113 protein-coding genes, 2 tRNA genes and 1 other RNA gene (2 of these 116 running past the window's edge) are annotated in these 115,343 nt (G+C 33.9%); 69 read left to right on the forward strand and 47 right to left on the reverse strand.

What is annotated here, in order from left to right:
• From htpG to PRO_RS04605, 4 genes are all read right to left on the reverse strand, one after another.
• Positions 1-282: the 5' end (the start) of a molecular chaperone HtpG gene (gene htpG / locus PRO_RS04590; protein ID WP_011125086.1), read on the reverse strand. Its footprint begins 1,620 nt before the window's first position; only the first 282 of its 1,902 coding nucleotides appear in the window; its start codon is at positions 280-282; its stop codon lies beyond the left edge, outside the window.
• Positions 283-364: 82 nt separating this feature from the next.
• Positions 365-586, reverse strand: coding sequence for an indolepyruvate ferredoxin oxidoreductase subunit alpha (locus PRO_RS04595; RefSeq protein ID WP_011125087.1), 222 nt, complete (start codon positions 584-586; stop codon positions 365-367).
• A 7-nt stretch (positions 587-593) separates the two neighbouring features.
• A complete protein-coding gene (locus PRO_RS04600; RefSeq protein WP_011125088.1) occupies positions 594-1,769 on the reverse strand; it encodes an ATP phosphoribosyltransferase regulatory subunit in 1,176 nt (391 codons plus the stop codon).
• Between the two features lie 45 nt (positions 1,770-1,814).
• Positions 1,815-2,678, reverse strand: coding sequence for an inositol monophosphatase family protein (locus PRO_RS04605; protein WP_011125089.1), 864 nt, complete (start codon positions 2,676-2,678; stop codon positions 1,815-1,817).
• Positions 2,679-2,775: 97 nt separating this feature from the next.
• On the opposite strand from PRO_RS04605, the gene PRO_RS04610 reads away from it, so the two are divergent.
• The 6 genes from PRO_RS04610 to PRO_RS04635 all read left to right on the forward strand — a co-directional run bounded on the left by PRO_RS04610 (position 2,776) and on the right by PRO_RS04635 (position 7,905).
• A tRNA-Ser gene (locus tag PRO_RS04610) sits at positions 2,776-2,862 on the forward strand.
• 208 nt (positions 2,863-3,070) lie between these two features.
• On the forward strand, positions 3,071-5,071 hold the full coding sequence (gene dnaK, locus PRO_RS04615; RefSeq protein ID WP_011125090.1) for a molecular chaperone DnaK: 2,001 nt from the start codon (positions 3,071-3,073) through the stop codon (positions 5,069-5,071).
• On the forward strand, positions 5,055-5,981 hold the full coding sequence (locus tag PRO_RS04620) for a DnaJ domain-containing protein (protein WP_011125091.1): 927 nt from the start codon (positions 5,055-5,057) through the stop codon (positions 5,979-5,981). The genes dnaK and PRO_RS04620 overlap by 17 nt, the downstream gene beginning before the upstream one ends.
• A 49-nt stretch (positions 5,982-6,030) precedes the next feature.
• A complete protein-coding gene (locus PRO_RS04625; protein ID WP_011125092.1) occupies positions 6,031-6,432 on the forward strand; it encodes a DUF3110 domain-containing protein in 402 nt (133 codons plus the stop codon).
• 10 nt (positions 6,433-6,442) lie between these two features.
• A complete protein-coding gene (murQ, locus tag PRO_RS04630; protein ID WP_011125093.1) occupies positions 6,443-7,378 on the forward strand; it encodes an N-acetylmuramic acid 6-phosphate etherase in 936 nt (311 codons plus the stop codon).
• Between the two features lie 89 nt (positions 7,379-7,467).
• A complete protein-coding gene (locus tag PRO_RS04635; RefSeq protein WP_011125094.1) occupies positions 7,468-7,905 on the forward strand; it encodes a peptidylprolyl isomerase in 438 nt (145 codons plus the stop codon).
• Positions 7,906-7,921: 16 nt separating this feature from the next.
• Here PRO_RS04635 and ribBA read toward each other — a convergent pair whose 3' ends face one another.
• Entirely contained in the window at positions 7,922-9,562 is a 1,641-nt protein-coding gene (gene ribBA / locus PRO_RS04640) for a bifunctional 3,4-dihydroxy-2-butanone-4-phosphate synthase/GTP cyclohydrolase II (RefSeq protein WP_011125095.1), read from the reverse strand.
• Between the two features lie 90 nt (positions 9,563-9,652).
• On the opposite strand from ribBA, the gene argC reads away from it, so the two are divergent.
• A complete protein-coding gene (gene argC / locus PRO_RS04645; protein ID WP_011125096.1) occupies positions 9,653-10,732 on the forward strand; it encodes an N-acetyl-gamma-glutamyl-phosphate reductase in 1,080 nt (359 codons plus the stop codon).
• Between the two features lie 8 nt (positions 10,733-10,740).
• On the opposite strand, the gene purN is transcribed toward argC, so the two are convergent.
• Complete coding sequence (purN, locus tag PRO_RS04650) at positions 10,741-11,379, reverse strand: phosphoribosylglycinamide formyltransferase (protein WP_011125097.1); 639 nt, start codon at positions 11,377-11,379, stop codon at positions 10,741-10,743.
• A 177-nt stretch (positions 11,380-11,556) separates the two neighbouring features.
• Here purN and PRO_RS04655 point away from each other — a divergent pair, with 177 nt between their 5' ends.
• Positions 11,557-13,158, forward strand: coding sequence for a glucose-6-phosphate isomerase (locus tag PRO_RS04655; RefSeq protein WP_011125098.1), 1,602 nt, complete (start codon positions 11,557-11,559; stop codon positions 13,156-13,158).
• Here the strand turns inward: PRO_RS04655 and leuS are convergent.
• Positions 13,155-15,755 (reverse strand): leucine--tRNA ligase, encoded by a 2,601-nt coding sequence (gene leuS, locus PRO_RS04660; protein ID WP_036892356.1) that lies wholly within the window; start codon positions 15,753-15,755, stop codon positions 13,155-13,157. The genes PRO_RS04655 and leuS overlap by 4 nt on opposite strands.
• Before the next feature lie 134 nt (positions 15,756-15,889).
• Between leuS and dapF the strand changes: the two genes are divergently transcribed.
• From dapF to PRO_RS04680, 4 genes are read left to right on the forward strand one after another with little or no spacing between them, the layout of a single operon-like run.
• Positions 15,890-16,747, forward strand: coding sequence for a diaminopimelate epimerase (gene dapF / locus PRO_RS04665; protein WP_011125100.1), 858 nt, complete (start codon positions 15,890-15,892; stop codon positions 16,745-16,747).
• Between the two features lie 10 nt (positions 16,748-16,757).
• A complete protein-coding gene (locus PRO_RS04670; protein WP_011125101.1) occupies positions 16,758-17,945 on the forward strand; it encodes a cysteine desulfurase family protein in 1,188 nt (395 codons plus the stop codon).
• A 4-nt stretch (positions 17,946-17,949) separates the two neighbouring features.
• The gene (locus tag PRO_RS04675) at positions 17,950-18,591 is read left to right on the forward strand and encodes a DUF1995 family protein (protein ID WP_011125102.1); all 642 of its coding nucleotides are present in this window, start codon (positions 17,950-17,952) and stop codon (positions 18,589-18,591) included.
• Between the two features lie 11 nt (positions 18,592-18,602).
• Complete coding sequence (locus tag PRO_RS04680) at positions 18,603-19,868, forward strand: D-alanyl-D-alanine carboxypeptidase (RefSeq protein WP_011125103.1); 1,266 nt, start codon at positions 18,603-18,605, stop codon at positions 19,866-19,868.
• On the opposite strand, the gene coaD is transcribed toward PRO_RS04680, so the two are convergent.
• Positions 19,869-20,354, reverse strand: a complete 486-nt coding sequence (coaD, locus tag PRO_RS04685) for a pantetheine-phosphate adenylyltransferase (RefSeq protein ID WP_011125104.1) — start codon at positions 20,352-20,354, stop codon at positions 19,869-19,871.
• Positions 20,355-20,423: 69 nt separating this feature from the next.
• Here coaD and PRO_RS04690 point away from each other — a divergent pair, with 69 nt between their 5' ends.
• From PRO_RS04690 to PRO_RS04705, 4 genes are all read left to right on the forward strand, one after another.
• Positions 20,424-20,906 (forward strand): flavin reductase family protein, encoded by a 483-nt coding sequence (locus PRO_RS04690; RefSeq protein WP_011125105.1) that lies wholly within the window; start codon positions 20,424-20,426, stop codon positions 20,904-20,906.
• Positions 20,907-20,912: 6 nt separating this feature from the next.
• On the forward strand, positions 20,913-22,835 hold the full coding sequence (uvrC, locus tag PRO_RS04695; RefSeq protein WP_011125106.1) for an excinuclease ABC subunit UvrC: 1,923 nt from the start codon (positions 20,913-20,915) through the stop codon (positions 22,833-22,835).
• Positions 22,836-22,944: 109 nt separating this feature from the next.
• Positions 22,945-23,511, forward strand: a complete 567-nt coding sequence (hemJ, locus tag PRO_RS04700) for a protoporphyrinogen oxidase HemJ (RefSeq protein WP_011125107.1) — start codon at positions 22,945-22,947, stop codon at positions 23,509-23,511.
• 4 nt (positions 23,512-23,515) lie between these two features.
• The gene (locus PRO_RS04705; RefSeq protein ID WP_011125108.1) at positions 23,516-24,169 is read left to right on the forward strand and encodes a PHP domain-containing protein; all 654 of its coding nucleotides are present in this window, start codon (positions 23,516-23,518) and stop codon (positions 24,167-24,169) included.
• Positions 24,170-24,185: 16 nt separating this feature from the next.
• On the opposite strand, the gene cobN is transcribed toward PRO_RS04705, so the two are convergent.
• Positions 24,186-27,935: a cobaltochelatase subunit CobN gene (cobN, locus tag PRO_RS04710; protein ID WP_011125109.1), complete on the reverse strand. Its 3,750-nt coding sequence runs from the start codon at positions 27,933-27,935 to the stop codon at positions 24,186-24,188.
• A 74-nt stretch (positions 27,936-28,009) separates the two neighbouring features.
• Between cobN and PRO_RS04715 the strand changes: the two genes are divergently transcribed.
• Positions 28,010-28,924 (forward strand): branched-chain amino acid transaminase, encoded by a 915-nt coding sequence (locus PRO_RS04715; RefSeq protein WP_011125110.1) that lies wholly within the window; start codon positions 28,010-28,012, stop codon positions 28,922-28,924.
• A gap of 30 nt (positions 28,925-28,954) precedes the next feature.
• Positions 28,955-32,503 carry a methionine synthase gene (metH, locus tag PRO_RS04720; RefSeq protein ID WP_011125111.1) on the forward strand — a complete coding sequence of 1,183 codons (3,549 nt, stop codon included), beginning with the start codon at positions 28,955-28,957 and terminating at the stop codon, positions 32,501-32,503.
• 11 nt (positions 32,504-32,514) lie between these two features.
• Here metH and PRO_RS04725 read toward each other — a convergent pair whose 3' ends face one another.
• Complete coding sequence (locus PRO_RS04725) at positions 32,515-32,745, reverse strand: hypothetical protein (RefSeq protein ID WP_011125112.1); 231 nt, start codon at positions 32,743-32,745, stop codon at positions 32,515-32,517.
• A gap of 535 nt (positions 32,746-33,280) precedes the next feature.
• Between PRO_RS04725 and PRO_RS04730 the strand changes: the two genes are divergently transcribed.
• Complete coding sequence (locus tag PRO_RS04730; RefSeq protein ID WP_011125113.1) at positions 33,281-34,123, forward strand: ATP adenylyltransferase family protein; 843 nt, start codon at positions 33,281-33,283, stop codon at positions 34,121-34,123.
• Here PRO_RS04730 and PRO_RS04735 read toward each other — a convergent pair.
• Positions 34,120-34,317 (reverse strand): hypothetical protein, encoded by a 198-nt coding sequence (locus PRO_RS04735; protein WP_011125114.1) that lies wholly within the window; start codon positions 34,315-34,317, stop codon positions 34,120-34,122. The two genes, PRO_RS04730 and PRO_RS04735, sit on opposite strands and share 4 nt — an antisense overlap.
• 199 nt (positions 34,318-34,516) lie before the next feature.
• Here PRO_RS04735 and PRO_RS04740 point away from each other — a divergent pair, with 199 nt between their 5' ends.
• The 3 genes from PRO_RS04740 to rlmD all read left to right on the forward strand — a co-directional run bounded on the left by PRO_RS04740 (position 34,517) and on the right by rlmD (position 37,524).
• Positions 34,517-35,581, forward strand: coding sequence for a DnaJ domain-containing protein (locus tag PRO_RS04740; protein ID WP_011125115.1), 1,065 nt, complete (start codon positions 34,517-34,519; stop codon positions 35,579-35,581).
• A 276-nt stretch (positions 35,582-35,857) separates the two neighbouring features.
• Entirely contained in the window at positions 35,858-36,094 is a 237-nt protein-coding gene (locus PRO_RS04745) for a hypothetical protein (RefSeq protein WP_011125116.1), read from the forward strand.
• A 110-nt stretch (positions 36,095-36,204) separates the two neighbouring features.
• Positions 36,205-37,524, forward strand: coding sequence for a 23S rRNA (uracil(1939)-C(5))-methyltransferase RlmD (gene rlmD / locus PRO_RS04750; protein ID WP_080724830.1), 1,320 nt, complete (start codon positions 36,205-36,207; stop codon positions 37,522-37,524).
• On the opposite strand, the gene pheT is transcribed toward rlmD, so the two are convergent.
• Positions 37,513-40,026, reverse strand: a complete 2,514-nt coding sequence (pheT, locus tag PRO_RS04755; protein WP_011125118.1) for a phenylalanine--tRNA ligase subunit beta — start codon at positions 40,024-40,026, stop codon at positions 37,513-37,515. The two genes, rlmD and pheT, sit on opposite strands and share 12 nt — an antisense overlap.
• Positions 40,027-40,141: 115 nt before the next feature.
• Between pheT and rpmG the strand changes: the two genes are divergently transcribed.
• The 5 genes from rpmG to lptC all read left to right on the forward strand — a co-directional run bounded on the left by rpmG (position 40,142) and on the right by lptC (position 44,182).
• Complete coding sequence (gene rpmG, locus PRO_RS04760; RefSeq protein ID WP_011125119.1) at positions 40,142-40,339, forward strand: 50S ribosomal protein L33; 198 nt, start codon at positions 40,142-40,144, stop codon at positions 40,337-40,339.
• A gap of 34 nt (positions 40,340-40,373) precedes the next feature.
• Positions 40,374-40,595 (forward strand): 30S ribosomal protein S18, encoded by a 222-nt coding sequence (gene rpsR, locus PRO_RS04765; RefSeq protein WP_011125120.1) that lies wholly within the window; start codon positions 40,374-40,376, stop codon positions 40,593-40,595.
• A 52-nt stretch (positions 40,596-40,647) separates the two neighbouring features.
• A complete protein-coding gene (locus PRO_RS04770; protein WP_011125121.1) occupies positions 40,648-41,946 on the forward strand; it encodes a ribonuclease catalytic domain-containing protein in 1,299 nt (432 codons plus the stop codon).
• A gap of 64 nt (positions 41,947-42,010) precedes the next feature.
• Complete coding sequence (gene metG / locus PRO_RS04775) at positions 42,011-43,534, forward strand: methionine--tRNA ligase (protein ID WP_011125122.1); 1,524 nt, start codon at positions 42,011-42,013, stop codon at positions 43,532-43,534.
• Positions 43,535-43,537: 3 nt separating this feature from the next.
• Positions 43,538-44,182, forward strand: a complete 645-nt coding sequence (gene lptC, locus PRO_RS04780) for an LPS export ABC transporter periplasmic protein LptC (RefSeq protein WP_011125123.1) — start codon at positions 43,538-43,540, stop codon at positions 44,180-44,182.
• Here the strand turns inward: lptC and PRO_RS04785 are convergent.
• A complete protein-coding gene (locus tag PRO_RS04785) occupies positions 44,177-44,788 on the reverse strand; it encodes a cofactor assembly of complex C subunit B (RefSeq protein ID WP_036892243.1) in 612 nt (203 codons plus the stop codon). The two genes, lptC and PRO_RS04785, sit on opposite strands and share 6 nt — an antisense overlap.
• A 191-nt stretch (positions 44,789-44,979) precedes the next feature.
• On the opposite strand from PRO_RS04785, the gene PRO_RS04790 reads away from it, so the two are divergent.
• Genes PRO_RS04790 through PRO_RS04800 form a run of 3 tightly spaced genes read left to right on the forward strand, consistent with a single transcriptional unit; the run spans position 44,980 to position 46,308 of the window.
• A complete protein-coding gene (locus PRO_RS04790; protein ID WP_052039716.1) occupies positions 44,980-45,243 on the forward strand; it encodes a hypothetical protein in 264 nt (87 codons plus the stop codon).
• Positions 45,244-45,258: 15 nt separating this feature from the next.
• Positions 45,259-45,804 (forward strand): bifunctional adenosylcobinamide kinase/adenosylcobinamide-phosphate guanylyltransferase, encoded by a 546-nt coding sequence (locus PRO_RS04795; RefSeq protein WP_011125126.1) that lies wholly within the window; start codon positions 45,259-45,261, stop codon positions 45,802-45,804.
• Between the two features lie 3 nt (positions 45,805-45,807).
• Positions 45,808-46,308 (forward strand): tRNA (cytidine(34)-2'-O)-methyltransferase, encoded by a 501-nt coding sequence (locus PRO_RS04800; RefSeq protein WP_011125127.1) that lies wholly within the window; start codon positions 45,808-45,810, stop codon positions 46,306-46,308.
• A 38-nt stretch (positions 46,309-46,346) separates the two neighbouring features.
• Here the strand turns inward: PRO_RS04800 and PRO_RS04805 are convergent, their stop codons facing one another.
• On the reverse strand, positions 46,347-46,946 hold the full coding sequence (locus PRO_RS04805; RefSeq protein ID WP_011125128.1) for a DUF2939 domain-containing protein: 600 nt from the start codon (positions 46,944-46,946) through the stop codon (positions 46,347-46,349).
• Positions 46,947-47,286: 340 nt separating this feature from the next.
• Between PRO_RS04805 and PRO_RS04810 the strand changes: the two genes are divergently transcribed.
• Positions 47,287-47,360 (forward strand) — tRNA-Met (locus tag PRO_RS04810).
• A 464-nt stretch (positions 47,361-47,824) separates the two neighbouring features.
• Positions 47,825-48,418 (forward strand): peroxiredoxin, encoded by a 594-nt coding sequence (locus tag PRO_RS04815; RefSeq protein ID WP_011125130.1) that lies wholly within the window; start codon positions 47,825-47,827, stop codon positions 48,416-48,418.
• An 870-nt stretch (positions 48,419-49,288) separates the two neighbouring features.
• Here the strand turns inward: PRO_RS04815 and PRO_RS04820 are convergent.
• A complete protein-coding gene (locus PRO_RS04820; protein ID WP_011125132.1) occupies positions 49,289-51,043 on the reverse strand; it encodes an ATP-dependent metallopeptidase FtsH/Yme1/Tma family protein in 1,755 nt (584 codons plus the stop codon).
• A gap of 147 nt (positions 51,044-51,190) precedes the next feature.
• On the opposite strand from PRO_RS04820, the gene rpmF reads away from it, so the two are divergent.
• A complete protein-coding gene (rpmF, locus tag PRO_RS04825) occupies positions 51,191-51,364 on the forward strand; it encodes a 50S ribosomal protein L32 (RefSeq protein ID WP_011125133.1) in 174 nt (57 codons plus the stop codon).
• 11 nt (positions 51,365-51,375) lie between these two features.
• Here the strand turns inward: rpmF and PRO_RS04830 are convergent, their stop codons facing one another.
• Positions 51,376-51,714 carry a DUF565 domain-containing protein gene (locus PRO_RS04830; protein ID WP_052039717.1) on the reverse strand — a complete coding sequence of 113 codons (339 nt, stop codon included), beginning with the start codon at positions 51,712-51,714 and terminating at the stop codon, positions 51,376-51,378.
• The gene (locus PRO_RS04835) at positions 51,711-52,463 is read right to left on the reverse strand and encodes an HAD family hydrolase (protein ID WP_011125135.1); all 753 of its coding nucleotides are present in this window, start codon (positions 52,461-52,463) and stop codon (positions 51,711-51,713) included. Before PRO_RS04835 ends, PRO_RS04830 begins: the two co-directional genes overlap by 4 nt.
• A 57-nt stretch (positions 52,464-52,520) precedes the next feature.
• On the opposite strand from PRO_RS04835, the gene recJ reads away from it, so the two are divergent.
• Positions 52,521-54,401: a single-stranded-DNA-specific exonuclease RecJ gene (recJ, locus tag PRO_RS04840; RefSeq protein ID WP_011125136.1), complete on the forward strand. Its 1,881-nt coding sequence runs from the start codon at positions 52,521-52,523 to the stop codon at positions 54,399-54,401.
• 41 nt (positions 54,402-54,442) lie between these two features.
• On the opposite strand, the gene psb30 is transcribed toward recJ, so the two are convergent.
• The gene (gene psb30, locus PRO_RS09530; RefSeq protein WP_080724826.1) at positions 54,443-54,610 is read right to left on the reverse strand and encodes a photosystem II reaction center protein Ycf12/Psb30; all 168 of its coding nucleotides are present in this window, start codon (positions 54,608-54,610) and stop codon (positions 54,443-54,445) included.
• Between the two features lie 31 nt (positions 54,611-54,641).
• Between psb30 and PRO_RS04850 the strand changes: the two genes are divergently transcribed.
• The 8 genes from PRO_RS04850 to acsF all read left to right on the forward strand — a co-directional run bounded on the left by PRO_RS04850 (position 54,642) and on the right by acsF (position 61,032).
• Entirely contained in the window at positions 54,642-55,001 is a 360-nt protein-coding gene (locus PRO_RS04850; protein ID WP_011125137.1) for a YkgJ family cysteine cluster protein, read from the forward strand.
• A 7-nt stretch (positions 55,002-55,008) separates the two neighbouring features.
• Positions 55,009-55,362, forward strand: coding sequence for a TMEM165/GDT1 family protein (locus tag PRO_RS04855; RefSeq protein ID WP_011125138.1), 354 nt, complete (start codon positions 55,009-55,011; stop codon positions 55,360-55,362).
• The gene (locus PRO_RS04860; protein WP_011125139.1) at positions 55,359-55,640 is read left to right on the forward strand and encodes a TMEM165/GDT1 family protein; all 282 of its coding nucleotides are present in this window, start codon (positions 55,359-55,361) and stop codon (positions 55,638-55,640) included. Before PRO_RS04855 ends, PRO_RS04860 begins: the two co-directional genes overlap by 4 nt.
• A 130-nt stretch (positions 55,641-55,770) precedes the next feature.
• A complete protein-coding gene (locus tag PRO_RS04865; RefSeq protein ID WP_011125140.1) occupies positions 55,771-58,077 on the forward strand; it encodes an RNB domain-containing ribonuclease in 2,307 nt (768 codons plus the stop codon).
• Between the two features lie 10 nt (positions 58,078-58,087).
• On the forward strand, positions 58,088-58,690 hold the full coding sequence (locus tag PRO_RS04870; RefSeq protein WP_011125141.1) for a flavin prenyltransferase UbiX: 603 nt from the start codon (positions 58,088-58,090) through the stop codon (positions 58,688-58,690).
• A gap of 2 nt (positions 58,691-58,692) precedes the next feature.
• Entirely contained in the window at positions 58,693-59,313 is a 621-nt protein-coding gene (locus tag PRO_RS04875) for a hypothetical protein (protein ID WP_011125142.1), read from the forward strand.
• A 64-nt stretch (positions 59,314-59,377) separates the two neighbouring features.
• Positions 59,378-59,845 carry a DUF2996 domain-containing protein gene (locus tag PRO_RS04880; protein ID WP_011125143.1) on the forward strand — a complete coding sequence of 156 codons (468 nt, stop codon included), beginning with the start codon at positions 59,378-59,380 and terminating at the stop codon, positions 59,843-59,845.
• A gap of 143 nt (positions 59,846-59,988) precedes the next feature.
• Positions 59,989-61,032, forward strand: coding sequence for a magnesium-protoporphyrin IX monomethyl ester (oxidative) cyclase (acsF, locus tag PRO_RS04885; RefSeq protein ID WP_011125144.1), 1,044 nt, complete (start codon positions 59,989-59,991; stop codon positions 61,030-61,032).
• Positions 61,033-61,038: 6 nt separating this feature from the next.
• Here the strand turns inward: acsF and PRO_RS04890 are convergent, their stop codons facing one another.
• Positions 61,039-61,401 carry a 2Fe-2S iron-sulfur cluster-binding protein gene (locus PRO_RS04890; RefSeq protein WP_011125145.1) on the reverse strand — a complete coding sequence of 121 codons (363 nt, stop codon included), beginning with the start codon at positions 61,399-61,401 and terminating at the stop codon, positions 61,039-61,041.
• Positions 61,402-61,423: 22 nt separating this feature from the next.
• A complete protein-coding gene (locus tag PRO_RS04895) occupies positions 61,424-61,756 on the reverse strand; it encodes a hypothetical protein (RefSeq protein WP_011125146.1) in 333 nt (110 codons plus the stop codon).
• Positions 61,757-61,884: 128 nt separating this feature from the next.
• On the opposite strand from PRO_RS04895, the gene PRO_RS04900 reads away from it, so the two are divergent.
• Genes PRO_RS04900 through fmt form a run of 3 tightly spaced genes read left to right on the forward strand, consistent with a single transcriptional unit; the run spans position 61,885 to position 65,734 of the window.
• Positions 61,885-63,336: a TldD/PmbA family protein gene (locus PRO_RS04900; protein ID WP_011125147.1), complete on the forward strand. Its 1,452-nt coding sequence runs from the start codon at positions 61,885-61,887 to the stop codon at positions 63,334-63,336.
• A gap of 2 nt (positions 63,337-63,338) precedes the next feature.
• The gene (locus PRO_RS04905; RefSeq protein ID WP_011125148.1) at positions 63,339-64,718 is read left to right on the forward strand and encodes a TldD/PmbA family protein; all 1,380 of its coding nucleotides are present in this window, start codon (positions 63,339-63,341) and stop codon (positions 64,716-64,718) included.
• Positions 64,715-65,734, forward strand: a complete 1,020-nt coding sequence (gene fmt / locus PRO_RS04910; protein ID WP_011125149.1) for a methionyl-tRNA formyltransferase — start codon at positions 64,715-64,717, stop codon at positions 65,732-65,734. The genes PRO_RS04905 and fmt overlap by 4 nt, the downstream gene beginning before the upstream one ends.
• Here fmt and PRO_RS04915 read toward each other — a convergent pair whose 3' ends face one another.
• The gene (locus PRO_RS04915; protein WP_011125150.1) at positions 65,735-66,457 is read right to left on the reverse strand and encodes a DUF475 domain-containing protein; all 723 of its coding nucleotides are present in this window, start codon (positions 66,455-66,457) and stop codon (positions 65,735-65,737) included.
• 93 nt (positions 66,458-66,550) lie between these two features.
• Here PRO_RS04915 and PRO_RS04920 point away from each other — a divergent pair, with 93 nt between their 5' ends.
• A complete protein-coding gene (locus PRO_RS04920) occupies positions 66,551-67,261 on the forward strand; it encodes a hypothetical protein (protein ID WP_011125151.1) in 711 nt (236 codons plus the stop codon).
• A gap of 64 nt (positions 67,262-67,325) precedes the next feature.
• A complete protein-coding gene (gene mfd / locus PRO_RS04925) occupies positions 67,326-70,838 on the forward strand; it encodes a transcription-repair coupling factor (protein ID WP_011125152.1) in 3,513 nt (1,170 codons plus the stop codon).
• A gap of 605 nt (positions 70,839-71,443) precedes the next feature.
• Here mfd and PRO_RS04930 read toward each other — a convergent pair.
• Positions 71,444-71,683: a hypothetical protein gene (locus tag PRO_RS04930; RefSeq protein ID WP_036892250.1), complete on the reverse strand. Its 240-nt coding sequence runs from the start codon at positions 71,681-71,683 to the stop codon at positions 71,444-71,446.
• 233 nt (positions 71,684-71,916) lie between these two features.
• Here PRO_RS04930 and PRO_RS04935 point away from each other — a divergent pair, with 233 nt between their 5' ends.
• Both PRO_RS04935 and PRO_RS04940 read left to right on the forward strand, forming a co-directional pair.
• Positions 71,917-72,081, forward strand: a complete 165-nt coding sequence (locus tag PRO_RS04935; RefSeq protein WP_011125154.1) for a hypothetical protein — start codon at positions 71,917-71,919, stop codon at positions 72,079-72,081.
• 301 nt (positions 72,082-72,382) lie between these two features.
• Complete coding sequence (locus PRO_RS04940) at positions 72,383-72,616, forward strand: DUF2862 domain-containing protein (protein ID WP_011125156.1); 234 nt, start codon at positions 72,383-72,385, stop codon at positions 72,614-72,616.
• 453 nt (positions 72,617-73,069) lie between these two features.
• Here PRO_RS04940 and PRO_RS09380 read toward each other — a convergent pair whose 3' ends face one another.
• Positions 73,070-73,210: a hypothetical protein gene (locus PRO_RS09380; protein WP_165438634.1), complete on the reverse strand. Its 141-nt coding sequence runs from the start codon at positions 73,208-73,210 to the stop codon at positions 73,070-73,072.
• Between the two features lie 143 nt (positions 73,211-73,353).
• Entirely contained in the window at positions 73,354-73,794 is a 441-nt protein-coding gene (locus PRO_RS04945; RefSeq protein ID WP_011125158.1) for a DoxX family protein, read from the reverse strand.
• Between the two features lie 225 nt (positions 73,795-74,019).
• Here PRO_RS04945 and PRO_RS04950 point away from each other — a divergent pair, with 225 nt between their 5' ends.
• A complete protein-coding gene (locus PRO_RS04950; RefSeq protein ID WP_011125159.1) occupies positions 74,020-74,235 on the forward strand; it encodes a TIGR02450 family Trp-rich protein in 216 nt (71 codons plus the stop codon).
• 156 nt (positions 74,236-74,391) lie between these two features.
• Here PRO_RS04950 and PRO_RS09675 read toward each other — a convergent pair whose 3' ends face one another.
• The 3 genes from PRO_RS09675 to PRO_RS04965 form a co-directional block, all read right to left on the reverse strand.
• Positions 74,392-74,493 (reverse strand): DUF4278 domain-containing protein, encoded by a 102-nt coding sequence (locus PRO_RS09675; protein ID WP_072013150.1) that lies wholly within the window; start codon positions 74,491-74,493, stop codon positions 74,392-74,394.
• A 535-nt stretch (positions 74,494-75,028) separates the two neighbouring features.
• Positions 75,029-75,209, reverse strand: a non-coding RNA gene (ssrS, locus tag PRO_RS04960) — 6S RNA.
• A 19-nt stretch (positions 75,210-75,228) separates the two neighbouring features.
• Positions 75,229-76,398 (reverse strand): 5-(carboxyamino)imidazole ribonucleotide synthase, encoded by a 1,170-nt coding sequence (locus PRO_RS04965; RefSeq protein WP_011125160.1) that lies wholly within the window; start codon positions 76,396-76,398, stop codon positions 75,229-75,231.
• 82 nt (positions 76,399-76,480) lie between these two features.
• Here PRO_RS04965 and aroB point away from each other — a divergent pair, with 82 nt between their 5' ends.
• Positions 76,481-77,584 (forward strand): 3-dehydroquinate synthase, encoded by a 1,104-nt coding sequence (aroB, locus tag PRO_RS04970; RefSeq protein ID WP_011125161.1) that lies wholly within the window; start codon positions 76,481-76,483, stop codon positions 77,582-77,584.
• Between the two features lie 3 nt (positions 77,585-77,587).
• Here the strand turns inward: aroB and PRO_RS04975 are convergent, their stop codons facing one another.
• Entirely contained in the window at positions 77,588-78,793 is a 1,206-nt protein-coding gene (locus tag PRO_RS04975) for a class I SAM-dependent methyltransferase (protein ID WP_011125162.1), read from the reverse strand.
• Positions 78,794-78,823: 30 nt separating this feature from the next.
• Between PRO_RS04975 and PRO_RS04980 the strand changes: the two genes are divergently transcribed.
• Entirely contained in the window at positions 78,824-79,615 is a 792-nt protein-coding gene (locus PRO_RS04980; RefSeq protein WP_011125163.1) for a hypothetical protein, read from the forward strand.
• Between the two features lie 89 nt (positions 79,616-79,704).
• Here the strand turns inward: PRO_RS04980 and PRO_RS04985 are convergent, their stop codons facing one another.
• Entirely contained in the window at positions 79,705-80,538 is an 834-nt protein-coding gene (locus PRO_RS04985; protein WP_072013151.1) for a TIGR04168 family protein, read from the reverse strand.
• Between the two features lie 8 nt (positions 80,539-80,546).
• Between PRO_RS04985 and nadA the strand changes: the two genes are divergently transcribed.
• Positions 80,547-81,578, forward strand: coding sequence for a quinolinate synthase NadA (gene nadA, locus PRO_RS04990; RefSeq protein WP_011125165.1), 1,032 nt, complete (start codon positions 80,547-80,549; stop codon positions 81,576-81,578).
• 1 nt (position 81,579) lies between these two features.
• Here nadA and PRO_RS04995 read toward each other — a convergent pair whose 3' ends face one another.
• The 4 genes from PRO_RS04995 to PRO_RS05010 are packed head-to-tail and all read right to left on the reverse strand — an operon-like array spanning position 81,580 to position 85,237.
• On the reverse strand, positions 81,580-82,923 hold the full coding sequence (locus PRO_RS04995; RefSeq protein ID WP_011125166.1) for a S41 family peptidase: 1,344 nt from the start codon (positions 82,921-82,923) through the stop codon (positions 81,580-81,582).
• A gap of 52 nt (positions 82,924-82,975) precedes the next feature.
• Complete coding sequence (gene ispG / locus PRO_RS05000) at positions 82,976-84,199, reverse strand: (E)-4-hydroxy-3-methylbut-2-enyl-diphosphate synthase (protein ID WP_011125167.1); 1,224 nt, start codon at positions 84,197-84,199, stop codon at positions 82,976-82,978.
• A 3-nt stretch (positions 84,200-84,202) separates the two neighbouring features.
• On the reverse strand, positions 84,203-84,811 hold the full coding sequence (locus tag PRO_RS05005; protein ID WP_011125168.1) for a uracil-DNA glycosylase: 609 nt from the start codon (positions 84,809-84,811) through the stop codon (positions 84,203-84,205).
• A gap of 24 nt (positions 84,812-84,835) precedes the next feature.
• Positions 84,836-85,237 carry a lactoylglutathione lyase gene (locus PRO_RS05010; RefSeq protein ID WP_011125169.1) on the reverse strand — a complete coding sequence of 134 codons (402 nt, stop codon included), beginning with the start codon at positions 85,235-85,237 and terminating at the stop codon, positions 84,836-84,838.
• Positions 85,238-85,329: 92 nt separating this feature from the next.
• Here PRO_RS05010 and PRO_RS05015 point away from each other — a divergent pair, with 92 nt between their 5' ends.
• The 5 genes from PRO_RS05015 to PRO_RS05035 are packed head-to-tail and all read left to right on the forward strand — an operon-like array spanning position 85,330 to position 90,386.
• Positions 85,330-86,511 (forward strand): pyridoxal phosphate-dependent aminotransferase, encoded by a 1,182-nt coding sequence (locus tag PRO_RS05015; RefSeq protein ID WP_011125170.1) that lies wholly within the window; start codon positions 85,330-85,332, stop codon positions 86,509-86,511.
• Positions 86,512-86,528: 17 nt separating this feature from the next.
• Complete coding sequence (locus PRO_RS05020) at positions 86,529-87,431, forward strand: putative selenate ABC transporter substrate-binding protein (protein ID WP_011125171.1); 903 nt, start codon at positions 86,529-86,531, stop codon at positions 87,429-87,431.
• Positions 87,428-88,165, forward strand: coding sequence for a phosphonate ABC transporter ATP-binding protein (locus PRO_RS05025; protein ID WP_011125172.1), 738 nt, complete (start codon positions 87,428-87,430; stop codon positions 88,163-88,165). The genes PRO_RS05020 and PRO_RS05025 overlap by 4 nt, the downstream gene beginning before the upstream one ends.
• Before the next feature lie 5 nt (positions 88,166-88,170).
• Entirely contained in the window at positions 88,171-89,742 is a 1,572-nt protein-coding gene (locus PRO_RS05030) for a phosphate ABC transporter permease (protein ID WP_011125173.1), read from the forward strand.
• Positions 89,742-90,386, forward strand: a complete 645-nt coding sequence (locus PRO_RS05035) for a GDSL-type esterase/lipase family protein (protein WP_011125174.1) — start codon at positions 89,742-89,744, stop codon at positions 90,384-90,386. Before PRO_RS05030 ends, PRO_RS05035 begins: the two co-directional genes overlap by 1 nt.
• Before the next feature lie 43 nt (positions 90,387-90,429).
• Here the strand turns inward: PRO_RS05035 and PRO_RS05040 are convergent, their stop codons facing one another.
• The 3 genes from PRO_RS05040 to PRO_RS05050 are packed head-to-tail and all read right to left on the reverse strand — an operon-like array spanning position 90,430 to position 92,448.
• Entirely contained in the window at positions 90,430-91,233 is an 804-nt protein-coding gene (locus tag PRO_RS05040) for a TIGR00297 family protein (RefSeq protein WP_011125175.1), read from the reverse strand.
• Positions 91,230-91,994 carry a 16S rRNA (uracil(1498)-N(3))-methyltransferase gene (locus PRO_RS05045; protein WP_011125176.1) on the reverse strand — a complete coding sequence of 255 codons (765 nt, stop codon included), beginning with the start codon at positions 91,992-91,994 and terminating at the stop codon, positions 91,230-91,232. The genes PRO_RS05040 and PRO_RS05045 overlap by 4 nt, the downstream gene beginning before the upstream one ends.
• Positions 91,987-92,448, reverse strand: a complete 462-nt coding sequence (locus PRO_RS05050) for a DUF3531 family protein (protein WP_011125177.1) — start codon at positions 92,446-92,448, stop codon at positions 91,987-91,989. The genes PRO_RS05045 and PRO_RS05050 overlap by 8 nt, the downstream gene beginning before the upstream one ends.
• Positions 92,449-92,557: 109 nt before the next feature.
• Here PRO_RS05050 and PRO_RS05055 point away from each other — a divergent pair, with 109 nt between their 5' ends.
• Both PRO_RS05055 and hslO read left to right on the forward strand, forming a co-directional pair.
• On the forward strand, positions 92,558-93,187 hold the full coding sequence (locus PRO_RS05055; RefSeq protein ID WP_011125178.1) for an ABC transporter ATP-binding protein: 630 nt from the start codon (positions 92,558-92,560) through the stop codon (positions 93,185-93,187).
• Positions 93,188-93,194: 7 nt separating this feature from the next.
• On the forward strand, positions 93,195-94,100 hold the full coding sequence (gene hslO / locus PRO_RS05060) for an Hsp33 family molecular chaperone HslO (RefSeq protein WP_011125179.1): 906 nt from the start codon (positions 93,195-93,197) through the stop codon (positions 94,098-94,100).
• 10 nt (positions 94,101-94,110) lie between these two features.
• On the opposite strand, the gene PRO_RS05065 is transcribed toward hslO, so the two are convergent.
• Genes PRO_RS05065 through PRO_RS05075 form a run of 3 tightly spaced genes read right to left on the reverse strand, consistent with a single transcriptional unit; the run spans position 94,111 to position 96,762 of the window.
• Entirely contained in the window at positions 94,111-94,809 is a 699-nt protein-coding gene (locus PRO_RS05065; protein WP_011125180.1) for a CPP1-like family protein, read from the reverse strand.
• 54 nt (positions 94,810-94,863) lie between these two features.
• On the reverse strand, positions 94,864-96,531 hold the full coding sequence (locus tag PRO_RS05070) for a peptide chain release factor 3 (protein WP_011125181.1): 1,668 nt from the start codon (positions 96,529-96,531) through the stop codon (positions 94,864-94,866).
• On the reverse strand, positions 96,532-96,762 hold the full coding sequence (locus PRO_RS05075) for a DUF3148 domain-containing protein (RefSeq protein WP_011125182.1): 231 nt from the start codon (positions 96,760-96,762) through the stop codon (positions 96,532-96,534).
• Positions 96,763-96,894: 132 nt separating this feature from the next.
• On the opposite strand from PRO_RS05075, the gene PRO_RS05080 reads away from it, so the two are divergent.
• From PRO_RS05080 to PRO_RS05090, 3 genes are read left to right on the forward strand one after another with little or no spacing between them, the layout of a single operon-like run.
• Positions 96,895-97,479, forward strand: coding sequence for a biotin transporter BioY (locus PRO_RS05080; protein ID WP_011125183.1), 585 nt, complete (start codon positions 96,895-96,897; stop codon positions 97,477-97,479).
• Complete coding sequence (gene lspA / locus PRO_RS05085; protein WP_011125184.1) at positions 97,476-97,946, forward strand: signal peptidase II; 471 nt, start codon at positions 97,476-97,478, stop codon at positions 97,944-97,946. The genes PRO_RS05080 and lspA overlap by 4 nt, the downstream gene beginning before the upstream one ends.
• 46 nt (positions 97,947-97,992) lie before the next feature.
• Complete coding sequence (locus PRO_RS05090; RefSeq protein ID WP_011125185.1) at positions 97,993-99,555, forward strand: YcjF family protein; 1,563 nt, start codon at positions 97,993-97,995, stop codon at positions 99,553-99,555.
• Positions 99,556-99,653: 98 nt separating this feature from the next.
• Here the strand turns inward: PRO_RS05090 and PRO_RS05095 are convergent, their stop codons facing one another.
• The gene (locus PRO_RS05095) at positions 99,654-101,021 is read right to left on the reverse strand and encodes a pyridoxal phosphate-dependent decarboxylase family protein (protein WP_011125187.1); all 1,368 of its coding nucleotides are present in this window, start codon (positions 101,019-101,021) and stop codon (positions 99,654-99,656) included.
• A gap of 92 nt (positions 101,022-101,113) precedes the next feature.
• Here PRO_RS05095 and PRO_RS05100 point away from each other — a divergent pair, with 92 nt between their 5' ends.
• Positions 101,114-101,608 carry a nucleoside deaminase gene (locus PRO_RS05100; protein WP_011125188.1) on the forward strand — a complete coding sequence of 165 codons (495 nt, stop codon included), beginning with the start codon at positions 101,114-101,116 and terminating at the stop codon, positions 101,606-101,608.
• On the opposite strand, the gene PRO_RS05105 is transcribed toward PRO_RS05100, so the two are convergent.
• Entirely contained in the window at positions 101,603-102,742 is a 1,140-nt protein-coding gene (locus tag PRO_RS05105) for a pyridoxal-phosphate-dependent aminotransferase family protein (RefSeq protein ID WP_036892385.1), read from the reverse strand. The two genes, PRO_RS05100 and PRO_RS05105, sit on opposite strands and share 6 nt — an antisense overlap.
• 265 nt (positions 102,743-103,007) lie before the next feature.
• Here PRO_RS05105 and glnA point away from each other — a divergent pair, with 265 nt between their 5' ends.
• The 3 genes from glnA (at position 103,008) to PRO_RS05120 (ending at position 105,988) form a co-directional block, all read left to right on the forward strand.
• On the forward strand, positions 103,008-104,429 hold the full coding sequence (gene glnA / locus PRO_RS05110) for a type I glutamate--ammonia ligase (RefSeq protein WP_011125190.1): 1,422 nt from the start codon (positions 103,008-103,010) through the stop codon (positions 104,427-104,429).
• Between the two features lie 142 nt (positions 104,430-104,571).
• Positions 104,572-104,829 carry a hypothetical protein gene (locus PRO_RS05115; RefSeq protein WP_036892260.1) on the forward strand — a complete coding sequence of 86 codons (258 nt, stop codon included), beginning with the start codon at positions 104,572-104,574 and terminating at the stop codon, positions 104,827-104,829.
• Between the two features lie 91 nt (positions 104,830-104,920).
• Positions 104,921-105,988, forward strand: coding sequence for a class I SAM-dependent methyltransferase (locus PRO_RS05120; protein WP_011125192.1), 1,068 nt, complete (start codon positions 104,921-104,923; stop codon positions 105,986-105,988).
• A gap of 198 nt (positions 105,989-106,186) precedes the next feature.
• Here PRO_RS05120 and acs read toward each other — a convergent pair whose 3' ends face one another.
• The 6 genes from acs to PRO_RS05150 form a co-directional block, all read right to left on the reverse strand.
• Positions 106,187-108,163, reverse strand: a complete 1,977-nt coding sequence (gene acs / locus PRO_RS05125; RefSeq protein ID WP_011125193.1) for an acetate--CoA ligase — start codon at positions 108,161-108,163, stop codon at positions 106,187-106,189.
• Between the two features lie 273 nt (positions 108,164-108,436).
• Entirely contained in the window at positions 108,437-109,408 is a 972-nt protein-coding gene (sds, locus tag PRO_RS05130) for a solanesyl diphosphate synthase (RefSeq protein WP_011125194.1), read from the reverse strand.
• A 22-nt stretch (positions 109,409-109,430) separates the two neighbouring features.
• Positions 109,431-110,228 (reverse strand): glutamate racemase, encoded by a 798-nt coding sequence (gene murI, locus PRO_RS05135; RefSeq protein ID WP_052039733.1) that lies wholly within the window; start codon positions 110,226-110,228, stop codon positions 109,431-109,433.
• Positions 110,229-110,230: 2 nt separating this feature from the next.
• A complete protein-coding gene (locus PRO_RS05140; RefSeq protein WP_011125196.1) occupies positions 110,231-111,322 on the reverse strand; it encodes an N-acetylmuramoyl-L-alanine amidase family protein in 1,092 nt (363 codons plus the stop codon).
• Between the two features lie 4 nt (positions 111,323-111,326).
• Positions 111,327-112,148 carry a carbon-nitrogen hydrolase family protein gene (locus PRO_RS05145; RefSeq protein WP_011125197.1) on the reverse strand — a complete coding sequence of 274 codons (822 nt, stop codon included), beginning with the start codon at positions 112,146-112,148 and terminating at the stop codon, positions 111,327-111,329.
• A 30-nt stretch (positions 112,149-112,178) separates the two neighbouring features.
• A complete protein-coding gene (locus tag PRO_RS05150; protein ID WP_011125198.1) occupies positions 112,179-112,910 on the reverse strand; it encodes a 2-phosphosulfolactate phosphatase family protein in 732 nt (243 codons plus the stop codon).
• Positions 112,911-112,972: 62 nt separating this feature from the next.
• Between PRO_RS05150 and PRO_RS05155 the strand changes: the two genes are divergently transcribed.
• A complete protein-coding gene (locus PRO_RS05155) occupies positions 112,973-114,538 on the forward strand; it encodes a UbiD family decarboxylase (protein ID WP_011125199.1) in 1,566 nt (521 codons plus the stop codon).
• Between the two features lie 65 nt (positions 114,539-114,603).
• Positions 114,604-115,343 carry the 5' portion of a 3-phosphoshikimate 1-carboxyvinyltransferase gene (gene aroA / locus PRO_RS05160; RefSeq protein WP_011125200.1) on the forward strand. The gene runs 595 nt beyond the window's last position, so only the first 740 of its 1,335 coding nucleotides appear in the window; the start codon lies at positions 114,604-114,606; its stop codon lies off the right edge, out of view.

Genomic DNA, 115,343 nt, shown 5'->3' on the forward strand with positions numbered 1-115,343 from the left:
TTGATTAATATATTTTTTTACTTCATCTGATGACATCCCGATACCATTATCTGAGAATGTAATTGTTGACTTTTCTCTATCAATATTGATTTCTATTTTCGCTTCTTCATTTGGTTCACAATCTCCTGCAATGGATGCCATTCTTCTTTTGCTAATTGCATCTACTCCATTGCTTACTAGCTCTCTGAGAAATATTTCATGATCTGAATATACAGCTTTTTTTATTATTGGAAATATATTTTCTGTATGAATCTGGATTTGTCCCTCTTCGATAACAGTCATGGATGTCCACTGCTTAACTTGTAATTCTCATTTTAAATTAATTTGTTAATTTATAGGGTGTATTGTCCGTACCAAAAGAAAATTATATTTGCTGTAGATCTGGCCTTTCTTCTGATACGACAGCATTTTTTATAGGACAAACAGATAAGCACACTCCACAATCTATACATGTTGAAAAATCAATGAAATAATAAGTTGTACCTTTTTTATTTGTTCCTGATGCTTGTTTAATGCAATCTACAGGGCAAGCTTTTACACATTCAGAAATTCCTTCGCATACTTCTGAGTTTATAGAATGTGGCATTATTTATTTACGATATCCATACAAGCTTATCAAAACCTCTTTTATTAACAAGAAACTCAGCTTCCTTTTTTGTGTCACATGGTTTTAATTCAACCATAGCCATGGAACCTTTTCTATGAATCTCTAGTTGTTTTTCCAAGGCATCTTCATACCTTTTGCTTTTGCTAAAGGCTATAAGTGTTCTGGCTACCTTCTTATCATCATATTCAACCTTTAATTTTAACTCTCTAATTTTGTCTATTGAAAATGAAAAACCTGCGCCAGTCTCGTTTTCTATTGAAGTTGTAAAACTGTTTACTAAATCATCATATCTACCCCCTCTAGCTATTACCTTGGGAGCATAATCAGTTTGACATATTAATTGGAATATCAGACCATTGTATAATTTAAAGTGTGGTTGATAAGTAGGATCCAGTTGGATACTTACGCCATATTTTTTACTTATAGGCTCTATTATTAAAAATAACCTTCTGAGTTCATCAAATAGAGTATTGCTACCGTATATGTTTACGAGTTTATCTAATACATCAGAGGGATTACCTCTAATTTTCAGTACTTTTAGCAACTTATTCTTTATCTCAATATCTATATCCAAATCTTCTGTTTCTACTAGATCATAGTTTGTTAGGTACTTTTGTATTTTATTCTTATAATCATTGCTGATACCAGATAAGATCAATTTTAAAATTGACTGGTGACCTATCAGAAGTATTGGATTTTGATTGCTACATATTTCCAATTGATTCATTGAATCTAACAATAAATATAAAAGTTCTATCTCAGCTGCCATATCTGAAATGCCAATGAGTTCTACTCCACTTTGTAATCCTTCTTCAATAACAAACTTGCCATCACAATCTTCTTTACTTTTGAAGATTGTTCCTGATGTCCATAGTCTTAAGGGCCTATCTTTATAAGCTAATCTTGTACTTGCTGCACGGGCAATTGAGGCTGTCATGTCTGGTCGTAATCCAATAGGATCATCTGCAACCAATTTGACAATCTCTTTGTTTGATATACCACCACAAGCTGTAAGAGTTTCTAATCTTTCTACTTTTGGAGGACTAACTTCTTCATACCCCCAGCGTTCATATATTGACGAAAGTCTTGAGCTTATTAATTGGTTTTTTCTAACCTCTTGAGGGTTAAGGTCTTTATTTCCAAAGGCTGGTTGTATAGGCATTGAATCTGATTTATGTGAGGGCTTAATTAGTGATATTTTGAATTGTTATCCACCAAAAAACTTAGTTTCTAATGGACTTACTTTTTTAAGCTCAGATAAAAGTTCCTTTTGAATATAGGGATTAGAGGCTAATATTCTACCTCTGTCAAGATCAAATTCATTGCTTTTATAGTCAGAAATTAAACCACCAGCTAATTCAACTAGAGGTATGCCTGCTGCAATATCCCACTTAGACAAACCACGTTCCCAGTAGCCATCTATTCTTCCCGAAGCTACAAAGGCCATGTCGACAGCTGCTGCTCCGCCTCTTCTAACACCTCGAGTCCTGTGGGTTAGCCAACAAAATTCCGCATAATTATTATCTTCTGTTGAATGTCGGTCATATGCAAAACCGGTTACTAATAAAGATTCATTTAAGACCTTTGATGTAGAAACCTCAATTTTTTGATCATTGCAAAAGGAGCCTTGACCTGGAGTAGCCCAATACAATTCTTTTATAAAAGGAATTGAAATAGCACCTAACATTGGTTTGTTGTTCCATGTCAGACCAATTGAACATGCAAAAAAGGGGTATCCATGAGCATAATTCGTAGTTCCATCAAGAGGATCAATACACCAGACATAAGAGTCTGTTGGGCCTGAAACACCTCCTTCTTCAGCAAAGATACCAAACTCTGGTGTTTTATTATTTAGCAAAGAGACGATCAGATTTTCAGCCTCAATATCTGCGTTTGTTACTAGATCTCCTTCTAAACCTTTGTTATTAATCGTATTTATCTTTCGGTAATAGTTCATTAATACTTCTCCTCCTTGCAATGCTGCCGATTTAGCTAAATCTGTAAGTTTGGTTAAATCCTTTTGGCTAATTCCTGAATCTGATACGGCTTGATCACAAATATTGAGAGTCATTTTTTAAATGGTTAGTTTTGAAGTCCTTGCGATTAAGGCATAAATTTGATGATTCATATTACCTGCTAGATTTATTTTGCTCATTTGAGAACAGTTAGGAGAGGTGGCCGAGTGGTCGAAGGCGCAGCACTGGAAATGCTGTATAGGGGCAACTCTATCGAGGGTTCGAATCCCTCCCTCTCCGTTTTGACAGAAAGCAATCTCTACGAAATTTTTCTTTTTCTTCGGATTTCAACTTTTCCTTTAATAGGTTCTAAATTTCTGTTATTTCTTGGCTTTTAGCATTCAAAAACTCCATAATGGAACTTGATTTTGTTTGGAGGATTAATAAATGTCTTGGTTGAATATCCAAAGACAGTTAACTTAGTTTAGTAGGGAAGATCAGAACTGCTATGGGGAGGATCGTTGGAATTGATCTTGGAACAACGAACTCCGTTATTGGAGTTTTAGAAGCTGGTAGACCTTTTGTGATAGCTAATGCAGAAGGATCTAGAACAACTCCATCAGTAATTGGATATACAAAAGAATCTGAATTGGTTGTAGGACAGCAAGCAAGAAGACAGCTTGTCCTTAATCCTAAAAATACATTTTCGAATTTAAAAAGATATGTTGGTAGATCATGGGATGAATTAGAAGAAAACAGTCTTAATGTTGCATATACCATTAGAGCTAACAATCAAGGATGCGTAAGAGTTACATGCCCAATTACAGAAAGAGAGTATGCACCAGAAGAATTGATCGGAAGCATTATCAGGAAATTGATAGATGATGCGGAAAAATACTTAAGTGAAACAATAGATTCTGCAGTTATAACAGTCCCTGCTTATTTCAATGATTCTCAGCGACAAGCAACAAAAGATGCTGCTTTGTTGGCTGGAGTAAGAGTTGAACGTATTTTGAATGAACCTACTGCTGCAGCGTTGGCATATGGGTTTGATAAGAGTTCTTCTTCAAGAGTTTTAGTTTTTGATCTGGGAGGTGGCACTTTCGATATTTCCTTACTTAGAATCTCAAACGGAGTTTTTGATGTAAAGGCGACGTCTGGTGATACTCAACTAGGCGGAAATGACTTTGATCAGAAAATAGTAGAATGGTTGGCGAATGATTTTAAAAAAGAGCACAATATAGATTTGAGAAGAGATAGACAATCTCTTCAAAGGCTTAATGAGGTTGCTGAAAAGGCTAAGCAAGAGTTGTCCGGATTAAACTCAACACCAATATCTCTTCCTTTTATAGCAACAGGTCCCAATGGGCCTCTGCATATTGAGACTAAGTTAGATAGAAAAACTTTTGAAAGTCTTTGTAAGGATTTAATTGATCGTTTATTACAGCCAGTTGAGGTAGCTCTTCAAGATTCTGGATGGACTGCAGATGATATTAATGATGTTGTTCTTGTTGGCGGAGGTACCAGAATGCCAATGGTTCAGCAACTTGTAAAGACAATTGTTCCTGTCACGCCCTCACAATCAGTTAATCCAGACGAGGTAGTAGCAATAGGAGCAGCTGTTCAAGCAGGAATACTAACAGGCGAATTAAGAGATTTATTGCTGAATGATGTTACGCCTTTGTCTCTTGGCCTAGAAACAATTGGGGGGCTTATGAAAGTTTTAATCCCTAGGAATACTCCTATACCTGTTAGACAGGCAGATGTATTTAGCACTTCGGAGGCTAATCAATCATCAGTTGAAATTAATGTTTGGCAAGGTGAACGTCAGTTGGCTAGCGATAACAAATCTCTTGGTAAATTTCGTTTATCTGGCATACCACCGGCGCCAAGAGGAGTTCCTCAGGTTCAAGTCGCATTTGATATTGATGCAAATGGAATGTTGCAGGTAAGTGCTACTGATAGAACAACAGGAAGGAAGCAGTCCGTAAGTATTAATGGGGGCTCTAATCTTAATGAAGATGAAGTTAATAATTTGATTGAAGAAGCAAAAGACAAAGCAGATGTCGACAGGAGGAAAAGAGCTTCTATTGATCAAAGAAATAATGCCTTGACTTTAGTTGCTCAAGCAGAACGACGATTGCGGGATGTTTCATTGGAATTTGGTCCATATGGGGCTGAACGTCAACAAAGAGCTGTAGAAGTTTCTCTCAGGGATGTCCAGGATTTCCTTGATAGTGATGATTTGGCAGAATTAGATTTAGCTGTTTCTTCTCTACAAGAAGCGTTGTTTGGTTTAAATCGTCGTATATCAGCAGAAAAACGAACAGATAACAATCCTATTCAAGGAATAAAAAATACTTTTGGTTCACTTAAGGATGAACTCTTTTCCGATGATTATTGGGATGATGATCCTTGGGATTATCATCCTAATAATAATAGAGTTGGAGGAGGTAGAGATTATGGAGGTAGAAATTTAGATAGGTGGGATAATGACTTCTACAACTAAACCAGATTATTGGTCAATTTTAGGACTAGTTCCAGGAAGCAATATTGACCAAATCAAGTCTGCGTTTAGATCTGAAGCCCGAAGATGGCATCCAGATTTAAATGTTAATGATATCAACGCAGAAGAACGCTTCAAATTGATCAATGAGGCTTACGCTGTACTTAGTGACTCCAAAAAAAGAGCATCATGGGAGGCCTTAAATACTCCTATCACAAATGAATTATTTGCTAATGGCTTTCCCTCATATAATGAATATATAGATGTAGTTCTTGGTATTAATAATTATGAGAATGTTGATCAAGATAATACACAGAGAATTGAGAAGGAATTTATTCAACAAAATCATCAATATGACTATGATTATCAAGATTACGAAAAACCTACTCAATCGCCAAATCAGCCACCACCAATAAAACAAGTTGAAGATATTGAAACTGTAATTGACCTCACTCCGGAGCAAGCACTTAACGGAACTACAATTGAAATTGAGTTAGCAAATGGAACAATAGTAGAAGTTTTAACACCTCCCTTTACTGGAGATGGTTGGAGATTGAGACTGTCAGGTGTTGTCGTCGGAGGGAGAGATCATTTCCTTCATCTTAAAGTCCAAACAGAAGATGGACTTCGTATTGATGGACTTAGAGTTTTATATCGCTTAGAACTTTTTCCTCAAGATGCTCTTTTTGGATGTGGAGTAGAGATCCCAACCCTTGATGGACCTGTTATTTTACAAGTACCCCCCAAATCTTCGTCAGGCCGTCTACTACGATTAAGAGGTAGAGGCCTTCAATTCGAAGATCTTACAGGCGATCAAATAGTAGAAATAGTTGTTGTTCTTCCAGCAGATTTAACAGATTCTGAATTAGCATTATACAAGAGACTTCAAGAATTATCCTTTGATGAAGAATAAAAAAATAGTAGACTACGTGTAGTAAGATTAACCACCCAATTAATAATTTATGTTAGTTCACGTTTTGCTTTATAATGTAGGTAAAGAAGATGAAGGAATTCATTCTATAGATATTAAGGGTAAGACAATTGTACTTATGTTCGAAGATAAAGATGATGCTGTTCGTTATTGCGGTCTCTTGGAGGCACAGGACTTCCCTATTCCTACAATTGAAGAAATTGAAAAGACAGAGATCCAAACTTTCTGCAACGATGCTGGCTATGAATCTCGTTATGTAAATAAAGGCTTTCTACCAGAGACAGAGGAAGATCGGTTGTTAATCTCACCTCCCGAACGAAACCTAGATGAACCAGAATGGTACAGAGAAGATCTTAGTAACATAAATCAAGATAATAATCAGGGCGACAAACAATTAGATGAAATTAGGAATAAACTTGAGAAACTACTATGAGATTATATATATGAAAAATTATAATCTTTCAGATAATATTAATAGGAGTAATATTTTAACTGAAGAATCAAATCACTTAAGTAAGAATATAGATACAGTTAGCACATCGAAATTAGTAGATATATTTGTAGAGGAAGATAAGAAGCCCCAACAAGCTATTTCTCAGGCAAAACATCAAATTACTAAATCTATTGATTTAATATATCAACGGCTAATAGATAATGGACGTTTATTTTATATCGGCGCGGGAACTTCTGGTCGTATAGCAGTCTTAGATGCAGTAGAGTGCCCACCTACATTTTGTACTTCACCAGAATTAGTACAAGCTGTAATAGCAGGAGGTAGCTCTTCCCTTATTAATAGCTCAGAAGAAAAAGAAGACAGTAATAGTTTATCTATTAAAGATTTAAAAGAAAGGAATTTCTCTTCAAAAGACTGTCTAATAGGTATAACAGCGGGTGGAACTACACCATATGTGTTGTCAGGATTAAATTATGCTCGTAATATAGGTGCTCTTAATATTGCTATAACATCTGTTCCAGAACAACAAGCTTCATTCGGATCTAATATTACTATTCGTTTAATTACAGGTCCCGAAATCATTGCAGGTTCAACTCGTTTAAAGGCAGGTACAGCAACAAAAATGGCACTAAATATAATTTCATCGGGTGTAATGATTAAGCTTGGTAAGGTCTTCGATAATAAAATGATTGATGTTTCTATTTCTAATAAAAAATTATTTGATAGGGCACTCAGAATAACTAGTTCTTTACTTAATATAGAGATGAAAGAAGCACAATTACTACTTGATCAGGCAAAGGGATCTATAAAGGTAGCATGCATAATTAAATCTTCTGGAATGGATCAGAAATCAGCATTTGCACTGTTAGAAAGAAATAATCATAACTTACGAAAAGCTCTAAAAGATATTAATATTGAATTCTAAACCTTTATTGAATATAAGATGATTTGCAAACCTTGATCAATTTCTATGTTTATTTAGTATAATAAAAATGATTTATATCGGGATTTAAAATGAAAGCTGTTATGAATACAGACAAAGGTGAAATTTCATTAGAATTATTTGAAGAAGATGCTCCGAATACCGTTTCAAACTTTGTAAAACTTGTAAATGATGGTTTTTATGATGGACTTTCATTCCATAGAGTAATAAGTGGATTTATGGCACAAGGGGGATGTCCAAATACTCGCGAAGGTGCTTCCGGTATGCCTGGGACAGGAGGTCCGGGCTACAATATTGACTGTGAAATCAATAAAAACAAGCATCTACCAGGTTCCCTTTCAATGGCTCATGCTGGCAAAAACACAGGTGGAAGTCAGTTTTTTATTGTTCATGAGTCCCAACCTCACTTAGATGGCGTACACACTGTTTTTGGTCAAACCAAAGATATGGATGTTGTTTTGAAACTTACTAATGGTTCCAGAATAGAAAAAGTATCAATTATACAATAATTACTATTGTTATTAGTTATTGCCAAGTCATAATAAATGGTAGATCCTTATCATTGATATTAGCTATATTTTTGTAATTAGTATCTTTTAAATTGGATATATTTTCAAGTATAGTTTCTACATCTTGTGAAGGATGAATAGCTTGTTCTTTGCTATTTGTTATAAAGATACCTATACTTTTAGTACCGTCCCATTTTATAATTTCTTTTAATAGATTAATTATAGATTCAAAATCAATACAATTTTGTACCCTCCAAACAAACTGAGGCCTTTGGAGTAATGCCAGTAATCTGGATGAGGACTCTGGATTTAACTCTACTTTATTATCTGAGGCTATTTGCTCTGCTTTGTTTTTATAGGCTGACAACATATTAGAAGAAACTATTCCTTTCCAGTAGATAACATAATATTTCCCCGAATCATCATCATTACCGATATAGTGGCCAAGTTTAGTTCTTTTAATTGCTAAATAATTAGCATTATAATCAGTAGGATTAATAACTAATGGCTCCCTACTTTCCACGCGTAACCCGTATCCTCCTAGCCCAGCAATCTTTCGAGGATTGTTTGTCAATAATCTAAGTCTATTGATACCAAGATCGGTGAGTATTTGAGCGCCAACTCCATAGTTCCGCAAATCTGCAGCAAAGCCAAGTTTTAAATTTGCTTCAACAGTATCTAATCCTCCATCTTGAAGACTATATGCCTTAAGTTTATTTATTAGTCCAATACCTCTACCTTCTTGCCGTAAGTAAACAACGACGCCTTCTCCTTCTTCAGATATAAGATTTAGAGCAGCTTCTAGTTGTGGTCGACAGTCACACCTAAGCGAGCCAAAAGCATCTCCTGTTAAACATTCAGAGTGCATTCTTACTAAAACTGGTTCTTTCAATTCATTTATGTTGCCTTTCACTAGTGCAATATGTTCTGTGCCATCTAGTTCATTGGTATAGCCTATTGCTTGGAAGTCACCGAATATACTTGGCAATCTTGTTTTTGCTTTCCTATAGACAAATCTTTCATTTTCTAATCTGAATCTTATTAAGTCTGCAATGCTTATTATTTTTAGACCCCATGTTTTTGCATATTTTGTTAGTTCTGGTAACCGAGCCATAGAACCATCTGCATTTTGAATTTCACAAATAACCCCCGCCGCTGATAACCCAGATAAAAGTGAAAGATCTACAGCTGCTTCTGTATGTCCTGCCCTTTTTAAAACGCCTCCTTTATTTGCTCTCAAAGGAAAAACATGTCCGGGTCTTCTTAACCTATTTGGCTTTGTTTGAGGGTTTATAGCCACTTGAATCGTTCTTGCCCTATCTTCAGCTGAAATACCTGTTGATACTCCATATTCAGGCCCTGCATCTATGCTTACAGTGAATGCTGTTTGATTGGAATCTGTATTTCTATCAACCATAAGTGGAAGATCAAGTTGGTCTAATCTTTCCCCATCCATAGCAAGACAAATCAATCCTCTTGCTTCAGTGGCCATAAAATTTATTTGTTGTGGAGTGGCAAACTGTGCAGCGCAAATTAAATCTCCTTCGTTCTCCCTGCTTTCATCATCAACAACTACAACACACTCTCCATTGCGAATAGCAGCTAAAGCATCTGCTATCTGATCAAAGGCTATATTTAGGGAATTTGTTGCTGTCAATTCTTACCTCTTTTCAGCTTTGAACCGTTATTGTTGTTATTGAACTAAAGTTTAAGTTCATAGTTTTCTTAGAATCTATTCTAATTGTGCATGGACTCAATAAATAATAAGTCAATACGCGTAGCTGTCATAGGTGCCTCTGGATATGGGGGTATACAATCCATAAGATTACTTAAGGAACACCCAGATTTTGAAATCTCTTTTTTAGGCGGTTATAAGACAGCTGGCTTGAAATGGAATGATTTATGCCCCTTTTTGCCTTTAGAAAACGATCCAACTATTAATGCTGTTGACCTTTCTGAAATAACTGATAAGTCAGACATTGTTTTACTTAGTCTTCCAAATGGTATTTCATCACAACTAACACCTAAATTAATTAAGGAAAAAGTAAGAGTTGTCGATTTATCAGCAGATTATAGATATAGGTCTTTAGAGGAATGGAAATCTATTTATTCAGTTGAATCATCTAAACATTCCAGAAAGGACGAACTTCTATGTTCACAAGCTGTATATGGAATACCAGAATGGAATTCTATAGAAATATCTAAGGCTAAAATCGTAGCCTGTCCTGGCTGTTTCCCTACAGCAAGTCTTTTACCACTTATGCCTTTTTTAAAGCAAGGAATAATTGAAACAGACGGAATTATAATTGATAGTAAAAGTGGAACTTCAGGTGGAGGTCGTGTACCAAAAGAACACTTATTACTTGCAGAATCTTCAGAGTCTGTAGAACCATATTCTGTTGTAGGTCATCGCCATACATCAGAAATTGAGCAGGAACTTAGCAATTTATCTGGATCAAATATTCAAATACAATTCACACCTCACTTAGTGCCAATGGTTAGAGGATTACTTAGTACTGTTTACGCTAGATTAAGAGATCCCTGCTTGACAGCAGAGGATTGCAAAACTGTCTTAGAAACTGTCTATCGCTCTTGTCCTTCTGTAGAGATCCAACCTGTAGGTGTATATCCAAAAACAAAATGGGTACGATTTACAAATAAGGCTCTAATTAGCGTACAAGTAGATCAACGTAACGGCCGTGTAATTTTGATGTCAGCAATAGATAATTTAATCAAAGGTCAAGCAGGGCAGGCTATTCAAAGTCTAAACTTAATGTCAGGTTTACCAACATGTAAAGGGTTACCTTTAATTGGTTATTATCCATAATATATAATTTAACGTAACCTTTGACCTGCTATAGCTATACCTAGACTAATAATCTTATGCTCTTGTGATTGTATCCTTTTAAGTAGTAGTTCCTCTGTGTCTCCTGTATTAACTTGTACTGCAGATTGTATTAATATTTCTCCTGAATCCACTTCTTCTTCAACTATGTGAACTGTACAACCAGTAATTTTAACCTTATTATTTAGAGCATTTTTAACAGCTTCTTTTCCTTTAAAACTAGGCAGCAAAGAAGGATGAATGTTAATTATCTTGTTCTTAAATGAGTCGATTAATATATGTGTAACTATTCTCATCCAGCCAGCCATTATGACTAATTCAACATTATAAGCGTGTAAAAGATTAACTAAATGCTGATCTAAACTCTCCCTATTTATAAAGTCATTGGAGGTTACTACTTTAACTGGTATTAAATGTTTATTAGCTATTTCTATAGCTCCGCAATTTGGATTACTAACTATTAGACATTTAATCTCTGCGTCTAGTCTTTTTGATAAAATATCTTCTATTATTGCTTTTAAGTTACTACCTTTACCAGAGGCTAATACTGCAAGTTTTAGTTTTGGTGTAAATCTTGGTAAGCTTATAATATTAGGACTAGTGATAGATTTGATATTAATAGAATTCATGATATAAAGTGATATTCAAATTTTAAATAAGTTTTATAAAACTTCTGATTGTGATCATTATATCTAGAATAATCATTCATAACCATTTGATTTTGTTTTTTGGATAAATGATTTATTTTTCTACTAGACCATTCATAATAGAAAGAAAATTTGTTGACCACTTAATACCAGCCAGAAATGAACTTCCCAGATTTCAACAATAATAATAAAGACGATCAATGGGAAAGATTCAGTCAGCTACTTTTTTATGACGAAGAAATTGGTTTTTGGCTTGATATAAGCAGAATGAAGTTCTCATCAGAGGATATAGGCAGTTTGCAAGATAACTTCAAAGAAGCTTGCAAATCAATGAAAGCTCTAGAAAAAGGATCGATAGCCAATATTGATGAATCAAGGCAGGTTGGTCATTATTGGCTAAGAAATGCGAGTCTTGCTCCCAGTAAGCAAACTTCTAATTCAATTAGGAATGAAATTAACGATATCAAAACATTTGGCGAAAATATTTTAAATGGGAAGATCACTACTGCTCAGGGGAAGCCCTTCACAGATGTCCTCTGGATTGGTATAGGAGGAAGTGGATTAGGACCACTCCTTATCGTTAATTCTCTTCAAGATAATAATAAGGGACTGAACTTTTCATTCCTCGACAATGTTGATCCAAATGGAATTAATAAGACCTTAAATTCATTTAGAGACAAACTATCTACTACTTTATTTGTTGTCGTTAGTAAATCTGGAGGTACTCCAGAACCTCAAATTGCAATGGACCAAACACGTTTCTTTTTAGATAAGAATGGTCTCGATTGGAGCTCAAGAGCAGTAGCTATAACCATGGAAGGTAGTTCCTTAGATCAAATAGCAGAAAACGAAAAATGGTTAAAAAGATTTGATTTACCTGATTGGGTAGGTGGAAGAACAAGTATTACAGCCTCTGTAGGACTTCTACCACTTGTTCTTATTGGAGAAGATATAGACAGTTTTCTTGATGGAGCCTCGCAAATGGATCAAATAACACGACGAATAGATATTTATAAGAATCCATCTGCATTACTTGCTGCATCATGGTATTTTTCTGGAGCTGGTAAAGGAAAGAGAGATATGGTTGTACTTCCTTATCAGGATAGGCTTCAGGTTTTCAGTAAATATCTTCAACAACTTGTAATGGAATCATTAGGAAAAGAAGAAGATCGTAATGCAAATAAGGTTAACCAAGGTTTAGCTGTATATGGAAATAAAGGATCTACAGATCAACATGCTTATGTACAACAACTAAGGGATGGAATTGATAATTTCTTTGTTACTTTTGTAGAAATACTTGAGGATTGTACAGAAATTCCAAAGATTAATAAAAAATCTCCTGGAGATTATTTATCGGGTTTTTTGCAAGGCACTAGGTTAGCTCTATCAGAAAACGATCGTCAAAGTATAACTATAACCATAAAAAAATTTAATTCCTATACATTGGGTTCCCTAATAGCATTATTTGAACGAGCTGTTGGTATATATGCAGAACTTATTGATATCAATGCATATCATCAACCGGGCGTAGAGGCCGGCAAAAAAGCCGCTTCGAATATATTAAAACTTCAATCAGAAATAGAATTATTACTTGAAGACGGAAAACTTTATTCTATTGAGGGTATTATGAATACTATACCTGGCAGTTCTCAAGAATCAATATATATTATCTTGCGCCATCTTAGTAATAACGATCATACTTATAAATTTGTAGGCAATTTATCAGATCCAAGAGAGTTACAAATAAAGAAAGCGGTTTAAAATACAATATTTATTATTTTACCTTTGACAATTATTATTCTCTTTGGCTCTATTCCATTTAGCCATTTTTGAGTTGTTTCACATGCAAGTGCTTTATTCTTAAGCTCTAGCTCTGAATCTTCGTGATTTACTGATATGTTACCTCTTACTTTTCCATTTATCTGAATTATTAGTTTGTATGAATCTTCCAATAGAGCTTTAGGATCATATGTTGGCCATGAATTCTCATGAACACTTCCCTTACCTTTAAGCTTAATCCAAAACTCCTCTGCTATATGAGGTGCGAATGGTGCTAATAATAATGTTAATTTCTTAAAGGTTTCAGTAACAATATAATCTCCACAATCATCTATATTTTCATAAATAGAGTTACAGAGAATCATTAACTCTGAAATAGCTGTATTAAATTGGAAATCATTAACGAGGTCATTTGTTACTTCTTTAATTGTATTGTTAAGTACTTTTATTAACTTTCTTTCTTTGTCTGATAAATCGTTTAACAAAATTTCTTGTGTACAATTACTTATATTAATATCTTTCGTTTCTATTGAATAAATAACAATCCTCCATAAACGATTCAAAAATCTATATTGTCCTTCTACATCAGATTCGTCCCACTCTAAATCCTTTTCTGGAGGGGCTTTAAATAGAATAAACATTCGAGCTGTATCAGTACCATATTTGTCTATAACAGAGGCTGGATCTACGCCATTATATTTAGATTTTGACATTTTTTCGTATAAAACATCAAGTGGCTCGCCTGTTTCTGGATCCAAAGGAGTATTAATATCATTTATATGGTCTGGTGAAATATATTTTGATGTTTTAGGGTTTTTAAAGGTAACGCCTTGTACCATACCTTGAGTAAGTAGATTGCTGAAAGGTTCTTTTATATTTAGTAAACCACGATTCCTTAAGGCTTTGATCAAAAATCTTGAATAAAGAAGATGTAATATTGCATGTTCTATTCCTCCTACATATTGGTCAACTGGTAACCATTTATCGACCTCTGTTTTTGTAAATGGAAGTTTATTATTTTCTACATCAATATACCTTAAAAAGTACCATGATGAACACATAAAGGTGTCCATTGTATCTGTTTCGAGAATTGAGTCTTTATTGCATTTACTACACTTCATGATTGGAATATTATTCTTGTTTTCTTGACTTTTTCCTATAACTGAGGGGTTGGTTAATTTTACAGGTAATTCTTCTCTTTTAACTGGTACTGATCCACAGTCTGGACAATAAATAATTGGAATAGGACAGCCCCACATTCTTTGACGAGAAATAAGCCAGTCTCTGAGTTTATAAGTTACTTTATTTTTTGCCCAACCTTGCTTGACGCCCAACTTAGTTATCATAAAGCCTGCTTCTTTAGAATTAATACCATTAAATTCACCTGAATTAATCATTATACCTTCTTTAACATATGCACTAGAAGCTTCTAAATCACTTGCTTCCTGAGATGGAGACTTGATTACATATTGGATTGGCAACGAATATTTTTTAGCAAATTTGTAGTCGCGCTTGTCATGTGCTGGAACTCCCATAACAGCTCCTGTAGCGTATGAACTTAGAACATATTCACCTACCCAAATTGGTATTATTTTTTTATTAATGGGGTTTATAGCATGACAACCTAAAAACATTCCTCTTTTGTTATTTCCATCTGAGGTTCGTTCCTGGTCTGTGAGGATTGATATTTCAGTTCTAAATTGTTCTAATTCAGTTATTTTATTTTTATCAATTATTGAATTAATTAGTTCATGGTCAGGAGCAAGTACTAAATATTCTGTTCCATGAAGTGTATCTGGTCTTGTCGTAAATACAGTTATAAAAATGTTATTTTTACCCTTAATATAAAAATCTATTTCTGTACCATTAGATCTACCAATCCAGTTTTGCTGCATCGTTTTAACGTTTTGTGGCCAACCTGAAAGCAATTCAATATCTTCAAGCAATTCATCTGCAAAGTCTGTTATTTTTAAAAACCATTGTTTTAGCTTCTTTTTTTCAACTAAGGCTCCTGATCGCCAAGACCGGCCATTAGCATCAACTTGCTCATTTGCGAGTACTGTCTTATCTATAGGGTCCCAATTTACAGTTGCTGATTTTTGGTAGGCCAATCCAGCTTCGTATAATTCTAGAAAAATATATTGAGTCCACTTATAGTACTCTTCTTTACATGTAGTTACCTCCTTATCCCAATCTATAGATAACCCAAGTCGGTTAAGCTGATTTCTCATATCTTCTATATTTTTGTACGTCCATATGTCTGCAGGTATTCCTCTTTCTATAGCCGCATTTTCTGCTGGAAGACCAAATGCGTCCCATCCCATTGGATGAAGCACTGAATCACCCTTCATTCTGTGAAGTCTTGCTATTACATCTGTAATTACATAATTACGAACATGTCCCATATGAAGTGTTCCAGATGGATAAGGAAACATTGATAAGGCATAAAAGGTCTTTTGAGATTTAGTTGGCTCTTTAGTTTTATATAATCCTTGCTCTTTCCAACTCTGCTGCCATCTTGTCTCAATAGAAAGTGGATCATATGCAGTAGATGGTTGTTTTTCTGGTGTCTGTGAGATTTTAGATGCCACTTATTTTAATTAGTAAATAATAGGGACGCTTTTAGCCCAATCCTAGTGGAAAGCATTTAATATTATTATGTATAGAAGCTTTATATTATCTATATTAAATTTAAAATTCATTTTTAGAAAGCATGCAAATCATAAAATTTAATAAATATCAAGGTTTAGGAAATGATTTTATAATCATTGATGACAGAAAGGACAGTACTGTTAATAATATACTGACAAATGATACTTCGTTGGTTAGAAATATCTGTAATAGAAAATATGGGGTAGGTGCAGATGGAATAATACTAGTACAGAATTCGGAACGTGGCGCAAATACTAAAATGCAAATATTTAATTCTGATGGATCAATCGCTGAAATGTGCGGCAATGGAATAAGATGCTTAATTAAATACTTGTATAACGAATCACAATTAAATGAAGACATTAATTTCATAATTGAAACATTGGCAGGAAATCTAGATTGTTATGTTCTTAATGGTGATCATATAAGAGTTAATATGGGGAGTCCCTCTTTTGAACCTAAAGCAATCCCAACAACATTATCCCCTAATAATTTAAATATTCCAGAAGGCACTGTTACAATTAAGAATGAGAATATAACTATGTATGGAATTGGAATGGGCAATCCTCACATGGTTATTATTTTAAAATCAATTGAGGATCTTCAATTAGAAGAGCTTGGAAGAAATTTTGAAACAGATAATAGGTTCCCAAATAAAACCAATGTACATTTTGTCGAAGTTTTAAATATGAACAAAATATTAGTAAAGGTTTGGGAAAGAGGTTGTGGAGCAACACTTGCTTGCGGAACAGGCGCTTGTGCCTGTTTGGCTGTTACTTCCTTGCTAGGACTTACAAATAATAAATCAGAAGTTGTTTTACCAGGTGGTTCACTCTTTATAGATTGGTTAAATACTTCTGATCCTCTATATATGACTGGTCCAGCAGAATTTGTTTTTTCAGGACAACTTTATATATAAATTATTTATTATGGACAATAATTTAGAATATATTTACCTTGATGGATCTGCTACAAGTCCGCCTCTAGATGACTTGGCTAACAGGATGAAAATAATCCAGGAAGGTGTATGGGGTAATCCATCTAGTCTTCATTATGAAGGTATCAAAGCAGCAGAAATAATTGAAAGTAGTAAGTATGATATAGCAGCAAAATTTAACGTATTACCAGATCAAATAATAATAACTTCTGGAGCAACTGAGTCAATACAAATGATTATAACATCAGCTTCAAGACTATATACACCTGGCAGAATTGTTATTAGTTCTGTAGAACATCCAGCTGTAATTTTTGCAGCTGATTATCTAAAAAATAATGGATGGGATGTTTTATATTGGCCTGTCGATAAATACGGAGTAATAGATATAACTATGATAGATGAATTATTAGCACCCCCAACTAAGATAGTTTCAATTATATGGGGCCAAAATGAGATAGGAACAGTTCAACCAATTACCCAAATAGCTACAGCATGTAAAAAAAAGAACTTATTTTTTCATACTGACGCTACACAAGTTATTTCGCAGGGTTGTTTTAATTTTAACACTCTTGGCATATCTTCATTCTCAGCTTCAGCACATAAATTTAGAGGTCCTAAAGGTGTAGGTCTTCTTATAATTGATAAGGAATATCTCTTTATGTTAAAGAATTTATATGATTTAGGCAATCATATTCCTCTCTTCAACAAGGGTACTTTATCTCCTGCCTTAACCTATGGAATGTCACTAGCCTTAAATGCAATTACTCAGAATTTAATAATTGATCGTAATAAAGTTATATTTGAAAATACAAATACTTCTAATATAACTAAATCTTTATTAGACCAGCTGAAAAATTATGACACTTTAATACTCACAGGTCACCCTCTTATCCGTCTTCCCAATCATCTTTCTTTTGTTGTTAAGGGTAAAAATGGCATACCTTTATCAGGAAGGCAACTAGTAAGAGAACTTTCTAAAAAAGGCATTTGTGTTAGTACGGGTAGTGCCTGCTCATCCAAACATAAAAAGAGCAGCCATGTACTTAAAGCTTTAAATTTACCTGACAACCTATTAAAATCTAGTTTAAGAATAAGCTTAGGTAATTGGTTAAAGGATATAGATCCTCAATCACTTGGTAATATAATTATCTCAACTATAAAAGAAGTCTCACAACACTAAAATAATGGATAATAACAATCATCAAGAGATACTTCCAGAAAATCTTTCTATTTGCGAGGAAGTTATGCAGAATTCACTTTTGAAATATTTACTTAACCCATCTAATAATCGTATATCAATAGACTTAAAATTTGAAGGTTTAAAACTAGATCCAATTGTATTTAGATTAGCAGATAAGTTAAATAATAATAACTTAGAAAATTTAGTTGTTTATTCTGACTTTGGTGGAGCATCCTTAGCAAAACGAGACTATCCGAGTTATACAAGTAAAATTTATGCTACAAAGGAACTATTAAATACAACATCTAAACTAGATAACTCAATAATTATTGCTGTGAGTCCACAACCTTTTGACTATGACGAATTTGAACGCTTTTCTACGTCAACAAATTCAACTATAGTTATGATTAATGGCCGTCTTGAAGAAACTTCTATAGGTGTTGGTCTTGTTGGCAGAGAGAGAAGAATTAAGTTTATTAGATCATGGGAAAAAGTATTTTGGATTGAACCTTTAGTACGAGGAGCATTATATAGGGAATTTCCCTACGATTGGTCATTATTTTCATATTCTAATGATGGTTATAGGTTCTGTAAGAAGTTTCCTCAACGTCCCGAAAAAGATACTATCAATTTAGAGTTAAATTGATTTAAATTATAATGATAAAAAAAAATACAATCCTTCTTGCTCTACTTTTTGTTTTCTCAATAATATTATTTAATAGATATAATGGTTTTATTTTAAGCTTTAAATCATTACTAAAGAGTCAATTTAATCTAGATAATAATAAGTTTACTAAGAAAATACACCAGAAAAATATTTGTTATAATCTTCAAAATCAATTTACTTCAATCTTAGGTGATGAATTGCCTTACTGGAGTATTACCGTATTAAATAGTGATTCAACTGTCATAGCAGAATTAAATGGAAATATATTAAGGATACCAGCATCTAATCAAAAGATATTTAGTTCAGCTTACGCATTAACTAAAAAAGGACCTTATTTCCGACTTTCTACAGATGTATATAAAAATAGTAATGGCTATTATGAAATACTAGGAGCTGGAGATCCAGATATAGACTTAAATAATATTTCAAAAATCTCATCAGTAATAGCAAAAAGACCTTTTTATACCAAAAGTAATACAAAAATAATCTTATATGAGGAAAATAAATCATTATGGTGGCCTAAAACATGGTCTTATCAAGACCGTCTTGAAAGTTATGGAGCACCAATTTCACGATTAGCTATAACTAGTAATGCTAATGAATACTCTGTTACTGAACCGCTTGTAAATTTCTCTAATTACTTATCACTATCTTTATATAAATATAAAATCAAACCTATTATCGAATTTCAACAGCTTGATAAATTTAATAGGAATCATAAGAGACGTTTAATTTATAATATTAAATCAGCCCCTCTTTATATGTTACTTAACCTATCTAATTCAGAGAGTCATAATTTTATAAGTGAAGTGTTAATGCGGTCTACAGCAAATACATGGGTTCCAAAAGACTCATCTTTTAAATTACATAATTGGCTAACCTCTATTGGAGTAAACGAGAAGCATATTGATATTAAGGATGGAAGTGGACTATCTCGCTCCAATCAAACCACAACTAGGGCGCTATCATCAGTGCTATATTATATGAAGAACCATAAATATAGTGATTACTTTGTTTCTTCAATGTCATTATTAGGAATTAGAGGTACCCTTAGAGATCATTATATTATGCCTAGGCCCTTAGGTTACTTTTTAGGGAAATCAGGTACCTTAGAAGGTGTTCGCTCACTATCAGGATATTTATATACAGATAATAAAGTTCGTATTGTAAGTATAATTCAAAATAATGCTAATTATGATGAGACGATTTTTTCAGAATTACTCAGAATGATTTATAATCATGATGAATGCATATAATTATATATCCCCTTGTTTATATATTTTATATAGATCTTTAGCAACAATAGCAGGAACCATATGATCAATATTACCTCCGAACATTGCTACTTCTTTAACTACTGAACTGCTAAGAAAACTATGTCGAGCTTCAGTTGCTAAGAATATTGTTTCTATTGACTTGTCTATGGATCTGTTTGTGTGAGCTATTTGAAGTTCATATTCAAAGTCACTCATGGCTCTTAGACCCCTTAAAATAAAATCTACGTCTAAGCTCTTTGCACATTCAACTGTTAATCCTTTGTAGGAAAGAATTTTGATTTTTGACAGTTCTTTAGTCGACTCTTTTATTTGCTCAATTCTTCTACTCACAGAAAAGGTAGGAGATTTGGTTGAATTTTCAAGAACCGCAATAATGACTTCTTCGTAGAGAACAGAAGCCCTATGAATAAGGTCTAAGTGACCCAGGGTAAGTGGATCAAAACTTCCAGGGTATAGAACTTTCATAATTTAAGTAAAAAGGATGGTCTTATTTTTTGGGGAAGTGATTAGAGTTGTAGAGCTTGTACTCTTTTTATGCCACTTGATTTAGAAGCAAAAAAGGTTCTTCTCAGAAAGATACCTCATGGTCTCTTTATTTGTACGGTCCGTGAAGGAGACGTTATTAATGGCTTCACAGCAAGTTGGGTTACCCAAGGATCATTTGCCCCTCCTTTAGTTGTTATGGCAGTTCGATCGGATGGATCGAGTCATGCCATCATCAAAAGAACAAATAATTTCTGTTTAAATGTTCTTCGATCAGATCAGAAAGATTTAGCAGCAGTTTTCTTTAAACCACAGGAGGGCTTGGGCGGAAGGTTTGAATCTACAACTTATCAATTTGGAGAACTTGGATTGCCTGTTCTTGAAGATGCCATTGGAGGACTGGAATGTTCAGTTGTAGGCGCCGTAGAACATGGAGATCATTCTGTTTTTGTAGCAGAGGTAGTTTCAGCTAAATTAATTAAGGATTCTGAATCACTCAACTTATCTTCAACTGGATGGTCTTACGGAGGTTAAACACATTTGAGATCTTTAAATGACAATTTACCTTTAATATTAGACCCAACTAGATTAAAAACTACTTTAGATAATATTCCAAAAGCACCTGGCTGTTATCTAATGAAAGACAATGAGGATAACATTATTTATATTGGTAAATCAATTAACCTTAACTCTAGAGTAAAATCTTATTTCAGAAGAAGGAATGATAATAATCCCAAAAATAGCTTGATGCTAAAACAAGTAAGTTTAATAGATTTTATAGTTACAGATAATGAGTTAGAGGCTTTAAACTTAGAATCAAACTTAATAAAGTCAAATCAACCTCACTATAATATCTTGTTGAAAGATGATAAGAAGTATCCATATCTATGTATTACATGGAGTGAAGATTATCCTCGCATATTAATTGTTCGAAGAAGAAGAAATAGAGCAGATAAGGACAGATATTATGGTCCATATGTCGATGTTACTTCTCTGAGAAATACTCTTTTCTTAATAAAGAAGATATTCCCATTAAGACAAAGGCAAAGACCATTATATAAGGATAAGACATGTTTAAATTATTCAATTGGTAGATGCCCTGGAGTTTGTCAAAAAATCATATCTTCCTCTGATTATCGAACTGTTATAAAAAAAGTTGAAATGATTATCCAAGGGAGAACTTCTGAATTGAAGAAATTACTTGAAGAGAAAATGCATATTTATTCAAAAGAAATGAAATACGAGGAGGCTCTAAAAATTAAAAATCAATTGTCTGGTTTGAATACATTTTCACAAACTCAAAAGATCACTGAACCTGATTCTTCTATTAATCGAGATGTTATTGCACACGCAAGTAATGATTCTAATACATCAATACAGCTATTTCAAATAAGAGCTGGAAAACTAATTGCCAGATTAGCTTTTACTGCTGATTCAATTAAAACAAATAAAGAAAATATAATTCAAAAGGTGATTGAAGAGCATTATAGTCAATTAGATCCAGTAGTTATTCCAAAAGAAATTTTGTTAGACAATCAAATAGAGAAAATTGAGGTTATATCAGAGTGGCTGAGCGAGATGAAGGGATCTAAAGTTAATATTAAGATACCAAAGATAAGCAAGAAAGCGAATATGGTAAGTCTAGTAAAAAAGAATGCTGAGTTAGAACTTACAAAGTTATCGAAGGGAGTTGAAAAGGCAAATTTAGCTTTAGAAGAATTAGCTGAATTATTAGATTTACCTTTTAAACCACGACGTATAGAAGGGTATGATATTAGCCATATCCAGGGATCAGATGCTGTTGGCTCTCAAGTTGTATTTGTGGAAGGCATGCCAGCTAAGCATCATTATAGGAAGTTTATAATTAAGGATGAGACTATTAAATTAGGTCACAGCGATGATTACTTATCAATTTATGAGTTAATTACCAGGAGGTTCTCTAGATGGTCAAAATATAAAGAAAAGGGAGTAAATCTATCAGATATAAGAAATTATAAATCCAGTATATTAGATCCTTCGACATTAGCAGACTTCCCAGATCTAGTTATGATTGATGGCGGTAAGGGACAATTAAATATTGCATTAAAGGCTCTTGAGAAACTTAATTTATCAGAGGATATAAAATTATGTTCACTAGCTAAAAAGAATGAGGATATTTTCATACCCGGTAATAACAAGCCTCTTAAATGTAATAACGATGATAATGGATTATTGTTACTAAGAAGATTGAGGGATGAAGCTCATAGATTTGCGGTAACTTTTCACAGGAAACGGCGAACATTAGGAATGAGAAGGACAGAACTAACAGAAATACCGGGAATCGGACCTAAAAGAATTAAGGCTTTGCTATTACACTTTAATTCAGTTCAAGCTATAAAAATGGCTAGAAAAGAAGAAATAGCTTCAGCGCCTGGCGTTGGAAGAGAATTAGCAGAACATATATGGAATTACTTCAATAAGTAGTTTGATGATTTTTAATTTTATTAAATCATAAATATTTTCCCTCTAAGAAAGTATAAATAGTGACAATAAAGACTAATATGAGTATCTTATATTCATATATTTACTTGGGATGAGCTTACCAGCAGAGTCTTACTTATGGTTAAAGACACTTCATATTATTGGAGTAGTTGTATGGTTTGCAGGACTTTTTTATCTTGTTCGACTTTTTATCTATCATGTCGAGGCAGATGAGCTTGAGAGTGATATTAAATTTGCCTTTGTTAATCAATATTCATTAATGGAAAGACGCCTCGCAAATATTATTACTACACCAGGAATGATACTAGCAGTATCAATGGCTATAGGTTTACTTATCTATAACCCAAGCTGGCTTGAGCAAACTTGGATGCAGGTTAAACTATTCTTTGTTTTTTTGCTACTCATTTATCATATATTTTGTTACCGATTAATGTCCTCTCTGGCCAAGGGAGAGTGCAAATGGTCAGGTCAACAGCTAAGAATATTAAATGAATTGCCTACATTATTTCTTGTGATAGTTGTAATGTTAGTAGTTTTTAAGAATAATTTCCCTACAAGTGCTGCAACATGGCTTATTGTTTTCTTAGTCATATTCATGGCATTAAGTATTCAATTGTATGCGAGGTTTAGGAGGATTAATAAAGAGAAACAAATATAAGAATATGATTTTAAATAATCATCCTATGTTCGCTACTATTTCATCAATAGATCATAATAGTTGTCCAAGACATATCAATTTTCATTGTCACAGTACACTAAGTGATGGAAGTATGAATCCAATTGATTTAATAGTCCAAGCTTCAAAATTAAAATTGAAACATTTAGCTGTTACAGATCACCATAATATCAACGCATATGCAATTATCTCCGAATGGATAAGTTCAAATCAAAATACAATATCTATTCCAGCATTTTGGAGTGGAATAGAAATAAGTTGTCTTCTTAAAGGCTGTTTAGTTCATATTATTGGCCTAGGCTTTGATACTCATGCAAAGTCACTCTTGCCTTACATCACTGGCGAAGCTCCTAGAGGAACTGATTTACAAGCTGAACAAGTAATTAAAGCAATAAAAGCAGCCAATGGAATTTCTATACTTGCTCATCCAGCCCGCTACAGACTGAATTTTGAAATACTAATAAAAGAAGCTAAGAGCTTAGGCATAAACGGAGTCGAAGTTTGGTATGACTACGACTTTTTGAAAGAATGGAGGTCTACTACCTTAATATGCGATTCAATACTTGCCATTGCTAAAGCTAATAATCTACTAAAGACTTGTGGAACTGATACCCATGGATATTCTCTATTAGGGCGTTGAAATTTCATTGCAACATTTAATAATTACTTTCTTCTATTGTTTTTTCAGCTTCCAACAGTAGTCTCTTTATTTTGTTCAATTCTGATTTTGAAGCAGACCACATCTTTCGATTATATGCTTCTAAGAATCTCTCTGATATATCTCTGAGTACCCAAGGATTCTGTTCGATCAAAAAGTTTTTTGTCGAATCATTGTCTAGCCATTGTTCTCTGATGGATGAGTAGCACCATTTAGGGACTGAGCCTGTTGTGGCGTCATAAGCAAATAGGTAATCTAGACTTGCAGAAAGTTCAAAAGCTCCTTTATAACCATGCTCCTTCATTCCTTCTATCCATTTGTTGTTCAATAATCGACTTCTTACGACTTTATCTATCTCCTTTTCTAATTTATGTATTCTTGGCTTATTTTTACGAGAGTTATCTCCAAAGTAAATATCAGGACATATTCCTGATAATTCTTTCACAGCGGCAGATAATCCCCCATGGAATTGATAATAATCATCTGAATCTAACAAATCATGTTCTCGATTATCTTGACTATGCAGAACAACCTGAATTTTTTTAAGTGATTCTTTTAAACCGTTTAAGTTTAATGTTGGTTCTTTACTATTAGTGTACTCCCATTGGCTAGATTTCAAATAACAATTAGCTAATTCACTGGTTTCCTCCCATATACCTATATTTATCAATTCCTGGAGTCCTGTTCCATATCCCTCAGGAGAAGAACCAAATATCCTAGATATATATTCACCATTTTTGCTAGATTTAAGTAGTGGATTAAGTTCTAATGGTTCATCAATATTTAATATCATATCTAATGCTTTATTAACAAGTTCGATCAGATTAGGAAATGCATCTCTAAATAATCCAGAAATTCTTAAAGTAACATCTACTCTAGGTCTGCCAAGAATTTGTAGAGGTATAACTTCTAAATCGATTAATTTCTTTGTATTGTTATCCCATACCGGTCTAATTCCAAGGAAAGAAAGAAATTGACAAATGTCTTCACCTCCATTTCTCATTGTAGATGTTGCCCAAACAGACATAGCTAAATTAGACATGTGTATACCTTTTTCTAATAAATAAATCTCACAAAGTTGTTCAGCACTTTTTCTACCTAAATCCCATGCTGACTGAGTTGGCAAACATCTTAAATCGACACTATAGAAATTCTTACCAGTCGGTAATACCTCAACATTACCTCTAGTAGGAGAACCAGAAGGCCCGCTAGAAACTCTGAGTCCATTAATGCCTTTAAATAAAGATTTAATCTCATTAGAGGGGGATTTTAGAATTGAGGGTATTAAAGATTCCTTTATTTTATAGATTTCTAAAGGTAGGGGACCTGGGAGTAATAGTGGTCTAAGTTCATTAATTAGATTGTTAGGTATACAATTAATATCTCTCTTATTAAGAGCTTTTCTTAAATAATAACTGACTACAGATTGAGCCTGGTTATTTATCCATGTTATATAATCTCCTTTTATTCTAAATTTTAATTGGTTTAGATCGAATAATCTATTATTATCAACTTCAGAAATACTATCACCTTCATTATCTGCCCATGGATCTATATTGATATTTAATAATCTAGAGAGATATTGAGAAATACCTGATGTATTAAATGTTGGTGCCATAGCAATCGCTAATGTTAATTCCCCTAACTTAGAATCAGAAGGCATTCTACCTAATATGTGAAGCCCAGTTCGAATTTGGGATTCCTTTAGTTCACATAAATATGAATCAAGATTTTCATATATACTATCTACTTTATTGTTCAACTTATCTTTGGTGCTGATTATTGAATCAAAATTCTCTTTTATTATTATCGAATCTAGTTTTTCTTTGACTATTTTATTACGGTCAGAATCTAACAATAAAGTTTCATAATATTCATCCAAAAGATTCTCTAAATCAATTAATTGTTGAGATAAACCAGCTCTTGCTAAAGGAGGAGTTAGATGATCAACAATAATAGAGTGTGTACGCCTTTTTGCTTGTGAACCTTCTCCAGGATCATTAACAATAAAAGGATATAAATATGGTATCGGAGGAATAACGAGTTGAGGAAAGCAACTACTACTTAAACCTACACTTTTACCCGGCAGCCATTCAGCTGTTCCATGTTTACCCATATGAATCATTACATCCGCCTTAAAGAACTTGTATATCCAGAAATATTGTGCAATATATCTGTGAGGTGGAGCTAATGTAGGTGAATGTATGTCATTTATATTGTCCTCTGTATAACCCCTTGAAGGTTGAATTAAAATAGCTATATTTCCGAAACGTATACCATTTACAGGAAATCCTTTTTTTTCCAGGTCAATTGACAATGAGGGCTTGTTCCAATTAAGTTTTATTTTTTGCTTAGCAGTAAGCGAAAAAGTAGACCAAAATTTTAAGTATTGATCCAATGAGATATATTCTAAAGGTTCATTGTTTGAAGATTCTAATGAATTTGTTCTACCATTGATAATAAGCTTCATCAGTTGCTTACTATTTGAAGGAATTGGTTTGTTACCTAAATAGTATCCATTTAATTTAAGCTGTTCTAGCAAAACTACAATACTTTCTGGAGAGTCGAGTCCTACTCCGTTAGCTATTCTTCCATCTTTAATTGGATAATTAGATAAATTTATTATAATTTTTACTTCTTGCTTATCTTTTTTTTGTAATGACACCCATGATTTTGTATAGTCAGCAATCCATTTTATATTTTCCTTATCAGGATTAATTCGATATACAGGAGAATACAAATTTAAATTCTGTTCGACTACTTTTTTAAAACCTCCTATTTTAGTAGTAATTCTGCCATCTAGTTCCGGCATCACTACCTGTAAAGATAAATCTAATGGGTCCAAGCCTCTAGATGAATCTTTCCATTCTTTCTTTTGTTTATTGCTTGAAAGAATTTGTATAACTGGTACACCTAATAAATCCCAGATTTGCTTACCTTCTGAAGCCTGATCAAAATTAACAGAAGCAAAACTAGTTGTAGTAAGCACGCACCTTACATTCTCCTCTTTATATATATCTAGAACTTTACTTTGTACATGTTTCTTCTTAAGGCTACTTACCCACAAAGGCCGAGGATTTAAACCTTTTTGTCGGAGAATTTTAATTATACTAATTGCTAAATTACTATCTCCAGAATTCAAGATAGAACTATATAATATTAAGCCTATCTTTGGCCCTTTAACATCTGTCCATTCCCATCGACACGGGTCATCAATATTAGCTATTTTAATATTCTTAAAATTAACTATTTCGCAAGTCAATATTTTAGATATGATCGCTAGGAAGGTTTTCATATTAGAGAAGCCTCCTATTCGCAGGAGCTTTCCTAATTTCAAAGAAAGCGGAAAAGTAATATTACCGATACTATTTAATTCCGTTTCTTGTTCTTCTACCCCAGATAAAATTATTAAATGTCTATTCTTATCTTCTTTGCTCCAGTAATATAATTGTTCGAAGCCATAAGACCAATCTGATCGTCTACCTAGATACCTAACAACAATTATCTGTGCTTTTGACCCTGTTGTTGTTAAATAATGATCAACCTGCGCATTATGCAATAAGAAATCTATCTTTAGAGCTCTAATTTTGTCTTTTAGCGCATGATTTTTGTTCTCGTTTAGTATATAAGAAAGTGTAGATATATCTGAGGCTGCAGATGTTAGGAAAAGAACTGGGGCCTGAGGTTGCTCAAGGAGTGCTAAATTTTCAGTAGATTCTTCACTTGGAAGATTTGCTATTCGATGCATTAGCCTATTATCTAGCTAACTAGTCACTAGAAGCGTGAAAAGACAGAAAATGTTGATCTATAGCCAACAAAGCAATGCATGATTTTCTCCCATATGCATGGTTTAAAGGTAAATGTGTTCCTTTTGACGAAGCAAAAATATCTATAGCAACTCATGCACTTCATTATGGAACAGCAGCTTTTGGAGGTATGAGAGCTATACCCGATCCAAGTGATAATGGTAATTTTTTACTCTTCAGAGCTGATAAGCATGCAAAAAGGCTCAGCCAAAGTGCAAAACTTCTACTTACAGAACTCAGTGAGCGCTATATTTTACAGAGCATAGAAACTTGGCTCAAAGCCAATAAACCTAGTAAACCAATTTATATAAGACCTTTTGTTTATACCAGTGATTTAGGCATTGCTCCAAGGCTACATAATATAGAAACTGACTTTTTCATATACGGACTGGAATTAGGTGATTACTTATCTCCCGAAGGCGTTTCATGTCGCATAAGTAGCTGGAAACGGCAAGAAGATTGTTCTCTCCCACTAAGGGGAAAGATTAGTGGTGCCTATATAACAAGCTCACTTGCTAAAACAGAGGCCGTTTTAACAGGCTTTGATGAAGCTTTATTATTAAATTCACAAGGCAAAGTAAGTGAAGCTAGTGGTATGAACCTATTCATTGTCAGAGATGGAAATCTAATTACTCCGGGGACCGACCAAGATATTCTAGAAGGAATAACTAGAGCTAGTGTTATAGAAATAGCTAATTATCTAGGAATTAATGTCATTGAAAGGCCAGTGGATAAAACAGAGTTGTTTATAGCAGATGAAGTATTCCTTACTGGAACAGCGGCTAAGATAACACCAATCAAACAGATTGAATCTACCCTATTAAATACAGAACTGCCTATAATGAATAAACTAAGGGATTATCTAATTTCAATAACAGAAAATAAGGAAGATAAATTTAGTAACTGGATAACCTCCATAAAAATAAGTTAATTATCTACATTTAATTTATAAATTATCATAATGATAGATTTTAAATCATATATTAATTCCTCTAAATCTAGTGTACTGGTTTTTGATGGGGCAATGGGCACGTCACTTCAATCCCTTAATTTAACAGCGGATGATTTTGGAGGTACCTTACTCGAGGGATGCAATGAAAACCTGGTTTTAACGAATCCACAAGCTGTAAGGAATGTACATAGAAGTTATTTAGAAGTGGGATGCGATGTAATTGAAACTAATACTTTCGGAGCAACATCTATAGTACTTGAGGAATATAATCTTCAAGATAAAACATATGAGATTAATCTTGAAGCTGCAAGACTGGCAAAAGGTATTGTCAAGGAATTTTCAACTGATGACAAACCTAGATTTGTTGCAGGATCAGTTGGTCCTACAACGAAACTACCTACATTAGGTCATATTAGCTTTGATAAACTTTCTTCTTCTTATCAAGAACAGATTGAAGCATTAATTGATGGTGAAGTAGATCTAATATTGTTAGAAACCTGTCAAGATGTTTTACAAATTAAATCGGCATTAGTTGGAATTAACAACGCTTTTGAGATTAAAGATAAATATTTACCTATTATGGTATCTGTGACAATGGAAACGACAGGTACAATGCTCTTAGGAACAGATATTTCAGCTGTAGTAAATATACTTGCACCTTTTAATATTGATATTTTAGGACTTAATTGTGCAACTGGACCTCATGAAATGAAAAGGCATATTGAATATTTATCTGAATACTCACCTTTCTTGATATCCTGCATACCTAATGCAGGATTGCCTGAAAACATTGGTGGTAAGGCTCACTATAGACTAACTCCTATTGAATTAAAAATGCAATTAAGCCATTTCATAAATGATCTGGGAGTAAAAGTCATAGGAGGTTGTTGTGGGACAGGTCCAACACATATAGAGCAATTAGTGAAATTATCTCAAGAAGTAATAGATACAATAGAGCAAAAAGAATTTAAAAAGAATACGGATTATGGCGTTTCATCTCTGTATGAAATGACTTCATACAATCAGGATCAATCAATATTAATTATAGGAGAACGTCTAAATGCTAGCGGTTCAAGAAAAGTTAGAGAATTACTTAATGAAAACAATTGGGATGGATTGATTGCTGTAGCTAAAGATCAACTGAAGGAGCAGGCGCATGTTTTAGATGTAAATGTAGACTATGTTGGTAGAGATGGAGTTGAAGATATGAGCAAGGTTGTTTCACAATTAGTAACCAATATAAATCTACCTTTGATGTTAGATTCTACTGATTATACTAAAATGGAAAGTGGTTTAAAAAATGCAGGTGGTAAATGTATTTTAAACTCTACAAATTATGAGGATGGTCCAGAGCGTTTCTATAAAGTTCTTGATTTATGTAAAAAATATGGATCCGCTGTTGTTATTGGAACAATAGATGAAAACGGTATGGCACGAACCTCAGATTTGAAGATAAAAATAGCAGAAAGATCCTTCAACGATGCAACAAAATATGGAATAGCAGAGTTTGATATTTTTTACGATCCTTTAGTATTGCCTATATCAACTGGTTTGGAAGAAGATAGAAATAATGCGAGTGAAACAATTAAGGCAATCTCAATTTTAAGAAAGAGATTTCCACATGTACATATAACTCTTGGCATTTCTAATGTTAGTTTTGGACTTAACCCAGCTGCTAGAATTACTTTAAACTCTGTATTTTTGGAGGAATGTATAGTAGCTGGATTAGACTCTGCAATTATTTCACCAGCTAAGATTTTACCCACGCAAAAAATTAAACCAGAACATCGAAAAGTATGTATCGATTTGATATATGATAAGAGATTATATAAAGATGACATATGTATTTATGATCCACTAACAGAACTTACATCTTTGTTTTCTGATGTTACATCTCAAAGTCTAAAGCAAAGAACTGATGAGCTTAAATCATTACCATTAGAAGAGAGACTTAAAAAGCACATAATAGATGGTGAAAAGAATGACCTCAGAGAACATTTATTAGTTGCTCTTGATGATTACAAGGCTTTGGATATAATTAATAACTTTTTGTTAGATGGCATGAAGGTAGTTGGAGAATTATTTGGTTCAGGGAAAATGCAACTTCCTTTTGTTCTTCAATCTGCAGAAACTATGAAATATGCTGTTTCCGTTCTCGAGCCTTACATGGAGACAAATGAGTCTGTTCAATCAAAGGGTAAATTTATAATTGCTACTGTAAAAGGAGATGTACATGATATTGGAAAGAACTTAGTTGATATCATATTAACTAATAATGGCTATGATGTTATCAATTTAGGTATCAAACAAGACATATCTGAAATTATAAATGCACAAAAGAAATTCCAAGCAGACTGCATAGCTATGAGTGGGCTACTGGTCAAATCTACAGCATTTATGAAGGACAATTTACAAGAGCTTAATAACAACTTAATATCCATACCTGTAATTCTTGGAGGAGCCGCGCTAACACCTAAATTTGTCAATCAAGATTGCAATAATGTTTACAAAGGTCAAGTTATTTATGGCAAGGATGCTTTTACAGACTTAACTTTTATGGACGCTTATATGAAGGCTAAAAGTAACGCTAAATGGGACAATTATAAGGGCTTTTTAGATCATAATCCAACAGGAATACAATTATTTGAAAAATCCAATTGTTCAATATCAGAAGCTGCTGAAAAGTCGTCACCTACAAAAACTAACTCCATTAAGTTATCTACATCTAAATCGCCTGTTATCAAAGAGGAAATATCTATATCACCACCATTTATAGGCTCTAAAATTGTACATGATGATAATATTAATTTAGATAATCTTATGTTTTACCTAGATAAAAGAGCTTTGTTTGCCGGACAATGGCAATTCAAGAAAACTAAAGATCAAACTAAGGAAAGCTACCAGGAATTTATTGATACAGAGGCTACTTCTATTCTTAACCATTGGATAAATAGAATAAAAGAAGATAATTTGATTTCACCAGCTTTTGTATACGGTTACTTTCCTTGTGGATCAAATGGAAATAATTTAGAGATATTTGATTTTGATGGTAAGAAAAGAATAGGATGTTTTACCTTTCCCAGACAAAAAGCAAATAACAAGTATTGCATTTCTGATTTCTACAACCCCTTGAAGGAGAATTCTCCAGTTGATTATATACCTATGCAAGCTGTGACTATGGGCAATGTTAGCTCTGAATTCGCGCAAGTATTATTTGCTGAGGACAGGTATTCAGATTATTTATATTTCCATGGATTGACAGTTCAATTGGCTGAAGCGTTAGCCGAATACTCTCATGCCAATATCAGACAAGAATGTGGATTCGTTATTAATGAACCAGACAATATAAGAGATATTCTTGCTCAGAGATATCAAGGTTGCAGGTATTCATTTGGTTATCCAGCATGTCCAAATGTAAGCGACTCTAAGAAACAATTAGATTGGCTGCAGGCTAGTAGAATTGGAATTTCTATGGATGAGTCAGATCAACTAATTCCTGAACAAAGTACAACAGCTATTATTTCATTACATTCTCAAGCAAAGTATTTTAGTGCCTGACACAGCTAAAACTATTGGCTGCAAAGGATCTCAAGCATTTGGATAATATCATTTTGAAAGGAACTCATTTCTTCAGCATCGCTAAGATCTATCCCTTCGCCTGCTGCATTCTGGATCAATTCATGAAAATGAAATTCACCTTCGCCATTTGCTAGAAATTCAATTGCAGAGCTTTCGCCACTTTCTCGGAAAGCGTCGCATAAGGCGATGAAGGATGCGTCTTCAGAGAACTCCCAATCCATTGAGGAGGTATTACTGATTGATTTTTAAACCTTCACCCCCCTATCACGTCAACCTTTTTTTAGAAGAATCAGTCAGGAATTTGCATTTCAACATAAAGTAAAAGCGTATGATTTAATGATAAGTGTTGCAGTGGAATAGATTTGGGCGAATAGGTCTCCCAAGATGAAATCAATTTTTTTTGTTTGTTAAATAATGTCTATTGGATCTATAACTCTGTAAGAGTCAAACTAAAGGTGGGAACTATTAGATTATTTAAAACATCTCCAGAAGTCGTCCTCAGCCCCTAAAGGCCCTTACTAAGGCTGCTTAATGCTTTTTGTAAGAATAGCTCTTTGGGGATACCTCAGCTCCTGGCTGGCTATAGAAGTGAGCTGTTTAGGCAATGTATGGCCTTAAATTAGATAAAGTTCCAGTAAGCCAAATCACAGATTTATATATAATTGCAAATGATATTCATAATTATCAAACGAAATTTGTTAATATGATATAAATAAAATAAATTTTTTAACATTAATCTACTATCAGAATAATAAAGTGAATCAAGAGAATTACTGGATAAAGTCCCTAAGCTTAAGTAAGAATGCACTAGAAAATTCTTCATTAAAACCCATAAATACTAATCTCGAATATTTATCAACTGCTACTAATTTAATATTTGAATATAGAAGAGTTAGTTCAATAAATTTTAAATTTTCTACAACCTTTGGGCCTAAGGAGAATCCATTTAGACCATGGGATAAACGACTTCAAATAGATACAATAGGAAATAATCACATATTAATACTAAATAAATATCCAGTTCAGATAGGTCATATGTTATTAATAACAAGAAAATGGTATCCACAGGATGGCTGGCTAAATCAAACAGATTGGGAAGCTCTAAAAGCAGTCGAAAAGGATACTTCAGGCTTATGGTTTTTTAATAGTGGTCCAAAAGCAGGTGCCAGTCAAAATCATAGACACTTACAGCTTTTGAGGAGAAAAATATTAGATATATCATGTCCACTAGAGAGTTGGTATGAAGGAAATCAAAATATAAATCTATGTGAAAGTAGTCTACTAAGAAGAAATATATGTTCTGCTAAACGATCAATCAAGAATGAGACTGCTTATGATTTGCACAATACTTATATTAGGCTTTGCGATCGGATAGGGTTAGGTGCTCCAGATGATTCGACTAAACCAAATTACCCATACAATTTATTAATCTCTCCCAATTGGATAGGAATAATACGTAGGTCAAAGGAATATGCATATGGTTTTAGTCTAAATGCATTAGCATTTGCTGGATATCTTCTTGGAACAAATAAATCTAATAATGATTGGTTAAATAAGAATGGTCCTATCAAATTACTTGAAGAGGTAGTAGCTGATTAGTTTATTGAATCAGCCGACAACTCATTATCTCGATTTATTTGCTCTTCTAAGGTCTTAATAGAAGCTGTTAACGCTGAGATTCGACGTTCTAAAGCATCTCTGTAGAAAACCATTAGTTCTAATTTTCTCTTATGTATTTTCTGACGTCTTTGAGCAGATGAATCATTTGAATTGCAAAAGTCAGTGATAAACATAATGATTTTTCTTTAATAATAGAGATATTTATTGAACAAAGCGAGTTGAGAACGATATTGATCATAAAAACACAACAAAGGGATTTTGAAGAACCTATAAAACATATCCATCTAGTACTCTTTCAATATGTAAAAAGAAAATAATGGAGTTGAACAAAGGGATTTAGCGAATTAGCCTTAAATAAGTCGGTTCGTTTCAGTGCCATCATCTGACAAAGAAGGATCAAAACGAATATCAGTTGATTTACCAGTTGAGTTAATAGAACGTTTTGATGAATTAAAAACTCAATGGGGACTACGAAGGCGTGGAGCTGTATTAGAGAGACTTTTAGACACATTATTTAATGATAATGATGATATTAATAATCACACTACTAATGAATTATTTACCAAGGGTGTATATCAGCAGGAATTAATTGAGTCTAATAATAGCGCAGAGCAAACAACTGAGTATATAGAGGACAATTCCATAGTTTTAATTAATGCAGATATAATAGAGAAAAAAGATTTGGGTAATAATCCAAGTATCAATTATACTAATGATGAACAAAAATTGCAGGAAAAACCATCCCCTAAATTATCAAATATCAATTTACCTGGATTTGTAAGTAGCAGAGCTCAAAAACTAAAAAAGAGTCTAGGAAGGTCTAAAAACATAGATAATAATTATGATTCAATTATACATACAATTAAAGAAACTGAAGTCGAATTATGTATTAAAGAGTCTCTTTCCCACTGGATTTCATTATATGGTAACAAACCAAGAGAGGAGGTAATTGAGGCAGCGATGATATGGTTTGCCAGAGAAATCTGGCCGTATTTAGATAATACTCAGAATCTACCTTTTACTTGGCATGCAGCCAGTGAAATGATTACTAAAATGTGCCCATTTTGGAAAAAAGAAAATCCATCTTTTGAAATAATAATTGTTATGGCAGGCGTACTAGAAGATCCATTTGCTACTCACACTTTAGTAAATAGGATCCCAACACTGATTAGACGGTTTGTTAATAGTTTTAAGCGAAGAACTAATGTAACCTCTTTCCAAACTTTAGAGTCAACGATGACTATAACTGGGGCTCTAAAATTGTTAGGTTTGCCAACAACAGCAGGAAAATCAGTTTCACTTTCTACAGTCAGAGATGCTTATAAAACAAAGGCACTACAAAATCATCCTGATTCTGGAGGTTCAACAGAAATTATGCGCAAGATCAATGAAGCTTATCAACTATTAAAAGATTTATATAAGAAAAAACCAACTTAGTGTCTAATCAATCTAGATTGAGACTTATTACAAGTCTTACTATTAGTCTCATAGGGGATCAATGAGCATTATTCCAATAGGATTTATTATTCCGAGAATTTGGTTACTCGATTTTGGTTTTTATGAGAAAAGTATTGAAAAGTGAGTCTCAGATCTCATTGGTCTACTTAGAGTCCAATTGCAGGACTAACAATGAGTCTAATATAAGACAAGCAATTTAGATTTTTTCTTTAATTTTAAATGTTTTTGCCTATAAGAAGCTCATGCCATTAAAAAGTGGAGAGTTTTAATCGTAAATTAACTATTTCGCGTTCGACCTCTGTCCATACAGATGTTAGCATTGAAAAAACCAATCATAGACTTGCTTTAGAGATATGCGTAACTGTCATTACTGCAGTTACGCAAACACCACCAGTTCTCTTTTGTATTTTTCCTTCCTCCACTTACCTATTAGGTCTTCGACTTTTTATGTCACATGTATTAGATGGGACTCATAGGAAGACTCATAAATAGACTCAGCTAAGACAACTGGTACTTTCACAATCCTTTAGTTATGAGCCCTGCCTACTGATCCGTCAAATGTTATACAGCCTGGCGAAACCTGCCATGTAACCTGTGCTGATATTGATACTTCAGGGAGAGGAATTTGTCGTCACAACAATTTTGTTCTTGTAGTTGCTGGTTTGTTACCAGGAGAGGAAGCTCTAGTTAAATGTGAATACATGAAGAAAAACTTTTGCTTAGCCTCTCTTATCAAGATTATAAAGAAATCACCATTAAGAGTTAATCCTAAATGTTCCTTTTATTCAGACTGTGGAGGATGTTCAATGCAAGAAATAGAACCCCACTATCAATTTGCAATCAAAAAGAAATTGCTAATAAATGCTTTAAGTAGGATTGGCAAATTAAACGATTTTCCTGAACCAATTTCTATTACGCCTAGCCAATTCTTTCACTACAGGAATAAATCGACCTTTCCTGTCTACAATGAAAGCTACGGAAATACAATCATTGGCTATTACCAGCGAAATAGTCACAAGATTGTAGATATAGATAATTGCCCTGTCTTAGATCATAAAATAAATAAGGCCCTATCAGATATAAGACTAATTCTAAAGGATAATCACATTAATGCGGATCATGACATCAGACGAAAAGGTGGATTACGACATATTTCTATTAGATCTGGTATTAATACAAATGAAGTTTTAATCACTTTTGTTTCAAATTTTTCTATAAAAAAATTGCTATTTCCAATAACAAATAAATTGAATGGAAGTGAATCAAATGTAGTAGGGATTTTAAATAATATTCAACCAAAACCTAATAACAAAATATTTGGAGCAACTACAGAAATCTTAACTGGAAGAGATTATATTTACGATAAATTTTGTCATATGGATATTCTAATAGGAAGCACATCATTCTTCCAGGTAAATTTAGTAGAAGCTGAAAAGGCTATTAATTGTATTCGTAATATAATTTCTAATACTAATAAAATAGTTCGTATTATAGATGCTTATTCAGGTATAGGAACTATGTCAATTCCATTAGCTAGTGATGGCTACAGGGTAATCGGGATTGAAATTAATAATGAGGCACATGAAATAGCTATAAGAAATGCTGAAATTAATAATATAAAAACCATAACTTTTGAAAACCAAGATGTAACTAAATATTTGCCTAAAATCCTTTTACCTAATGACTTCTTGATTCTTGATCCTCCCAGAAAAGGGCTTGATCCTTCTCTTATAGATGTTATTACAAAACTGATGCCTATTCATATATGTTATTTAAGCTGTAATCCAGCTACGTTAGCAAGAGACTTATCACTTATATTGCGTGAACATAAATATTCTATTATATCAATAACTGCATTTGATTTTTTCCCTCAAACAACACATTTAGAAACATTAGTATATTTAAAAAGATTAACTTCTTAATTCAGCTGAAAATTCTACCTTTAACTTTTCTCTAATTTTATCATGAATAGGGGAAACTTCCTCTTCCTTTAGGGTATCTTTGTTCTTTCTATATCTTATTCTAAAAGCCTGACTTACTTTACCCTTTGGAATGTTATCTCCTTCATAACGATCGATCAAATAAGCATCTTCGACGAGAGGACGGCCCGTTTTTATTATTAAGTTAGAAATATCTAATGATTGTATATTATTATCTACTAATAGTGCTATATCTCTTTCCATTGAAGGTACAGTTGGGAATTGTTTAAAACTTATATTTAACTTATTTTTACGGGTAGAAGACTGTAGAATTAAATTGAAATTTAACTCAAAAATATAAATAGGGTAATCAATATTTAAATCAGATAATTTAGAAGGGTGTAATTCTCCAAAAAAACCTAATTCTTTACCTTCAAGTTTTAACATGGAGGACTTACCAGGATGCAATAATTGGTTTTCATCTAACTTTTCATCTGTGATATTTATATTTAAACTATTTAGTGCTGAGTGTAAAATACCTCTACTTTGAAAATAGTCTAACGATGAATTCTTAGTCTCAGTTTGCCATTGACCAATTGATTTATTACCAACTAAAGCTCCACATAATAAGCTTGTTTCATTGATTCTTCCTGAATCAATATTATAAATCTTTCCTATTTCATAAATCCAACATCCTTTTTGCTCATAAGCCATATTTCTCTGACAGATATTCAAATGTTCTTGCCATAGGTTTGTTCGTAAATGGCTAGTTTCACTTAACAGAGGATTAGATATTGCTACTTGATTTTTACTATATTGGTCTTTTGCTACAAGCGACAAAGTAACTACTTCTTGAAAACCAACAGAAGTTAATGATTCTCTAACCTTTCTCTCAATTTTCTGTTTAGGTGTCAAACCTCCTGGTCTTAATGGATTTGGTAAATTAGAGTCAAATCTGTCATAACCAATTAAACGAGAAATCTCTTCAATTAAATCAATCTCTCTCTTCAAATCTAATTTTCGATTAGCAGGTACCTCTACAAGCCAACCCTTAACATCTTTTTGTAACTTACAACCTAAAGATATGAGAGATTGCTCTATCTCATGATCATCAATATTTCTTAGTGTATTTATTTGTGATTCACCTGATTTATCAATATTGTTTGAATTGTCACCTGCGTTAATATTTGTTTTATGTTCTACTACTTTCCCTAAGGTTTTGTTTATTTTTTCTCTTCTAAGTAATAATAGTTGTTCTTCTATTACTAATTCTCTGTTTATCCATTTTTCTAGAATCTGACAATCAAATGTTTTAGTAAGAAGATTGAGGCATCGTTCAACTGAGCTTATTGTTATTTCGGGTGAGATCCCCTTTTCAAACCTAGTACTAGATTCAGTACGTTTACCTATCTCCCTAGAAGAAATTCTTACAGAGCTAGGAGAGAAAAGTGCAGCTTCTAACCATATCTTTCTAGTTTCCTTATTCACACAAGAATTCTTACCTCCTATTATTCCGGCTATAGCGATAATGATATTGGAGCAAGTTATAACATCTACTTTAGAAGAAAGTGAATAATCAATCCCATCTATTCCTATTAAATTTTCACCTGTCTTTGCTTTTCTAATACCAAAATCATTTATTGTAACCTCTTTTCCAGTTAACTCACAAAGCAGATCAGCGTCAAATGCATGAAGGGGTTGACCTTGTTCTAGCATTGTATAATTAGTTAAATCTACAATTGCATTTATAGAATTAATACCAGCATTCCTTAATCTAGATTTTACTTCTTCTGACGAATCGTTATTTCCATTAAGATTATCAATAAGATTTAACGAGTATACTTCATTGCGAGAGGCAAATTTCTTTGATTCAACATTATGGTCAAATTCCTTGTAATCTTTATGTAATAAATCAATCGCAGGTAATTTAAGTTTTGTGTTATTTATAGCTGATACCTCTCTAGCAATGCCGACCATAGATAACCCATCAGGTCTATTAGCGGTAATAGCTAAATCAAATATTATTTCGTCTAATCCCAATTGTTTTTTAGGGCATACTCCAATCTTTGGTATTGCAATATTCATTTCCTCAAGTATTGCTATTCCATCGTTATTAGGAGGCAAGCCCAATTCTGATAAGGAACAGATCATACCTTGACTAATTTGACCTCTTAAATGACTAGTCTTTATAGTTAAATCAATATCTTTAAGGTAAGTCCCTTCAGTAGCAACTAGAACATGTATACCTGATCGAATGTTTTTTGCTCCACAGACAATCTGTATAGCTTCGGATTTTCCAATATCAACCTTGCAAACGCTTAATTTGTCAGCATTTGGATGCGGAGATATATCGATAACGTAACCAGTAACAATACCTTCAAGAGAAGCTGACAAGTCAATTAGCTCTTCCACCTCAAAGCCAGCCATAGAAAGAGAATCAGCAAGTTCCTCGACATCACAATGGATATCTACAAGTTCGTTCAACCAAGATAGCGAAACCTTCATTTTGATTTTCTGTTATTCATTGATCCTACGGTTTAAAAGTATTGGTTTTAAAAATACACTTCAGCTTGTAGGATATAGGTTCTACAAAGTATCGTAAAAACGATACTACGTTCTTATGGCTAAAAAAGGGACCAGGATAGTTGTAACCTTGGAATGTACGGAGTGTCGTTCCGCACCAGCGTCTGAGAAACGCTCTCCTGGTGTCTCTAGATACACTACCGAAAAAAACCGAAGGAATACCTCAGATAGGCTAGAACTTAAAAAGTTCTGTCCACAGCTAAACAAAATGACAATCCATAAAGAGATCAAATAGGTCATTATCATTAAACAATTCATCTAAATTAGAAATGCCAAATTCACTTTTTAAAAAAAAGCTTTCACCAATAAAGCCAGGTGATCCTATTGATTATAAAGATGTAGAAACTCTCAAGAAATTCATTACAGAAAGGGGGAAAATTCTACCTAGAAGACTCACCGGATTAACTGCAAAACAACAAAGGGACCTAACTACTGCAGTTAAACGAGCTCGTATAATTGCTCTTTTGCCCTTTGTAAATCCTGAAGGATAAACAAAATTAATCACTAATTAAATAGTTTATTGCTTTATAATTTCAATAAATAATGGTACATAAAAGAGCATTTACTAGAAAATGCTTAATAGAAAGTAAATCAATCTTAGGCCGTGACATTATAAGTAACAAGGATCATCATAAATATAAGGATATTACTAACCTAAAAACCTATACCATAGACGACCCCAATACTATAGAAATAGACGATGCTATCTCATTAGAAAAAAGAGGAGATAAATGTTTTCTATGGATACATATTGCTAATCCAGCAGAAACTATCAGTTTAAATAGCGCATTGGCTCAAGAAGCTATGATTAGGTCAAGTACTATTTATCTAGCAGAATCGATAAGTTATATGTTTCCTAAGGAACTTATTCGGGAAAAAATAAGTTTAGTTCAAGGGAAAGAATCGCTTGCTATTAGTCTAAAATTAGAGTTAAGTGATAAAGGTGATATTAATAGTTTCTCAATAGAAAGAACAAAGATTAAACCAGATTATAAGCTTAGTTATGAAGAGGCTAACGAAATTCTAGATTATCAACCTAAGGAAGAAACTGAATTGATTATATTTTATAATCTTATAAACCAGCATTACAATAATAGAATTAAACAAGGAGCAATAATTATAGAAGAGTCTGAAGGCATAATATTTAAGAAGGATAACTACTATCAACATAAAATAAGAAAAATGAGTCCATCAAGAAGACTTATTAGTGAGTCAATGATAATTTACGGAGAACTAATTGCAGAATATTGCTTTTCAAAGAAAATAGTTATTTTTTATAGAAATCAATCTCCAGCTACATTAGTGGATATAAAAAAGCTTAAATTCTTTAATAATAATCATGTAAAGAATTATATTTTAAAAAGTAGTTTAGGGAAATCTAATATTGAAATAAAACCTAAAAAGCATTATAGCCTTGCTTTAAATAAATATTCTCAGGCTACCTCACCTTTAAGAAGGTATTGTGATTTTATAAATCAACACCAATTGTTATCATATTTCAATAATAAGAAGCAATTGTCCGAGGTTGAAATGCTTTCAATCCTAGATAAAGTTAAGTTATCTCAAACACAAAACATACAGTTAACAAGAGCAAATAAAAGAAATTCTATATTATCTTATTTAGAGCATACAAAGAAAAAAAAATGGAATGTGATCTTTATGAGATGGATGGTCAAAAAAGAAAAGCTAGCATTACTTTACTTTTCAGATATTTATCTTGACATAGTATGTTCTCTAAATGGTTATGATCAGGACTTACTTGGCTATGAGTTCATAATTCATTTAGACCAACTAGATTCTGGTCTAGATATAATTAAAGTAACTGCTATAAACTATAATTGAAATAATTTTAGTTTGATAAATACAATATAAAACGGTACTATAGGCATATATTCAATTTGAAAATGTGACTATTACAATCACAACTCCTCTATATTATGTAAATGATAAACCACATCTAGGTAGCACTTATACAACGATTGCATGCGATGCATTTGCAAGATATAAAAAACTTAATGGCAATAACGTTGTTTTTATTACTGGTGTTGATGAGCACGGCCAGAAAATTGAAAGGACAGCAAAGGCTAACAATATTAGTCCTTCTGATCATTGCAGCAAAATAGCAAGTCAATATGAGATGCTTTGGAAAAAGTGGTCTATATCTAACGATAAGTTCATTCGAACAACATCATCACAACACAAAACATTAGTTGAGAAATTCTTTCACCGAGTCGATCAAAATGGAGATATTAGATTAGGGCGACAGCAGGGATGGTATTGCGTTGGCTGCGAGGAATATAAGGATGATCCACCAGGGGCAAAAGATCCAATTTGTTCAACACATAAGATGCCACTTGAATGGCGAGACGAAGAGAACCTCTTTTTTTGTCTGTCAAAATATCAAACAAAAATTGAAAACCTTATCTCACAACCAAACTTTGTCCAACCAATATCACGTAGAAATGAAATTATCAATTTCGTTTCTAAAGGGCTTAAGGATTTTTCAATCTCTCGAGTAAATATAAGCTGGGGTATCCCAGTACCAGGATTTAAAGGACATACTTTCTATGTATGGTTTGATGCACTTTTAGGATATTTGTCAGGCTTACAAACAAAAGGAGAAGTAGAACTAGATGAACTCAATAACTATGGATGGCCAGCAGATGTTCATGTGATTGGAAAAGATATTTTAAGATTCCATGCTGTCTACTGGCCAGCAATGCTTATGTCAGCAGGTTTGGACCTACCTCACAGGGTTTTTGGACATGGTTTCCTAACCAGAGAAGGTAATAAAATGGGAAAATCCCTTGGAAATGTACTTGACCCTGAATTACTCCTCGATAAATATGGGGAGGATCCCGTAAGATGGTACTTATTAAGTGATATTAAATTTGGACAAGATGGTGATTTTCAGGAAAAGAGATTTATAGATCTAACAAATAATGATCTAGCAAATACTATAGGCAATTTATTAAATAGAACTTCTTCTATGTCAAGAAAGTGGTTTAGCAATTGTGTTCCAAATATTCACAAGGAAAATGAAAATAATGAACTTAAGCTTCTTGCCTCTAAAACAATTAGCGATGTAATTAATTATTATGAGCAATTATCATTCAAAGAAGCATGCAAGGCAATTCTAGATTTGGCCTCTTCTTCTAATTTATATTTAAATGATAATGAACCTTGGAAGCTTATAAAGCAAAACTCCGAAAGAGAACTAGTTTCTTATCATTTATACAATGTTTTAGAAAGCTGTCGTATTGTTGCAACTCTAATAGCCCCAGTGCTTCCTAACTTAAGCAGAAAGATACTTAATCAATTAGGTTTTTTTGATAGTCTTCAGTCCTGGGAGCACCAACTTGTTTGGGGTGTATTAGAAAAGGGTCAGGAATTACCAGAACCATCGCCAATAATTCCTAGATTAGAATGAGCTATGTATAGCATTATATTTAAATTATTTATAGCTCTAGGATTAGTTGGTTGTTCTTCCGAACAATCTAAGGTTAAGCAGCCATCATTCAAATTTACCAATATAAACCTTGAGCAATTAGATAATAATGGTAATAAACAGTTTTCATTTACTACAAAGAAAGCAGAAATAGTTGAAATTTCTAAATCTCTAACGGCTAAAGAACCAGTACTCATATTCTATCAAGGTAATAAGCCATATTATAAAATTCAATCAAATAAAGCTTCACTAATTAATAATGGACAATTAATTACACTAAAAAATAAAGTGACTATGCAATCTATTAATAATACGAATTTAAATTTATTAACTGATCTTATAAAATGGGATAAAGATAATTCCAGGGCAGAACTATCTGGATCGATCATCTCACGCATTAATGGTTCTATGTTTAGATCAAGTAAGGCAGTTTACGACCATACTAATAATACTATTGAGTTTATCGGTATAAAGAAATTTACTTTTAGCGATAAATCATTGTCTAAAACAATAAAAGTTAAAGCGGATAAAGCAATTTGGTATGCAAATCAAAATAGATTGTATTTTAGTTCGAACGATTCTCAAGTAAGAACTTCAATAGACTTTTCAGATATCTTAAAGAATTTATAACATTTTACTTATCTTTTTAGACCAACCATCTATCCATACCTCGTCTGATTTAGTGAAGCATCTTTCAGACCATCCTCCGACAATTAACCAGCTGTTCGACTTTATTGGGAAAACCATAATAGAGGGCAAGTCCTTAATGATACTATCAAATTCTACTTTTCCTGGATAAAACTTTGTATTTACCAGTGAAATATACTTTCCTTTCTTTGTTGAGCTAAGGCAAATTGTTCCAGGAGAAAATTCAGTTTCGCTTAAAAGTCCTCTTTTTAAAATTGTTTGATTATTATTGTAAATCAGAACTGTACATGAAGCTGTTGCTGTAAGTATCATCTGAGTTCCCCAGGCCAATTCATTCCTAACTTCGAAAGACAAATCTTCATTAATAATAAAACCCTCAAAACCTACCAAGTTACTATTAGATTTCTTAATTGGATTTTCATCTAATTGAAGAAAACCAACTAAAATAATAGAAATCGATGTTAATGCTGCGATAATTTCTGCTCTTTGCAAGGTTGGAGTTACTTCGTGAATACTAAGGTTGTTTATTAATGTTAGAACTATCATTAATAAACCTATAGAGAAGGCTATCGTGGAAGACTTACGCATATAGAATTAAACTAATTCAAATAGAATGAAAAATAACCAGTTAAAAATTAGGTAGCAATAAGGTGGAATTACTATACATAATTAATAAATATAGACAAAATTCAAAAATAATGCCAATATAGAGATCATTACTAATATTAACTGTGATAAAAAAATCTACTTTTTTAATCATCATATCCTTCTTCCTAGCAATGTCTCTCTCCTTTGCTAATCCAGCTTTAGCATCAAATGCTAGTAACAGTTTAATTACTCATATGCAGCAAACACTTAGCTTTTCTGTGCTTAATTATGAACCAAAGGATCCAAGTACATTACAAGAACCTATTACAGACCCTAATTTCAATGTAATGCGAAAGCAAGAATTAGGTAAGGCAAAGGCAATTCCTTTAGTTGTTGGTATATTAATAATTGCAGTCGCAGCTCCAATTGCTACCTGGCTATACTTTTCTAAGTAGGATTAATACCTTTGTATGATCAACAAACGTAATAAGAATAACTTAATATTAGTTTCAGGGCCAATAAAAAGTGGTAAAAGCAGATGGGCCGAAAAACTAATATTTAAAGAAAAGAATGTAACATATATTGCTACACATGAGGTAATCTATGATAATAAAGACTGGATAGAAAGAATAAGATTACATAAACAAAGAAGACCATCACATTGGCAATTAATTGAGACTTCAGACATATCATCATCACTAAAATCTATCGATAAGGGAAATTCTATATTAATAGATTCACTAGGAGGAGTAGTTTCCAAATATCTAAATTACGACAGCGTAAAATGGAACACTTACTCAAGCTTAATTATAGAAAAACTTACAAAATTTGAAGGAGTGATTGTTATAGTTGCTGAAGAAATTGGTTGGGGAGTATCCCCTTATACAGAATCAGGTAATATTTTTAGAGACCGTTTGAGTGAATTAACAGAAAAATTAGATACTTATGCAAAACAAAGTTGGCTGGTAATTCATGGACGAGCAATAAATATCTCAATTAATAGTTCTCGTATATAATTAATGGACAAGAAGATCATAAATAAATTAAGCATTGCTCTTTATGAGCCTAGAATTCCTCAGAACACAGGAAATATAGGCAGAACATGCCTAGCATTTGACTTTGATTTACACTTAATATTACCACTAGGGTTTGAAATAAATAATAAACGACTCAAGAGAGCAGGTTTAGATTACTGGAAGTATATTAACCTAGAATTACATGAATCTTTTGCTCACTATAGTAAATTTATAAATCCTTCAAGGATTATAGGATTTAGCAAAGAAGGGGGTATTCCACTAAGTAAGATAGAGTTTCAGAGTAACGATAGTTTATTATTTGGAAGAGAAGATCTAGGATTACCTTCACATGTGAAGAACAAATGTGATTTTATGGCAACAATACCAATGCCAGGTAAATCAAATTCTAAAAATGATAATGGAGTTAGAAGTTTAAATTTATCTGTAGCATGTGGGATAGCATCCTTCTGCAGCTTTAATTGTCTTAATCATGTAGAACATTAGTTTGCCTAACATCGTTCTAAAAATATTTATAATAATGTTTATTGATTATTTACCGTTAAACTCGTTGGTAATTCAATTGAATTAAGTTTCCATTTAAATAAATTATATCGTATCCAATGGGCCTTTATTTCTTGATTAGAATTCTTTACTTTGCTACTTAATACAAATTTATTAATATTAGAGTAATAGAGTTTAATATCAGCCTTGTCTTTTTGATTTAATTTACTTTCATAATTGTTCTTTTTGTTGTGTAATTTATTAGAACTCTTTGTTTTTGTTAATTTTCCTTGATTAAGCAATAGGCTAAGCCCCCTAGGAGTAATTGTTGCTGTAACTGTAGACTCAACTACACTCTTAATAATCGGGTTTAGTACCATTATCTTTATATCTGCAAAAGGACTATCAGCTAATTTACTATTTGTTCTTTTCTGAAGTTCTGGGACTAATTGATTGGTTAAACTTATCCTTAGTGAATTATAGTCTATAAATTTACTTGCTTTTTCTGTATCATTCTTGTCTATAGCTTGTTTAAAATTAAATATAGCTAAATATGGAGTTAGGTAAATATATGAACCAGAAATTAAAGGAAATAGTAATAATAGAGGCGAAGCTAGGAAAGGAATTTTATTATTTTTCATTAAAGTAGAATATAAGTATATTCATAGAATAAGATAAAATTCGTTAATATGCAATTAGTTTTTTTTAAGATAATATCAACTTTAAGAGAATGATACCTGATAATTTAGAAATACTAATAATAAGCGAATAAAAAAGGATGTATTTATATTTAGGTTATAATTATTGGCTTTAAACATACAATAACCAATAAATAGCAATTTCTGCTCTAATCAATGATGTACATTTGTGGGGTACTATTGTATAAGAATTTAATATTTGTAGGGCGACGCTCTGTCGGACAACATCTGTTATTGTACTATTTTGATCATTTAACTCTTTTGGATTATGATTGAAAATCGAGTCAGTGTAGCTCAGCTGGTTAGAGCACAGCATTCATAACGCTGAGGTCGAGAGTTCAAGTCTCTCCACTGACATATCAATTAGTCTAATCAAAGCAATAAATTAAAAATATAATTAGTTGACATTTAAATTTAAAACAACAAATATTATTTATATAATTTATAGCCATTGAAATAATAGTAACATGTGAATAAAGTAATAATTCTTTTATAGATTAATATTGTTCAAATTTATAGCTACTTAATAACAAGAAAAGCTATCTCTTAGTACTGGCTATATTTCTATCTCTTTTTGTTGTAACTCTATTTATAGGATGTTTTATTAACTCATTTTTTAAATATGAAAGTATTTTTGTGTGTGATGTTGAATTGAATTTTTTAAGTATCGACATGTTCCATTTTGCTTGTTTCATTCTATAAGAGCCTTAATAAATATTCTCACTACACTCACAATAGTTGTAAATGTATGTTAAATTGGAAAAGGTTTGTAAAATATAACAAGCCTAATAAAATTATTCAATTTATTTTTCCAGTTGATTATGACAGAAGGATGTTTAAGAGTCGGCCAAATGGCACCCAACTTCACTGCAGAAGCTGTTGTAGACCAAGAATTTAAGCAGATTTCACTCACTGATTACAGAGGTAAGTGGGTTGTACTTTTTTTCTATCCCCTTGATTTTACCTTTGTATGTCCGACAGAAATAACCGCTTTTAGCGACCGATTCTCAGATTTTTCCTCAAAAAGCACAGAAATACTTGGTGTGTCAGTTGATAGCAAACATTGTCATCTTGCGTGGATACAAACTCCACGCAACAGGGGTGGAATTGGAGATATAACTTATCCACTTGTTTCTGATCTTAAACGTGAAATAGCTACTGCTTATAATGTGCTTAATGATGATGGCGAGGCCGATAGAGGCCTATTCCTAATAAATCCAGAAGGTATTATTATGCATTGCACTATAAACAAGGCTCCAGTAGGAAGAAATGTAGATGAAACATTGAGAATACTTCAAGGGTATCAATATGTAGCGTCTAATCCTGACAAAGTTTGTCCAGCCAACTGGAATCCTGGAGATAAAACAATGCTTGAGGATCCAAAAGGAAGTAAGGAGTATTTCGCTAGTCTATAAGTACATAAAAAACTAATTCATATATAAGTATTTAGGAAGTCAAGCAGTTATTCCCACTAGGAAAGTAATACAACAAATATATATAGATATTGCTGATAATATATGGCGAAAATGTGTAATTGAAAGTTTTCTACATTGAAAATCACTTAAGCAAGTATTTGCTATTAGATAATTAAGCAAACCACACAACACAGTAAAGCTAATAAAGACTAATATATGAGTTGATGGTAATATGATATTGGCATTATATTGAATCAGATATTTGGAATAAATATTATTTATTTGATCAATTTCTATATTACTAATATTATACGAGAATGGTATATAAAATATTAGCGTTCCTAATAAAAATAACGAATGTACAGAACGCCGCACCAATATATATATTATTAGAACTATATACGGTATTAGAAATAGATATGATTTAAATTGCTGGAAGTAAAGTGTACTGTTCGCTATAGATATATTACTTTCTATTTCTATAAAACTCTGAATGAAGAATCTAATTAAAAATATTAGAGCACTATATGCAGCGATAATTGAGACGATTAAGGAGATTAAATACTTTCTATTCTTGATTTTATTTTTATGTTCATTTTTAGTTTGAGAATGTACTGGTATACAAATTTCATTCCAACTTCTAAGCCATTCAATAGCCATGTAAACCGGAATAAGAGCTGCAAAATAAGATAATAATTGATAAATAATACTATAACTTGTTATTATATTTGATTGATATGTATCAAGTAGATTTAATTCTAATAATAGTCTACCTACAATAAAAAATATGATAAATGAACCTAAATGAAATAATGCTCTAGGTCCCCGAAGTCTTTTATTTATTATTTTTTCAATTATAAATTTCATCAATTATAGGCCATTATCTGAAAGAATTTCGTTAAATCTCTTAGAGGATATAGACTCCTCATAAATCAACTCATTGACAATTTGATCTGCAACTTTCCTTTGAGGATTAAGTTTTTCTAAAGCTATTGACATAGCTCTTTTAAGTAAAAGTCTTACTTGTCCGTCAATAGCCTTTGTTGTTTTATTAGCATAAATAGACTTCGATCGTAATAACTCCCTTCCCAAATAATTAGGAACACTATTGGTAGGAATTGATATCAAGCCAAGGCTTGAGAAGCCATATTGCATAACCATTTCACGAGCAATAATAGTTGCTTGTTTTAAATTATTACATGAAATCTGTGTTAATTCCGATTCGCCAAAAACAATTGTTTCCATAGCCCTTCCTCCTAGGGCTACAATTAGCTTTGAAAATAAATATTTTTTATGAGCTATACCACTGTCAAGATTTTCATCTGATGGAATTAACCGCGTAAAACCTCCTATATCATTTGGTCTTCTTAGAATAGTTATTTTATCTACCTTATCTGTACATTTTGTTAAGTAGGCCAATAATGCTTTACCAGCTTCATTGTAAGCAATTATTTTTTGGTGAATATAGCTATTACCATGATTTGTAAGTTGTCCAATTGTAATTTTATCTATGGATTTGTTTAATTGTCTTGTTCCGATTGAGGATTGATTATCTCTTGCCGCAATAATAGCTGCTTCATTTAATAAATTACAAAGTTCGGCTCCAGAAAAACCCACTGTCTTATTAGCCCAATCATTTAAATCAACCTCTTCTGATAAAGGTTTGGACAGTGAATGTATCGACAGTATTTGCAATCTACCTTTCCTGTCTGGAAGATTGACATTAATCACTCGATCAAATCGTCCTGGTCTTATTAAGGCTTGGTCCAGAATATCTGCCCTATTAGTAGCTGCTATAACAATAATTCCAGAATTATCTGTGAATCCATCCATTTCTGTGAGTAATTGATTTAAGGTTTGTTCTCTTTCGTCATTACCTCCTCCAAGGCCTATTCCCCTTTGTCTTCCAATTGCATCAATTTCATCTATAAAAATGATGCAGGGCTTTTTCTCCTTCGCCTGTGCAAAAACACTTCTAACTCTTGTTGCCCCTATTCCTACAAATAGTTCAACAAATTCGGAAGCAGTAGTTGAAATGAAAGGGACATTTGCTTCTCCTGCTATTGCTTTAGCTAAAAGAGTTTTGCCAGTTCCAGGAGGGCCAACTAAAAGAAAACCTTTAGGTAATCTTGCGCCCATTTTGGTATATATCTCTGGATTAGACAAAAAGGAAACGATTTCTCTTACTTCATCTACTGCTTCTGGTATTCCAGCTACATCTTGAAATTTAGTATCTATACTTGATGGGTCATTTATTTTTGTATTCCCTGCAAAAAAGGAAAGATTTTTTCCAAGCAAACCTAGTGATTTTTTTAATATAAAACTACAGAAAATAAGAAATATGATAAAAGTTGAAATTGAGGCAGTTATTGATGCTGCTGCTTCTTCTGATGAAATATCCTTTACAACCAGATCTGTCGCTGAAAGCTCAGCGGTACGTAATATTAATTGATCATTAGGAAAGATTGAAACTATAAATGATTCTCCATTTTTATAAATAGCTTTAACTTGTCTTCGTGCTGGGATAAGAACTAACGATTGAACCTCTCCGGTTTGAATATCGTTAAGAAGCTGGCTATAGCTAGGAGTCTTAGAATTATTCTCTGATATAAAGCTTGAGGCCACGGTGAATTGAATAAGCTTGTGGTTTTCTCATTATTAACTTAATGAAAATAATAAAAATCCATAGTATAAATAGTTATCTGCAAAATAACTACAATTTGACGAAATGGCTAATAAAGCACGATAATAAAAATACAAAAAGATTTTTTAATGGCAGTTCCAAAGAAAAAGACTTCTAAAGGCAAACGGAATCAAAGACATGCTGTCTGGAAGGCTAAAGCTGGGGATGCAGCTCAAAAGGCTCTTTCTCTAGGCAAATCAATCTTAAGTGGCCGAGCCCAGGGCTTTGTATACCCCATTCAAGAAGAGGATAGTGAGGAATAGATATAAAGGAATTATGAACCAAGTTTGAATGCTTCTAGTACAACTGCATAGGTGATACCAATTCTAATGTTATCTAAAATCAATAAATAAGATTCTTTTTGATTATTTAATAGAGCCCTTCTTAATCTGACAGAAATTTCAACTAAAATAACTAGTGGAATAACTACTAAAGATCTTTGTGTAAATAAAACTAAAAAGTAGGTTGTTAATATTGACGCTAAATAATAACCAACAAGTAATGATATTAATCCTATCGACCTAACTTTCCAGGGACCAAATAATGCTTTTGAAATAAATCCTGTTATATATTTAATAAAGGAATTGTAGTTTGTATTATAGATCTTCATCATATTTTGCCATTAAGTATGGAGTAAAGACAAGAATAATTAATCATAGATTCTTTAGTATGTCCATAAAATATTTTGGATGACATGTGATTGTCTCCAAGGTGATCTACCACTAAATCAGCATGTGGAGTTGATCTAGGGGCGGACTTTATCCAAGGGGATAATGTCATAATACACTTTAATTGAGCTGATTTAGCAGCCTGACAACCAATTATAGAGTCCTCTATAGCTAATGAATTTTGTGGCAAGGAATTACTTCTTTTTAATGCCAAATCATAAGCTTCAGAGTCAGGTTTATGGCAATTAACATCTTCTCCAGAAATAATTCCGGAAAATAAGAGTTTATGATTTGGAAAATATCTATTAAGTATTGCATTGACAGCTAAAATGCTTGATGTCGTAACAATCCATTGCTTAACATTTTTAGAATAGAGTTCATTTATTAATCGACTAACTCCTATTCGTAAATCTAATTTACCAGCACTTACTAATGAATTATAGTGAAATTGTTTTCTTTTATGTATTAGCTTAGCCTGTTCAAGGGATAAATATGTATTAATTTCTTCAAAATATTTAATTATTCTGCTAAGACCTCCTCCTATCGATAATAGCCTTATATATAGCTCTTCATCCCAGTTCCACATTAATGAATATTCTGAGAATGCTAAATTGAATGCTATCCTATGGCCAGACATCTCTGTATTGGCTATTGTTCCATCAAGATCCCAAAAAACGGTATTTAAGGCTTCCATTAGTAAATGATTTTATATAATTCTACTAAAATTATTTTATCTTAACAGGAAATAATATTGTCAAACCTTACCTGGGAAATACCAAAACATATAGATTTTCACTCTATAGAATATGATTATTTAGGAACAATTATAAAAGAGATACTTTACCGCAGAGGTTTTCAGAGCAAGTCAGATATTCAGAACTTTATTGAGCCAAGCAAACCACCAAACGCTCTCTTCCATTTTCCATTTCTAAACATAGCTTCAGAGCGAGTAATAAGTGCGATAAAAAATCATGAAGAAATAGCAATTTGTGGTGATTACGATGCTGATGGAATGACAAGTACAGCATTACTTATAGATGTACTAACTAAATTAAATGCAAAACCTATACCGTTGATTCCTTCTAGGCAAGATGATGGTTATGGACTAAATAAAGCTATAATAGATAAGATAGTAGCCTTAAATATAAATTTACTAATTACAGTAGATAATGGTGTATCAGCAATAGAAGAACTTAAGTACGCCAAAAGTCTTGGTATAGATGTCATAGTTACAGATCACCACAAAATAAATCATCAACTTAATGACGCATTTGCTCTGATACATCCTGAGACTACACCTGAGAAATCACCTTACAGATCAATTGCAGGAGTAGGTGTTACGTATATACTGGCTGAAGATATAGCAAAAAAGTTAAATAAGGAAGAAATTCTAAATTTATCGAAAGACTTATTATGTATAGGAACGATTGCTGATATGTCTAAATTAGAAGGTGCTAATAGATATTGGTTAAAACATTGGATATATAAACTTAAGGATTCAACAAGTTTAGGTTTACAAGCAATCTACAAAAATAGCAAACTAAATAATCTGCAAATAAAAACTAATGACATTAGCTTCAAAATAGCTCCCCGAATTAATTCAATAGGACGAATCGATGACCCAAAATTGATTCTTGATTTGTTAATAGAAAAAGATCAATCAAAGGTTGATCACATGGCAAATAGGTGTGAGGAGATTAATAGGCTTAGGAAAAAACTTTGCTTAATTGTAGAAAAAGAAGCCTTGAATATTCTTGAAAAGAAAGATGCCCAAATAGATTCTTTTATTTTACTTGCTCAAGGTCATTGGAATCATGGGGTAATAGGCATAGTCGCTTCAAGAATTATGAATAAATATTTAAGGCCTACAGCTATCCTTTCAAGTGAAGGAGAAGGGCTATTAAGGGCATCAGTTAGATCACCAAAAAACTTTCATGTCACTGAAGCACTTGGGAAATGCTCAGATTTGTTAGAGAAATATGGAGGTCATGCTGCTGCAGCTGGTTTTACTGTCAAAGCTTCTAATCTAATGGCGCTCGAAAAAAAACTAAATTCAATAGCTGAAACCTGGTTGAGCCAAAACGAAGTAGCCAAAATCTCGCCAGAAGCACGTATAGATTTCTCACAAATTAATGATGAATTATTAGGTGATCTGAAGAAACTAGAGCCTTTTGGTATTGGTAATCAAAAGCCATTATTTTGGACTAACTCATGTGAAGTAACTAAATATAGAATTGGATATTTTGGAGAGTTAAGAATTAGCCTTAAGAATGCAGATATTAGCTTTGATGCAATCAAATGGGAATTCTCTAAAAAAGATATTAATTTGCCCAAAACAATAAATATAGCCTTTAATATTGATATTTCAACTAAGCAAGATAAAGATATAGTTTGTTTAAACATAGTTGACTTTGTCCCTGATTTTAAAATTAAGAAATTTAGATTAAATCAAAGGATATATTCTTGTGAGGAAAATGTAAATAAAACAATCAGTATTTATAACAAGGATAATCAAAAGATTCTTTGTGATATTCAATCAAAAAGTAAATTCATCGATTGTATTAAGGATTTGCATCCCTACACAATAGTCATCATAAAGGAGGCAATGACTGTCCTTGGGATCAAACTCTAAATAATATAGTGAATTGCTTTTCTATTGAGTACTTAACTTACTTAAGCTCCTCTTCTATAAAAGACTAAAGCAATAATGGCTGGCCCAGCGAGAGCTACTGCTACAAGAGGAAGAAGGTTGCCCATTTTACGTACGAAATTTGTTTTTGTATTATAAATCTCAGATGGATCAATTAAGATGAAATGTATTTTTTGTAATTTCTCTGTCATCTACAGATAAAATTTAATTTATTGATTAGCCATGGCTAGACCTTTAAAATGGAGTTGTATAGAGCAGTGTGGGGCATGTTGCAAGCTCTCCCCTGAAAGTAGAACCGAAGCGATGGAGGTACTAAATAATGAAGAGCAAGAATTGTACTTATCACTTGTTGGTATAGATGGATGGTGTAAGTTCTACGACAAGGCACGGAGAAAATGTACTGTTTACAAAACTAGGCCTAGCTTTTGCGATGTAAAAAATTTATGTACAACTTTCAAAATCTCAGAGTCAAACACCGAGTCTTTTGCAATTAAGTGCTGTAAAGAACAAATAAAACATATCCATGGAGCAAGAAGCAGAGAGATGAAAAGGTTTATTTCTAATATTAAACAAGTAAAATAATATTATTATGACTGCAAAGGATTTACTAAATATTACCAAGGAAAACTCAGAAAACGGTTTTTACCAAACGTTAGTAACCACATTTACAGCAGTATTTCTAGCTGAACTTGGAGACAAGACACAAATAGCTACATTCATGTTATCAGCTGAGACTGGACGACCATTTATTGTATTTATAGCAGCGGCTACAGCTCTAATATTATCAAGTCTTATGGGAGTTGCAATAGGATCTGTATTGTCTAAAAGGATCAATCCAAGAACCCTAAACACAGTTGCCGGATTTCTAATGATTACAATAAGCTTATTTATGCTATTTGAAATAATAGAAGGCAATAATATTCTTACTAATATACTAAAATGATATCTGCAATCTTTATCTCTACCTTCTTGACTATATTCCTAGCGGAATTAGGAGATAAAACTCAAATAGCGACTTTGGCAATTAGTGGGACTAGCAAAAGACCATTAGCTGTATTTATTGGCTCATCAAGCGCACTAGTTTTAGCAAGTTTTCTTGGAGTGGCTTTAGGAGGTTCAATATCGAACGTCATTCCTACTTATATATTGCAAATAACTGCTTCTATAGGGTTTTTCATAATAGGCCTAAGCCTTCTCATATCAACCAAAGAAACTACTTAAGAGGACAACTCCAAGGTTGAGGCTTGACTAAAACGAAATAGGTGAGAAATTAAAAAATCTAGTGTCTTAGAATATAATTTTAAGCAACTGTACTTAATAAATTCAATTAAGAGTACAGGATTTCCTAATTATGTTTACGGTAGCCAAAATACTAGAACTGCTACCCCAAGAAGGGAGTCTAGAAATTAAGACTCTTGAAAAGATGCTGAAATTATCTCGCAAGATAGAACGCACAAGACTTGAAATTGCCATAAAAGCTCTAGCAAAACTAGGAATAATAGAGCAAAAGAATGACCATCATATTCAAAAAGGAAACATTGAAAATACAATTCCTGCGACAATCAGATGCAGCAGTAAAGGATATTGCTTTGCAGTTAGAGAAGATGGAGAAGAAGATATTTATATAAGAGAGAAATTCCTAAATCATGCATGGCATGGCGATAAAGTATTAGTACGAATAAGCAGAGAAGGTATACGCAGAAGATCACCAGAAGGTGAAGTATTATGCATATTAGAGAGAACCAAAACAAATATCTTAGGAACAATCAATGAAAATAACAATGAAATTATAGGAAAGCCATTAGATGAAAGGATTTTATCTTCTATAAATTTACCATTAGAAAATAGTAGATTTATTGATAAAGATGAAAAAATAAATATTGTAGATATAAAAATTAACAGATATCCTATTGGTCAATTACCAGCAACTGGAGAAATAGTTAGGAAATTAAGTTTAAATAACGGCCCAGAAGGAGACTTGGAGATTATTAAAACAAAATACAACTTATTAGATAGTTCTGTAGCACCTAATGTAGCGTTAAAGAAACCTTTGCAGAAGAACAGAAATAACCTAGAAAGTCAACCTTGCATACTTTTTAAGAGCTGGTCTTCTAAGAATTGCCCATTACTTCCAGCACTATATTCCGAGCCAAGTAATGGAGGCATGACATTGTGGATTCATATACCTACTATTGGTGAAAGATTAAATTACGGTAGCAAGTTAGACGAATGGATCAGAAATAGATCGAATTCAATTTGTTTTGGTGAAGAATGGCAATGTTTTTTAGGCGATAAGCTTAATAAAGAAGCTGGATTCGAAATTGGCAAATCAAACTCTGCAATAACATTAGAACTATTTATAGATAAAAATGGAAAATGTCAATCCTGGGAATTTTATTTAAGTACTATAAAGCCAGTAGCTAAGGTCTCACAAAAGAATTTAGATGATATTCTCAAGAGAAAGAAAAGATCACGTATTGTACCTGCTAGTTTAAAGTTATTAAAAGATTATATAAATAATATTGAGGACCTATTATATATCTCCAAAATAATAAATGAGAATTTGATCAAGGCAGGATTAATTCAATTAGATTTACCTGTTCCTGTAATAGAAAATTTAGAAGATTTAGATAAAACTGTTCCAGGGGGAGAATTTAATGGATGGTCTGACACTTATAAAGACAAAGATCCACAATCTATTATCTCAGTCTTTACAAAGTATGCAAATATCATATTAAAAGATCATTTTATTTCTTATAACATTAGTTTTATAGCACTTAAATTTAAACAACCAGATAATATACAATTAAATGACGTAATCAAATCTGCATTAGTATTAGATACGAAAATAAATGTTAATGAAGAAGGCATTATTAGTTTTAAAGATCTTATTCTCAGCCTTAAGGAATCTCCTAATAAAAGGTTAATAGAGAAAATAATTAGCAATACTATTTTAGATAAATATTATTCAATACCAACTAGTAATTCAGATGATTTAGGTTTATCTAAAGAAGATTCAACTAATTTAATCAGTGCAGATATTGAGGCACCATGGTCATCTCCTGGAATGAATTATGCTGATGTGATTAACCAATTCATTCTTTTAAAGCTTCTTAATGAAGGTAAATCATATAAAAGTAAAAGAAAAGGTAGCGACCAATCTCTTGGTTCAATTAATATTAACCAAGACAATAACTGGGAAATCTTTGATATAAATGCTAAGGAATACTTAGCTAAGGTTTGTAGCAAAACAAACCTTAGGACATTAAATACCAAGAAAAAACAAACTAAGTCATTTAGGAATGGATTGATTTCAATGATTCAATTAAGATCAGTAGAAAAGAGTATAGGTAAAATAATACAAGGAACTATAACTGGCGTTCAGAGCTATGGTTTTTTTGTAGAGATAGATCCTTCAATGTCAGAAGGACTTGTTCATGTAAGTACATTAGAAGATGACTGGTATGAATACAGGTCAAGGCAAAATCTATTAATAGGAAGGAAGAATAAGAAAACCTTCCAGATTGGAGATAAGGTTAATGTAAGTATTGAAAAAGTTGATTTACTTCGCAACCAAATAGATTTGAATGTAAAAATTGAAGATGGCAATTCAGAAATAGAATCCTCTCAAACTGTTACTACCAATCATACAAAGTAAATAAAAGCATATGTCTTCAATAGTATTAGCAATTACAGGAGCCTCTGCTCAAATTCTAGCCGAGAGGTCTATAGATCTTCTGCTTAGGTGCAATCAGAAATTAGATGTAATTATTAGTAAGGGAGCATATGAGGTATGGAAGTCAGAGATGAATGTCAATATTCCAGCAGAAGGAGCCAAGCAAGCTACTTTTTGGAGAAATCGATTAAAAAACAATCAAGGGGAAATAATATGCCATAAATGGAATGATAACTCAGCAACAATAGCAAGTGGTAGTTTTAGAACTAAAGGCATGGTTATTGTTCCTTGCTCAATGGGAACAATAGGTAGAATAGCTTCAGGTAGTTCAATAAATTTAATAGAAAGGTGTGCAGATGTTCATTTAAAAGAAGGAAGGCCGTTAATTATTTCGCCTAGAGAAAGTCCATTCAACCTTATTCATCTCAGGAATATGACAACACTTTGTGAGGCAGGAGCTAAAATTATTCCTTGTATTCCTGCCTGGTATTCAAAACCTAAGGATTTAGAAGAAGTTATAGATTTTATGGTTGTCAGATTATACGATTTATTTGATTTAAATATGAAAGATATCAACAGATGGAAAGGTAACTAAAAATGAATTCCAATAAGAAACTATTTATTCTATTAGCTTTATCACCTTTTCTAATATCACTTTATATAGCAACCTTAAATTTTAATAAAACAACTAAGCTTAGAATTTTGATATGGGAAACATCAGAGCAAAATATGGCAACACTTTTAGCTTTAGGTTCAAGCCTAGGTTTCACATTATCATCATTAAATATACTAATCTCTAGCAAACAATATATACCACTAAAAAGAAAAGTTACTAAAAAGTCAAGGCCTTATTTAGAAAATGATCAATATAATCCAGAAGATCAATATAATCCAGAAGATCAATACAAATCAGATCGATATAGTCAAGATGATCGTTTTTCTATTGAAGAGCCTAACTATATAGAACGCGGAATTAGAGACCCTCAACCAACAATTTCAGTCCCATACAGAATAATATCTAATAAGACCGATAGTTCATATCAGAATCAGGAAAATGAATATACTCAATATCATCAGTCAAAGTATCAAGATCAGGAGAACGATTACCCTGGGAATGATCAGTCAAAATATTATAATAAGAATTTAGAGACAGAAAGCCAGGACCCCGTAAAAATTGCAAATGAAGATTGGAATTCTACTGAATACCAAAACTGGTAGTTGCTATAAGCATAGATAATGCTATGACTATCTGATCTATATTTAAATCAACCAAAAACATCCCTTGGAAAATAATCAAGACCTATCAGCAAATAATCCCCCCTTAAGCCCTGAGGCAAGGAAATCCTCTCAGTTAGAAGGAGAAAAGTCGCTCATTAAGAAAAAACCGCCAAAATTAGAGGAAAAGCCCTTTGAAGAATTCGTAAATAAGCATCTAATTCCAGAAATAAGCAACTCATTAAGTTCTAAAGGTATCTCATTAGAATCAATTATATTAAAAAAGGATCAAAGGCCTGTAGTCGGAGGAGAATGCTGGATTGTCTATGGAGAATTATTAAATGGCAAAAGATTTTGGATTACATTTAATTCTGACGATATTAAATCGACTAAAAATATTTGTCTTGCAGAATCTTCCTCAGAAGCAGCTCTTTTAGAATCTTTTCTTATTGATGAGAAAAAAATAACTCTTCAATTATTAACCTCTAGGTTCATGCAAAGACTTAATGGGCAAAAATGGCTTGGAGATAACTGAGCAAATACATTCACTAACTCCTTACACAGGCTATGGTTTTCGCTAATTCTTAGCTTTTAAATTGTCTTTTTATACACGCTACATGAAGTTTTTTCAAAAAAACGCCTTTAAGACTTATTATTGACTTCTGAATTGAAGAAGAAATGACCACTACAACTTCAGGTGCACCTGCTTCATTGGGACGTAATGAACTACCACCACATTTAGATGAAAATCTTTTAACACCTCGCTTCTACACAACAGAGTTCGAAAAGGCAGCAAAAACAGACCTTGAGATTGCCAGGAAGGACTTTGAAGCGATGTTCAAGGAAATGGAAGCTGATTACAACCTTAAACATTTTGATAGAAAAGCTTCTCTTGAAAGGCTTGACGAACTATCTCCTGAAGACAAAGCAGTTTATGAAAGTTATTTGGTTCGCTCAGTTGTCTCAGAATTCTCTGGATTTTTACTCTTTAAGGAAATCTCTAATAGATTTAAAAAAGCTGGCAGGCAAGAGTTAGGCCAATTCTTTACATTCCTTGCCAGAGATGAAGCCCGACATGCTGGATTTCTTGGAAGAGCATTAAAAACAGAGGGTATCAATGTAGATCTACCAAATTTGCCAAAGAAGAGAGCAGCAACATTCTTCCCTTTAAGCTGGGTACTTTATTCCTTATACTTATCTGAAAAAATTGGATATTGGAGATATATATTAATCAACAGACACCTAAAAGCTAATCCTGACAAGGTTTGTGCACCTTTGTTTGACTTTTTTGAACCATGGTGCCAAGACGAAAATAGACATGGAGATTGTATAAATTTGATGATGCGCTGTTGGCCTGGGATGACTAAGGGTTTTAGAGGAAAATTACTAAGCAGATTTTTCCTCTGGACTGTTTTTCTAACTCACACATTAACGGTATGCGAAAGAGGGGAATTCTATGAACTTCTTGGTATAGATCCAGTTTTGTTTGATGAAGAAGTAATTATTCAAACCAACAATACCTCAAAGAATGCATTCCCATGGGTTTACAAATTTGAGGACGGAAAATTCCTAAGCATGAGAATAGATATATTAAACGCATTCAAGAAATGGAGAAATCAAAATGGTATTAAAAAGCCTTTGGCACTTGGTAAATTCGTTTTATTAATTCTGAAGCAATTTACTCTCCCAATGGAAAAAACAGATGCAGTACGATATGGCTAGAACCAATCACATATCAAAGGGATTGCCTGTCCTATTTTTTATAGAACCTAAATATCTTCCAAACTGTAATTCATAAACTTCATCTTCGTCTTGCGTTTCTAGATCTGCTGGACCTGTAACTTTTGCAATACAAAGGAGTCCATAACCATTTTCTTGCATCTGTTTAGAGAGACCAATACCATCATGCTGATCGATGGTGCCAGAAAGTATTCGAACAGCACATGTTGTACAACATCCATTTCTACAAGAAAAAGGTAGTACTTCGCCATCTTCTTCAAATTTACGAAGTATGCTTTCTCCCTCGGGAATTTCCTTTGAGATTATTCTATTTTGGTCCCGTAATCGTACGGTTATTTTATGAGATTTCATGTTTAAGGATTGTTGATAGAGCCTAGTCAGGGATACTTATATCCTTAATTGGCGCTGCAGGAGGCAGATCCATTGCATCTTGCTTCAATATCTCTAAATCTATATCCATAATAGATAGTTCTCCTCCGAATCTCAATTTTAGCCAGTCAATTGCCGTCTTATCTGCTGCAACAACAGCCTCAAATTCTGTGGATGCAATGTTTAATCTCTTGACCAGATCAGCTGAAAGATACCAAAAAGCGACGTCTTGTCCTCTTTTATTTCTTCGCTCTGATATTGTTTCGCGTAATTGACCGTTCCCACAAAGCTGACCAATGGGCGCTAGCAATACGTAGAGTTTTTGCTGATCTGTCATATTAAGAAAATGCTATCAATTATCTAAAAAGATAATAGAGCTATAACAACAAGAAGAATAAATGAAAGGGTCTCTCAACTTAAGTAACAGTTGGCATTTATAAAGCGTAATATGAAAGTGTAATAGAGGTGAAAGTGGCATTAACAAAAGCACGATTTAGTGAAAACTTTCTTAAAACCGACCAAATAGACGATCATCTCAAGAGAAATCTAGAGGAACTATTAGCTTATGGAATATCAGCAGGCGCAGATTTTGTCGAGATATTCATCGAAAATATAGACAGTATTGCCTTTCTTGCAGAGCAAGATACCGTCACAAGTGTTAATCCATCCATAGGGAAAGGTGTGGGCATTAGAGTCTTTCTTGGAAATAAAGATGGATTTGTTTCTACAAATGATTTTTCAGAGCAGGGTTTAAAATTTGCGCTCGACCAAGCTTTGGGAATGCTTGGTTTAGAAAGAAATTCAATATCAAAATACTCATTTAATGGGTTAAATGTAATTAATGACTATGGCAAAGCAAAATCAGGATATTTATCTCTATGTCCTTCTCTTAAAGAAAGTACAAATAAAGTTCTTGAAGCTACAAGTTTGCTACAAAAACATGGTCCTCATATAAGTGTTAGGAGAGGAAGTTATTCCAAAACATTTCAAGAAGTCATAGTTGCTTCTAGTGACGGTACTTATGGCAGAGATCTACGTTTATATCAGTCAATTGGTTTAAATGTACTTGCATTAGACAAGCAATATCGCTCTAGCATTGGAAGAAGAATTGGTTCAGCAGGAAAACCCAATACCTTACTAGATTGGGATGCTGAAGCTACTGCTAAGGAGATTAATGAAAGTGCAGAAAAAATGTTGTATGCGAAATATGTAAGTGCTGGTCAAATGCCAGCAGTACTAGCAAACAAATTTGGTGGTGTGATTTTTCACGAAGCATGTGGTCATTTATTAGAAACCACTCAAATTGAAAGAGGGACAACACCTTTCGAACAAAAGTTAAATCAACAAATAGCTAATAAAGCCGTAACAGCTGTAGATGAAGGGCTTACCGATGGTGCCTTTGGTTCAATATCCATGGATGATGAGGGCATGGAAACACAGAAAACAGTGCTTATAGAAAACGGAATTTTAAAACAATTTCTAAGTGATAGAGCTGGAGAATTACGGACAGGTCATAACAGAACTGGTAGTGGTAGGAGGCAAAGCTATGCATTTGCAGCTGCAAGTCGAATGCGAAACACTTATATAGAAAAAGGCCCTTATGATCCTAATGAGCTTATTGAAAGTATTGATAATGGTATATATTGTAAATCCATGGGAGGAGGAAGTGTAGGTGCAACAGGGCAATTCAATTTTTCTGTAGAAGAGGGTTATTTAATTAAAAATGGGAAATTAACAGATCCAGTAAAAGGAGCCACGTTAATAGGAGAAGCAAAAGAAGTTATGCCACGAATTTCTATGTGCGCTAATGACCTTGACCTGGCTGCTGGTTTTTGCGGCTCAATTAGCGGCAATATAAATGTAACTGTAGGACAACCACATATAAAAGTAGATTCAATAACAGTTGGAGGTAGATAACTATGACTATGAGTAATAATGAATCACTTATAAGTGAACAAAATCTAAGGGACAAACTTACAAAATTATCTAATGAAATTAAAATAAAAAAATGGGATTTGGGAGCCTCAATTGGTAAAGACACTTCTGTTCAAATCGACAAAGGAGAGCCAAAACAAATCAAAGCTTCTCAAAAGAGTTCTATAACAATACGAGTTTGGAACAAAGAAAATGCTGTAGGGATAACAAGTACATCAGATCTATCGGAAGCAGGCCTTAGAAAAGCATTAAATAGTGCCTTCTCAGCAAGTGAATTTGCTAATAAGCTTGAATCTCCAAATTTTTCTAAATTGTCACAAAATGCACTCCCCAATTTGCAAAGGCCAATAGGTCAATCACTAGGAGTAAAAAAACTTTTAGCATATCTAATAGAAGCGGAATCTAAACTGCTTGATAAACACAACTCAATAAAAAGTATTCCTTACAATGGATTCGCAGAATCAAAATACGAAAGAGTTTATATAAATAGTGATGGAGCATTTAGGCATATGGAAAGCACACAAGCGAGCTTATATCTATATGCAAGAGCAGAAGAAGAAGGAAGGAAGCCAAGAAGCTCAGGATCAATTAAACTAGCCTATGCAGCCGATGATATTAATATAGAAGAATGTATAAATGAAGCAGCTGAAAAGACATTAAGACATTTAAACTATCAACCTATAAAGACAAACAAATATCTTATTTGTTTTAAGCCTGAGGCTTTTTTAGACCTACTGACATCCTTTAGTAATATATATAATGCTAGATCTATAATTGATGGAATAAGTCTTTCAAATAAAAACTCTATAGGGGAACAAATATCATCTAATATAATGTCATTAAGTGATGAAGGATTACACAAAGATAATTTTGGGGCATGTACATTTGACGGAGAAGGAACTCCAACGCAAAATATAACACTTATTGATTCCGGCATCCTTAAAAACCTTATTCATTCGGAGGCTACAGCAAGAATATTCGGATGTAATCCAACAGGACATGCGGGCATAGGAGCAAAAGTTTCAGTATCACCTGATTGGCCCGTTATTTATAAGACAAAGGGAGAAACAGCAAAGTATCCTGATTTGCAATTCCAACATACAAAAGAGGAATTTGTTCTTGTTGAAAATCTACACGCATTGCACGCAGGAATAAAATCTAGTCAAGGATCATTTTCTCTGCCCTTTGATGGCTGGCTAGTAAAAAATGGAGAGCAAATATCGATTGAATCTGCAACCATAGCAGGTGATATAAAGAATTTGCTTAAAAATATTATTCAAATAGAAGATGATAATCAATCTACTCATCAAGGAGTATGTCCTCATATTTGGGTAGATGAGTTGGCTGTAACTGGTGATGCATGAATATTATTTTTTGGGGAACACCTATTTTCTGCGTACCAATCCTAGAGAAGTTGCTTAAAAGTAACCACAATGTTTTAGCAGTAATAACACAGCCAGATAGACGAAGGGGAAGAGGGAATAAGGTTTTACCTTCTCCTATTAAACAAAAAGCCCTTGAGGAAAATCTACCCATTTATACTCCTGTAAATATCACAAAAGAAAAGGATATACAAGCGAAAATAAAGCAATACAATGCAGATATATTTGTTGTAGTAGCTTTCGGTCAAATACTTCCAAAATCTGTTCTAAAACTTCCCAAATATGGATGCTGGAACATTCATGCGTCACTATTGCCAAGGTGGAGAGGGGCAGCACCCATACAATGGAGCATACTTAGCGGAGATAGTGAAACAGGCGTTGGGTTAATGGCTATGGAGGAAGGTCTTGATACTGGAGCAGTTCTATTAGAAAAGAAATTAAAATTAAAACTACTAGAAAATGCAGAACAGCTAAGCCAAAGGCTAAAAGATTTGTCTTGTAACTTAATTATAGAAGGAATAGAAATACTAGAGAAAGTAAGAGAGCAAAGTCAATCATTAAGTAAGTTAAATCTGACAAAACAGGAAGATATTAATAGAACTTATTCATACGCTCGATTACTCATGAAAGAAGATTATCTAATAAACTGGAATGACTCAGGCTATAATATACATAAACAAATACTTGGTTTATATCCAAATTGTTATACATACATAAATTCTAAAAGGTTGAAAGTACTAGAATCAATACCAATTAATAACAAGTATGATGAGTTCCTAGATTTTAGATATAAAGATATAATCTTAAAAAGCCAATCTATCATAAATAATAATGGCCTTATAATCGATATTATAGAAAATATAGGCATCATAGTACAAACAAAAGATGTACCATTATTAATAACGAAAGTGAAGTTAGAAGGGAAAAAGGAATCTAGTCAAAACGCATTAATACAGCAATTAACATTAACTAATAGTCAAAATAAATTAGGAGAATAGTTACTCATTCTCATTTGAGTTTAAAGGTACTCTTTTCGAGAAACCCCATAGGAATACAAATCCCAATAGTATATAGAATATATATTCAGGTATAACGATATTAGGAAATGTGACTTCAAAAAGTAATTTTATAGCTACTAGAGCTACAGCAAAATATCCTGCATTCTCTAATTGAACAAAAATGTCCAACCATCGAATAAATAAATCCGCTGTAAACCTTAATGCGATAACACCTATTAAAGCACCTATGATTACAAGTAAAATTTGATCACTAATTGCCACTGCTGCAGTTACACTATCGATGGAAAAAGCCAGATCTGTTGCGATTAGTAGAAAAGTAATTTTAATAAATGAAGATTTATTGTTATTTGATATGGAGCTTGATTCATCATTAGTAGGATTATTTATTGTAAATTTGGTTAGGACAATTGAAATTAAGTAAACAGATGCTGCAATTTGAATTATTGGATATTTAATAATAATATTAGCTGCAAGTATTAAGAGAATGCGAAAAATTAAAGATATTGCTATTCCTATATTTAAAGACTTTTGTTGTAATTCAATGCTATCTAATCGCTTAGTAATAGAAGCAAGAGCTACTGCATTATCAGCTGAAAGGATGAGCTCTAGTAAAACTAGAAAAGGTAAAAGTGTCGCAAATTCTGACCATTGGTCAATTCCATTAAGTAGAGGGGTTAGGTAATCTAAAGAGGCTGTATCCATAGAAATGCTGACTTATGGTGATTATTTGACGTAATTAGAACGAAAAGCTTAGATTATCTAGCTACCATTAATAGTGATAGGCAATAGCATAAGATGCAAATTAATTCCGAGCTGTGTCACGTAGATGATGAGAAGATTATAGTTAGGATAACAGCTTTAGAAAATCAGATACAACTAGGTAGTGCACTAGGGCAGGGCAGCAATGTACATGAAGCAGAAGAAAGTGCAATACAACAATTACTAACAAGGCTAAAGGAATACCAAAAGATTCAGTCATCGATTAATAGCAATGAAGCAGAAAAAAGCTTGTCAGTACAAAACAGTTACACTAAGGAAATAGAGTTTAGAAAATCAACCAAGGAAGACTCTAAAAGCATTAAAAGTGATAATTATTTGGATATAGTTGATGACAAAAAGGTTCCAAATGATTGGAGTGAAGAGATATCTAAGATAGATATTGAAATAGAAAGGCTCGGATGGAATAAAGAAGATGAAAATGAATTTATGAAAATCACCATTGGCCAGTCAAATAGAAATAGAATAAAATCCTATGAAGATATATTATTTTTTATTGAACTACTTCAAAAAATGAAAAAAGGAGAGGATATGAAAAATATAAACATAAACTATTTAAAAGAGAAGTTAATCAGTGAATCGAATGATATATTACGGAGCCTTAACTGGTCTAATGAAACTGCTAGAGAATATTTTGTAGATAAATTCAAAGTAAATAGCCGATCAGAATTAGGAATCTACGAATTGCTGAAGTTCGTTTCTATGTTAGGGAAAGAACTAAAGAGCTAGATTTTACATTCAATATGATAATATTAAATTTAATCTAATAATGTTGTAAAAAGTGTAAATCTCAATGGCATTAAAATCTTTAATAACTAATGTCGTAGAATCAGCCTTAACAGAAGAGATCGTAAAGAGAGTAGTAAAGAAAGGTAAATTATCAATCAATGGAGGCAGCACCTCAGCTAAAGCCATAACAATATCGTCTCTAGCTCTAAAATCAAATAAACCAGTATTAGTAATAGTACCGACATTAGAAGAAGCCAGCAGATGGAATTCTATTATGCAAATACTTGGCTGGAATAAAGTACTTTTATATCCATCAAGTGAGGTGTCACCCTATGAATCAATTGAAATTTCTAAAGAAATTGAATGGGCTCAACTTTCTGTTCTAAGTGAATTGTTAGCAAATGATTATAGAGACCCAATGGCTATCATTTGTACTGAAAGGGCTCTGCAACCACATCTTCCACGACCAGAATTAATGCTAGAGAATAGCGTTAGTATAATAAAAGGTAATGAATTAAATTTAGATAATCTTAGTAGAAATCTAATTAAAATAGGTTATGAAAAAACAACCACAACAGAACAAGAAGGTACCTGGAGCAGAAGAGGAGATATAATAGATATTTTTGCGGTAAATAATGAACTTCCAATAAGAATTGAATTATTTGGTGATAATATAGATAAGATTAGAGAATTTGATCCAATAAATCAACGTTCATTAGATGAAATCAATAACATAAGAATATCGCCAGTAAGTATTAATAAAATTACATTTAATAATTTGAGCAACAACGAACTAAAGAGAAAAGATAATAATATAAAGCATGAAATAGAAGGAACGATAGAAGAATTACTAGAAATAACTCAAGCAAAAGATTCTACATTGATGAATTATATACACAAAGATAGTCTAATATGTATAGATGAAAAAAAACAATGCGTATCCCACAATGAAAATTGGATTAATCATTTAAGGATAACGTTTAACGAGTTAATGAGAGATAATACACTTAAAGATAATAACAGTATAAATATCCTTAATTATAATGATAAGAATCAAATAAATAGCTTACTCGAAGATTTTAAAATAATAGAGATGTCAAATGACAGTATTTCCATTAATCAAGATGAAAGCTTCCACTTGAATTCTTCTAAAATAGTTACATATCCCAATCAATTTAGTAAAATAAGTGAATTAATTAGAGAATTTCAGAAAAAGAAATATTCTATTTGGTTACTCTCAGCTCAACCAAGTAGGGCTTCTGCACTATTAGAAGAACATGAATGCATAACGAAGTTTGTTCAAAATAACCTAGATATCAGTCATATAAATTCTCTAATAGAATTTAAAACCCCAGTATCCTTAAAATTACATGGAAACATAGATATTGAAGGAGTAGATCTTTCACAATGGAAGGTGTTATTACTAACTGACAAGGAATTATTTGGACAACAAATAGTCTCTTCTACAGGTTTTATAAGAAAACGTAGATCATCATCTAGTAGAAGTGTAAATCCAAATAAATTAAAAAGTGGAGATTACGTAGTTCATAGGAACCATGGAGTAGGAAAATTTCTAAAAATTGAAAAATTCATCGTCAATAATGAAAGTAGAGATTATCTACTTGTTCAGTATTCAGACGGGACCTTGCGTGTAGCGGCAGATCAGTTATCTTCCTTAGGCAGATATAGAAATTCAAGTGATAAATCTCCCCGAATAAATAAATTAGGAGGCAATACCTGGACTAAAGCAAAAGAAAGAGCTAAAAAGTCAATCTCAAGAGTAGCTATAGATTTAATTAAGCTGTACGCTGAAAGATCTAATTCACAAGGGTTTTCTTTTCCAAAAGATGGCCCATGGCAGAGAGAATTAGAAGAAGCTTTTCCTTACGAAGCTACTCCAGATCAGATAAAAGCAGTTTCAGAAATAAAAAGTGATATGGAAAAAAGTTTTCCTATGGATAGGTTGGTATGTGGAGATGTGGGTTTTGGAAAAACAGAAGTTGCAATTAGAGCCTTATTTAAAGCAATTACAGCAGGAAAACAAGTCGCTATACTCGCACCAACAACTGTGTTAGCTCAGCAACATTGGAGGACTCTTACAGATAGGTTTGCTCCCTATCCAATAAAAGTTTCTCTATTAAACAGATTTAAATCATCATCGGAAAAAAAGGAAATTGCAAAAAGTCTTAAAAATGGAACTATCGATGCGATAGTAGGTACACATTTATTACTATCGAAAAATATAGAATATAAGGATCTTGGCCTATTGGTAGTCGACGAAGAACAACGCTTTGGTGTTAACCAAAAGGAGAAGATAAAATCACTTAAAAAAAATATAGATGTACTTACTCTTACTGCTACTCCAATTCCACGAACCTTATATATGAGTTTATCCGGTGTTAGAGAAATGAGCTTGATTACAACTCCACCACCACAAAGAAGAGCAATTAAAACACACCTAGTCTCTAAAGAAAATGAAATCATTAGAAGTGCTATATGCCAAGAAATTGGAAGAGGTGGTCAAATATTTTACGTGGTTCCACGAATTGAAGGTATAGAAGAAGTAGCTACTGAAATCAAGCAAATGGTTCCGAATATTAAACTAATTATCGCTCATGGACAAATGAATGAAGGTGAACTTGAGAATGCAATGATTGCTTTTAATGCTGGAGAGGCAGATTTGATGCTTTGCACAACAATTATTGAAAGTGGTTTAGACATCCCACGAGTAAATACAATATTAATTGAGGACGCTCACAAATTCGGTTTATCTCAGTTATATCAATTACGAGGCAGAGTAGGTAGAAGTGGAGTACAAGCACATGCTTGGCTATTTTTCCCTCAAGACAAAGAAGTAACTAATAATGCAAGCCAAAGGTTAAAGGCAATCCAAGAATTTAGTGAATTAGGAAGTGGCTATCAATTGGCTATGAGAGACATGGAAATTAGAGGAGTAGGAAATTTAATTGGTATTCAACAAAGTGGGCAAATGGAAATTATTGGCTTTGATCTTTATATGGAAATACTTCATGAATCAATAGCTGAAATACAAGGTCAAACCATTCCTGTTGTGGAAGAAACAAAGGTAGATCTTCCAATTACTGCATTTATACCAAACACCTGGATTAAGAGTAATGAAGAGAAATTAACCGCCTATAAACAAGCATCAGAATGCTCAACAATAGATAAATTACTTGAATTGACAGCCATCTGGATTGACAGATATGGAGTCCTTCCAGCACCTGTAGAGGCATTAATATTAATCATGAAACTCAAAATTAAATCAAAAGCATGCGGTTTTTCCAGAATTAGACTGAATAAACCTAATATTGTATTAGAAACAATGATGAATGAATCTACCTTTAGTAGTTTAAGGGATGGTCTAGAAGGGCACCTTCACGGAAGAGTAATATATAAAGCTGGGCAATCCTTTTCAGAAGTAACCTTAAGAGGATTAGGAATATTGCCATTGGAGTCTCATTTGGAAACAATTATAGAATGGCTTGAAAATATGAGTAATCAACTACCTTATATAGACAGCTCTATTACAAATATTATACGAGATAAATTAACATAATCTTTATTTAAATAGATTAAAACCATCAATATAATTTACGTAATATTCTAAATATTTAGAATATATAAGTAATTGATCTATCAAATACAACAACTATAATCATCATTAACTAGGCTTAGAGATGGGGTTTTCCACATTTCCACAAGCTACACATCAAAGGTGAAAACCAATCTCCTGCTATGCCAATGACATAAGTGGTTTAATTACAGGTTGATGCCTGTTGAGCAGACTGTAGTGATAGCAAAGAGAGAAGTCGGAAAGAAGAACGAATCTTACATCGAATTATTAGTACGAGCTACATCCTGGCTTTACACTTCTTAGTTTAAAACTGTTTTATGTGGAAAAGTATTAATTCATCTACGAATAAGCAGAAAAGAATTTCATTTTCATGTGATTTGCATTTCAAAAATATATTATTAATATATAAGCTAATTAATTAATTCTGTTGAAACCTTTTAGATATAAGAATTAAATTGTCTTATAAATAATAAAATTAAATTTTAAAAAGGATAATGAAATCTGAATATATAATTATGAGTATGCCTTAAAGCAGAGCATGGATTAATTGATCCGTTTGAAACTAATATTCATTTAGAGACTAGTCACTATTCCTTTAGAATAAAGCCCTTGTCTAGTAGTTCTTGATATAGATAACGTGCTTGAAAGGTGAATACTTGCTCTTCCTTCTCACCCCTTCTGATGTGAAAATAGTTGTGATCTAGTTGATTTCTACTAAAACTCACCTCAATAATCCCTTTTTGCATGATCCATTCTGGATCATTGGTATGAGTTTGATTTGGCCCACCATCCCATGGGGCAACTTCAGCATATTTAACTTTTTTCATTGACAAAATTCTATCTATACTAAATATATAACAAAGCTATCATTTAAGCCAAAATCATTTATGGATTAACCATAAATCCAGAGATTTTCTTCTAGAGCATTAAACACTCATATTAAGCAAAGGAGGAATAAGCCACTTCTAGTTATTAATACTTAGTCGACATGCTAGTAAATAACGAGCTGGGGCTTGCAAATTTAGCTTTTGGCTGCATAGTTAAAGAAAGAATCAATTAAATGACTACACTAGAGAAAATTGAATATGCTGAAACTAGAATCAAAGAGCTCCAGCTCTTAATAAATCACTGGAGGCTAACCGAATTAGAAAATTCAGATACTGTTATGAGAGTTCTTTCTACTAGCAGAACAGCGGAAAATAATAGTGACTGTATTGCTGCTTAATATATAATTCTAATATCCTTAAATTGCAGATGATTAAAGATAAGCTGAGTTGTTCTGAGAAAATAAGAATTTATTTATATCCATCTTTAACAATATTTGCTATGGCATTCTTTACTACATTATTTTTTCCCATATCTGAAGAATTTAAAAATAAAACAAAATGTACATTATTAGCGAACAAGCATTTAGTTAAAACTATGTCTGAACTTCGCGTAATAAACTCCGGTCTAACTAGACAGGAGATAGGATTTGTTCGCGCATATCAAATGTGTAATAGCCCAATTGATATTTAATTATATAGATGATTAATGACTCTTCAAAGCTAAAGAAAGGTCAAAAACTTAAGGTTGACCTTGATAAGTTAAACGATCGTTTACCCAAAAACGTTCTTAATCTGCTAAAAAATGAGCCCATAGGATTATTAGTGGGATATAAAATGGTAGATGGTAATCAGTTTGGACTAGTACTTCAATTAAAATCTGGACTTAATCAATGGTTTTTTGAAGATGAGCTATGCGAAATTGAAGATGATTAAATTTAAAGACACTCATCAATACGAATAGATAGTTTATGTATAATCTCTTTATGAATAATGAAGCAAAGCATTGGAAAATATGGCTGGATAAATTTCTGGTTTACAACCTTTTTCTTGTAATTATATTTTGTTTATTCTTTATTCTAACTATCTGTGCAAACATCTTCGGTTATAATCTTCCTTATCAGATATTTCAGCGTATCTGGTTACCTTTAATTATCCCATCAATTTCTATATTTTTTACAGCTGTACTATTCCAAGAATTGTATAACTACCTTAACAAAGAAAGTTAATTATGTTGATAGAAGTTTTTACTCATAGTACACCTTTTATTATATTTATACTTATACTAATATCCATATTTTTTGGTATTAAATCTAAAAGCAAGAACAATAAGTAATGATCAATTAACTAATAAATATCCAGATATTCAAAGTATATTTAATTTAGATTCTATGCAACTAACATATCTTCTAAATCAAGCTCCTGCATTAAAGGTATAAGTGCATCTAACAAATCTTCTTCGGATTCGAAACCTAAATCCTCGACAGAATCATTTCCTAATGAAGCCTTGTCTTCAAATTGCTGATGCATAATATTAATGCGTTGATTTTAAAATAGAATATTAATTCAGTTTTTAACTTATATATATTGATATCCAAACGAATTATTTGTGAAAAAGTCAACTCTAAATGAAAGTTACGTTGAACTATCAGAGGTATGACTGTTGTTGACCTCTATCGTACCAATTTTCTAAATGTTTCAATTAGGAATTGAAGAAATTCATCAAATGAATACTTATTAATCGCTTTAGGAGGTAGCTGTGATCTGGTTATTGCTAAAATTAGGGCCCCTGTTAAGCCAGTATTCATGAAAAATGCTTGAGGTTGAAATGGTTTTAAATGAAAGATAATGGTGGTTGGAACAAGAAAAATCAATAAAAAAATAGCCCCTATTTTCTGATCTTTTCCAAAGACAAGCGCTAAACTGCCTGATATGAGTAAAAAGATAGCAGCCACTAAGAGTATATTTGCCTGAGTTTCAGGAATTCCTTTTTGAATTATTGTATTTAAGACAACTGGGTAATTAAGAAATTTTGAAGGTATTGCAACTACAAATGTTGAGGCTAAAAAAACTCTACCTAAAAAATCAAGAACTCTGCTAGAGAAATAGTGCATTAAATAGTAATAAACTTGGCAGATTAATCTAATTTTAGGGTAATTAGATCAAAATCAAAAATCTCATAATGTGATAGATGCATAATTTATAAACTGGTGAAGGGATACTTAAATAGGTATTATTGACTGTTGAATTGCTAACGTGAAATTCATTCTTTAATATAGAATAAAAGAAATAAGCTAATTACACTTGTTTTCCACATACCTTTTTCAATTAATAAGTAGATGAGGTGGCCCCCAAACAAAGCATGGACTTCTAGTACGTCAATAGATGGCTACCGTCATTTTGAAGTTATAGATTACGGAGGAAAAGGCGAGGAGCGTTGGGTAACATTGGTTGCAATACTAGACAAAAATATAAAGTTTAACGTTAATTGGACTGATTTGAAAACATATGCAAAGTGGACTGTTGGCTGGGTTCAGCTTCCAAAAGATGAATAAATCATTCTCCAATGAAAATCGAATTTAAAGAAGATTACTGAATAATATTAAACTTTATGCTCAAATTTAAATATATAAACTAAGGGATAAATGATTAAGGTAAAAAGATAAAAAAATAGACCCTAGAAATAGGGCCTATTAGCTTATCTAGAGATTTCAGATTGAATACCTTTTACCTCTATAAGTAAGGAGCACATGCTTCTTTTCAACTACTGCTTTGTGTTGAGTGTACTTTTGACCTCTGTAGGTTAGTGACATTGTTGTCTCCGGGTTAGCTCAAGTCCCCGTTCCATGGCTTGAGTCGAACTGCGGCTCTAATAAGAGTTGAACGTTTTAGTAGCTGTTGCTACAAAATCACAATAGCATAAACAAATGTGCTTTATCAAAAGCCCGACATGCTAGGAAATTAATTAAACGACGAGTTAGTAAAAGTATCTTTTGTGCCTTTGCATTATGTTTTTTGACAAAAAAAAGACTCTGCGTAATACGCGGAGCCTGGGTGATGGGGAACCTTCTTTCTAGGCGATATTATTTATTAAATCAAGTCCTATAGATGGTGATACAAAATGCTGTAGTCACACCATATCTAGTGGAAAGCTTTTGCAATAATACATTTGTCCTATTAAGACTGAGGTTTAGATGGTCAGCAAGTTGCCAAAAGACAGGTATCTAATACTTATGAGGGTGAAATGGAAAGTTTTTGGATTTGAAAGGAATTATTTTTAAGTGAGTTGATTTAATGAGCGTCTTGCCAAGAATTTAAAATTAGACTTTATCTATATCTATAAAAAACTATAGAACCATTTTGCCGTGTGACCTAAGCGTTCGACCTGGATAAGCCAGAAGAGGAGTCAAAGTAATGATCCATTTCCAGTTGCATGACTGGTTTACTTCACGATAACAACAGTCTCCTCAAGTCGAAAAAGAGTCAGATCAGAGCACTTAAAAGGTCATCACCAACAAAACAGTTCTCTTGCATATTATTCAAAAGTTCTACGTCATTGGCCAAATAGATCGTATTTGATTAAGCACTTGCAATGCTTCATTCCTTCGCTGCTTTATATCAATAGAGCTTAACAACTTGGTCACATGTCCTAATTTTCTACCAGGAATATTATTTTCTTTGTTGTACCAATGAAGATTAACCCCGTTAATTTTCTTGAGTAATTGCAATCGTCTTTCAACTATGTTTTCTGAATCCTTAAAACCTAATAGATTAACCATTATTGCCCCTGGAGCAATTAATTCAGTAGATTTTACTGGCTTCCTTGCTGCTATAGCTATTTGATGCTCAAACTGGCTACTCGCGCATGCTTCTATGGATAAATGAGCTGAGTTATGAGTCCTTGGAGCTATTTCATTGACAAGCAAACCATCATTGCCATAGAAGAATTCAATAGCTAATACTCCCGTATAATTTAATTCTCGAACTAATGAAATTGCAATATTGTTAGCCATAGCAATGACTGGGTGAATAACATCTGCAGGCGCTAAAACCCAATTACAAATTTGATTGGTTTGAAATGTTTCAACCAAAGGAAATGTTCTAACTTCTCCAAATAAATCTCTTGAAACAACCAATGACAACTCCTTATCATAGTTAATCCATTTCTCTAAAAACCATTGCTTTGGGTTAACTTGCTGAAGAAGAGTTTTTAGATCACTAAAGTCGTTTATAACCATTGTTCCTTTTCCGTCATAACCTCCAAAAGAAGATTTTGCCATAAGAGGAAATTTCCAATTAGCTTCTAGTTTTAGATCACTAATTTTGAAAGAGGATAAAGACAGCCATTCTGGACCGGGAATATTCAATTTCTTTAAAAGTTTGCGTTGAGACAGCTTATTTATAAGGGGTGACATCGCTGAAAGTTTTGGAATAAAGGTGACACCAGAATCCTCTAAGAGAGACAAGCCTTCTATATCTACCCATTCATTCTCAAAAGTTATGCAGCTAGTTTTCTGAGCCAGTTGCCTAGTTCCGTTAATATCGTTTGTATCTGACAAAACAAGTCCATTTGCATTCTGAACAGCAGGGTCGTTTTCAGACCTTGTCTGGACAATCAAATCGACTCCCAGCTTCTTTCCTGCCTTAGCTAACATTTGAGCAAGTTGGCCTCCACCAACCACTCCTATACAGAAATTCTGATGGTCGTTATTTTCCAATGAATAAAGTCCTCTGCATTGAGCTTAAATAACAGTCCCCCATAAAAGTTGGGGAAAATTCTTTAAATTCATTATTTAATTTGTGAACCAAGACAACTGCCGCATTAAAGTCAACTTAAAAAACAATCCATATGAGGTTGTAGTAGGTTCGGAAATCTTGTATACAATTGGAGAAGAACTACTTCGAATAAATATAAGAACAGGCGAGAAAATTCTCATAGTTACAAACCCTGATGTATCAAAACCTTATAGTAGAAGATTTATAACAAGCCTTAAAGAAGCTGGTTATGATGCCAATCTTTTAATATTAGAAGCGGGTGAAAATAAAAAAAATTATGAAAGCATAGCTCTTATACACAATGCTGCTTATGAGCATCAACTTGACAGAGGTTCACTGATTATTGCATTGGGGGGTGGTGTGATCGGAGATATGGCAGGTTTTGCAGCAGCTACATGGCTAAGAGGTATTGATTTTGTACAAGTACCAACAACATTGCTTGCAATGGTAGATGCTTCAGTCGGAGGCAAAACTGGGGTGAATCATCCAAAGGGTAAAAACTTGATAGGAGCTTTCCACCAACCTAAATTAGTCTTAATTGATATTAATACTCTAAAAACACTTCCTCAAAGGGAATTCCGTTCAGGAATGGCTGAAATAATTAAATATGGTGTAATAAAAGACCTTGAATTATTTAATAAACTAGAGAATGAAGAAGATCTAAGTAATATATATTCAATAAAAGAATGTGTATTATTAGAACTAATAAAAATATCAGTATCAATCAAAGCTAGGATTGTAGAAAAAGACGAAAAAGAATCTGGATTGAGAGCAATACTTAATTATGGACATACTTTTGGTCATGTTATAGAAACACTTTGTGGTTATGGGCATTGGTTACACGGAGAAGCTGTGTCAATGGGAATGGTTTTAATTGGTCAATTAGCACTAAGAAAGAATTTGTGGAATGTGGATGATGCGCTTAGGCAAGAAAAGTTACTAACTAAAGCAGGTCTGCCAATAAGCTGGCCTAAAATAAACAATGAAGACGTATTAAGAACATTGAAAGGAGATAAGAAGGTAGATAAAGGTAATATTAGATTAATAGTTCCTTTAGGAATAGGGATGGTTGAAATTTTAAATGATGTTAGCGAAAATGAAATTAAATCTCTTTTGGAAAGTATTTAAATGCTAATCATTAGGTTCTTTAAGAAATCTAGATTGCAAGATATCTGAATTAGCAGAAGATGATTTATTAAATAATATCCAACGAAAATCACCCAAACAGGATGGATCTATTAATCTTAAAAGATTTTCTCTCTTCGTTAAAGCTTCTCCAAGCTTACTATTTGGTATTTGTTTTAGATCATTTAGTTTATCAGCAAGACCTAAAGCTAAAAGTGAAAGGCCTTGCTTTCTTTCACCTACAAAATTCCAGTTATTTTTTATCGCTAATAAATAAATTATTTCTAGACATAAGTGAGAAGTAATATCAGTAGTTCCAATTTTTTCCAGGATGTTGGAATTTGAAACTTGAGAAGAATAAGAAATTATAGTTCCTTCCGATCGTGATTTTGAATAATACCTATTAGCTTCAAGCGCATAATCAATAATTAATAGGGGACCTTCTGTTAAACATAAAGAAGTTTCCTTGAACCAATTATTTAAACAAGAATGCCATTCTGTAGACCAACCTTCTTCAGAATTTTGAGGGGGGATAGAAATATCAATTTTATTACTTATATCAATTATTGAATTTTTAATTGAATCTGATAAAGGGAGGTTAGTAAATTCAATGTAATGTTTATTATTTAAAGTGCTCAGTTTAACGCCTTGCATAAAAAGTTTATTGTTATTTGAAACAACTCTATCGACTGGCAAAGCGTCTAATATTTCATGAGCAATCATAATTCCCTTAACAGGAACATCTGATAGTTCTTTCATTGACATCCAACAAATAGGAATATCTTTAAATGGGGCCAACCTCCTTTTCTGACGATCTTTCATACCCTCATTAATTTCGATTAGAATTAATTTGATTTTTTTAAAAAGGGAAGGTGATTTTTTTTGTAAAGCTTCGATCAAATGGAAAAGCAAGTCTCCTTCACCAGGTCCAATATCTATTATTGAAATTACTTCACTAGTTACATCTGTATGCAAAAGTGCTTCTACCCAATCCACAACCTGTGATGCTAATAAATCACAAAACTCAGGCCCTAAAGAAGGTGATGTAACGAAGTCACCTTTAGGCCCAATCCTTAGTTTTCCAGTTGCATAAGATCCGTTTTTCATATCATTTAGAGCCAAGTCCATAAAATCAAAGAAGCTTATGACACCTCCTCTATCAGAAATATGAGCGGCCATCCAATCAGGACAAGGTACAGGCAAGTGTTCCATCAGCGAGTATGGTTTTAATTACAAAAAAACATGAGCCAAAGGCTAATAGGTTCTATGAGAAGCATTTTATTTGCACTGTTAATTTGTTTTTCATTATCTTTACCAGCAACTGCCTATGAAAATGCAGATTTATTACCAGATCATCAAACTCCTGTAATTGATCTTGCAAAATCTCTCAGTGAAGTAAAAAGAATTAATCTAGAGAAGTCTCTTAATGAATATGAAAATAAAACAGGTTGGAAGATCAGAGTGCTTACTCAATACGAAAAGAGTCCTGGGATTGCAGTAAAAAAATTCTGGGATTTAGACGAAAGAAGCCTTGTATTAGTTGCAGATCCTAGAGGGGGTAACCTTTTGAACTTCAATGTAGGAGAAGCATACTTCGCGCTTATGCCCAGAATTTTCTGGGTCGAACTGCAAACAAGATATGGTAATCAATTCTATGTGCGAGATAATGGAGAAGAAATGTCAATAATCGATTCCATAAATTCTGTGAAAGAATGTCTTAATAGGGGTGGATGCGATGTGGTTCCAGGACTACCTAAGGAACAATGGGTTTGGACATTATGTACTTCTATTCTAGGTGGTGTAATTGCAGGGGTTGCTGCAGTGCCAAGAAAGGAGGATGAATTAATTGCTTGGAAGTGGCTTCTATTAATGTCTCCATTATGGATAATGTTATTTGGAGTATTTGGAATAGCGCCTGTAATAACAAGGACTAATGATCTACTCCCACTATCAAGAAATATTTTCTCCTTCATAGCATTTTTTATTTTTGGTTTTATTTTTTCCAAAAGAGTTACAAGTACAAGTAATAGTTAAGAACTTTTCAAGCAATAGCAAACTCTAATCGATGATTATTTTAAAGAAAAGAGAAATAAATATACTTAATCTCTAATAGTTTGAATCAGCTAGAATCTACTATAGACAGTATCCTTAAAGGCTAAAGAGTGATCATTTCGAAACCATCTATGAGAAGCATTGATTAGTTTACCTTTCGAAAATTCTACCCATGAAAAATGACATAATTCAACCCCATTAGCATCTCTACCTCTTCGTGGAACACATGCAGTATTTAGATAAACAGTATCCCTTAAATTATCAACATGACACGTTTTCCTTTGGCCCTTTCCTCTCTTTAATTGATGGTGCATATGACCAAAAACAACTAAATCAACATCTCTAGATTTCCGTATTTGGTCAATAGATAATTCCAAGTCTTTGTCTCCCCAATCAACAGAAGGAGTCTTCCAATCTCTTCCACAAGGACTGGTAACATCTGACCCTAAGCCAGTAGGTCCAGAATGCGCCAAAATGATGAGAGGCAAATCTTTGGGGACATCAGAAGCAGCTTTGACAATTCGTCGAACTGATTCGTCAAGACTTACATGTCCAAACACAGCTTTCATTTGGGGTGAAAGATAATATCCACCTCCTGCACTGCAAGGTCTTGCTCCTACAACAGAAACTAAAGGGTTATTCCAATTACTTTTATCCCAAGCACAATTTTTGTTAGCTAGTAATGAAATTTGGGCCTTTAATTTAGAACCATCAAGATCCTTCCCTCTATCATGATTCCCAAGAATTACGGCTGTAGGAATTGGAAGACTACTAATTAACTTAACCAGCTTTAAATCTGCATCTCCAAGATCTCCAACAAACAAGACTCCGTCAGGATTCAAATGCATTAACAAATCGTTGTCCTCCTGTAGCCAAGAGCCATGGAGATCTCCTGCTATAGCAATACGAGAAAATGACAGAGGGAAATTGGATAAGAACCTCTATACTGCCTCAAATTGCTAAAAAGAAACTGTCTACAGTTTATTCAACTCAACAGACGGTATTACCGGATCCCCTAACTAGGGATGAAGTCAAAAACCAAATTAGATTGCTCTGTAAAGAAAAAAACGCTGTAATTCTCGCTCATTACTACCAAGACGATTTAATTCAAGACATAGCCCATTTCATAGGCGATTCATTAGAACTTTCACGCAAGGCTGCTGAAACAGAGGCAGAAGTGATTTTATTCTGTGGTGTTCATTTCATGGCAGAGACAGCAAAGATAATTTGTCCTGATAAAAAGGTAATAATTCCTGATATGGACGCTGGATGTTCTTTAGCAGACGAATGTCCTGAAGAAGACTTTAAAAAATTTATAAATAAATACCCTGATCATTATGTAATTAGCTATATAAATTGTTCAGCAGCTGTTAAAGCACAAAGTGATTTGATATGTACAAGCAGTAATGCTGTTGATTTAGTTAAAAGAATACCTCTAAACATACCAATCATATTTGCCCCAGATAAGAATTTAGGTAGGTGGGTAGAGAAGCAAAGTGGTCGTAAAATGAAACTATGGCAAGGTTCTTGTATGGTTCATGAAACATTTAGCGAAGAAAGTGTTATAAAATTGAAATTGCAGCACCCTAAAGCAGAAATAATTGCTCATCCAGAATGTACAGATCAACTTTTAGATTATTCAGACTTCATAGGTTCAACTAGTAAATTGTTATCACATGTTCAAATATCTCCGGCTGAAGAATTTATTGTGTTAACAGAACCAGGTATTATTCATCAAATGAGAATTAAAGAGCCGAAAAAGAAATTTTTTGAGGTTCTAGGGCTAGATGGATGTAGTTGTAACTCTTGCCCTTATATGCGACTAAATACAGCAGAGAAGGTAATTAAATCATTGAAGGAATTAACTCCCGAAATAATTTTAGATGAAGAAGTGCAAAATAAAGCATTAAGACCAATTAAGAAAATGTTGTCATTAAGTAAGTAGTTTATTTAGAGGATATGGCAACTTCAAAGTTAGAGCTATTAGGCAAATAAGCTTTTTTATCTTGAAACTTTTTTAATAGTCTAATTAAAGCCGATTCAGCTACTGAATATTGACTATCCTTTTCTGTACCAAGATCAATGCTAGAAAATCTATTACCTTTTATAGATTTCAATTCCACTTCAATATCAGGAACGATTCCGTATTTATGAATATCAGTACCGCGAGGAGTAAGGTACTTAGCGACAGTAACAGTTAATCCTGAACCATCAACCAATGGTCTAACTGATTGAACAAGACCCTTACCAAATGTCTTTTTACCAATTAAAATTCCTCTTTTATTATCTTGGATAGCTCCTGACAAGATTTCACTTGCGCTTGCTGAACCTTCATTAACTAAAATAGCAATAGGCTTATGTGTCAAAGCATTTCCTCTGGCTCTTCTAACATCAGTAATCCCATCCTTTGTTTTAGTACTTACAATTACTCCTTTATCTAACAATTGCCTCGAGATATCTATACTTGCCTCCAGTAATCCACCCGGGTTCCCTCTTACATCAATAATATAAGCATCAGGATCATTCCTTTCCAATGAGATTAATGCTTTTCGCATTTCCTTAGCTGCATTTGCACTAAACTGTTTTAAGCGTATATATCCAAAATGATTGCCAGAGCTTGATTTATTGATCCTACTTACGACAGTACGAATTTCAATTCTGGCCCTGACTAAAGTTAATTTAAAAAATTGATTATCTCTTGAAATTCCTAATTTAACTTCGGTACCTTTTTTACCCCTTATCAACTTAACAACATTTTCTATACTCATACCTTTTGTTAAAGTTCCATCTATAGATATAATTTTATCTTTTGCCTTTATGCCAGCTTGAAAGGCAGGTGTACCTTCAATAGGAGAAATAACTAGTACATCATTATTTTTCTCATCAATAGATATTTGTATTCCAATACCTGTAAGTTCTCCAGAAGTATCTATTCTCATCTCATTAAATTCCTTAGGTTCTAAAAATCGCGTATAAGGATCTTCCAAACTCGATAACATGACGCGAATTGACTCATAAGCTTGTGAATAATTATCGTATTTATTAGATAGCATTTTTCTTCTTACCTTAAACCATTCTTTTTGATCATATTTTCCTGTTGAATCCATGTAATCTCGGTATATTATTTGCCAGACCTGATCCATAACCTCCTTAGGACTATCTTCAATTAAAGAATGTATTTTCTGCGGAGCTGATAGAGCTGGTGAAATAATGATGAAAAATGATAAAATCAAATTCCTCAAATTCTTATTACTATTATTAGGACAGTTTTTAAAGGTTAAATTAAACATTAATTTGACTTATAGAGTTATTAATTAGATAGATTCAATAATTCATAACATTCTATGGATCGATCCATTTTCCATCACTTTTAATTAATTCTACCAATGCTGAAACTCCTTCATCCTCTGGGACTTTCCTAATTTCTTCCCTACCTCTATACAAAGCTATTATACCTTTACCCTTGCCTACATATCCATAATCTGCATCTGCCATCTCACCAGGGCCATTAACAATACAACCCATTACAGCTATATCAAGACCAGTTAAATGGCTAGTGGCATCTCTAACTTTGGCTACAACTTCTTCAAGATTGAATAAAGTTCTTCCACAACTTGGACAACTTATATATTCAACCATTGTCTTTCTCAATCCTACTGTTTGTAAAATTGAATAAGCTACAGGAATTTCCTTTTCAGGTGCTTCAGTGAGAGAAACCCTAATAGTATCTCCTAAGCCTTCTGTTAATAAAGTTCCAATCCCAACTGTACTTTTTATGCGACCATAATCTCCGTCACCAGCCTCTGTAACACCTAGATGAAGAGGATAATTAAACCCTTCTTTATCCATAGCATCTGCCATTAATCTATAAGCTGCAAGCATTACAGGAGGTCGTGATGCTTTCATTGAAATCACAATGTTATGAAAGTCCAAAGAATCACAAATTCGAACAAATTCCATTGCAGATTCAACCATCCCTAGAGGAGTATCTCCATATTGAAAAAGCATCCTTTCTGCGAGTGACCCATGATTCACTCCTATCCTTAATGCTTTGTTTTGTGCTTTTAAAGTATTAACTATAGGTTCAAAGTTATTAATTATTTTCTCTTTAATGGCACTGATTTCACTATTAGAAAATTCTGTGCGAGAAGGGTCCGGGTTTGAAAAAACAAAAAGTCCTGGGTTTATTCTGACTTTATCAACATGTTTTGCTACCTCTAAGGCAATTTTCATACCGTTATGATGAACATCCGCAACCAAAGGTACTGGAAGATAATTTTGTTCTAATCGTCGTTTTATTTCCCCAACAGCTTTTGCATGAGAGAGAGATGGGACAGTTAATCTAACAATCTCACATCCGATTTCATGTAACCTTCTTATAGCTGAAGTCGACGCCTCTATGTCCAGAGTGTCTTCATTGATCATTGACTGCACAGCTACAGGATAATCACTACCAATACCTATATTGCCAACCATCACAGAGCGTGTTTTCCTACGCTGAATCTGCGTGCTATAGCGACGCGAGAGGGTGTCAATGTTGATGTTCTGAGTATTTTCTATAGTCATAATTTAGTGACTCATTGGAATTTTAAAACTTGTAGTTTTAGGAACGAATTGAAGTTCAACAAGCTTTCTGTTTACCTCGCGCAAATCCAAACAAGTCAAATTGTATGGTCCTCCTATGGTTTTGGAGGGATTTCTTAAAAGGTAGGATGGGTGAAAAATTGGCATTGCATAGATTCCATTCCAATTGTGCCACGTTCCTCTTAAATCAGAAATTTTTGACTTAATTCCAAGTATTGCACGTAAGGCTGAAGAACCAATTAAAACAATAATCAATGGATCAACTAATTTTATTTGTTGGTAAAGCCATGGAATATGATTTTGTATCTCTTGTCTTGTAGGAGTTCTATTATTGGGTGGTCTGGATTTTAGTAAATTACATATAAATACATCTTTTTCATAATCAAAGCCCTCATTTTCAAGAAGTATATTTAATAATTTTCCAGATCTACCTACGAAAGGGATACCTGTTTCATCTTCCTTTGCTCCTGGAGCCTCACCGATTAGCATTAAATTGGAGGTTGGATCTCCTCTACTAACAACAATCCGGCAGGTATCTTTATCTAAACCACAAGAATGACAGCGCGTATCATGTAGAGAATTTGATAAATTCATATTGCTAAGAATTAATAATAGAATCTATTTCCCCTGAAAATTATTGACAGGTACAAAAAGCAAAAACTTATTGTCATCTAAGTCTAAAAACCAAGCCTCAGCGCCAAATTTCTCAAGTCTTGGTCCTTCTAATAATTCCGCTCCATATGAAATGACTTTTTCTTTCCAATTTTCGAGTACTGCCAGAGGGTCTGAAGATGACTTTTTTTGAAAGCAAATTGAAACAGGCGGAATCGATTTTCTTGAAAAATTCATTTTAGTAGATGGCTTAAAGAACTTGATAGGGGAAAACTCCTCATTCTTAAGATCAAAATCATTATTTGTAATTCCATCAGAAACACTGCATTCCATCACTAGCGAATAAAACTTTGCTAACCTTCCTGGATTGGAAGAAGCAATTAAAAGACCAGCTTTAGTAAAATCCATGTTTCATTTATATAATTCGTAAGGTATTAAAAACACTAACAAAGTCATGGCCTGATGTTTAGAAAACAACCCAGAATCAACAATTGAACAAAATGTCAAACCTCGATGTAATTTCAGAAAGAGCTCTAAGTTTAAAGCCATCATTAACTCTAGAGATCAGCTCACTTGCTCAATCCTTAAAACAGAAAGGGAGGGACATATGTAGTCTAAGTGCTGGTGAACCAGATTTTGACACCCCAAATTTCATTGTAGAGGCAGCGAAAAAGGCACTTGACGATGGAATAACTAAATATGGACCTGCTGGTGGAGACCCATCACTCAGGGAGGAAGTCGCAAAAAAATTAACCGAAATAAATGATGTTCCTACAAGTCCAGAAAATGTACTAATAACTAATGGTGGGAAACAGGCAATTTTTAATCTTTTACAAGTAATAATCAACCCTGGAGATGAAGTGTTAATTCCTTCTCCATATTGGCTAAGTTATCCTGAGATTACAAAAATTGCTGGTGGAATACCAATAACAATAAATTCTTCAAAAGGAAATTCATTTTCTCTAGATATCGAAGAAATTGAGAAGAATATTAATCATAAAACTAAATTGTTGATATTAAATTCGCCTTGTAATCCTACTGGCAGAATAATACAAGAGAGTGAACTGCAATCAATAGCAAACTTATTAAGGAAACACCCAAATATTTATGTTATGAGTGATGAGATATATGAATTCCTAATCACAGATAAAGAAGTTCATATTAGTCTTGCATCAATAGCACCAGACTTAAAAGATAAAATATTTATTGTAAATGGATTTGCAAAAGCATGGGCAATGACTGGATGGAGAGTTGGATATCTACAAGGGTCAAGCAAGATTATTAAAAAAGCGATTGCTTTGCAAAGTCAAAGTACAAGTAACGTGTGTAGCTTTGCACAAAGAGGAGCACTAGCAGCTATAAAAGGAGCACCAAAGGGCATTGATTATATGATTCAAAGTTATAACGAAAGACGAAAACTATTAACAGAAGAACTAAGACAGATATCTAGTCTTTCATTAGAGGCTCAATCAGGAGCATTTTATGCTTTCCCTAAACTGTCGGATGAATTACCCGATTCATTATCTTTCTGCAAAATAGCTCTAGAAAAAGAAGGGCTTGCAATTGTTCCAGGGATTGCTTTTGGTAATGATCGCTGCATTCGACTATCTTGTTCTGTTAATACTGAGACACTAAATGATGGGATAACTAGATTAAATAGAATAATTAAAGATATTACTTAATTAATAGTGTTCCTTCTATGAAATTTGTACTAAAAAATAAAGCAACTGCTCTCTTGCTAATTTTATTTAGTATCTTCTCAATTGACCAAGATAAATTATCTAGCGAACAACTCTTCATCAGTGCTATACCAGATCAATATCCAGAAAAACTTAATCGCTTATATTCACTTTTAGCAAAAGAATTGAGTGATCAACTAAATGTAGAAGTTGTATACAAGCCAGTAATCAACTACCAAGCAGCAGTAAGCGCCTTTAGAACAGGCGATTTGGATTTGGTGTGGTTTGGAGGCTTAACCGGAGTTCAAGCAAGACTTCAAAGACCTGGGTCAATCGTCATAGCTCAAAGAGATATAGATGCTAAGTTTCATAGTGTATTTATAGCTAATACAAACTCTGGAATAAAACCAATATCTAATATTTATGAGCTAAGACAATTAAAAGGTAGACGTTTTACATTTGGTTCCGAAAGTTCAACCTCTGGAAGGTTGATGCCTCAGCATTACTTAACTAAGGCCAATGTCAAAACAACTGATTTCAAGGGTGGAAGAGCTGGGTATAGCGGGAGTCATGATGCGACTATAGTGCTAGTACAAAGTGGTTCATACGAGGCAGGGGTTCTAAACGAACAAGTATGGAAAGAGAATGTAAGCAATGGAAAAGCTGATTTAAAGAAAGTTAAAACTATATGGAAAACTCCAGCATACGCAGATTACCACTGGCTGGCTCAACCTAATCTGGATAATAAATTTAGGCCAGGCTTTACTAAATCATTAACAGAGAAAATTCTTAATCTCAATAATCAACAACCAATACAACAAGAAATCCTAAAGTTATTTAATGCAACTAAATTTGTAAAGGCATATGCCTACCAATACAAAGATATTGAATCTATAGGGAGAGAACTTGGAAAGATCAGATGAACACTATACTTGCACTCAAGAATGTTGATGTTGGAATAGAAGAAAAAGAAAGACTTCTCACCATCAACCTTTCAATAAATCATGGTGATAAAATTGCATTGATAGGCAAGAGTGGCTCTGGCAAATCAACTCTAATAAAAGTAGCAAATGGAACATTAACTCCAAGCAAGGGAGAAGTACTCTTTAAAGGAACTGATATTACAAAATTAAATCGTACTCAAAGAAGTCAAATAGCTACACTATGGCAAGATCTAAGGCTAATAGACGAAATTTCAGTAGGACAAAACATAAATACAGGTGCTCTTGGTAGACATAGCTTGTTCTGGTCAATCTCAAATCTAGTTGGATTAATAGAAATCCAAAAATGTATTGCATGCTTAGAAGCTTCACAATTATCAACCAAATTTATCAACAAAAGAGTATCAACACTATCTTCTGGACAACGAAGACGCGTCGCTATTGCGAGACTTTTGCGTCAAGAATCAGAATTAGTTCTAGCAGATGAGCCATTAGCAGATTTAGATCCAAATCTTTCAGAAATTATTCTTAATGTGCTATTAAAAAAACGAACCTCTTTCGAGATCAAAGTAGCTGATACATGCATAATCAGCATACATCAGCCAAATCTAATTAAACATTTTAATCGTGTTGTTGGAATTAAAGAAGGGAGGATAATAATGGATTGTGCTTGTAGCAATATCACTTCTAAACATCTCAATAGATTATACGATTAATAAAATTGCAGAAAATACAATTAACAACTCCAGTATTAACTATTCTGCCAGCGATAGCAATTTTTCCTGTAACACTTCAACTTGTAAGCAACCTACATATCGGAGGTATTAATACCCTATTTCTTTTTTGCATTTCTGCATTTAGGCCTTCTTTTAATTACCAGGTGTTAAAGAGTAGTTGGCATGGATTACAAATAACATTTTCATTAGCTGTTATTTCCTGGGGTATTAGTCTTTTAATTGGACTTATTTTAGGGCTAATATCCTCTACTACATTTTATAAAATAATTGAGTTACCAAAATTTTTAGGAACGATAACAAAAAGGGCATTAGCTATACCTAGGGCTACACATGAATTGATATGGGGTCTGCTTCTTCTACAACTGTTTGGGCTAGCACCTTGGATAGCAATAGTTGCCTTGTCTATTCCTTATGCATCATTAATGTCAAGAGTGTTTTCAGAGCAAATTGACAGAATTGGATTTGAAAAGATAAATGCAATAAAACAAAATGGTGCTAGTGGATTAAGTGTATTAGTAACAGCGCTTTTACCAAAAATCATACCTATTATTGAGACTTATGGTGCATATAGACTTGAATGTGCTATTCGAGGAGCTACACTTCTTGGTGTTTTTGGTTTGGGCGGAATAGGGACTGAATTGCAGCTAAGTATAATTTCACTTAATTTTCCAGAGATGTGGACATCGCTTTGGATGCTTTTTATCGCTTTATTTATTCTTGAGAAATTAATAAAAGCCATTCAAATATCACAATTCTACCTAAATAATATTGGGAGATATATTTTAATAAGCCTCTTTATAATATGTCTGTCAATTACTATTAGTATATTAAGAGCAGATAGCCTGGGTCTAAATATTTTTAGTTCATTTGAATTTCATAGTATAGGTAGAGTAAGTATAGAAAAATTCTCTTTAGCACTTCGAAGCATTGATTGGACAAAACTAATATTAGACACATTGGTTTTAACTTTATTATCGTCAGGAATTGCTATAGGCTTACCACCTCTACTTTTGATGATATTTCCAGAAAACTTTGTACAAAGTATTATTAGTGCAATATGGATTGTATGTAGAATTATTCCTTCACCATTGTCAGTATTACTAATACTTTTGTGCTGTACACCAAGTATATCTGTAGCAGCTCTTGCTTTGGGGCTACAAAACATGGCGGTGTTAGGGAAAATATTAAAAGAGAATATTGATTCACAATCTAAAGAATTATTTAATTCGATCAAATCTACTGGCACAAGTAAGCAAATAGCCTGGTTATATGGGAAGCTTTCTCCTCAAAGTAATAGTTACCTTACATACTCTACATATAGAGTTGATGTAATCTTAAGAGAAACTATTGCGGTTGGGGTAATAGGAGGTGTAGGTTTAGGGTGGCAACTAAAAGAGTCGCTAAGTTCTTTTGCATGGGAAGAGGTTGTACTTATTTGCACAGCCTTTATTACAATTACATTATCAAGTGAGATATTCACAGAATCATTACACAAAAAGCTTAATTCTATTGATGACTTAACTCAAGCAAATCCAACCCAAACCTTTACTAAATAATGAATTATAAACCTAAGCAATTGATAATAATAGGTGATAGCTCTGTATACGGATGGGGGGATTCTGAAGCGGGTGGATGGAGCACGAGACTAAGTCGTCATTGGATTAATTCAGGTAAGAACGCTGTTATCTATTCATTAGGAATAAGAGGGGATGGGCTTGAAGATGTTGCTCAACGTTGGTATAGAGAGTGGCGATGTAGAGGAGAGCTTAGAAGAAATTTTCCTGAAGGCTTGTTACTTTCAGTAGGCCTTAATGATACTGCAAGAATAGGTAGAGAAGATGGGCGACCTCAACTTTCAGTGGATGCCTTCAGATTTGGATTCGAAAGATTGCTCAAACAAATGAAAAAGGAAGCCCAAGTAATGGTAATAGGGCTGACACCTGTAAATGAAAACAAAATGCCATTTGCAAAATGTCTATGGTATTCAAATAAATCATGTTCTTTATACGAAAGTTTAATAGAAGAAAGCTGTTTAGAGTTGGACGTCCCTTTTCTAGCAACCTATAAAAACATGAGGGATGAGCTGCTATGGAAAGAATGGATAACGGCTGATGGGATTCATCTAAATTCAGAAGGTCATAAATGGCTCTTCAAACGCCTAAGGGAATGGGCTCCTTTAACAACATGGGTGGATTTATGATCTAATAAATCTCTACCTCTTATAGAAAATGAAATCAGTAATCTTAGCTGGTTGTTAAAAATATCAACGCCAACCAAATTGAAAGAATAGAAGCAAAACTAGTTTGAAGAAAGTTAACGACTTCATTTGTAAGCCATTTAAATTTATCTTGGTATATGGCTCCAAATAGACTCTCAGCTATAGTTGCAACAAAACCGCTTAGCAATACGATTAAAAAAGCTGAAAAGGAATTGACAAATGAAAATACATACATCACTAAAGTCATCACAAAGCTACCCACCAAGCTAGCCACTGTCCCTTCAAAGCTTATTGCTCCATCTGTGCCTGCTTTCACAGGCTTTAAACTAGTAATTAAAAAAGTTTTACGTCCCCATCTTTTACCAATCTCACTACCAAATGTATCTGCTAATTTCGATGAGAAGCTTGATGCGAAAGCTATCAAAATAATATATTGGTATTGACTGAAACTACTAAATAGTTTAAAAAGCAAAGCCAATATTGCACCAGTTGCCGCAGATCCCCAGACATTCTCTGGCCCTCGTCTACCATCTCTCCCTTCAGCAATACCTCTTGCCTTTTTATACGAATATCCAATTTTTGTAACTAGAGATCCAAGCACAAGGTATATAACAACTGTCATCCATCCTGTCCAACCTAAGCAACCCCAAAGAATCGTTCCAAGGATGCCTGCATGTACCCATCCTATTCTAGTAAGCAGTGGATAACGTTGGGCAAAAGCAATAAGTAAAAAATTTAGGGAAAAAGCCGTTAACCAATCAACGAGTACATCATTTACAAACATATATCCAAATTTAGAAAATACATTAAAAATTTTAAGTTGATTCAAAAAGAATTCAACGATCGTCTCCAAGATGACATTATTTGTGTAGCAACAATTGCAGCAGTAGTGTTTTTAAGTATCGTGTCTGCAAGTAAAACATTGGCACATTCTTTTTCCCTGGCAAGAAAGATTTCATGGTTTGACCAACCTCCTTCAGGTCCTATTGCAATACATATTTGATTAAGGTCGTCTTTTATATCGTTCAACAATGATTCAAAAGGTATTGCATTATCTATTCTTGTCGTCCCTAAAGCCATTAAAGTACTTTTCCGATATATATCGATCCATTCATTAAAACAAATAATTTCTTTGAGCTTTGGTTTCCAAAGTTGTTCAGATTGCTCAACCGCCTCATTAATAATAGAATCCCATCGTTTGACGCGTTCAGATTGGAAATTACGAACTACAGATCGGTCAGAGATGATAGGTTGCAAAACATCTATTCCAATTTCAGTAGACATTCTCAAAATATCATCAAAATCTTGCTTAGGAACAACTACAGCCAAGCAAATCAAAGGATTCTTTTTAGATTCGGTTACTTCTGGATTTGATAAATCAGAGTGCAATTTTATAAGATCTTCTTTTATAAAATCCGCAGTCCAAAGATGTCCAACTCCATCAACGATATTTATATGATCTCCATACCTTAATCTAAGTACACGAGCCAAGTAATGGCTCTCTTGTCCGGTTAAATCAATAATATTGTTATTCAAACTGGATTTATTTATACGCAGCGGATCAATTAAAAGACGTCTCAATTCAGCCATTAGATTTACTTGCTGAAGGGAAAATAGCATCTGGATGATCTTCTACATCCCAATCCTCATTAACACCTCCTATCAAAATCTCCTCTAACTTGAGTAAGTCGCCATCAATTTGACTTAAGGTGTTTATTAGTACATCAATTGCTAATGCATCTGATGTACCTAGATCTACCCAGCATCGAGCCCATACATTTTGATATTCTAATTGTCCTAGATTATGCATTAAGGCAGGAAGGTTTGATGACTGCTCATCATTGTCATAACTCATCCAACTTAAATCTGCTCCTGCCTGATGAGCTTGTAAATTTCCTGAATTAAAGCCGCCAAGTCTACCAATAACATACCAACTATCAAAGATTCCATCTAGATAATTCATTTCTCCTTGACTTGGGACTTGTGAGAAACGAAGCCATATCCAACAATTAAATGGGTCAATTTCTCGAAAACGTACTTCCATGGCAATTTATAGACAATTGTTATCGTGAGTGAGTAATTTTAAATGATATCTACTAAAAGATTTAGGAGGAACATTATGATTGTTTTATTTATAGGCATTTCAGTGACAAATGCTTGAATTAAAAGACATTCATTATCATCCGGCAACTTCTGAGACCCCTGTCCTTAAGGAAATAGTCATCCTTGAGAAGAAATTAAAACCTATTATTATTTCAGGCCCAAGTGGTAGTGGAAAAACTAGTCTTATAGAAGTTATTAGTGGATTAACAAAACCAAGCAAAGGACTAATAGCTTGGAAAAATCAAACTCTCTCTGAACATCAAAGAAGAGCAATCTCTGGCGTAGTTTTTCAATTCCCTGAAAGGCATTTTATAGGATTAACGATCGCTCAAGAACTTAAACTAGGCCATAGACGACTACCTAGAGTTATACAATCTGAAGTTTTAAAGAAAGTTGGATTGGATAATATAAAAATGAATGTGTTACCAGAAAACCTAAGTGGCGGGCAACAAAGACGATTGGCTATAGCTGTACAGCTAATACGAGAACCAAAGATCCTCTTACTTGATGAGCCTACAGCTGGACTTGATTGGTCTGTTCGAGATGAAATTCTCCAACTGATCAAAGAACTATCAAACCAGCGTCTAATAGTTATAGTTACACATGAGCCCGAGCTTTTTATAGAAATGGATACATATAATTATCAACTCTCACAAGGAACTCTAAGTAAAATACTATAGTTAATGTATGGCTGATTCACTTGTTAGAGCAACAGCAGCAAATGGATCAATTGCACTTGTAGCAGTATTAACAACAGAGTCCACAAAAGAAGCAAGGAGGAGACATTCCCTATCTTATTTAACGACAATCATGCTCAGTAGAGCAATGAGTGCTGGCTTATTGCTAGCAAGTTCTATGAAGGTTAAACAAGGTCGCGTAACAATAAAAATCCAATCTGATGGCCCTTTGCAGGGACTAAACGTTGATGCTGGAAGAGATGGAACAGTCCGAGGCTATGTTGGGAACCCAAGTCTTGAGCTTGACCTAATTAAAACCTCACAGGGGAATCACTATTTCGACTTTAAAAAAGCCACAGGTAAAGGATATCTACATGTCACTAGGGATATTGGGAAAGGGGAACCATTCACAAGTACCGTAGAAATAGAAGGTGGTGGAATAGGAGAAGATATAGCATCATATTTACTTCATTCAGAACAAGTCCAATCGGCGGTTTTTGTTGGAGAAATTATCGAAGACCAGGAGTTTATTTGCTCAGGAGCTTTAATAGCGCAAATTCTTCCAAGTGCAGTTGAAAATAAAACTCTTATAAATTTGCTAGATGAAGAATGCAAGAAGATCACTGGATTTAGTCAACATCTTCTTGCTAGCAAAGACAACCTTCCAAGCCTATTTAGTCATTTATTTCCTAATTTAAATCCAAAGATTATTAAAACTATGGACAACAATCAGAGTATAAGTTTTAAGTGTCGTTGTTCTCGTGATCGCAGTATTTCTGCTCTAAAGTTATTAGGGAAAGAAGAACTAATAGAAATAATGAACGAAGACAAGAAATCTGAATTGACATGTAATTTCTGTAATGAAATATATAATGTGAATGAACAAGAGTTAAAAACTATAATTGGCGAATTCTAAAATGTAATATCTATCCTAAAAGCAGAGCTCCAATCCATAACATTAAAAGCGCTGGTAACGCTTCTAACTTATTTATAGAAATCAATAATGTCTGATCGCTAATTCCAGTAAGGTTACTCACAATAAGTCCGCCAAGAATATATCCAATAGACAAGAACACAACACTCCACCCAAGTGACTGAAGTGTTTTACGACCACGTTTAATTTGACTAACGAAAAGACCTATTGTGGACAAGGAAAGAATTAATTGAATATTACTATCAGGTGCTACTAATAGAAGAACAATTACTAATAAACCAAGGGAAACCCTAATTGTTAGGCCTTCACCTTCTGGCAAATTAAAATTAGGTTGTGTGTTATTTGTACTTTTGCCATTGGTCGATGATTTTAATGCATTGAATCTCGTAAGCAATGCACTCCCAAAAAGAGGTTTGCCTGAGTTGGCTCCGTTTTTCTCCTTTTGAGATGCATTAACAGCTTCACTACTAACATTGCCTAAGCGTCTTGCTTTTAAACTATTCATAAGCAATGCGTCATAACAAGATTCAATTTTTGCCTTCAATAGAAGATCTTCTCCTGCTTGTGAAAGTTTTCTATCCCTAGCCTCTTGAATTTCTTCAAAACTAGAATCTGGTGATACACCAAGAAGAGAATAAGGATCATTTCCCCCTTCTTGGCTGCTCAAATCTGTATCAGACACAATTAGCATTTTATTGCTTTCCCTAAGCGTAGGCGAAATATAGTCAATGAAGATAAAATGACATTAAAGAGTTATAGGGTTTACTCCACTAACAACCGGTGCAACTGCACTTAACTCCAATGAAGGATGATCTTGCTCTAGCTGATTTAGATTCCATTGATTCTTGAATAGCAAGACTGGTCTTTGCCAAGAATCTTGAACGGTCTTGCAATTAAAAATCCTTCCAATTTGTTCAAGAGAAGTCCAACCTCCTTTAACCCATCTAGCGACCTGATAACCCATTGGATCAACTATGGTTTCAACTGAATACTCATTCTCCAAACGATGCTGGACAACCTCTAATTGCAATTGTCCTACAGCTGCCAATATCGGGTCCCGCTTGCTTTGATCCGTGTCATAAAGAATTTGAACAGCACCTTCTTCTCTTAATTCATTAACTCCTTTTCGAAAATTTTTGAAAGCCGAAGGATTTGGATTACGTAACCAGCAAAAGATTTCCGGACTAAAGCAAGGTATACCCTCATACTCAACATGCTTACCTGTGTACAAGGTGTCGCCTATAGCAAACATTCCTGGATTATTTAAACCTATTACATCCCCTGGATATGCATCCTCAACTACTGATCTATCTTGGGCAAATATTTTTTGCGGTCGTGACAAACGAATATTTTTACCTGAGCGAGCATGACTGACAGTCATATCTTTTTGAAATCGTCCACTACAGACTCGTACAAATGCAACTCGATCTCTATGACGTGGGTCCATATTGGCTTGCAATTTAAAAACAAACCCTGTAAATGTTTCTCTCATTGGATCAACTGGACCATCGGTTGTATTTCTAGCAACAGGACCTTGAGCCATATCTAGAAAACTATCAAGAAAAGGTCTAACTCCAAAATTTGTCATTGCAGAACCAAAAAAAACAGGTGTCAGTTCACCTTCTCTAACAAGTTCTAAATCCAAAGCTGACCCTGCAGCTTCCAAAAGATCAAGTTCCTCTATCGCTTTCTCTAGAAGCTCCTTCTCAACAAATTCGCTTAATTTAGGATCATTGATTTTTAATCTGCGTTCTATAGATTGCTTACCTCTCTCCCCTCTAGCAAATAAAATGACATCTCTACTATCACGTTGGATAACTCCTCTAAATAAGTCTCCACTTCCAATAGGCCAATTAACAGCAAAAGTTGAAAGGTTTAATTCAGATTCTATTTCGTCAAGGAGAGAAAGAGGCTCTTGACCTGGTCTATCCATTTTATTTATGAAAGTAAAAATTGGAATATTTCTTAGTCGACAAACTTCAAAGAGCTTTCTTGTTTGAGGCTCCAAACCTTTAGCAGCATCTTCAAGCATCACTGCATTATCTGCAGCTGCCAATGTTCTATAAGTATCTTCTGAAAAATCCTGGTGACCAGGTGTATCAAGTAAATTTACAGTTATATCCTTATATTCAAATTGCAAAACAGTTGAAGTAATCGATATACCTCTTTGTTTTTCTAATTCCATCCAATCAGAAGTAACCTTTCGTTGTTCACCTCTTGCTTTTACTGCTCCAGCCTGCTGAATAGCTCCTCCATACAAAAGGAGTTTTTCTGTAAGAGTTGTTTTCCCTGCATCTGGATGAGAGATGATTGCGAAATTACGCCTCTGATTGACAGCTTCTTGTAATGAATGCTGAAAATTTTCATCATCATTTATTTGAGGTGCGTTATTTCCTGTAGAGATTGATTTCATTTAGGCATTCTCCTCAGAAGAATGTTCTGGCTTCAAATGAGAGGTTTGCAATAAAAACGTTCCTCTACGAAATTTGACTTCTGCTAAATCCTTAGGAAGCAACGCTGTGATTATTCCAAGTTCATCTGAAGCAACAAGATCTGGAGGGCGAAGCATCGGCATGGGATCATTGGTCTTTAAATATGATTGAGATACTTTTAAAGAAACCTTCTCTCCGATTTTGAATTTCATAAAAGTTCTTTCCCTAACTTAGTGTCCCAATAATGGTAGTTCAAGCATCCTTAAACATTGAACTACTTTACCTACACGTAAAATCATTCCCAATGACAAAGATACTTTTAAGATTGTGTGTATATATGTTCTATGAATAATCCATTGCGAAACTTAGCCCTTTTAGGCTCGTCTCTTACAAGTCTTCTAATGATACTTATAGGAGGGATGCTTCCATCAGCAATATTGGGTCTAAGTGAGAATTTTAGTTTTCATATTGTTGATTTGCCAAGCTCTTGGCAGATACCTGCTCTATTACTATCAGGAATGGTCTATGGACCTTCATCTGGAATTATTGCTGTATTTGCTTATCTAACAATAGGGCTCTTTTACTTACCTGTATTTCATGGAGGAGGAAGTATTGGATACATTGCGACACCTGACTTTGGATACCTGGTAGGATTTATTCCAGCAGTATGGATAACTGGAAGAATAGTTCAAACAGCCAAGAGGAAAACATTATTAGCACTATTTATATCTGCAGTGTGTGGATTGACAATTATTCATTCAATTGGAATAATAAACATAATATTTGGCTCTTTAGTATCACGCTGGCAGCAAGGTGTAGTAGAACTTCTACTTACTTATAGTATATCTACATTCCCAATTCAAATTCTACTTTGTCCAGCGATAGTATTAATTGCAAAGTCTTTACGAAAAATACAATTATTAGAATGAACCGGTATTTATTCAAAAGTATAAATATATTTCACTTCTCATTTATATTAATATTAATTGATCAAGCTACAAAATACTTATTTTCTATAAATATAAATCAAGATTCCTTTGATTTGATACCAGGAGTAATTAGATTTTATGTAGTAAAAAACTATGGTGCGGCTTTTAGCATTTTCAGCAATTTTCCGTTAACACTTTCTTTCCTAAGCCTATTTGTCTCATTAGCTTTAATTATATTGATTTGTAAGAAGACATATTTTGATTTCAATCAAGCAATAGCATTTTCAATGCTATTAGGGGGCACAGTCGGAAATGGATTAGATAGATGGAGACTAGGATATGTTGTTGATTTTATTCAGATAGTTCCTTTTAATTTTCCTGTTTTCAATTTTGCCGATATTGCTATTAATATAGCTGTACTCTTTTTATTACTAGAATACGTAATCCCTAAAAAATATAAGGTATAAAGGAGTTAAATATGAATTCAAATCTTATTATTGGCCTCATTAAGCAATGACTAGAAAAGTAAGATTATTTACTATTCTCCTTTTAATACCTATTGTTGGTATTTTGTCAGGTTTGATAGGGGCATTATTTAAATTAATAAATATTCAAACAATACTTATTTCTTTATTTATTCTTGCTATTTATTCAAATTCTAAAGCTATAAGAATTTTCAAAGTTTTAGCTAAAAAAGGTCAATTTTATCTACGAAAACATAAGGATTACAAAACTATTCCTAAGAATAAAAATGATGCGGCAAGAAGAAGTTTAAAAAGTATAGATCAATTAACCTCACTTATTCAAAATCAAATTGCAGCACAAGCTCTTAGATATGAAAAGCAACGCGTTGAGAAGGAATTATTAAGAGGAGACTTATTAGTTGCAGTTTTTGGGCCAGGTTCTAGTGGTAAAACTGCCTTAGTGAGATCCCTTCTTAACAAAATCGTTGGTCATGTAGCTCCTTCTATGGGTTCTACAACTAAAACAAACATTTATCGCCTAAAGTTAAAGAGTCTTAGAAGAGGTTTAAAAATAATCGATACGCCAGGGATCCTCGAAGGAGGGGTCCATGGCCGTTCAAGGGAAAAAGAAGCAATTATTAAAGCAAGTCAAGCAGACCTAATAATATTTGTAGTCGATAGCGACTTGCGCTCATACGAAATGGAAATGATTGTAAATCTTTCCAAAGTTGGGAAAAAACTATTTATTGTTCTAAATAAATCTGATCTTCGTGGAGAAAAGGAGAAAGCTAAACTTATTTCGTTATTAGAGAATCGTACCCAAGGAATTGTTGATATAGAAAACATAATCGCAACTTCTGCATCACCTCAAACAATACCAATAATCGGAAGTAATCCTTTGCAACCTAAGCCTGATATAAATCAACTAATCAAGCGTATGGCAATAGTTCTACATCAAGAAGGTGAAGAACTTATAGCCGACAACATTTTGCTTCAATGTAGGAATCTAGGCACTTCAGGAAGACGATTACTAGACAAGCAACGATTAGCTACATCTCAGCGATGTGTCGAAAGGTATACATGGATCAGCAGCGGCGTAGTATTCATTACTCCTCTCCCTGTTATAGATTTACTAGGAGCTGCAGTTGTTAATGGGCGAATGGTAATGGACATTTCTAAGATTTATGGTGTTGAATTGACAAAAGATAGAGCAAAAAGTCTTGCTATGTCTGTAGGTCAAACCATTGCTGGACTTGGAATAGTTAAAGGAGGTGTATCTCTAATTAGCAATTCTCTAAGCCTACATTTACCAACATATCTAGTTGGTAAAACTATTCAGAGTGTAAGTGCTGCTTGGCTTACACAAGTTGCTGGCGAAAGTTTTATAACATATTTCCAGCAAGATCAAAACTGGGGAGACGGAGGGGTTCAAGAGGTCGTTCAACATCATTACAATCTAAATAGACGCGAATACACTCTCAGGGCCTTCATTCGAGCTGCAATGAATAGAGTTATAGAACCACTGGAGAAAAAAATTAATAACAAGCAACTACCATCGCGCCCAAGGCCTCCGGAGGAGGAGGAAGCATGGGGCCTCGAGCATCGAGAATAGTTATTAATATTAAGTAAGTAATTGCAATAAAAATTGAGAAAGCTCCAGTAATAATCGCTACTAACTTTCCACGATTTTTTTCCGAGGTCATAGAATTCTCAAATAGATTGATTAAGGATTTGTGCTAACTGATCTATATGAAACAATTTAGTATGTGGATTTCCCATTACAGCTTTTAGGTAATAACGATCTTTATAAAAAGGCCGAGAAAGCATATATTTTTCACCTAACAATTTATTTTTTGTTGCGATAGACCATAGCTCGGCTTCATGCTTATCTTTATACTTAGGTGAAATGGCTATTAGATGTAGAGGTCCTGTCACAACATCAAATTTTTTCTTATCAATTTGATCATGAAAATAATTACGACGATGAATAGCACTATCTAATAAAAGGTTAATTCCTTTCTCTCCCAACTGTCTCAATCCAAGCCATAGTTTAATAATTTCAGCAGGGCGTGATCCTTGCAACCCAATTTCCCCTCCTTGATAATCATTACCAAATGAAGGCTCTATATATGGAAAGCCTGTAGAGAAACATGAAAACAAGTCATCTTTTTTGGCGACAAGTAGCAATGAAGAGGTTTTTGTAATTCCCAATAATTTCTGAGGATTGATGGTTACAGAATTTGCTCTTGAAAGATCTTTTAAATATTTTGTCTTATTAGAAGAAAGGACAAACACTCCTCCAATAGCAGCATCAACATGGAACCAAATACCATGCCTATTGCAAAAACCAGCAATATCCGACAATGGGTCAATTGCTCCTCTTACTGTAGTTCCAGCTGTCGCAACGACAGCAAAACATTTTTTACCTTGGTTTTGAATTCTTGAAAATTCTTTTTCTAGGGACTCAAGACTGATAACTCCTTCTTCATTAGTAGGAAGCTCACACAAAGATTCTGGAGGAAGCCCCATAACTGATATCGCTCTAGAAATCGAAACATGGGCCTCAGAGCTTGCTAAAACTACAGCGTCAGAATCATAAAGAAGTTGAGCATTAGTTCTAGCTACTAAAAGAGCCATCAAATTAGTCAATGTCCCTCCACTTGCAGAGACTCCTCCAGCTGTGTCAGGTAAGCCAATTTTTTCTGAAAACCATCTACAAAGATTTCGTTCTAGTTTCGTGAGACTTGGGGAAAGCTCTTCTGCCAAGAGATTATTATTTAAACCAGCTGCTATCAATTCGCCAACAATCGATGCTGTAAGCGGAGGAGGGTCCAAATGGGCTAATGCTCCTGGGTGAGAAGGCTGATATGCTCCATCCATCAATATTTTCAGATCGTTCAATAATTGAGTTTCTGGTATGCCTTCAAGTTGCGGCTCTACTTGAGGGATCTCAACGGAGAAAGGTGATGGCCCCCTTTTCTCAGTAGTAGCAAACCACTCACAAAGAATGCTGGAAGCTTCTTCTAAAAATGATTTTAATTTAGGATCTATGCGATCATTGGATGCGAAAAATTCCACTTTATGTTCCTTTCAAATATATTTATGCAAGAAAGCATTCAAGAAAATACTGCATTTCGTATGGTCAGACTTTGAAGTAGTTCCTTATAACAATGCAATTTACTAAGCCGGTAAAACTCAACGATACACAAATTCATAGATGGATGATGATTCTTCGAAAAAGGGCAAAGATAGTAGGAAAAGAAGGGGAAGTGCCAATAACAGCAATTATCCTTAATGAGAAAGGGCATTGCATTGGTCATGGAAGAAATACAAGAAACAAAAGATTCGATCCTATGGGTCATGCTGAACTTGTTGCATTACGCCAAGCCGCTTGGTTGAAAGGTGACTGGCGATTTAATGAATGTACATTGATAGTGACTTTAGAGCCATGCCAAATGTGCGCAGGTGCTCTTATACAAGCAAGAATGGGGAGAGTGATTTTTGGTGCATATGACTTTAAAAGAGGAGGCCTTGGAGGAACTCTTGATCTCTCGACTCACAAAAGTGCTCATCATAAAATGATTGTTAAAGGTGGTGTAATGAAAAAAGAGATAAAACAAGAAATAGAAGAATGGTTTTCTTTGAGAAGATTAATAAAACTATGATTTAAATTTTGGCAACTCAGAATCAAATAAATTTAATATCTTATCAACATTTGTCTTATTAGAGTTATATCCCATCAAACCAATACGCCATACTTTACCTGCCAATTCACCTAGTCCTCCACCAATTTCGACGCCATGGTTATTTAATAAATGTAAAGAGAAAGCCTTCCCATCTACATTGCTAGGAATACTAACTGTTGTTAAAGTAGGAAGTCTAATATCAGAAGGAACATGTAATGACAATCCTAAATCTTCTAACCCATTCCATAATTCCAAAGCATTTAATTTATGTCGAGTCCAAGTCGCCTCTAAACCTTCTTCAAGGATAAGCCTAAGTGCCTCTCTAATGCCAAAATTCATATTTACAGGAGCAGTGTGGTGATAAACACGATCACTTCCCCAATATTTATTTAATAAGGAAACATCTAAATACCAGTTTGGGACTTTACCAGTTCTTTTGTTCAATTTTTCTTCGGCTCTTTCATTCATGGTAAATGGCCCTAATCCAGGAGGGCAGCTCAAACCTTTCTGACTACAGCTATATGCAAGATCAACTTTCCAATCATCTAAATACAAAGGAATGCTTCCCAACGAAGTCACTGTATCTAGAATCAACAAGCAATTATGTTTACGACACAAGTCTCCTATTCCTTCCATTGGTTGGCAAACACCTGTGGAAGTTTCTGCATGTACTAAAGCCAGAAAAGCAGGCTTATACTTAATTATCGCCTCTTCAAGTTCTTGTAAAGAGAATGCTTCACCCCATTTTTTATCAATTGTTTGAACATTGGCCTTATACCTCGAAGCCATATCAGCAAGTCTATTGCCAAAGTATCCTTTAATTGCCACTAGGAATGTGTCACCTGGCTCAACAACATTCGCAATAGTTGCTTCCATTGCAGCGCTCCCTGTACCACTCATAGGAAGAGTCAAACGATTGCTAGTTTGCCAAACATCTCTCAACAATCCCTGGACCTCAGCCATTAGTTGAATATAAAAGGGATCCAAATGCCCCACTGGTTGCTGGGATAAGGCATTAAGAACAGACGGATGGGAGTTTGAAGGGCCGGGGCCTAACAAAAGCCTCTTTGGCACAGTCAGAGGAGCAAATGTTGCGCCAGAAGTACCTAACATTGAGGAGTTAGCTGTTGTTGTCGCCAAGACCTGTGAAAAATTGCTTATACATGAGCCTAAACACCTAAAGGTAACGTCGTGATAATTATTTTAGGTATTGCAATGCTGACAAGTTCTGAGAAATGGATTTATTTTCTTTGAAGTTAGTAGCGAAGGGGATATAAACAATGGGAAATGGAGGCCAATAGTCACAAAAAGTACTTATTGATACAAAATAAGTTTGCTACGGTAATTAATTTTATTTATACATATCTATAAAAAGTAAATGGGAAAATCTCCGCAAGATGTGCTCAGACAAATCAAAGATGAGGGAATTGAGCTCATTGACCTCAAATTTACTGATATTCACGGTAAGTGGCAGCACTTAACTGTCACATCAGACATGGTTGATGAAAACTCTTTTAAGGAAGGCCTAGCTTTTGATGGGTCATCAATTAGAGGTTGGAAAGCTATAAACGAGTCGGACATGTCAATGGTCCCTGATTCATCCACAGCATGGGTAGATCCTTTTTATCGTCATAAAACACTTAGTTTGATTTGCTCAATACAAGAACCAAGGAGTGGAGAAGCTTATTCAAGGTGCCCTAGATCATTAGCCCAAAAAGCATTGGCTTATCTTTCTAATACTGGATTAGCTGATTCTGCTTATTTTGGACCGGAGCCTGAGTTTTTTATTTTTGATGATGTTAGATATGACTCAAAAGAAGGGACCTCTTTTTATAGTGTTGACACTATAGAGGCGCCTTGGAACACAGGACGGGCAGAGGAAGGAGGAAATCTTGCTTACAAAATTCAATATAAAGAAGGATATTTCCCTGTATCACCAAATGATACAGCTCAAGATCTGCGTTCAGAAATGTTGCTTCTTATTGGGGAACTCGGCATCCCTATAGAAAAGCATCATCACGAAGTTGCTGGCCCAGGACAACATGAGTTAGGAATGAAATTTGCTTCGCTAATAAGCGCAGCAGACAATGTAATGACCTACAAATATGTTGTTCGCAATATTGCTAAAAAGTATGGAAAAACAGCAACTTTCATGCCAAAACCTGTATGGAACGATAACGGTACAGGTATGCATGTTCATCAAAGCCTCTGGAAGGATGGCCAACCAATGTTCTATGGGGAAGGAACATATGCAAATCTCTCCCAAACAGCAAAATGGTACATAGGAGGTATTCTCAAGCATGCACCTTCATTCCTTGCCTTTACAAATCCAACAACAAATAGTTATAAGCGTCTTGTTCCTGGCTTCGAAGCTCCAGTAAATCTTGTTTATTCTCAAGGCAATAGATCTGCAGCCGTTCGTATACCGTTGACAGGTCCAAGTCCAAAAGCAAAAAGGCTTGAGTTCAGGTCAGGAGATGCTCTTGCAAATCCATACTTAGCCTTTAGTGCAATGATGATGGCAGGAATAGATGGAATCAAGAACCAAATTGATCCCGGTGATGGTGTAGATGTAGATTTATTTGAATTGCCAGAAGATGAACTATCAAAAATAGCAACAGTTCCATCATCTTTAAATAATGCTTTAGAAGCTCTTAAAGCAGACAATGATTACCTAACGGCAGGTGGAGTATTTGATCATGATTTTATAAACAATTTCATAGAAATGAAGTACGAAGAAGTCCAACAACTCCGTCAAAGGCCTCATCCTCATGAATTCTTTATGTATTACGATGCATAAATAAAATACTTATTTGTATTATTAAAATTTAATATTATATCCAAGGTTTAAAAATTTATATCTAGGACTTATAATTATAAGTCCTAGATATAATTAGTACATCATGAATTTAAGAATAAGCTTGATACTTATACTTATAACAATGTTTAACTTAACAAAAGTAGTCCTTCCGGCTAATAATTTAGCAATTGACAAAATTAATACATTCAATTCATTAATGAACAATATTAATAAAGAGTTTTATCGTAATAATATCCCTCAAGTATGTATTGATTCTAAAAAGATAAGTTCTCTTATAAAAAATAATCTTGAATCTTTAAATAAAATTGAACCACATTATCATTGGAATGAAATTAAAGATTTAATGGAATTTATACCAGAGCAATTATGTCGAGAATGAATGGCTATTTAATACTCTTGACAACAGAAACGATTATTTGCTCTCGCAAATCACAAAAATCTGTTGAAATAGTCTTACCTTAAGAAGGTTTATGGCACAGCCAAGCCTAACCAGAATTGCGTACCAAACCCTTCAGCAAGGGAAAGGGCTTGTCGGCTTAGCGCACAAAGGCATAAGTACAAAACTAATGGAGCTATTAATTCCTGAAGCCATTCCGGAAACATCTCCTATTACCACAGATTTACTTTTGGAGTTAAGAGATTCAGCTAAGAGTTTAGAAGAAATTGACTGGCTTGAAGCAGAAAGAGGATTGTATCCAAAGAATTTACTTTTTGATGTCCCTTGGATCGAATGGTTCTTTAAATATCCTCTTGTGTGGCTAGATATGCCATCTACTTGGAAGAGACGTAAAAAGAAACATTTCCAAGATTTGCCAAAAACAATTAATAAAGAAAACTATCCTGATTATTATTTACAGAATTTCCATCATCAAACTGATGGTTACCTTAGTGATCATTCGGCTGAACTATATGACATGCAAGTAGAGATTTTGTTTAATGGTACCGCAGATGCAATGAGAAGAAGAGTAATTTCACCATTAAAAGAAGGCTTAGAATTAGGCTTTTCATCAAATAACTTTGCAAATTATAAGGTTCTTGATATAGCTACTGGTACTGGTAGAACTCTTAAACAAATTAGATCTGCAATACCTGAAATAGAGCTAGTAGGTCTAGATTTATCCACCTCATATTTGAAACAAGCTAGCAAATATCTGAATAATTATCAAAAAAGCGAATTAGTTCAATTAGTAAAGGGAAATGCAGAAAGAATGCCTCTTCTAGACAATTCATTTCATGCAATCACTTGTGTCTTCTTATTTCATGAATTGCCTAGTAAAGCCAGACAAAATGTACTAAAAGAATGTTTTAGGGTCTTAAAGCCAAATGGATCACTTATTTTAGCTGATTCCATTCAGATAAATGATTCGCCCCAATTCACCCAGGTAATGGAAAATTTCTATAGGATATTTCACGAGCCATATTATAGAAACTATATAAAAGATGATATTAATTTAAGATTAACCGATAGTGGTTTCGTTTCGATTAAAGCCAATTCGTTCTTTATGACAAGAATATGGTCAGCAACAAAACCATCTTAATAATAATAATAACAATAAAGAGACTATCAGCAAAGTAATTAGAAATAGCAAGGTTTAGTTAATGCTTATCCTTCAAGCGATATAATTAAAATATAATTATCATGATCCTTTAATTAACACCCTATTTTAGATATTATTTACGGCTAACCTAGATTAATAGGAATTTGCGATTCAACTATAAAGCTATTAATCAAATAATCACTTCCTAAGTTCATCTAAAACATTCCTATCTTCTAATGTACTTGTGTCTCCCTTAACTTCCTCACCTGCTGCTAATGCTCTAAGTAATCGCCGCATAATTTTTCCACTCCTTGTTTTTGGTAAAGAATTGGTAAAACGAATTTCATCCGGCCTAGCAATAGCTCCTATTTCCGTACTTACATGTACTTTTAAATCAGTTAAAAGCTTTTCGTTGTGATTTGCTCCTGACTCCAAAGTCACGAACGCAACAATTGCTTCTCCTTTAATATCATCTGGTTTTCCTACAACTGCTGCTTCAGCAACTGAATTATGGCTTACAAGAGCAGACTCTATTTCCATAGTTCCTAAACGGTGTCCAGATACATTAATTACATCATCAACCCTTCCCATGATCCAAAAATAGCCATCCTTATCTCGTCTAGCACCATCACCGGCAAAATAAACAAGGCTTCCATTAATTGGAGGCAAATACTCCCAATAACTTTCACGAAATCTTTGAGGGTTTCCATGAACCGTTCTCATCATTCCAGGCCAAGGATGTTTGATAACTAAATACCCACCTTGATTAACATCTACAGATTTGCCTTCAGCATTAACTATTTCAGCCTCTATACCGGGCAAAGGGAGAGTTGCTGAGCCAGGCTTAGTAGGAATTGCGCCAGGCAAAGGACTTATCATCACACCGCCAGTCTCTGTCTGCCACCAAGTATCAACAATTGGACAGGAATTGCCTCCTATAACATCTCTATACCAAATCCAAGCTTCTGGATTAATAGGTTCGCCAACTGTTCCTAGTAATCTCAAACTTTTCAAATTATATTTATCTGGGATATCCCTACCAGATTTCATAAAAGCTCTAATGGCTGTTGGCGCAGTATAAAAAATATTGATCTTATGACGTTCTATAAGATCCCAAAATGCTCCTGGGTTGGAAGGGCGTGGTACGCCTTCATACATGACAGTTGTTGAACCATTAGACAATGGACCATAAACGATGTAGCTATGCCCGGTAATCCATCCAACATCAGCTGTGCACCAATAAATTTCCTCTTCACGAACATCAAAAATCCACTGAAAAGTCATATGGGCCCACAAGTTATAACCTGCCGTAGTATGAACAACACCTTTTGGCTTTCCTGTGGAACCTGACGTATAAAGAACAAAAAGTCTATCCTCGCTATCCATTTCTTCAGCAGGGCAATCTATTGATTGAGCAGGTACTAACTCATGCCACCAATAATCTCTACCAGGACTAAAGGAAATACTTTCAGAAGTTCTTTTTACTACTAAAACAGATTCAACGCTTGGACAACTATTCCCCGACAAAGCAGAATCAACAGCATTTTTTAAGGAGATTATTTTATCTTTACGAAAACCACCATCTGCAGTAATAATTGCTTTTGCTTGGCCATCATTTATTCGGTCTCGTAAAGCTTCTGAAGAGAAACCTCCAAAAACTACAGAATGAGGAGCCCCTATTCTGGCGCAAGCAAGCATAGCCACAGCAGCCTCAGGGACCATTGGCATATACAGTGCAACCAAATCACCTTTTTTAATACCAATTTCTTTTAATGCATTAGCTGTGCGACATACTTGTTCTAAAAGTTGCTTATAGGTGATTTTCCTAACTTCTCCAGGCTCACCTTCCCAAATAATTGCAATTTTTTCGCCTTTCCCTTGCTTTACATGACGATCTAAACAATTATATGAAACATTTGTCTTACCTCCATCAAACCATCTTGCAAAAGGAGGATCAGTCCAATCCAAAACAGTATTAAAAGGCTTAAACCAATGCAATCCCTCTAAAGCTGCCTCACCCCAAAACTTTTGAGGATCCGACTTGGCAGAATTAACCATCTTCTGATATTGAGCAAAACCTTTAATACTTGCTCGATTAATTGTTTCATCAGAAGGATTAAAAACCCTTTCTTCCTGAAGTACTGTCTCAATTTTTGCTGAAGAATCAGAGCTCATAAAGTAAAACTGCTCATTACTAACATTCAAGCTTCTAAATCACAATTGGAAACGGTAGTGAAACGCTTATTTAAATGAAAAACATGAATTCAAAATCAAGTGGCCAAAATATTGCTTGTTAAGCTTGATGATGTGATCTTTAAGCTGAAGCTTGAATAAGAAAAAAGTATTGCTAAAAATAATTTTTTAATTAGTCCAAATAAAGTTAGAAGGTCGAAAAGGCTGACTTAATAAAAAATATTGTAAAACTTTTAAAAGTTTAATCTCAGAATATTAAAAAAGTCTGCCTAATACATATTCTGGCAAATCAAGCAATGCCCTTTTTGAAGGTGAATCTGGCATCCATTTAATTGATTCATAAGAGTTTTTAGCAAAGTTCTCTGCTAATTTCCTCGATCTAATTATTGCATTAGATTCTCTAACAAGTTCCATTGCATGATCAAGGTCACCTTCATTGGAAAACTCTCTTATTATTAATTCCTTAAATGATGGATTCTCCTCTAATGCATAAAGAGCTGGGGCTGTTAAATATCCAGCTGACAAATCACTTGCTGCAGGTTTACCTAATTGCTTATCATCAGAAGTGAAATCCAAAATATCGTCAACAACCTGAAAAGCAAGTCCTAATTGCTTTCCGAAATTATATAGACATTTTAAATGGTAATCCGACTCATTGCTTAAAACCCCTACAGCTTGGGCACTATTGGCAATTAATGATGCCGTTTTACAATAACTTTTCTCTAAATAAACATCTAATGATTGATTAGGATCAAATCTATAAATTCCTTGCTTAACTTCTCCTTCAGCCAAATCCATTATTACTCTACTAAGCAGTTTAACTACATCTAAGTTATCCAAATTTGCTAGGTGCCAACTTGCTTGTGCAAAAAGAAAATCTCCTGCTAATACAGCAACTTTGTGATCAAAGCGATTATGGACTGTATCCACTCCTCTACGCGTCGAAGCTTCATCAAGCACATCATCATGCACCAATGATGCTGTATGAATCATCTCAGTAATCTCTGCCAACCTGCGATGTTTGGATGACAATTCGCCTTCCGCCGATAAAGCTTTTGATATCAAAAGAACTATTCCTGGCCTAATACGCTTTCCACCAGCACTAAATAAATGCTCAGCAGCTGCTTGCAAAATAGGATGGCCAGCTCCTATAAGGTCACGAAGATCTTTGAGTAGATGCTCTAGATCTATCTCAATAGGCTGAAGCAACTCAGTTACTGTGGCCATGAAAATCCTCGTTATATAGATCTTAGAAGACGCATGAGTGAGAACGCAGAGAAATAACTTCAACCTCGGGTCTAATTCCTAACCAATGGGATGCCTTGTCGGAGAATTGTGAAGGATCAGAAGTGACACAGAAGTGAATATCAATGGGCTTTCTTGCCAAATCTACTTCGTTTACCGAAGGAGTTATCAAAGTATCTAATTTCTTTGCCAAATTGAGCGAAGGATCGATTAAACGAATATTAGAAGGCATTAATTCTTTAAAAATTGGTTTTAATAATGGAAAGTGACTACAGCCAAGAACTATTGCTTCTACATTTTCTTTTATAAGCGGTTCCAAATGATTGACAATGGCTCCCCTAACCTCAGAAGAATTTATTTGGCCTCTTTCAATCATTGGAACAAACTCCGGGCAACCTTCTTCTAAAACAAAAGAAAACGGTTTAGAGGATAAGATTTCTTTTGAATATGCCTTAGAAGCAACTGTGGAAGGCGTTGCCAATATCCCTATCCTAGATTCATGAATAAGCTCTGATGTTGATCCAATTAAATCAAAGACTGGAACTTCTACATTATTTTTAACGACATCAAGAGCAACAGAATTTGTTGTATTGCAGGCTACAACAACTGCATTTATATTTTGACGACATAACCATTTAGATATTTCCAAAGCTATTTGTCTGATTTCAGATGGTTGTTTTGTCCCAAAAGGAACTCTTTGAGTATCAGCTAAATAAATACTTCTAAAAGATGAATGTCTTTCCTGGATACTTTTAAGTACCGTAAAGCCTCCAATACCACTATCAAATATACCTAAACGCAATTTCAATAGACCTGCCTCAGATAGTTGATTATTCCCTTTGATATAGCAAATGCAATTTTTTTTCTGTAACTTGTCTGTGATAATAAACGTGCATCTAATCTTCCAGTAATAAAGCCAACCTCAACCAAAGCTGCAGGCATATTAGTGTGACGTATTACAAAAAAATTGCTCTGTCTAACACCGCGATTTGGACTACCCTCAGAAATCATAAGGAGCTGTTTTTGTATATTTGAAGCGAGTGTTCTACCCTTATATCCTCTATAGAAAAACGTCTCTATTCCACTAATATCTCTGCGATTACCTCTTGAAGCATTTGCATGAATACTAATAAAAGCATCGGCATTAGAACGATTGGCTATTGATACTCTTTGTTGTAAATCAACATCAATATCCCTATATCTGGTTAATTTTACATTAATACCTTTTTCTCTAAGTAAACGAGAAACTTGTCTCGATATCTCAAGAACAATATCAGTCTCAATTAAACCATTAAGACCCTTAGCTCCAGGGTCAGGTCCACCATGTCCAGGATCTACAATAATTTTATATTTACCATTAGGTATATTAGGAAGGTTTTCTGAATTAAGTTTATTAGATAATGTTTTTGAACGAACATTTGATATATATGAATTCTTTGAAGATCTGGATAGACTTCCCTCTCCAATACTTTTTATTCCAACTTTATTAAGTCCAACGAAATCTAGCTTCCATAGATTTTCAGATGTTCCTACTAATTTAAGTTTGTAAGGATTTAAAGAAACACTTTTATTAAATTCAATTACTAATCTTGTATTTCCTTTAAAAGGTTTTCCAAGTCTTATTTCATCGATTGGTCCATTTCCTTTAAGTTTTCTTGGCTTAATTAATTCACCTGGGAAATCAATCCAAATACGGTCTCCTGTATTTCCTTGGCCACGTTGAAAATAGGCTTCTAATTTTGCTTTTGATGCTGTACGTAATTTCAATACCCCATCGGAAGTAATAAGCCAGGCAGCAAGAACACTGGCTGCATTGGAAGGAAATACATTAAATAAAGAAATAAATGAACTAAGTACAAGCAGGCCAATAAGGGATCTTGCTTTCTTCAATTCCATCTATTTAAAAAAGTTCTGGTTTCCTATGTTTTAGACAAGGCATTTGATTCCTTATACTTTGAACTCTAGAAGTATCTACTGGTGCTATAGCTGAACCTTGTTGAACTCCTGCATCAGCAAGCACAGTTCCCCAAGGATCAATAATCATTGCGTGACCATGACTTTGACGCCGACCATAATGTAAACCAGTTTGAGCTGGAGCAACGACATAAGCTGTGTTTTCGATAGCTCTAGACTGAAGCAAAACTTGCCAGTGATCTTTACCTGTAAAAGCTGTAAAGGTCGCAGGAATCATTAACAACTCTGCACCTTCATTTACAAGATGCCTATAAAGTTCAGGGAAACGAACGTCGTAACAAATCGATATTCCGACCTTACATAAACCAGGAAGATTAATAACCGAAGGCAACTTCTTCCCGGAAATAATAGTTTCGGATTCTCTATATTTGTTCCCATCTGGCAAATCCACATCAAACAAATGAATCTTGTCATATCTACCTAAAAGCTGACCATCTCTACCTACTAATTCAGCTCTGTTAAGGGTCCGCTGGCCATCTCCTGCAGGAACTGGGAATCCACCACCTAAAAGAAATATTTGATATCTCCTAGCCATCGTCACCAAAAATTGACTGCACTGCTCAGCTAGAGATGCAGAAATATCTAATCGTTGTTGATCATTTCCCAAAAAAGCAAAATTCTCTGGCAAGCCAACTAACTCTGCTCCTCGCCGAGAAGCAAGTTCTATTTGCTCTTCAGCCAAAGAGAAATTTGCCTCAATGTCAGAGGTACTTGTTATTTGAACTGCCGCTGCTAGAAAATCCGCCAATTACTTAACCCAAGCGTAGAAATTTATTAATCAAAGAGAACATAGTACTCCTTTTTCTCTTTGAGTTGGCACAACACATATCTTATCGAGTTCTGAACAACAAGTGAAATCATCATCATGATTCCCTAGTCTCTCGAGTCGTTTGCCATGAGTGGCATTACGAAGACATCCTTCTATATTGTTCTCCCAACAAGACCAAAGAGCTACTGCGGCAGATAATTCATCATTAAGTATGTGAACAGAATTTGGATTTTTGTTTAAAAGAAAAGAAGCAAGTGCTCCAGCTGCGAGTGAATCCTCCAAGGAATACGCTCCCTCCCATCCACTCCCAAGAATTAAGACGCTTTTGGATTGATTTGAAATTAATTTTTCTGCTACTGCTTTCCTGTTGATAAAAGACATTGTATAAAGTGATTTTGATTCTTTTACTCTTTCTAAAGAGCGAGTTCCGTTTGTAGTACTCATAAATAATCTTTTCCCCTTTACAACATTACTAGTAACTGCCAAAGGTGAATTACCTAGATCAAAACCGTCAATTTTCTTACCGCCTCGCTCTCCCAAAAGAAGCCTTTTGGACAATGGCCAACAAGACGCTTGTTCTTTAAGATTATCTAAGTCAGCAAATGTTTGCACAGCCTCAGCTCCATTGTTTAAAGCACAAGCAATGGTCGTAGTGGCTCTAAGCACATCAATTACAACTGAAGTTTCAGGTTTAATTCCCGATGGGACATCTTTAGCTACATGAAAATAAGAAAGCTCCATGGACCAATCTGTGACAACCTGAGTCAGAGTAACTAAATCATTCAACCAGTGTGAAGAAAATAATGAATGTTTTTCAAAATGGAGTCGGTTCTCAAGACATGAGGGATTTTTTATCTCTTCTAGAGAAGAAAGGGCAATTGAGAAGAATTAGCAAACCTGTAGATCCAGACCTGGAACTCGCTGCAATTAGTGATCGTGTCCTTTCTATGGGAGGACCTGCACTTCTGTTCGAAAATGTGATTGGATCTTCTATGCCAGTTGCTATAAATCTATTAGGAACGATTGAGAGAGTCGTTTGGAGTATGGGGCTAAGTTCTCAAGATGAGCTTGAGGGGCTAGGGAAAAAATTGTCCTATTTACAACAACCAGAACCGCCTAAAGGTATTAAAAAAACAATCGAATTTGGAGGAATACTATGGGATCTTCTTCAGGCACGTCCAGATTTGGATTTAACACCTCCTTGTCATCAAAGACTGCTAAAAGGAGAAGATGTAAACCTAGATAAATTGCCCTTAATAAGACCATGGCCTGGCGATGCTGGTAAAATCATTACTTTTGGTTTAGTAATTACAAAAGATCCAGAAACAAATACTCCAAACGTAGGCGTTTACAGACTTCAACAACAATCTATAAATACAATGACAGTACACTGGTTAAGTGTAAGAGGGGGTGCTCGTCATCTACGTAAAGCCTCAGCAATGGGCAAGAAGTTAGAAGTGGCAATAGCTATTGGTGTCCATCCTCTTATCTTGATGGCTGCTGCAACTCCTATACCTGTCACTTTAAGTGAATGGCTTTTTGCCGGGCTATACGCAGGGAAAGGAGTTCGATTAAGCAACTGTAAAACAGTTAACTTGCAAGTACCTAGTCATAGTGAAATTGTTCTTGAAGGGACTATTGCTCCTGGGGAAGAAATGAATGACGGGCCATTTGGAGACCACATGGGTTTTTATGGTGGGATAGAAAAATCACCTCTAATCCGGTTCCATTGCATAACCAGTAGAAAAGATCCTATTTACTTGACTACTTTTAGTGGCAGGCCACCAAAAGAAGAAGCTATGCTCGCTATTGCATTGAATAGAATATATACGCCTATACTACGTAGACAAATTAACGAAATTACCGATTTCTTTCTGCCTATGGAGGCACTAAGTTATAAATTAGCAATTATTTCAATTGACAAGAGTTACCCGGGTCAAGCAAGAAGAGCTGCTATGGCATTCTGGAGTGCATTGCCTCAGTTTACTTATACAAAGTTTGTTGTTGTAGTTGATTCAACAATAAATGTTAGAGACCCTCGTCAAGTTGTATGGGCAATATCCAGCTTAGTCGACCCTCAAAGAGATCTATTGGTAATGGAGAATACACCTTTCGATAGCCTTGATTTTGCAAGTGAAAACATAGGTCTTGGAGGGAGACTAGCTATAGATGCAACAACGAAGGTTGGACCTGAAAAAAATCATGAATGGGGAAATCCTTTGATTCATTCAAGTAATCTTTCTAAAAAGATAGATGAGCGATGGAATGAACTTGGACTTTCTGACTTAAAGCCAAACCATGCTGACCCATCATTATTTGGATATGTGATAGATGAAATAATAAAATTCAATCAAATCACAAAATCATAAATGGAGATAAATAAATTATCTTTATAAAGCATTGACTAATAAAATATTAATTAACCAACGAGATAGTGCACTTGAGCTTAATAGAGAACCCATCATCATTAAGAGACATAACACCTGGAGGAAGTCTTATTGGGAACGTAAAGGTACCTGGAGATAAATCAATATCTCATAGATCTCTCTTATTTAGTGCAGTGGCAGAAGGAGAGACAACGATAGAAGGCCTTTTACCAGCAGAAGATCCAATTAGCACAGCTAATTGCTTGAAAGCAATGGGAGTCAAGATAAGTCCAATTAGTAAAGGTGAAATTGTCAAAGTACAAGGTGTTGGATTAGATGGATTAAATGAGCCAGACGATGTACTTGATTGTGGGAACTCTGGCACGACAATGAGATTATTACTTGGTTTAATAGTTGGCAGGGAAGGGAGACACTTCGTTTTAACTGGTGACAATTCTTTAAAAAGTAGACCAATGAAACGAGTGGGTCATCCACTAAAGATGATGGGAGCACATGTCAATGGTCGTGCTAAAGGAGACTTTGCACCAATTTCTATTGTGGGCAAACAACTTCATGGAGCAGTTATAGGGACGCCTGTGGCAAGTGCTCAAATTAAATCTGCAATTCTACTTGCTGCTTTGACGGCAGAAGGTTCAACTACAGTTATTGAACCTGCAAATTCAAGAGATCACACAGAAAGAATGCTGAAAGCATTCGGAGCTAATCTTGAAATAAGTGGTGAGATGGGTCGCCATATAACATTGAAACCCGGAGTAAAATTAAAAGGCACTCAAATTGTTGTGCCAGG

Origin of the sequence: Prochlorococcus marinus subsp. marinus str. CCMP1375, from assembly GCF_000007925.1 — a bacterium.
In the GTDB taxonomy this organism is placed as follows: domain Bacteria; phylum Cyanobacteriota; class Cyanobacteriia; order PCC-6307; family Cyanobiaceae; genus Prochlorococcus_E; species Prochlorococcus_E marinus.

What these genes read in the sequence shown, in the direction of transcription:
- PRO_RS04595 (WP_011125087.1), bottom strand. Translation starts at nt 586, where the DNA reads ATGCCACATTCTATAAACTCAGAAGTATGCGAAGGAATTTCTGAATGT.
- PRO_RS04600 (WP_011125088.1), bottom strand. Translation starts at nt 1,769, where the DNA reads ATGCCTATACAACCAGCCTTTGGAAATAAAGACCTTAACCCTCAAGAG.
- PRO_RS04605 (WP_011125089.1), bottom strand. Translation starts at nt 2,678, where the DNA reads ATGACTCTCAATATTTGTGATCAAGCCGTATCAGATTCAGGAATTAGC.
- dnaK (WP_011125090.1), top strand. Translation starts at nt 3,071, where the DNA reads ATGGGGAGGATCGTTGGAATTGATCTTGGAACAACGAACTCCGTTATT.
- PRO_RS04620 (WP_011125091.1), top strand. Translation starts at nt 5,055, where the DNA reads ATGACTTCTACAACTAAACCAGATTATTGGTCAATTTTAGGACTAGTT.
- PRO_RS04625 (WP_011125092.1), top strand. Translation starts at nt 6,031, where the DNA reads ATGTTAGTTCACGTTTTGCTTTATAATGTAGGTAAAGAAGATGAAGGA.
- murQ (WP_011125093.1), top strand. Translation starts at nt 6,443, where the DNA reads ATGAAAAATTATAATCTTTCAGATAATATTAATAGGAGTAATATTTTA.
- PRO_RS04635 (WP_011125094.1), top strand. Translation starts at nt 7,468, where the DNA reads ATGAAAGCTGTTATGAATACAGACAAAGGTGAAATTTCATTAGAATTA.
- argC (WP_011125096.1), top strand. Translation starts at nt 9,653, where the DNA reads ATGGACTCAATAAATAATAAGTCAATACGCGTAGCTGTCATAGGTGCC.
- purN (WP_011125097.1), bottom strand. Translation starts at nt 11,379, where the DNA reads ATGAATTCTATTAATATCAAATCTATCACTAGTCCTAATATTATAAGC.
- PRO_RS04655 (WP_011125098.1), top strand. Translation starts at nt 11,557, where the DNA reads ATGAACTTCCCAGATTTCAACAATAATAATAAAGACGATCAATGGGAA.
- dapF (WP_011125100.1), top strand. Translation starts at nt 15,890, where the DNA reads ATGCAAATCATAAAATTTAATAAATATCAAGGTTTAGGAAATGATTTT.
- PRO_RS04670 (WP_011125101.1), top strand. Translation starts at nt 16,758, where the DNA reads ATGGACAATAATTTAGAATATATTTACCTTGATGGATCTGCTACAAGT.
- PRO_RS04675 (WP_011125102.1), top strand. Translation starts at nt 17,950, where the DNA reads ATGGATAATAACAATCATCAAGAGATACTTCCAGAAAATCTTTCTATT.
- PRO_RS04680 (WP_011125103.1), top strand. Translation starts at nt 18,603, where the DNA reads ATGATAAAAAAAAATACAATCCTTCTTGCTCTACTTTTTGTTTTCTCA.
- coaD (WP_011125104.1), bottom strand. Translation starts at nt 20,354, where the DNA reads ATGAAAGTTCTATACCCTGGAAGTTTTGATCCACTTACCCTGGGTCAC.
- PRO_RS04690 (WP_011125105.1), top strand. Translation starts at nt 20,424, where the DNA reads ATGCCACTTGATTTAGAAGCAAAAAAGGTTCTTCTCAGAAAGATACCT.
- hemJ (WP_011125107.1), top strand. Translation starts at nt 22,945, where the DNA reads ATGAGCTTACCAGCAGAGTCTTACTTATGGTTAAAGACACTTCATATT.
- PRO_RS04705 (WP_011125108.1), top strand. Translation starts at nt 23,516, where the DNA reads ATGATTTTAAATAATCATCCTATGTTCGCTACTATTTCATCAATAGAT.
- cobN (WP_011125109.1), bottom strand. Translation starts at nt 27,935, where the DNA reads ATGCATCGAATAGCAAATCTTCCAAGTGAAGAATCTACTGAAAATTTA.
- PRO_RS04715 (WP_011125110.1), top strand. Translation starts at nt 28,010, where the DNA reads ATGCATGATTTTCTCCCATATGCATGGTTTAAAGGTAAATGTGTTCCT.
- metH (WP_011125111.1), top strand. Translation starts at nt 28,955, where the DNA reads ATGATAGATTTTAAATCATATATTAATTCCTCTAAATCTAGTGTACTG.
- PRO_RS04725 (WP_011125112.1), bottom strand. Translation starts at nt 32,745, where the DNA reads ATGGATTGGGAGTTCTCTGAAGACGCATCCTTCATCGCCTTATGCGAC.
- PRO_RS04735 (WP_011125114.1), bottom strand. Translation starts at nt 34,317, where the DNA reads ATGTTTATCACTGACTTTTGCAATTCAAATGATTCATCTGCTCAAAGA.
- pheT (WP_011125118.1), bottom strand. Translation starts at nt 40,026, where the DNA reads ATGAAGGTTTCGCTATCTTGGTTGAACGAACTTGTAGATATCCATTGT.
- rpmG (WP_011125119.1), top strand. Translation starts at nt 40,142, where the DNA reads ATGGCTAAAAAAGGGACCAGGATAGTTGTAACCTTGGAATGTACGGAG.
- rpsR (WP_011125120.1), top strand. Translation starts at nt 40,374, where the DNA reads ATGCCAAATTCACTTTTTAAAAAAAAGCTTTCACCAATAAAGCCAGGT.
- PRO_RS04770 (WP_011125121.1), top strand. Translation starts at nt 40,648, where the DNA reads ATGGTACATAAAAGAGCATTTACTAGAAAATGCTTAATAGAAAGTAAA.
- lptC (WP_011125123.1), top strand. Translation starts at nt 43,538, where the DNA reads ATGTATAGCATTATATTTAAATTATTTATAGCTCTAGGATTAGTTGGT.
- PRO_RS04785 (WP_036892243.1), bottom strand. Translation starts at nt 44,788, where the DNA reads ATGCGTAAGTCTTCCACGATAGCCTTCTCTATAGGTTTATTAATGATA.
- PRO_RS04790 (WP_052039716.1), top strand. Translation starts at nt 44,980, where the DNA reads ATGTCTCTCTCCTTTGCTAATCCAGCTTTAGCATCAAATGCTAGTAAC.
- PRO_RS04795 (WP_011125126.1), top strand. Translation starts at nt 45,259, where the DNA reads ATGATCAACAAACGTAATAAGAATAACTTAATATTAGTTTCAGGGCCA.
- PRO_RS04800 (WP_011125127.1), top strand. Translation starts at nt 45,808, where the DNA reads ATGGACAAGAAGATCATAAATAAATTAAGCATTGCTCTTTATGAGCCT.
- PRO_RS04805 (WP_011125128.1), bottom strand. Translation starts at nt 46,946, where the DNA reads ATGAAAAATAATAAAATTCCTTTCCTAGCTTCGCCTCTATTATTACTA.
- PRO_RS04815 (WP_011125130.1), top strand. Translation starts at nt 47,825, where the DNA reads ATGACAGAAGGATGTTTAAGAGTCGGCCAAATGGCACCCAACTTCACT.
- rpmF (WP_011125133.1), top strand. Translation starts at nt 51,191, where the DNA reads ATGGCAGTTCCAAAGAAAAAGACTTCTAAAGGCAAACGGAATCAAAGA.
- PRO_RS04830 (WP_052039717.1), bottom strand. Translation starts at nt 51,714, where the DNA reads ATGATGAAGATCTATAATACAAACTACAATTCCTTTATTAAATATATA.
- PRO_RS04835 (WP_011125135.1), bottom strand. Translation starts at nt 52,463, where the DNA reads ATGGAAGCCTTAAATACCGTTTTTTGGGATCTTGATGGAACAATAGCC.
- psb30 (WP_080724826.1), bottom strand. Translation starts at nt 54,610, where the DNA reads ATGACAGAGAAATTACAAAAAATACATTTCATCTTAATTGATCCATCT.
- PRO_RS04850 (WP_011125137.1), top strand. Translation starts at nt 54,642, where the DNA reads ATGGCTAGACCTTTAAAATGGAGTTGTATAGAGCAGTGTGGGGCATGT.
- PRO_RS04855 (WP_011125138.1), top strand. Translation starts at nt 55,009, where the DNA reads ATGACTGCAAAGGATTTACTAAATATTACCAAGGAAAACTCAGAAAAC.
- PRO_RS04860 (WP_011125139.1), top strand. Translation starts at nt 55,359, where the DNA reads ATGATATCTGCAATCTTTATCTCTACCTTCTTGACTATATTCCTAGCG.
- PRO_RS04865 (WP_011125140.1), top strand. Translation starts at nt 55,771, where the DNA reads ATGTTTACGGTAGCCAAAATACTAGAACTGCTACCCCAAGAAGGGAGT.
- PRO_RS04870 (WP_011125141.1), top strand. Translation starts at nt 58,088, where the DNA reads ATGTCTTCAATAGTATTAGCAATTACAGGAGCCTCTGCTCAAATTCTA.
- PRO_RS04875 (WP_011125142.1), top strand. Translation starts at nt 58,693, where the DNA reads ATGAATTCCAATAAGAAACTATTTATTCTATTAGCTTTATCACCTTTT.
- acsF (WP_011125144.1), top strand. Translation starts at nt 59,989, where the DNA reads ATGACCACTACAACTTCAGGTGCACCTGCTTCATTGGGACGTAATGAA.
- PRO_RS04890 (WP_011125145.1), bottom strand. Translation starts at nt 61,401, where the DNA reads ATGAAATCTCATAAAATAACCGTACGATTACGGGACCAAAATAGAATA.
- PRO_RS04895 (WP_011125146.1), bottom strand. Translation starts at nt 61,756, where the DNA reads ATGACAGATCAGCAAAAACTCTACGTATTGCTAGCGCCCATTGGTCAG.
- PRO_RS04905 (WP_011125148.1), top strand. Translation starts at nt 63,339, where the DNA reads ATGACTATGAGTAATAATGAATCACTTATAAGTGAACAAAATCTAAGG.
- fmt (WP_011125149.1), top strand. Translation starts at nt 64,715, where the DNA reads ATGAATATTATTTTTTGGGGAACACCTATTTTCTGCGTACCAATCCTA.
- PRO_RS04915 (WP_011125150.1), bottom strand. Translation starts at nt 66,457, where the DNA reads ATGGATACAGCCTCTTTAGATTACCTAACCCCTCTACTTAATGGAATT.
- PRO_RS04920 (WP_011125151.1), top strand. Translation starts at nt 66,551, where the DNA reads ATGCAAATTAATTCCGAGCTGTGTCACGTAGATGATGAGAAGATTATA.
- mfd (WP_011125152.1), top strand. Translation starts at nt 67,326, where the DNA reads ATGGCATTAAAATCTTTAATAACTAATGTCGTAGAATCAGCCTTAACA.
- PRO_RS04930 (WP_036892250.1), bottom strand. Translation starts at nt 71,683, where the DNA reads ATGAAAAAAGTTAAATATGCTGAAGTTGCCCCATGGGATGGTGGGCCA.
- PRO_RS04935 (WP_011125154.1), top strand. Translation starts at nt 71,917, where the DNA reads ATGACTACACTAGAGAAAATTGAATATGCTGAAACTAGAATCAAAGAG.
- PRO_RS04940 (WP_011125156.1), top strand. Translation starts at nt 72,383, where the DNA reads ATGATTAATGACTCTTCAAAGCTAAAGAAAGGTCAAAAACTTAAGGTT.
- PRO_RS09380 (WP_165438634.1), bottom strand. Translation starts at nt 73,210, where the DNA reads ATGCATCAGCAATTTGAAGACAAGGCTTCATTAGGAAATGATTCTGTC.
- PRO_RS04945 (WP_011125158.1), bottom strand. Translation starts at nt 73,794, where the DNA reads ATGCACTATTTCTCTAGCAGAGTTCTTGATTTTTTAGGTAGAGTTTTT.
- PRO_RS04950 (WP_011125159.1), top strand. Translation starts at nt 74,020, where the DNA reads ATGAGGTGGCCCCCAAACAAAGCATGGACTTCTAGTACGTCAATAGAT.
- PRO_RS09675 (WP_072013150.1), bottom strand. Translation starts at nt 74,493, where the DNA reads ATGTCACTAACCTACAGAGGTCAAAAGTACACTCAACACAAAGCAGTA.
- PRO_RS04975 (WP_011125162.1), bottom strand. Translation starts at nt 78,793, where the DNA reads ATGGAACACTTGCCTGTACCTTGTCCTGATTGGATGGCCGCTCATATT.
- PRO_RS04980 (WP_011125163.1), top strand. Translation starts at nt 78,824, where the DNA reads ATGAGCCAAAGGCTAATAGGTTCTATGAGAAGCATTTTATTTGCACTG.
- nadA (WP_011125165.1), top strand. Translation starts at nt 80,547, where the DNA reads ATGACAGAGGGAAATTGGATAAGAACCTCTATACTGCCTCAAATTGCT.
- PRO_RS04995 (WP_011125166.1), bottom strand. Translation starts at nt 82,923, where the DNA reads ATGTTTAATTTAACCTTTAAAAACTGTCCTAATAATAGTAATAAGAAT.
- ispG (WP_011125167.1), bottom strand. Translation starts at nt 84,199, where the DNA reads ATGACTATAGAAAATACTCAGAACATCAACATTGACACCCTCTCGCGT.
- PRO_RS05005 (WP_011125168.1), bottom strand. Translation starts at nt 84,811, where the DNA reads ATGAATTTATCAAATTCTCTACATGATACGCGCTGTCATTCTTGTGGT.
- PRO_RS05010 (WP_011125169.1), bottom strand. Translation starts at nt 85,237, where the DNA reads ATGGATTTTACTAAAGCTGGTCTTTTAATTGCTTCTTCCAATCCAGGA.
- PRO_RS05015 (WP_011125170.1), top strand. Translation starts at nt 85,330, where the DNA reads ATGTCAAACCTCGATGTAATTTCAGAAAGAGCTCTAAGTTTAAAGCCA.
- PRO_RS05020 (WP_011125171.1), top strand. Translation starts at nt 86,529, where the DNA reads ATGAAATTTGTACTAAAAAATAAAGCAACTGCTCTCTTGCTAATTTTA.
- PRO_RS05025 (WP_011125172.1), top strand. Translation starts at nt 87,428, where the DNA reads ATGAACACTATACTTGCACTCAAGAATGTTGATGTTGGAATAGAAGAA.
- PRO_RS05035 (WP_011125174.1), top strand. Translation starts at nt 89,742, where the DNA reads ATGAATTATAAACCTAAGCAATTGATAATAATAGGTGATAGCTCTGTA.
- PRO_RS05045 (WP_011125176.1), bottom strand. Translation starts at nt 91,994, where the DNA reads ATGGCTGAATTGAGACGTCTTTTAATTGATCCGCTGCGTATAAATAAA.
- PRO_RS05050 (WP_011125177.1), bottom strand. Translation starts at nt 92,448, where the DNA reads ATGGAAGTACGTTTTCGAGAAATTGACCCATTTAATTGTTGGATATGG.
- PRO_RS05055 (WP_011125178.1), top strand. Translation starts at nt 92,558, where the DNA reads ATGCTTGAATTAAAAGACATTCATTATCATCCGGCAACTTCTGAGACC.
- hslO (WP_011125179.1), top strand. Translation starts at nt 93,195, where the DNA reads ATGGCTGATTCACTTGTTAGAGCAACAGCAGCAAATGGATCAATTGCA.
- PRO_RS05065 (WP_011125180.1), bottom strand. Translation starts at nt 94,809, where the DNA reads ATGCTAATTGTGTCTGATACAGATTTGAGCAGCCAAGAAGGGGGAAAT.
- PRO_RS05070 (WP_011125181.1), bottom strand. Translation starts at nt 96,531, where the DNA reads ATGAAATCAATCTCTACAGGAAATAACGCACCTCAAATAAATGATGAT.
- PRO_RS05075 (WP_011125182.1), bottom strand. Translation starts at nt 96,762, where the DNA reads ATGAAATTCAAAATCGGAGAGAAGGTTTCTTTAAAAGTATCTCAATCA.
- PRO_RS05080 (WP_011125183.1), top strand. Translation starts at nt 96,895, where the DNA reads ATGAATAATCCATTGCGAAACTTAGCCCTTTTAGGCTCGTCTCTTACA.
- lspA (WP_011125184.1), top strand. Translation starts at nt 97,476, where the DNA reads ATGAACCGGTATTTATTCAAAAGTATAAATATATTTCACTTCTCATTT.
- PRO_RS05090 (WP_011125185.1), top strand. Translation starts at nt 97,993, where the DNA reads ATGACTAGAAAAGTAAGATTATTTACTATTCTCCTTTTAATACCTATT.
- PRO_RS05100 (WP_011125188.1), top strand. Translation starts at nt 101,114, where the DNA reads ATGCAATTTACTAAGCCGGTAAAACTCAACGATACACAAATTCATAGA.
- PRO_RS05105 (WP_036892385.1), bottom strand. Translation starts at nt 102,742, where the DNA reads ATGTTAGGTACTTCTGGCGCAACATTTGCTCCTCTGACTGTGCCAAAG.
- glnA (WP_011125190.1), top strand. Translation starts at nt 103,008, where the DNA reads ATGGGAAAATCTCCGCAAGATGTGCTCAGACAAATCAAAGATGAGGGA.
- PRO_RS05115 (WP_036892260.1), top strand. Translation starts at nt 104,572, where the DNA reads ATGTTTAACTTAACAAAAGTAGTCCTTCCGGCTAATAATTTAGCAATT.
- PRO_RS05120 (WP_011125192.1), top strand. Translation starts at nt 104,921, where the DNA reads ATGGCACAGCCAAGCCTAACCAGAATTGCGTACCAAACCCTTCAGCAA.
- acs (WP_011125193.1), bottom strand. Translation starts at nt 108,163, where the DNA reads ATGAGCTCTGATTCTTCAGCAAAAATTGAGACAGTACTTCAGGAAGAA.
- sds (WP_011125194.1), bottom strand. Translation starts at nt 109,408, where the DNA reads ATGGCCACAGTAACTGAGTTGCTTCAGCCTATTGAGATAGATCTAGAG.
- PRO_RS05140 (WP_011125196.1), bottom strand. Translation starts at nt 111,322, where the DNA reads ATGGAATTGAAGAAAGCAAGATCCCTTATTGGCCTGCTTGTACTTAGT.
- PRO_RS05150 (WP_011125198.1), bottom strand. Translation starts at nt 112,910, where the DNA reads ATGGAGCTTTCTTATTTTCATGTAGCTAAAGATGTCCCATCGGGAATT.
- PRO_RS05155 (WP_011125199.1), top strand. Translation starts at nt 112,973, where the DNA reads ATGAATGTTTTTCAAAATGGAGTCGGTTCTCAAGACATGAGGGATTTT.